The sequence below is a fragment of the Mycobacterium syngnathidarum genome (assembly GCF_001942625.1).
GTDB lineage: Bacteria > Actinomycetota > Actinomycetes > Mycobacteriales > Mycobacteriaceae > Mycobacterium > Mycobacterium syngnathidarum.
The window spans coordinates 1-106,407 of record NZ_MLCL01000002.1; the positions used below are offsets into that span (position 1 = coordinate 1).

Consider the following 106,407-nt stretch of genomic DNA (forward strand, 5'->3'; position numbering starts at 1 on the left):
AAGCATTAGCGTGGACCATGAGGACCTCTCGGTAATCGGATGTGCGTGTTTGGTAACCACACCGATACCGGAGGTCCTCACCTACTTCCGCTCACCACGCCGTTCACAACCTGTCTGGGAGTTACACTTAGGTCGCTTTGGGTGTCATTCTGGTTATGTGATTGAAAACACCATTCGATAGGCATTGATCGATCGCGCGACCGGCCACAATTTTCGGTATTCGACAGCATGAATATTGCGCTACCCGAATATGTTTCGAGATCTGGCGTCGCCGGCCGCGTCGGTGACGGTTTGAACGAATCAACCGATGCAACAATTCGTAGACGTGAATAATTGTCTGTTTCGACTTGTTCTGCCCGCTCGAAGCTGGGCGCTGGTTGGCTCGAACGTGCCGCCCTTCGAAGTGTGGTGGGCCTCGATTTGCCCTATACGTCGCTCGCCTCGATCCAGGCCGAGGGTGACCGCGTAGTCTTCGTCGGCGCTTCCGCCACCGCCGAACCGGCTGTGGTGTCGATCCACGTGGACGCCACGGGTGCGGTCGCGGAAACCGAGATCCTGCGTCCACCAAGTGATCTCGGGCTCGACAAGGGATGGTTCTCCGCGCCTGAAGCGATCACGTTCCCGTCCAGCGGCGGACGCACTGCCCACGCGCTCTACTGTCCGCCCACCAACCCGGATGTGTCTGATCGGACCGGCGAGTTGCCACCGCTGCTCGTGCTGATTCACGGCGGCCCCACGAGTTCGGCCCGGCCCATGCTGCAACTCTGCGGCCAAGTTGCCTAGTCTGAGGCGCTGGCGTGCTGGCTGGGCTTCCTCGTCGAATTCGTCTCCCTGGACGTCGCTTTCGGCCTCGTCCTCGTTGTGTTCCTCGCGGTCATCCAGCGGATCCGCTCGCTCGTCGTGGTTGTTGCCGTCACTGTCGTTCTTTGATTCAAGTTGCACGTCAACTCGGCCGCCGCCCCCATCTGTGGCCGTCGCCACATTTTGAGCGAACGCGCAAGACGGCGTTGACATCGCTTTGGCGCCACCCTACCTTGATGCGATAACGAAAACCATTTTCAATAAATATGCAGACTCAAGCCACTCGAGGGGGTTGCGATGGCGATTGCCGCCACGAATACTCGGCCGCAATTGAAAGATGGTGAGCACCAACCCGGCTGGTTCGTCAGTCGCCGGGTCGACATCTACTTCGTCTTCGGTCTGGGCGCCCTGCTGTCGGCGATCCTGTTCGCAGCCGAAAGCCACAAGGGAGTGTTTCTGGTTGGAGCAGTCGCCTTTTCGCTGCTTTCTGACCTGCCGCACGTGCTGACCACGACCGTGCGGGTATGGCTCGATCCGCGGGAGCGGTCGCGGTACCGGTTGCACTACATGCTCAGCTTTGCCGTCGTCGCCACCATCGTCGGGGTGCTCTGGTTCGGTGGCGCTCTGGTGCCACTGCTGGCGATCTGGGCGTACTGGCAGGTCTTCCACGTGCTCAAACAGCACTTCGGCATCATGAACATCTACGCCGCGAAGAACGGTTACAAGGGCCCGCGAAACCGACTCAAGTACGCGCTCTACGCCGCCTGCCTGGCCCCGGTGCTCTACCGGGCCAGTCATGGGCTGCACTTCTCGGAGTACGAGGTGTTCGGCCACCGGCTGCCGTTCTCGAACCTGAGTGTGCCGGTTCCGCCGATTCCCGGCGTGCTCATCGTGATCGCGTACGCGGTCGCCGCCGTGCTCCTGGCCCTGGCGGTCGCCGAACAGGTCAAGCTGCGCCGCGACGGGCAGACCACGCTGCCTGCCATGGCGGTGGCCACCTTCATCATCGCGACGCTGTCCTACAACCTGTCCTACCTGCTGGTGTCGGACCTGTTCGCGCTCATCCTGATCGCCACCACCACGCACAGCCTGCAGTACCACCTGATCAACTGGACCCGGAACAACACCCGGTTCGCGGCGTCGGAGGACCCCAGCGAGAAGAAGCTGCTGCTGGCCCGGCTCTCGACGCGCAAGGCGCTTCCGTTCTACGTGGCAGGTCTGGCCCTGCTGGGCATCCTCGCCGGGCAGTTGGACACCGTCATCTTCGCCGTGCCGCTGATGTTCGTGCTGCATCACTTCTACATGGACGGCGCGCTCTGGAAGAGCAAGGGCAACCCGGAACTCGCATATGACCTGGGAATCGTTCGTGCCAAGTGACTTGAAAACCTCGCTGGACGTCCGTGAGGTCACCTCACCCGCGGAGGCCAGACGGTTCGTGGACCTTCCGTGGCACCTCTACCGAGGTGACGCCCGGTGGCGTCCGACGCTGCGCCGGGCCATGCGGCACAAGATGGATGCCAGGAAGAACCCGCTGCACCGCGAGGTCACAGTCGCCAACTTCGTTGCCTACCAGGGAGAAAAACCAGTCGGGCGGGTATCGGCGAGCGTCGACTCCGAGTACGTCAAGCGGTACGGCGACTGCGCGTTCTTCGGGCATTTCGAGAGTGTCGCTGACGAGGCCGTAGCCGACGCACTGCTGGAAACCGCGGAGAACTGGGCACGCCGCCGCGGTATGGACAAGATGATCGGGCCCTACAGCTATTCGACTCGCGAGGAGGTAGGGCTGCTCGCCGAGGGTTACGACACCCCGCCAACCCTCATGCAGCCCTACAACCCGCCGCATTACCTGCAACTCGTCGAGTCTGCCGGCTACCGAAAGAAATTCGACAGCGCCTCCTACCGCTGGACCACGGGCTCCGGCAGCGCCGTCCAACGCCGGCTGGTCCGGCGGGCCGACGCGGTGATGGACGCGCAGGGCGCGACCGTGCGGTCCGTTCGGATGAAGGACTTCGACAACGAGCTGGAGACTCTCCGGGTCCTCTACAACGACTCCTTCGCCCGCCATCCCGAGAACGTCCCGCTGAGCAGGGCAGTGTTCGCCGGCATGGCCGCCGAGATGCGGCCGTTGATCGACCCCCGCCTCGTCCGGATCGTCGAGTCCGCCGGGACACCGGTCGGGTTCTTGTTGATGCTGCCCGACGTGAACGAGATCGCCGCACAATCCGGGCGCCTCACTCCGTCGATGGTAGCGCGCATCGTAGCCAAGCGTCGGGGACGCATCCGTGGCGTCGACACCGCGGTCGTCGTCCTCATCGGTGCCGTCGAAACCCAGTTCGGGGCGGGTATCGGCCGGATCCTGGCCGGCGAGATCGTCCGGGCCAGCACCGGAAGCGGTTATTCGGCGGTGGCGACCACCTGGGTGCACGAAGACAACGTGTGGTCGAATTCCCTGGCCGCGCAGATGAAGACCGAGCCGGACAAACGGCACCGCGTCTACCAGAAGGCACTGTGATGGCCGGCCGAATCCTGGTCACAGGGGGCGCCGGGTACCTGGGTGGTGCGCTGGTCGCCGAGCTGGTCGGCAACGGCGAGGCGGTCACCGTCATGACCGGGCCCGACGACCCTGCGGCCCAACCGGGGGGTTTGGGCCGTGACGTCGAAGTGGTCCGCGCCGATGTCACCGACGCGGCCAGTGTCGACGCGGCCATGCGTGGCATTTCGCACGTGTATCACCTCGCCGGCATCGCCTCACCGAATTCCCGTCTGGCCCACTCCATCTGGAATGTCAACGTCCTGGGCACCTACCACGTGGCGCAGAGTGCGCTGCGCCATGGAGTCCAGCGCGTCGTACATGTGTCGTCGACGGCCGCCATCGGCTATCCGCCTGACGACGTGGTGGCCGACGAGCAGTTCGATGTCCGGAACTCCGTGCTCGACAACGTCTATGCCGCGACCAAACGCACCGGCGAGCGGGTCATGCTCGATTTCGGCCAAGATGGGCTCGACGTCGTGGTGGTCAATCCCGCAGCGGTTTTCGCGCCGGCTTCCGGCCCGACACGATCCTGGCAGGGCCTGTTGGTGGCCGCGCGACGCGGGCTGCTGCGGGCGGTACCCCCCGGTGGGACTGCGGTCTGCTCGGCCCGCGACTTCGTCATCGGAGCTACCGCGGCCATGGTCAAGGGCGGCTCCGGTGAGCGCTACATCCTGTCCAGTGCCAACCTGAGCTACCGCCGGATCGCGGAGCTGCTCGTCGAGGCCGTTGGGCGGAAACATCGCGTTCGTACCCTGCCCATGGGTTTGTTCCGGGCCGCCGGAGCCGGGAATCGGGTCGTGCGCGACCTGACCGCCACTGCGCGTCACGACGATGCGCTGGTGCCCGAGAACGTCGAGTTGATGGCCCGCCACGTGTATTACACCTCCGGCAAGGCCGAGCGAGAGCTCGGCATTCCGCGGGTGTCCGCGTCTGAATTGATCACGGAGTTCACCCGATGACCAGTGATGTCCGTCAGACACCCGTCGGGACGGGTTCCAGGGACGTGCTCGGTATCTCGATGGCCGAGGCTCGATCTCTGGTCGCCGATCTGACCGCACGCCGGCAGTGGATCTACTGGGTTGACCTCACCGTATGCGTGGCGATCGGCTATACCGCGTTCTTCCTGTGTCCCGTTGACCGTCTGGCCTCGCCGACGGCCATCGGCTGCATGGTGCTCGCCGCGTTGGCGTTCTACCGCGCAGTGCTCTTCGTCCACGAAATCGTCCATGCGCCCGAGGAATTGCGGTGGTTCTCGGTGGCATGGCATGTGGTGTGCGGAATTCCGTTGCTGGTCCCGCAATTCACCTACGAGTTCCACCAGGACCATCACGGGTCCCGGACCTACGGCACTGCCGAGGACGGTGAGTACGTCCCCTACGCGGTCGAGCCTCGCTGGCGGGTGATCGCGCTGCCGTTCACCGCGCTGCTGGGTCCGCTGGTCTTCGTGCTGCGGTTTCTGGTGTTGGCTCCGTTGAGCTGGTTGGTCCCGGGTATCCGGTCCTATGTGCTGACCCGGGCCTCGGCGCTGATGATCGACGCGGACTTCGTCCGCAAGCTGCCCGCGGGCCGGACGCCGCGGTCCTGGCTGGTGCAGGAGGTCGCCTGCTTCGCCTACCTCGCGGTGATGCTGGCACTGGCCGTGGGCGGAGCGTATTCGCCCAAGCGTCTCCTCGAGGCCTACCTGATCGTCGCGGCGGTGCTGTTCGTCAACTGGGTCCGGGTGCTGGCTGCGCATCGCTACGAGAGCCGCAACGAGCGGATGACGTTCCCAGAACAGATTCTCGATTCCATCGACCACCCGTCGATGCCGATCGTCGGAGAGCTGTGGGCGCCGCTCGGGCTGCGGTTTCATGCAGTGCACCACTTGTTCCCCAAACTGCCCTACCACCAGCTCGGAAAGGCCCGCCGCCGCCTGGCCGGGGCGATCCCGAGCGACGGCGGCTTCTGGCAGACCGAGGATCGGTCACTCACGACGTCGCTGAGAAGGCTTCTGGCGCACCCACGTACGGACAGTTCACGGTCGGCCGGGGGGGTGCTGTGATGCGGGATTCGGCTGCAGCAACCTACTCGCGACGGTTGCCGATCCGGCCCGTCGAGGCGGCCGGATCCCGGCTGCGTGACGCCGGCGGTCGCTGGTACGTCGACTGCCTGGCCGCGGCCGGTGCGATGTCCCTGGGATGGAATCATCCGGCGGTCAGGGAGGCCGTGGCCAAGACCCTCGAATCGGGCGAACCGTGGCAGTCACTCGACTTCCACACCCCGACCCGCGAGCGATTCGTCGAGGATCTGCTGTCCATCCTGCCGCCGGGGCTGGCGCGTGAGGGACGGGTGCACCTGTGCTCACCGAGCGGGGCGGGCGCGATCGAGGCCGCCCTGATGCTCGCCGAGATCTCCACCGGCGGACGCGAACACATCGCTGTGCAAGGCGGCTTCCACGGGTGTACCCGGGCGGCGCGGGCGGCCAGCTCGGGCGGGGGGCTGCGCCGCCAGCCTGTGGTGCTGGCTCCGCGGGCCACGTTCGTGCCGTATCCCCAGGACTACCGGTGCCCGTTCGGGGTCGGCGGGGACGGTGGAATCGACCTGGCGGTGGCGGCCGTCGAGAACCTGACTCGACCCCACTCTGGTGTCACCGCGCCGGCCTCTGTGCTCGCGGAGTTCGTGCTGGGCGAGGGCGGAGTGATCCCGGCCCCGTACCGGTGGGGTAAGGCATTGCGGGACATGGCGAGCGGACTGGATGTTCCGCTGATCGCCGACGAGGTGCAGGCGGGGATGTTCCGGACCGGGCCGGCCTGGGCTTTTCAGCGGTGCGACATCGAACCGGACATGATGGTGATCTCGAAAGGCCTCGGTTCCGGCCTGCCCATCGCGGTGCTGGTGATCCGGGAGCGCCATGACGTGTGGGAGCCCGGGGCCTTCACCGGTACGTTCCGCGGGAACGCGATGGCGTTCGCCGCGGCCAGCGCGGTGATCCGCTTCGCTGTCGAGACCGGCCTGTCCGAGCGCGTACAGGCGATGGGTGCTGACTTCCTCGAAGGATTGAAATCGGTTGCGGCGCAATCCGAGATCGTGGGCGACGTCCGGGGTGCGGGGCTGATGCTGGCAGCCGAGATCGTCGAGCCGACGCTTCCGCGGCGACACGGTGCCGCGGCACCGGACGCGGAACTGGCGCGACAGATACAACTGGCCTGCCTTGAGCACGGTTTGATCGTCGAAACCGGGGGACAGTACGGAAATGTGGTGCGCTTCCTGCCGCCGCTGACCATCGACGAAGCCGATATGTCGGCCGCGCTGACCGCGTTCGACTCCGCGGTGCGCCACGTCCAGCGGCAACGGCCTGCCGGCAGCATCCTGATGGGGGCCCAGTGACCACCGATTCGAGCCCGTTCGCGGGCGACTTTCTCACCCCCGCCGGACTGAGCGGCTATCGCGAAGCACTGACCTTGGCAGCCATCTGGACCGGGACCGAGCTGCGGGACCCGGCGCGGCCGGGACTGGTGGCCGGTTACGCCGAGATAGGCAGGTCCGTCGACGAATTCAGTCTCGACAGCCCGGCGGGAATCGGGCTGCCACGTGCGCTGGGCGAGGCGGCCGGCTTGCTCTCCGGGCGGTCTGCCGTGGTCACCCATCCCGGCTATCTGGCGCATCTGCACTGCCCGCCGACACTGTCGTCGCTGGCGGCCGAGGTCCTGGTCAGCGCCTTCAACCAGTCGCTGGATTCGTTCGATCAGGCGCCCGCGGCCACGGCTGTCGAACAGAAGGTCATCGCTGACCTGTGCGTCACGCTCGGTTACGACGACGGCGCCGACGGAACGTTCACCAGCGGGGGGACCCAGTCCAACCTGCAGGCACTGCTGATGGCCCGAGACCTGTTCGCCCGCGATCGATTCGGATCCGATGTGTCCGGGGGACTACCCGTCGAGGCGGGTTCCTGGCGGGTGTTGTGCACTCGTCAGACGCACTTCTCGGTGCGGCAGGCGCTGCGAATCCTCGGACTGTCGGGTGCAGCGGTCGAGGTACCGACCGACGCCGACGGCCGCATGCGAGTCGACGGTCTCGTCGGCTGCATCGATCGGGCCGCAGCGGACGGCACGCCGATCATCGCGCTGGTACTCACCGCAGGTACAACGGACTTCGGCGCGATCGACCCGTTGCCAGAGGCGATCACCGTTGCGCGCGAGCACGGGATCTGGACCCATGTCGACGCCTGCGCGGGCGGTTGCCTGGCGTTCAGCGACACCCACCGGCACCTGCTTCGTGGAATCGAGATGGCCGACTCCGTGGCAGTCGACTTTCACAAGCTGCTGTTCCAGGCCATCAGCTGCAGCGCGCTGCTGGTGCGTCGCAGCGAATCGTTCGACATCCTGGCCGACCACGCCGATTACCTGAATCCGCTGCAGGATTCGGCCGAGGACGTGGTCAATCTGGTCGGGAAATCCCTTCAGACGACGCGCCGGTTCGATGCGCTGAAGGTGTTCGTGACCCTGCGGGCCCTCGGCCGGCAGCGGATCGGCGAGATGATCGACGCCACGTGTGCGGCCGCAGCCGCGGCCGCCGGCGCGGTCGGGGGACAGCCAGGGCTGACCCTGGTGGCTCCGGTCGCGACGAACACCGTCGTGGTCCGCTGGCAGCATCCCGACCTGACCGAGGCCGAATGCGACGACGTGAACCAGGAAATCCGGATCGCCCTCGCCGATTCGGGGCGTGCCGTGATCGGCCGCTCCACCGCGGCCGGCACCCAGGCGCTCAAGCTGACTTTCGTCAACCCCCTCGTCGGTCGTGAGGCGGCCGCAGAGGTGATCGCTGCCATTGCCACCGAGGGCAACCGGATCTTGCAGTCCCGCAGAAGGGAATTCACGAACGCATGAGTACGAGTCTGCTTCGCGTCGACCGGGTACGTCCGGGTGACGAGAGATTCAACTGGGCGAAGGGCGTGGAATACCGCATCTTCGGGCTGGAGAACGACTACGCGAGCGAGTCGGACATCGCGGCCGGCGAGATGGTGCACTACCGGCCGTGGGAGCGGTCTTCGGAGATCTTCGTGGGTTTCAGCGAGGACTCCGGGGATGAACCGGTCGCAGTGCTGCGAGGTCTGCGGGTGGACGCCGAACTGGGCTTGGACAGTTTCAGCACGCTGCGTGACGGTCGCAACATTCTGTACCCGCAGTGGAATTCGTTCTTCGAAGACATCGCGCCTGAGCGCATCGCCGAGCTGGCCACCCAGGGAGTACTCAAGAAACACCGGAGGGTCGGCATGATCGAGCAGATCTGGCAGGCCTTCTTCGGCGATCTGGCCGCCGACGGTGTCGACTACGTCACCGTCGCGCTCGTGGTGCCGCTGTTCGAGTGGTACAGCCAGCTGCTGCCGACACGTATCCACCAGATCGGCGAGATCATGCCCGACTACATCGGAGCCGACAGCGTGCCGGCCGTCGTCGACATCAGTGGGTCCTTCGTCGCGGATGCCGCCAGAGACCTTTCCCCGTCAAGCAATTAGAGGAACCGACATGCGATCAATTCACACGCAAGAACACGTCTTCCGCAAGGTCAGCGAGATCGACTGCCCCGTGGATCAGGTGTGGGAGCGCGTCACCACCCAGGAAGGCATCAACGACGAGATGGGCCCCTATCTCAAGATGACGATGCCGCGTCAGTTCCGGGGGCGCTCGATCGCCGACGTCACGCCGGGCACTCGCATCGGCAAGAGCTTTCTGCTGCTGTTCGGCATCCTGCCGTTCGGGTTCGACGACATCACGATCGCCAGGATCGATCCCGGCCGGATGTTCCGTGAAGAGTCGATCATGACCGGCATGCGCATCTGGGTGCATCACCGCACCCTGGAACCCTTGGGGGACAAGACGATCGTCACCGACGAGATCACGCTGGCGCCGCAGGCGCCGATGGGTCTGATCCCGGGCTGGGGCAAGGTGATGAGCCGGGTGCTGTCTGCATTCTTCAGCCATCGGCACCGCAGGCTGAACCGGACCCTCGCCGGGGCGGGCGCAGCACGGTGAACGGATTCGTGACGGCTGCCGGTGCGTGTGTGCTCGGGTCCGCTCTGCTGGCCGGCTGCGCTTCGGTGAACGAAGAGGCCGGAAGGCCGGTGGGACACGCCTACGCGTTGCTGAAGTATCCCGATGCCGCGGCCGAACCAGCCGCCGAACCACGCGCCGATTCGCCCTACGGGACCTATCCACTGGAGATTTCGGGTTCGGTGACCTATCTCGACGAGACCACCTCGCTGCCCACCTCAGGGGTGCTGACCACCGGTCCCGGGCCGCGCCGCGGCGAGTTGCAGGTCGAGCAGTACTACTCCGGTGATCGGTTCCCGTACGAGACCGGCATGGTGTCCACCGGCCCCAGCGACTCCGCGGCCGGCACCCTGGACGCCATCACGATCGTCAATCCGCTCGATTCCCGTGTCTCACTGCAGTGCGCGGTGAACGGCGGAATCGACCTGGGCGGCACCGGTGAGCCGCGTGAGCTGACCGGTTCGTGCGGTGGCGGCGCCTCGGTGAGCGGCACTGTGCGCTCGGAGGGAACCCGGAAAGCCACCTGGCGCGGCAAACCCGTCGAACTGGTCCGGACCGTGGTCGATCTCGACGTGACGGGGGTGAGCACCGGAACCATCCACCAGGTCAACGAGACGCCCAAGGGCGGGAGCTTCCCGCTCTACACCGCTCTCGACGTGGATCTCACCGCACAGGGGATCCACCTGACCGAACAGCTGGAACGCCACGTCCTCCCCAGAGTCGGAGATTGAACGACCCATGCCTGAAGCCAAACAAGACAATTCGTCACCGGCATTGCTCGCTGACGACGTCACCAAGTCGTATCCGGGTGCGGAGACCAGTGCGGTCGACGGCCTCAGTCTGACGGTGCCCCGCGGGGTGGTCTACTGCCTGCTCGGCCGAAACGGGGCGGGCAAGACCACCACCATCCGCATGGCCACGACACTGCTCGCACCGACGAGTGGGCGGCTCGAGGTGCTGGGCCTCCCGGTGGCCGAAACCGATGCGCTCCGGCCGCTGATCGGCGTGGCGCTGCAGGAGGTGGCGCTCGACCTCTGGATGTCGCCGGTCGAACAGATCCGGATGAGCCTGGCGATGGCCGGTTGGCCGAAAGACCAACGGCGTCAACGGGAGGACGAACTGGTCGAGCAATTCGGCCTCGGCAAGTACCTCAACCGCAAGGTGGGTGCGTTGTCGGGTGGTATGCGACGCCGGGTCGACGTGGCGCTGGCGGTGGCACACGACCCGAAGATGCTCTTCCTCGACGAGCCGTCCAGCGGCCTCGACATCGAAGGCAAGCAAGAGGTCTGGAACGCCATCCGGTCCCTGCGTTCTCAGGGCCGCACGGTGGTCTTGACCACCCACGACATGGACGAGGCGGTCTCACTGGCCGACGAAGTCGGAATCATCAAGGACGGCACATTGGTCGCATCCGGATCGACCCAGGAATTCACCAGAAGCCACGGATTCGTCGCGGCGATCTCGTCGGACGTGGCGATACCCGACGACTCGGTGCAGGCATTGGTCACCGCCGGCTATGCAGTCGAGCGCACCACCGACACCGCGCTGACGACCACACTCGACTCGGCGTCGGCCTCGGCGCTCGGCAAGCTCAGCGCCGAACTGGAACGAATCGGACTGGACCAGGCCGACATCGAAGTGCGGTCGACCTCGCTGCGCGACGCGTTTTTGGAGGCCACCCGATGAACTCTGTGTCGAACACCCTGCGGCTGTTCCGTCGCTATGTCGTGGTGGGTCTGCGCCAGCCGGTCTTCGGATTCATCTTCCCGATCGTGTTTCCCGTTGTCCTGGTGATCTTCGTGCGCTCGATGTTCCAGCGGGTCGCCGATCTTCCCGGATTCCCGCTGTCGTCGTATACCGCCTACATCGCACCCGGCCTGATCATGCTGATCCCGATGCTCGGGGCGGGGTACGGAGCGGGCACGCTGATCGACGAGATCCGGTCCGGTTTCACCGATCGACTCCGTCTCTACGGTGTGTCGACCGGTCAGATCATGGCGGCCAAGTTCGGTTTCGAGATGTTCCGGATCCTGCCGGCGGCGGTCATCGTGATCACCCTGCTGGCCTTCCTCGATGCTCCACTGCGGGCCGGGATCCTCACCGGCGCAATGCTGGTCGTACTGATGTTCCTGTGGTCGGCGGCTTACAGCTCGTTGTTCTATCTGGTGGCGCTGCGCACACTCAACCCGCAGGCCCCGGTGGCGATGCTGCCGCTGGCGCTGCCGGTGCTGTTCATCAGCCAGGCCCTCATGCCGTCGGTGTTCCTGTCGGACTGGCTGCGGTTCAGCATCAACCTCAACCCGTTCTCCCATATCGTGGCGGCCGCGTCGACCATCATGTACGGCGAGTTCGACGTCCGCCTCGTCATCACGGGATGCCTTGTCGCCGTGGGCATGTTCGCCCTCCTCCAAATACCCATTCACATGGTGATTCGCCGCAAGATCGGAAAGTAAGGTAGCCAGGCCGTGTCAGAAGTACGCGAATTCCTCATCGAGTTCATCACCGACGAACTCGAATTGCCCGCCGAAGACGTCAACGATTTCTCGGAGCTGGTCGGGGATCTGGGCTTCGACTCGTTGTCGTTCGCCCTCGGGGTGTCGGAGATCAAGAACCGATTCGGTGTGGTCCTCAACAAGGACGACGTGTTCGAGTGCAAGACCGTCGGTGCCCTGGTCGAACTCGTGGAGAACCGCAGGCTGGCGGGCTCCGGTGCGATGAGCGCGGTGGGCAACCCGCCGGGACAGCCGTGAACCGCGTCCTGTCCAGACTGCACGCCGGGACGCAGATCACCTCGCGGGGCCTCAGCACGGCACCGGTCGACACCGACGGTCGGTCGCTGCTCGACCAGCTGACGACGGCCACCTGGGCACAGGTGCACCAGGCCGGCCGCGACATCGCCGGAGGACTGCAGCGCGCCGGGGTGCTCCCCGGGGACTCGGTGGCCGTACTTGCCGGTGCGCCAGGCGAAATCGCCCCGCTGGTGCAGGGCATCTGGATGGCCGGTGCGGCCGTGACCATGCTGCACCATCCGACCCACCGCACCGACATCGCGGAGTGGGCCGCCGAGCTGGTCCCGACACTGTCGGCGATCGGCGCCTCCACCGTGGTGGTCGGCAACCCGTTCCTGTCGGCCGTCGAGGCATTGGCCGGCGCCGGGGTACATGCCGTGCTGCTGGCCGCTCTGCTCGACGGGCCACCGGGACAGATCGTGGAGTCGGATGAGGACGCGATCGCCTTCCAGCAATTGACCTCAGGCTCGACCGGCCGGCCCAAGGCCGTCGCCATCAGCTACCGCAACATCGAGGCCAACCTGGTCGCGATGGCCGCCGCCTCGGCGGCCGACGCCGAAACCGATGTGGTGGTGAGCTGGCTGCCGCTCTTTCACGACATGGGCATGATGGGCTACCTGATCACGCCGATGTGCCTGGGCATCGCGACCGTGAAGGTCACCCCGGTCGACTTCCTCGCCGATCCGCTGCTGTGGGCCGAGCTGATCACCAGGTATCGCGGAACCATGACCGCGGCACCGAATTTCGCCTACTCGGTCTTGGCCCGCCGGCTCCGCAAAGCTGCCGACGGCGCTTACGATCTGTCGACGCTGCGGTTTGCACTCAGTGGCGCCGAGGCGATCGACGTCGCGACGCTGGACCGGTTGACCACCGAGGGGGCCCGCTTCGGCCTGCGTAAACATGCCATCGTTCCGGCCTACGGGATGGCCGAGGCGACGCTGGGAGTGTCGTTCGTCCGCCCCGGCGACGGATACCGGGTGTGCGCACCGCATCCTGATCTGGTCGCCGGACAAGGCGATGCGGCGCAACGGGTGGCGCTCGGGCCGCCGCTGCCGGGTTGCGAGATCCGGGTGGTGGCCGAAGACGGCTCAGTCGTGGAGCCGCCCGGCATCGGGGAATTGGAGATCCGTGGCGACAACGTGACCCGCGGATACCGCACCGCCGACGGCATCGAGACCGTCACCGACTCCGACGGATGGTTTCGCACCGGCGACATCGGTTACCTGACCGACGACGGCCAACCGGTCATCTGTGGCCGCAAGAAGGACGTCTTGATCATCTCGGGCCGCAACGTCCATCCTGAGGACATCGAACGAAGCGTGTCCGGGGTGGCCGGCGTACGCTCCGGAGGTGTTGCCGCAGTGCGGCTTTCCACCGCGGCCGCTGGCGAGGGGTTCTCGATGGTGGCCGAGTCGGCGCTGCATTCCGACAGCGCCGAGACCGCGCGGATCCGTGCCGAGATAGCCGATCGCGTCTATCGGCAGCTCGGGATCAGTCCACGGGCGGTTCACGTGGTCCCGGCCGGCTGGCTTCCCAAGACCTCGTCGGGCAAGTTGCGCCGGCTGGAGACGACGGCGCGGCTGGGCCGGTTGGGACGTTCCGGGGAGCGTGAACTCGTCAGATGACAGTGCGGGGCACCAGTTCCCGTGTTGTCCAAGTAGGTGCGGGATACCTGCGGCGTCATCCGGTGGCGGCCTTGGCCACCGTTGGCGAGCAGGTGGTACTCGGGTTGACGACGATCCGTTTCTGCGTCACCGACCTGATGACCGGGCGATTTCAATTGGCCGAGTTCGTTCGGCAGGCCGCGTTCATGGCCGGTGCGGCCGTGATGCCGACGGTCTTGGTGGCGTTGCCGATCGGGGTCACCCTGTCGATCCAATTCGCGCTGCTGGCCGGGCAGGTCGGGGCGACCTCACTGGCCGGTGCCGCCAGCGGCCTGGCGGTGGTGCGGCAGGCGGCCTCGCTGGTCGCGGCGCTGTTGCTGGCCGCGGCGGTCGGCGCGGCGATGACCTCGGACCTGGGCTGCCGGACCATGCGTGAGGAGACGGCAGCGATGGAGGTGATGGGCGTCTCGGTGGTCCGGCGATTGGTCGTACCCCGGTTCGCGGCCGCGATCGTCATCGGTATCGCCCTGACCGGGGTGGTGTGCTTCGTCGGCTTCCTGTCCAGCTATCTGTTCAACGTCTATGTACAGGGCGGTGCGCCAGGCAGTTTCATCGCCACCTTCGCGTCGTTCGCCACCACCGGGGACATGCTGCTGGCGCTGTTCAAGTCGGCGGTCTACGGCGCGATCGTCGCGGTGGTGTCCTGCCAGAAAGGCCTCGCTGCCACCCAGGGTCCGGCCGGCGTGGCCAACGCCGTCAACGCGGCCGTCGTGGAATCGGTTCTGGTCTTGATGACGGTCAATGTCGCCGTGAGCCAGCTCTACACCATGCTCTTCCCTCGGACGGGGTTGTGAGATGACCCAGGAGATCACTCAGCCCGTGATGACGCGGCCGGTGGCACGCTTCGGTCATTTCGTCGCTTTCTCGTCACACGCCCTCACCGGCGCACCGCTGGCCCTTCGCCGGTACCGGCGTGAGTTCCTTCGGCTGGTCTCCGACATCACCTGGGGTAACGGGTCGATCGTGGTGGGCGGCGGGACCGCCGGAGTGATCCTGGTTCTCGGCATCACCACCGGTGCCCTGATCGCCGTCGAGGGTTACGACTTCCTGAACCTGCTCGGGCTCGGCCCGGCAACCGGGATCATCTCCTCGCTGGTCACCACCCGCGAGCTGGCCCCGATCATGGCGGCCCTGGCTTTCGCCGTCCAGGCCGGCTGCCGGTTCACCACCCAGATCGGCTCGATGCGGATCTCCGAGGAGATCGACGCCATGAACTCGCTTGCCATCAGGCCGATCCCGTACCTCATCACGACCCGGCTGTTGGCCTCGGTCGTCGCGATCATCCCGCTGTACGCCGCGTGCCTCGGCATCTGCTACCTGTCGTGCCAGATCATGGTGGGGTTGATCAGCGGCGGATCGCTCGGGCCGTACCTGCATTACTTCACCTTGCTGATCAGTGGCACCGACATCCTGTATTCGACGGTGAAGGCGGTCGTGTTCGTCTGGATCGCGGCGACAGTGCAGTGCTACTACGGTTTCTGCGCCGGCGGCGGCCCCGAGGGCGTCGGTATCGCCGCAGGACATGCGATGCGGGCGAGCATCACCGCGGTGATCATCGTCAACATGCTGCTGACCATGGCCCTGTGGAGCGTGAATTCCGGTGCAAGGCTGGGTGGTTGACCATGCCGGACATGGTTGATCTGGACGGAAACCATCTCACCGGAAGGCAGCTGCTCCGGCGTGGTGCGGCCACGCTGGTGGTGGTCGGAGTAGTGGTCTCGGCGTTGCTGGTCAAGTCGACCGGGCTGTTCGACCGCAGCCTGCATGTGGTGGCCGAATTGCGCAACATCGGTGACGGCCTGCCTACCCGGTCGGATGTGAAATTCCGCGGCGTCCTTGTCGGCGCCGTGGAAAGTGTCGTGCCCGGCACCGGGGAAGCGCCCAACCGTGTGCACATCCGATTGAATTCCGCTTATGCACAAGGCATCCCGTCTGGCGTCACCGCCCGTGTGGTGCCCAGTAATGCCTTCGCGGTGTCGTCGTTGCAGTTGGTTCAGACCGCGGCCGACTCGTCGGGCCCGATCCGCGACGGCCAGCGGATCGCCGAGGACACGGCGCTGCCGACGGTGTTGTTCCAGACCACCATCTCCAAACTGCGCGACGTCCTGGCCGCGGCCGGCCGCGGACGTGACGACCACACCATCGGCCTGCTGGCCGCGGTGGCAGCAGCCACCAACAACCGCCGCGGGCAACTGCTGACCTCGGCCGCCGAACTCAACCGGCTCATCGACGAGTTGAATGCCGTCGTCGCCACAGATGAAGGGCCGTCGACGGTTTCGGCGTTGTCCGCAGCTGCGCGCGGGCTGTCGCAGACGGCTCCGGAACTGGTCGATGCTTTGCATGAAGCGGTCGGCCCGATGCGCACCCTCGTCGAGCAGCGACGCAGCCTCGAGGATTTTCTGGCGGCGTCCGCGCATACCACCGGCACCAGCATGGAGGCCTTGCACAATCAGACCGACCGGCTGGTCCACATCACCACGGACCTGACCCCGGTGCTCGGGGTACTGGCACAGAACGCCCAGCACTTCGCGCCGATCAGCCAGCGGATGACCCGGTTCTCCGACACGTTCTTCGCCCAGGTCTGGGATTCCGAACTGGATACCCCACGAGGCCGGGTGAACTTGTCGTTCACGCCGTCCTACACCTACACCCGTGCCGATTGCCCGCGCTACGGCGCGCTGGCCGGACCGAGCTGCGTTACCGCACCCGAGGTCCCTGTCCGGTCTGAGCTCCCGGAAGTCCTGCTGCCGCAGAACTACCAGCCGCCACCGGATCTGGCGCCACCGCCGGGGACGGTCATCGGGGAGAACGGCAACCTGATCGCGGCCGGGCCGCCGCTGGTATCCCCGCAGGTGCCGCCGACCGATCCGTATCCGCCGCTCCCGCCCGGCGTCACCCCGTCGCCGCCGGTCCCCGGCAGTGCGGCACCCGCCTCGTTCGGCGGCAACGTCGGCCCGGTGGGCAGCGGTCTCGAGCGCGACCGGTTGGGCGAGATCACCGGACAACCCGCGACGGTGGCCACGCAACTGATCCTCGGTCCGGTGGCGCGCGGGATGGTCGTCACGCAAACCGCTTCGGCCACAGGTCAAAACACGCCGTAGGAGAATTCGATGTTCAGTTTTTCCCCGAGGGCCGACTCGATACGGCGCCGTGGCCCGCTGCTGGGCCTGTGCCTGTTCCTGGTGGTGGCCACCGTGCTGACGTGGATGGTCTACGTCACGTTGCGACGCGACGTCGGCGGCCCCGCCACGTCGTACTCCGCGGTGTTCACCGACGTCTTCGGGCTGCGCGAGGGTGACGACGTCCGGGTGGCCGGTGTGCGTGTCGGGCGGGTGCAGACGATCGAGCTGCAGGGAACCCTGGCGAAGGTGTCGTTCCTCGTGCAGGACGGCCACCGGCTCACCACCGGCACCGTGGCGGCCGTCGACTATCAGAACATCGTCGGACAGCGGTATCTTGCGCTGGACCGGGGGCGAGCCGAAGCGGCCACGGTGTTGCCGGCCGGATCGGTGATCGGGATCGATCGGACCGAGCCGTCCTTCGACATCGGCACCCTGCTCAATGGCTATGAGCCCCTGTTCGCCGTCCTGGATCCCGACCAGGTGAACAACCTCACCAACGCCGTCGTCGGATCGTTGCAGGGCGATACTGCCGCGATCACCCAGCTCGTCGATCAGACGTCAGTGCTCACCGAGACTTTCGTCGGCCAGGACCGCGCGCTGGACCGCGTCATCGCGGGGATGGACGGTGTGGTCGGCAATCTGGCCGGACAGAACGACCATTTCGAGCGCACGATCACCGCAGCGCGAAAGGCCGTGACGGCCTTCGACAATCGTCGCGACAGCCTGGTGTCATCGCTGGGGACGATGACGGCGGTGGCCGGCAACCTGTCGCGGATCGGGCGTGACGTGCAACCGACCGTCCGCGACATGCTCAACCGGCAGCCCGGCTACACCCGGCACATGCTCGACATCGAACCGCAGATCGCTTACACGGGCCTGAACACGCCGCTGCTGTTGAAGGGGTTGTCCCGGGTCTTCGGGGAAGGGGCCTACATGAACGCCTATGCCTGTGACGTCAACGTGTACGGGTTCTTTCCAGGGCTCAACGACGTAGTGCCCATCATCGTCGATGCCGCGACGCCGGGCGGAACCGCCAAACACACCCCCAAGTGCCGGAACATGGCCAATGGCTGACCGGGTCGCCAGGAAAGCCTGGCTCGGACTGCTGGCCGTCGCCACCGTCGGAACCCTGATCGCGGCAATGCTGCTGGTCAAAGAGGCCGGCATCGGATACCAGCGTTACACGGCGAAATTCCTTCAGGCGGCGGCCTTGCGTGCCGACGACATCGTGGCGGTGGCGGGTATCCCGGTGGGAACGGTGACCGCCGTACGCCTGGCCGGCGATCACGTGGAGGCCGAGATCCGTGTCCGCGACGACATACCCGTGGGCCGCGACACCCGCGCCGCGATAAAGGTGACGACATTGTTCGGTTCCCGCTATCTCGACTTGCGCCCGGCTGGGGACAGCTCTCCCGAGAAGCACACGATCGACCTGGCGCACACCGAGGTGCCCTACGATCTGCAAGCCGCCCTTGCCGATTCGACCAGAACCTTTGAGCAGGTGGACGCCGACCGGATCGCGGAGTCCCTCGATGTGCTGAGCCGGCAGATGGACGGGTTGCCCGCAGTGGTGCCCCAGGCGATGGACAATGTGCGGGCCCTGTCATCGGTGATCGCGCAGCGACGGGATCAACTGGGCAGTCTTCTGGCGAACACCGAACACGTCACCAGCATGCTGCGGCGCCAGCAGTCCGAGATCGGCAACTTCATTCGCCAGGGGCAGGAACTGGTGGGTGAGTTCGTGGCGCGCTCAGCGGCCTTCCATGCGTTGATGCAGTCCCTTCGGTCGGTCGTCGACTCGCTGCGCACCATCGCGGTGCACGACCGGACCGCGGTCGACGACGTGCTGTCGACGATGCAACAGCTGAGCGAGAAGTTCGCCGAACAAGATGCGCTCTTCCGAAATCTGCTGCAGATCGCGCCCGTTCCGATCCGCCAGATCGCGAACGCCACCGGATTCGGCAACGCGATCGAGACCAATGCCCCCGCAGGCGCTCTGATCGATTCCTGGATGTGCGCCATCAGTGGCCGGGCCGAACAGTTCGGCATGATCCCGTATCTCAAGGACTGCAAGTGATGAATGGACACCGGCGCCTGGTGGTCGCCGCCGTGCTGATCACCGTGCTGGCGATCGTCGGCGCTGTGGGGTGGAAGCTGCTGGCCCACCGTGACCGCAGCATCACCGTGACCGCGCAGTTCGACAGCGCGGCGGGGCTGTATGTCGGCAATGTGGTAGCAGTGCTGGGGATTCCGGTTGGGCAGGTCACGCGGGTGACGGCGAGGGGAAGCTACGCCGAGGTGGACTTCACCGTCGACGAGGGTGTCGCGATACCTGCTGACGTGGAGGCCGTTACCTTGTCGACGTCGATCCTCACCGACCGCCAGATCGAGCTGTCGCCGCCGTACCGCGGGGGCCCGACGCTGCGCAACGGCGACATCATCGGCCTGCATCGCACCAAGACGCCGGTCGAGTTCGACCGCGTGCTCGGCATGCTCGACAAGCTGTCCACGTCATTGCGGGGGAATGGCATGGGAGGAGGGCCCGTTGCGGACCTGCAGAATGCCGGCGACGGTGTGATCGCCGGACAAGGGGAGCAGATCAAGGGTGCCCTCGACGAACTGTCGCGAGCCCTGCGGCTGAGCTCCGACGGTGGGGCCCGCACCCGCCAACAGGTGACCACCATCATCACCAACCTCGATTCTCTGCTGGACGCCGCGGCGGGAAACGACGCGAAGCTACGCGAATTCGGCTCCGTGGTACGGCAGCTCAGCGACGTCCTGGCCGCCGAGGATTTCGGGTCGGGGACCACCGGTAGACAACTCAACGAGGTCGTCGAACAGACCGGACAGATCCTCTCGGCCAACCGTGAGGTGATCAAGCAGGGAATCGCCAATGGCGACACCAGCGTCCAAACGCTTCACGACCGGCAACGGGAGCTCGCGGAGTTCTTCGATGTGCTTCCGCTGATGGCCGACAACCTCTACAACTCGATCGATCAACGAAACGGAGCGATCCGCGCACATTTCCTGGCCGACCGGATGGTGTTCGACGGCCAGATGGCCAAGGAGGTCTGCAACATGATGGGGCTGCGCCAGCTCGGATGCAGCACCGGGACACTGCAGGATTACGGACCCGACTTCGGCTTGACCAACATGCTGGAGGGGCTCGCGGCGATGGGGCAGAAATGATTTCGGTACAACGGCTTCGGATACGGACGCTGGCAGCCCTGGCCGCGGGCCTGCTGACCGCAGGCTGCGCCACGAACGGGCTGGCCGACCTGCCGCTACCCGCACCGGGGCTCGGGTCGGGCGGCTACCGGCTGACTGTGGTGTTCGCCAACGCGCTCAACCTGCCCGAGCACGCCAAGGTCAAGCTCGCAGGCGCCGACATCGGTCAGGTCGAGGACATGGTGGCGCGCGATTTCACCGCGGTGACCACGCTGCGGATCAACGACGACGTCCAACTCCCGGCGGGCAGTACAGCCGAACTCCGTTCGGCCACACCGTTGGGCGACGTCTTCGTCTCGATCAGTCCGCCGCGACCTCCGCAGCCGGGGGCCCGCCCGCTCTCCGACGGCGACACGATCGACCTGGACTCCACAACCGCGGCCGCCACGGTCGAGTCGGTGTTGAGTTCAGCGGCCGTCTTGGTCAACGGTGGCGCCGTGCACAACCTGACCAACATCGTCAACGGAATGGGCAAGGCCGCCGGGCCCGACGGCCGGGCCTTCGGTGATCTGGTGGCCAAGTCGAACCAATTGCTCGGCACGGTGAATGCTCGTTCGGCACAGCTCGATTCCGCGATGTCCGAGACGACGCGGCTGGCTGAGCTGCTCGACGCCAAGAATCAGGAGGTCGGCGAGATCCTGCGGGCCGCCGCACCGGCGACCGAGACGCTGGCCGACAACACCGGCCGGATGACCGACTTGGCCCTCACCCTCGGCGACATCTCGCAGAACTTGGCCAAGTTCCCGTCCATCGCCGGGACGGACACCAGCGGTCGCAGCGTGATCGCCGACGCGGACGCCATCGCACGAGCATTCAACGACGTCGTGGTGGACCCGCAGACCAGCTTGGCCTCGCTGAACCGGCTGTACGCCCCGTTCGTCAAGATGACCGCGGGCACGTCGATGGCGGGAGCGGCCGGGATCGACCGGCTGGTCCTCGGATCCATTCCCGACGCCGGGTTCGGCGGGGATCCCGGCCTCCACGGCCCCAAACGGGCCGATTGGCACCAGCTCGTCGGATCGCTCAAATTCGTGCTCTGGCGGTTACAGGAGCGGGTGGTCGGTCGGGGGCCTCAGCCGTGAGCGGTGATCGCCGCAGCGCCTGGACCGCGCTGGTGGCCTTGGCGCTCACTCTGGTCGTTTCGGTCTACTACCTGATGACCGGCGTGTTGCAGGTGCGCCCGCTGGCCGCGACATACCGTGTCACGGTGCAGCTTTCGGAGTCGGGAGGGCTGCTGCCCAATCAGGATGTGACCATGCGCGGGGTTCGCGTGGGCAAGGTCGAAAGGCTCGCGTTCACCCCGGGTGGTGTCGAGGCGGTCCTGCGGGTATCCGAGGATGCGCGGATCCCGGCCGCCAGCTCGGTGCGGGTCTCGGCGCTCTCGGCGGCCGGCGAACAGTACGTCGACTTCGCCGCCACCTCCGAGGATGGCCCGTATCTCTCGGATGGCGCCGTGATCACCCGTGACCGGACCGCCGTGCCGGTGTCGATGGCCGAGCTGTTGGCCAACGCGGACGGGGTACTGGCGCAGGTGGATCCACAGAAGCTGGAGCGGATGAAGGCCGAGCTGAGCCTGAGCAGTGCCGGCCCGGAGAAACTCGCGGCGATCGTCGACGGCGGGACATTTCTGTTGTCGACTCTGGATTCCGTGCTGCCCGAAACGGTGGGCGTGATCCGCAGCAGCCGGGTCGTGCTGTCGTCGGCGGTGGATGTCAACAACGGAATCGGTGCCACGGCAACCAATCTGCGCCACACGATGGCCGGAGTGGCCGGCATGCAGGACGGCTACCGCAGGCTGCTCGGCCAGTCCCCGGCGGCCCTGGGCGCCATCGACAACGTGTTCACCGACAATTCGGACACCATGGTTCAACTGCTGGGAAATCTGGCCACGGTGGCGCGGCTGTCCTATGTACGGGTGCCTGCCCTGGATGCACTGTTCCCCGACTACCGCGGTTCGGCGCTGGAGGCCTTCATCAGCACGATGCACGAGCATGGACTGTGGGTGACCGCCGACATCTATCCGAGGTATGCCTGTGACTACGGCACACCTCGGCGGCCTCCTTCGGCGGCGGACTATCCGGAGCCGAATTTGTATACCTACTGCCACGATGACGATCCGAGCCTGCTGGTTCGCGGTGCCCGCAACGCTCCGCGACCTGCCGGCGATGACACCGCCGGCCCGCCGCCGGGGGCGGACCTGGCCACGACGGCCGATCCGACGCCGCCGGGCCGCTACACGATCCCGACGCCTTACGGCGGGCCCACGCTGCCGATCGAGCCGCCCCGTTGATCGTCGCGGCGGGCCGGCTTGTTCGGTGACGGTGTGGGCCACCACTCGGCGACGACGACGATCAACCGCAGCAGTCGGACGAACCAGGTCATCGCGGCGACTTTCAGCCGATCGCGGATACGGGAGAACCGAGTCATATGGAAATGGTAATCATTACCAATAAAGCCCAGGTGGCCTGGTCAGCTGAACGGTGACAGCTCGGTACCCCCGGCCCTCAGGCGGTCACGTACCGCCGCTGCGATCTGCACCGCGCCCGGTGAATCGCCGTGTACGCAAATCGATTCCACGACGATGGGCACGGTGGTGCCGTCGACGGCAATGACCCGGCCCGTCGTCACCATCGTGGCCACCCGTTCGGCGATGGCCACGGGGTCGTGCAGCACTGCGCCCGGTTCGCGACGTGACACCAGCGTTCCGTCGGCCTGGTAGGCGCGGTCGGCGAAGGCCTCGGCCACGGTGCGGAGTCCGAGTTGCCGGGCCTGTTCGAAGAACACCGAACCGGACAACCCCAGCACCGGAAGGCCGGCGTCGACGGCGCGCACCGCCGCGGCCACCGCCTCTGCCTGTTCGCGGTGACGGACAATCGTGTTGTACAGCGCGCCATGGGGTTTCACGTATGTCACGGCGGTGCCCGCGGCCTGGGCAATACCCTGCAGCGCGCCGATCTGATAGATCACGTCTGCGGTCAGATCCTCGGGCGTGACGTCGATGAAGCGTCGTCCGAATCCGGCCAGGTCCCGGTAGCTGACCTGGGCGCCGACGCGCACGCCCCGCGCCGCGGCCTCCCGGCAGGTCTGCAGCAGCAGCGCCGGATCGCCCGCATGGAACCCGCAGGCCACGTTGGCGCTGGTGACCAGGCCCAGCATGGCCTCGTCGTCGCCGAGCTTCCAGGCGCCGAAGCCCTCACCGAGATCGGCGTTGAGGTCGACGGATGCAGCCACCTCACCAGCCTAAGGGGCCGCCGCGGCCGGCCAACCGTTCTCGGACACGAATTCGGGCAGGGGGCGGCCGACTGTCCAGTGCTCGATCTCCAGCACTGGCCGGTCCGGAAACTCGGGCACCGGTCCCAGGCACAGGATCGCCACCGGCTCGGCATCGGCGGGCATGCCCATGAGTTGTGCCAGCGGCAGTGGCTCGAAGATCGACACCCACCCCATGCCGAGGCCCTCGGCCCGGGCGGCCAGCCACATGTTCTGGATCGCGCAGGACACCGAGGCCAGGTCCATCTGCGGTAGCGTGCGACGGCCGAAGACATGCCGGTCGCGGTTCTCGCCGAGGGCGACGACGAACAGCTCGGCGCAGTCGAGAATGCCCTCCACCTTGAGCGCCAGGAATTCCTCCCCGCGGGACCCCAGCGCGTCTGCGGTGTGGATGCGCTCCTCGTCGACCAGCGCGTGGATCTTGCCGCGCAGCGCCTCATCGGTGATCCGGATGAATCGCCACGGCTGCATCAGTCCGACGCTCGGCGCCGCGTGGGCGGCTTGCAGCAGCCGGCCGAGGACCTCGGGGGCGACGGTGCTGCCGGGGACGAACCGGCGCATGTCGCGGCGTTCGGCGATGGCGCGGTACACGGCGCGTCGCTCGTCGGGGCTGAAGGCGTGCTCGGACACAGCGTCGAGCTTAGGCGGGGTGCTCGGCCGTGCGGAGCGCCAGTTGGGGTGTTCGTGCTCGCGGGTGGCCAGCTATGACACACGTTTGACCAAATTGCGTGTCATAAGTGGCCTTTCGGCCTGACGCACTCCGGTCAATGCGCGTGGGTGACGTTCCAGGCCGGTAGCGGGTCCGGGTAGCCGGTCCAGGCCTGCTTGCCCTCGGCCAGTTCGGCGTCGGTCAGCAGGGCCCCGTCGAGTAGCCGGTGGACCTTGTCGCGGTCGAGCTTTATCCCGATGAACACGATCTCCTGACCCGGCGCGATCTCGGTGCCCGACCAGTACTGCGCCGGCTCGATCACCAGGTTCGGGCCGGCCTGTGACCATATGGCGGCGATCGTCGGGCGGCTGGCGATCCAGCAGAATCCCTTGCTGCGCAACACCCTTGTCACCTGACCGAGCGCTTCGCCGAGGCGCTGCGGGTGAAACGGCCGGTCGGAGCGGAAGGTCATCGAGCTGATGCCGTACTCCTCGGTCTCGGGTGTGTGTCCGTCGGCGATCTCCTCGTCCCAGCCCGGGGTCTGGGCGGCGGCCTCCGGATCGAACAGCCCGGTGCCCAGTACCTCGCCGATATCGACGACGCCGTGGTCGGTCCGGATCAGCTTGGCGGTCGGATTCAGCCTGCGCAGCAGCGTTTCGACGGTGTCGAGGGTCGCCGGGCTCACCAGGTCGGTCTTGTTGAGCAGGATGACGTCGGCGAACTCCACCTGGTCGGTGAGCAGGTCGGCGATGCTGCGGGCATCGCCGTCGCCGGCGGCCAGATCCCGGTCGGCCAGGCCGTCACCGCGGACGACCTCGGTCAAGAACGTGGACGCGTCGACGACCGTCACCAGGGTGTCCAGTTTCGCGAGCCGGCCGAGCTGGAACCCGTCCTCGAACTCCCACTCGAACGTCGCGGCGACCGGCATGGGCTCGGAGATCCCGGTCGACTCGATGACCAGGTTGTCGAACCGGTTCTGCCGGGCCAGTGCGCCGACGGCCTCCACCAGGTCCTCGCGCAGCGTGCAGCAGATGCAGCCGTTGGTCAGCTCGACGAGTTTCTCCTCGGTGCGGTCGAGGTGCCCCTGCCCGGCGATGAGCGCCGCGTCGATGTTGACCTCACTCATGTCGTTGACGATCACGGCGACGCGTCTGCCCTCCCGGTTCGCCAGGATGTGGTTCAAGAGCGTGGTCTTGCCTGCGCCGAGGAAGCCGGACAGGACGGTGACGGGTAGCAGGTCGGACATCGCACTCCTTAATGAAAACGATTTTCAATAAATCATCATCCGGGCGTGCGTCTCCTAATGCAAACGGTTATCGTTATCGCCGTGCTCTCGCCTCTGAACCTCCGCGCCGTGGCCACCGCGTTGATGCTGGCCACACCACTCGCCGTCATTTCCTGCGGCTCCGAACAGACCCGGCAGTCCGACTCCCCAGGCAACTGCGTGACCACACCGGTCAACGTCGTCGTCAGCGTCGACCAGTGGGGTGACATCGCGTCCGCACTGGGCGGCGACTGCGCGAAGGTGACCACCGTGCTGGCCGGCTCCTCGGTCGACCCGCATGACTTCGAACCATCGCCCGCGGACGCGGCCAAGTTCCAGGGCGCGCAGTTGGTGGTCATGAACGGCGGGCACTACGACGAATGGGCGGCCAAGTTGGCCCAGAGCACGGCGCCCAACGCCGTCGTCGTCTCCGCCACCGGGACCGGGACCGGCGATGACAACCATGACCATGGCAATGGGGAAGGCGGCGCACATGCTGACGAGCAATCGGCCAACCCGCACGCCTGGTACGACCCGGCCGCGGTGACCGGCGTCGCCGACACGATCACCGAGGAGCTGAGCCAGCTGGCACCCGACGCGCGCGACTACTTTGCGCAGCGCCGCGCCGAGTTCACCACCTCGATGCAGCCTTACCAGCAGCTGATCACCGACATCAAGACCAAGGCCGCCGGTAAGCGCTACGCCGCCACCGAGACGGTGTTCGACAACATGGCAACGGCGCTCGGACTGGTCAACCAGACGCCTCCGGGCTATCAGGCGGCCACGTCCAACGAGTCCGACCCGTCACCGGCCGACCTGGATGCATTCCTGCGCCTACTCGCCGATCACGGGGTCGATGTGCTGATCTACAACACCCAGACCGAGGGCTCGCTGCCCAAACAGATCCGGTCCGCAGCCGAGAGTGCCGGAATTCCGGTTGTCGATGTCACCGAAACGGTGGCGCCGGGAGCGGATTCGTTCGAGGCTTGGCAGGTGAATCAACTGACCGCGCTTGCCAAAGCGCTCGGAATTCAGACCTAGTGTCCAGCGAGACCACACCTTCACCGGCCCTCGTCTTCGACGACGTCAGTGCCGTACGCGGGGGCCGGTTGATCTGGTCGGAGGGCACCTTCGAGATCCCGGCCGGCGGCATCGTCGCGCTGATCGGCTCCAACGGATCGGGCAAGTCCACGATGCTGCAGGTGATCTTGGGCCTACTGCCCGCAGCCTCGGGTTCGGTGCGGGTGCTCGGCGGTGCACCGGGTGAGCACAACGACCTGATCGGTTACGTCCCGCAGGATTATGCCGACGGCGCGGGCGAGGCCATCCGGGCCCGCGGCGCGGTGACCCTGGGCCTCACCGGGCGGCGCTGGGGCTTCTCCCGGACCTTGGCTGCCGAGAAGGCCCGGGTCGACGAGGCCTTGGCGTGGGTCGAGGCCACCGGCTTCGCCACCATGCGACTGTCGGAACTGTCCGGCGGTCAGCGGCAGCGCATCGCGTTGGCCAATGCCCTTGTCGGACATCCGAAGATGCTCATCCTCGACGAACCCCTGGCCGCGCTCGATTTGCGCAACCAGCACGAGATCGTGCAGTTGCTGGCCCGGCTCAACGCCGACCTCGGCGTCACCATTCTCGTTGTCGCCCATGACCTCAACCCGCTGCTGAGCGTGCTCGACAGTGCCATCTATCTGCTCGACGGCCACGCCCACCACGCGGCCATCGACGAGGTGGTGGACGATGACCTGCTGACCCACCTCTACGGGACCAAGGTGCAGGTGGCCCACACCCCGCTGGGGCAGATGTACATGAGGAGCGGGTGATGTCGGCGAGCCTGATTGCTGCAACGTTCACCCAGGGGAATCTGGCACTGGGCTACCAGTACAACTGGTGGCAGATCCTGACCTCGGCCTTCATGCGCAACGCGTTGATCGGCGGCACGTTGGTGGCGTTGGCTGCCGGGCTGATCGGCTACTTCGTCATCGTGCGTAACACCGCATTCGCCGCCCACGCACTGGCCCACATCGGCCTGCCCGGCGCCACCGGAGCGGCGCTGCTGGGGCTTCCGGTCGGGTTTGGCCTGTTGGCGTTCTGCGTCGGCGGGGCCCTGGTGATCGGGGCGCTGGGCAGTCGCGCGCATGATCGCGAGGTGGCCACCGGCACGGTGCTGGCCCTGGCCACCGGCTTCGGGTTGTTCTTCAACTCGTTGGCCACCAAGAATTCGTCCACCCTGACCAACGTGTTGTTCGGCAATCTGCTGGCCATCACGCATCAGCAGTTGCTGACCTTCACCGCGCTGCTGCTCCTGTTGGCCGCCACGGTCGTATTCGTTTTCCGCCCACTGCTGTTCGCATCGGTCAACGCGCAGGTGGCCGAGGCCAAAGGGGTGCCGGTACGGGCATTGTCGGTGCTGTTCATGGTCCTGCTGGGGGTGGCGGTGACGATGGCGGTGCTGGCCGTGGGCACGTTGCTGTTGTTCGCGCTCGTCGTCACCCCGGCCGCGACGGCGATCATGGTGACCGCGCGACCGGTTCTGGCGATGATGATCTCGACCGGGATCAGCGTCGTGTCGGTGTGGGCGGGTTTGGCGGTGTCGGCGATCTTCAACATGCCGCCGAGCTTCGTGATCGTGACGATTGCGTGCGGGATCTGGCTGGCGGTGTGGACGGTTGACCGGGTGAGGAATTCGACGATCCACTAGCCTCAGACAGCATGCCAAGGAGTCCGCACCCGCCGCGGCGGGCCACCCTGGCGTCGTTGGCAGCCGAGCTGAAGGTGTCGCGGACCACGATCTCCAACGCGTACAACCGTCCGGACCAGTTGTCCGCCGAGCTCCGCGACAGAATCTTCGATGCGGCCAAGCGGCTGGGCTATGCCGGGCCCGATCCGGTGGCACGCTCGTTGCGCACCCGCAAGGCCGGTGCCGTCGGGTTGATCATCACCGAGCCGCTCAACTACTCGTTCAGTGACCCGGCCGCACTGGATTTCGTTGCCGGGCTTGCCGAATCCTGCGAGGCGGTGGGGCAGGGGTTGCTGCTGGTGGCCATCGGACCCAACCGCAGTTTCGAGGACGGCGCCGCGGCGGTGCTCGCGGCCGGCGTCGACGGATTCGTGGTGTATTCGGCCTCCGACGACGATCCGTATCTGCCGGTGGTGCGCCAGCGCCAATTGCCGGTTGTGGTGGTGGATCAGCCCAAAGACGTGCCCGGGGTGTCGCGGGTCGGCATCGACGATCGCGGTGGGATGCGGCGGCTGGCCGAGCACGTGATGGAGCTGGGGCACCGCGACATCGGACTGCTGACCATGCGGCTGGGCCGCGACCGGCCCCACGAAAGCACGAAACCCGCACTGGCCGATCCGGATCGGGTGTTGTCTCCGCATTTCCACGTGCAGCGCGAACGCATTCACGGTGTGTACGACGCGATGACGGCCGCCGGCCTGGCGCCGGGCACCCTCACCGTGGTGGAGAGCTACGACCATCTGCCGACCTCCGGGGGGTTGGCCGCCGAGGTGGCATTGGATGCCAATCCCCGCATCACCGCACTGATGTGCACCGCCGACGTACTGGCCTTGTCCGCCATGGACTATCTGCGTTCGCGGGGCATCTACGTGCCGGGTGAGATGACGGTGACCGGGTTCGACGGGGTGCCGGAGGCATTGCGCCGCGGCCTGTCCACGGTGGTGCAGCCCAGTGTGGCCAAAGGGCGGCGGGCCGGGGAGTTGCTGCACAATCCACCGCGCGATGGGCTGCCGGTGATCGACGTGCTTCCCACCGAGGTGGTGCGCGGCCGGACGTCGGGCCCGCCGGCCTAGTTCGCCGCGCGCGCGGCCAGCAGGAACTTCAGCGCGGCCACGACATCGTCGGGCTCGTGGACGCGGTAACCGGCCAGTGTGTCTCCCGGCCCCACCTTGACGCCGACGTCGCCGTCACGCAGCCGGCGGAACGCCTTCTCGTCGGTGACGTCGTCGCCGAAGTAGACCACCGCCGACGCCTGCTGCTCGTCACGCAAGATGTCGATCGCCTCGCCCTTGTCGGTGGTGATCACCGCGAACTCGAGCACGGCCTTGCCCTTGGTCAGCTGCGCATCCCAGTTTTGTGCGGCCTCGAGTGCCTGCGCGCTCGCGGCTTCGGCATCGGCGGGTTCGGCATTGCGGACGTGCAAAGCCACGCTCGCCGGTTTGAGCTCGACGGCCACCCCCGGCCGGGTGGCGGCGATCGAGGTGAGCTCGGCGGCGATCCGAGCCAGCAGGTCGCGGTCGATGGGATGGGAGAACCCGGAGTCGAATTCGGCGCCGTGGCTGCCGACCATGTGCACGGCTGCGGGCATCCCGGACAGTTCCCGCAGTACCTCCAGCGCACGGCCGGAGATCAGGGCGGTCCAGGTGTGCGGACACTGCGCCAGTGCCACAAGGGCTTCGGCGCCGTCGCGCAGTGGGCGCGCGTCGGCAGGATTGTTGACGATCGGGGCCAGGGTGCCGTCGAAATCGGAGGTGATGAGCAGCCGGTCGGCGCGGGCCGCGGCCGTCAGCGCTTCGGTCAGTTCGGCGGGAAGGCTCACCCGCTAGATCTTAGGTTTGTCCTCTGCGCCGATCAGCAGCCGCACGGCCAGGTCCAGTCGCTTGCTGACGTCGGTGGCCGAGGCCCGGCGGGTCAGCCAGGCCAGCAGGTTGGACAGCCACACATCCGAGATGACCCGGGCGATGTGGTACTGGTCCTCGGTCGGCTCGCCGTCACTCATGGCCCGGGCGAACATCGAGTCCATCAACTTGCCGACGTGGTCGACCTCACCGGCGGCGGAGGCGTCGGCGAAGACGAACGCCCGTGTCATGGCCTCGGTGAGCAGCGGGTTGCGCTGCATGGCCCGGTTCAGCTTGCCGACCATGAAGCTCAGCCGCTGATACGGGGTGCCGCCGGAGAGGGCTGCCCGGTCGGTCTTGGCGTCGATGCGTTCGAATTCCCGTCCGAGGGCCGAGACCAGGAGATGGACTTTGGAGGGGAAGTAGCGGTAGAGCGTGCCGACGGCGACGTCGGCACGCTCGGCCACGGCACGCATCTGGACGGCCTCGTAGCCGCCCTTGGAGGCGATGGCCAGGGTGGCGTCGAGGATGCGCTTGCGACGCTCCCGCTGTGCTTCTGATCCCAGTTCGGATTCGGCGAGGACAGCCACGTTCAGAACCTCACGCGGTCGGGTGTCCGACCCGGACGATTCGCTGCCTGCCTGCTGTGGTGCGCTGGACATGCGGTGTGTGGCCCCCTCTCGGCGCGTACCTGGTCAAAAACGATACGCACGGCAATCTCCTTCTACGCACCTCCGCGCCGGTAAACACACGGACGTGTCCTGCTGTGATGCGGGTCGACTTGACGGTCGAACACTGTCACCATTAGAACACGTTCTAGTGGGAAGCACGGACTTCTCGCGTTAGGGGCTAGGAGGTCCACCATGTCCGGCGCGTCTGCGACCATCACCGACGAGCAGTTTGCCGCCCGTGACCTGGTTAGGAGCTGGGCCGGTGCGACCGACACCGCCGCGGCCGTCCGATCCGCTGAACACGATGCCGATGCCTGGCGCGGGCCGTTTCAGGGTCTCGCCGAACTAGGGATCTTCAGCGTTGCGGTCCCCGAGGAACAGGGTGGGGCCGGCGGCACGGTCGAGGATCTGTGCGCGATGGTCGACGAGGCCGCCGCCGCGCTGGCGCCCGGTCCGGTGGCCACGACGGCGCTGGCCACCCTGATCGTCAGCGACGAAGCCGTGCTCGAGGCCCTGGTCTCGGGTGAGCGGACGGCCGGAGCGGCCCTGAGCGCAGACCTGACGTTCGAAACCGGCAAGGTGTCCGGTACCGCTGACTACGTCCTGGGCGCCGACGCCGCCGGGGTGTTGCTGCTGCCCGCCGGGGACCAGGTGGTGCTGGTCGACGGGAACGCCGCGGGTGTGAGCATCGAACTGCTGACCGCCACCGACTTCTCGCTGCCGCTGGCCCGCGTCGTGTTCGATTCCGCGCCCGCTCAGGTGCTGGACGTCTCACGGCAGCGGTTCTCCGACATCACCGCCGCCGTCCTGGCGGCCGAGGCTGCCGGGCTGGCGCGCTGGACCCTGCAGACCGCCACCGAGTACGCCAAGGTGCGCGAGCAGTTCGGTAAACCGATCGGCAGCTTCCAGGCCGTCAAGCACATGTGTGCCGAGATGCTGCTGCGCTCTGAGCAGGTCTCGGTGTCGGCCGCCGACGCGGCGCGTGCGGTGTCGGAGTCCGACGATTCCCAGTTGTCGATCGCTGCCGCGGTCGCGGCCGCCGCGGGCGTGGATGCGGCCGAGGCCAACGCCAAAGACTGCATCCAGGTGCTGGGCGGCATCGGCATCACCTGGGAGCACGAGGCACATCTGTATCTGCGTCGCGCATACGGGATTTCGCACGCGCTCGGTGGCCGGCGTCGCTGGATCCGCCGCGTGTCTGCTCTGACCCAGCAGGGTGTGCGGCGTGAGCTGCGGATCGATCTGGAGTCGGTGGCCGACCTGCGTCCGGAGATCGGCGCCGCGGTCGCCGAGGTGGCCGCGCAGCCGGTGGAAAAGCGGCAGGTGGCCCTGGCGGAGTCGGGGCTGCTGGCCCCGCACTGGCCACGCCCCTACGGCCGCAACGCCTCTCCGGCCGAACAGCTGCTGATCGATCAGGAGCTCGCCGCCGCCGAGGTGGAGCGTCCGGATCTGGTGATCGGCTGGTGGGCGGTGCCGACGATCCTGGAGCACGGCAGCCCGGAGCAGATCGACCAGTTCGTGCCGGCCACCCTGCGCGGTGACCTGGCTTGGTGCCAGTTGTTCTCCGAGCCGGGCGCCGGATCGGACTTGGCCGCGCTGCGCATGAAAGCTGTTCGCGCAGAAGGTCCCAACGGTGAGCCGGGCTGGAAGCTGACCGGCCAGAAGGTGTGGACCTCGGCGGCGCAGAAGGCGCACTGGGGTGTGTGCCTGGCCCGCACGGACGCAGAGGCCCCAAAACATAAAGGCATCACCTACTTCCTGATCGACATGAAGACGCCGGGCATCGTGATCCGTCCGCTGCGCGAGATCACCGGTGACGAGCTGTTCAACGAGGTGTTCTTCGACGACGTGTTCGTGTCCGACGAGATGGTGGTGGGCACCGTCAACGACGGCTGGCGGCTGGCCCGCACCACCCTGGCCAACGAGCGGGTGGCGATGGCCGGCGGTACCGCGCTGGGCAATCCGATGGAGGAACTGCTGCGCACCCTCGGTGCCCAGCCGGATGTGGACCCGGCCGATCTGGACCGGCTGGGCGGGTTGATCCTGACCGCGCAGGTGGGTTCGCTGCTGGATCAGCGGATCGCCCAGCTGGCGGTCAGTGGTCAGGACACCGGCGCGCAGGCCAGTGCCCGCAAGCTGATCGGGGTTCGCTACCGCCAGGCGCTGGCCGAGTTCCGGCTGGAACTGTCCGACGGCGGGGGTGCGGTGCGCAACCAGGAGGTGCACGACTTCCTCAACACCCGCTGCCTGACGATCGCCGGGGGAACCGAGCAGATCCTGCTGACCGTCGCCGGTGAGCGCTTGCTCGGTCTGCCGCGCTAGGCGCACTTTCTCCCCGCTCGCGGGGTCAGTGACCCCGCAGGTAGCCCGCCAGCATCGTGACGATGCCGTCCTCGAGTTGTTCGGCATCGGCGGGCTTCTCGCACGCCAACAGCCGGTGGGTCAGCGATTCGACGGTCGCGACCACCATGCGGGCCGCGAATGCTGTGTCGGCCACAGTCACGTCGGAATGACTGTCCAGCAAGGCTTTTGCCGCACCGACGGCACCTTCTTCGGCCCGGTGTAGCCGATCCAGCAAGACCGGTGACCGCGGAGCCTCTTCGAACAGCACGCGGTGCAGACGGGTGTCGTCGCGGTGGTTGTCGATCGCCGTCCGGACGAACAGCCGCAGCAGCTCCTCCAGTGATTCGGGCAGACCGGCCGCGGTGCGGTCGCGCAGCAGCGCCGCCCCGGCGTCGACGTGGGCATCGGTCAGCGCCGACAGGATCGAGTCCTTGTTCGGGAAGTACTGATACAGCGAGCCGATCGACAGATCCGCGGCTTCGGCAATGCGGTTGGTGGTGCCCGCGGCATAGCCGTACTCGGCGAAAACGCGAGCGGCCGCTTCGAGGATGGCCTGCCGGGTTTCCACAGCGCGCTGCTGTCTGGGCTGTTTACGGGCCCGGAACCGGTCTGTCGGCGTCATCGCCACCTCCGCACGAAAAGCGAGTAGTCAGCCGGTGCGCAGCTCTCGAAAATTGGTGACATGCAGCGCATACACGTTGAAACGATTCTGCCCGCCGACACCGGACGAGTGTGGCAGGCCATGCAGCAGGTCCCGACGTTTCTCTACGTCTGCCGGGGCCTGTTCGGGGTGCCGGCCCTGGCCGGGCGCACCGAACCGTTCGGGGCCGGGGACAGCGGAACGGGTTGGCTGATGGCCTTTCACGTCATCCCGGCCTACCGGCACACCATCGAGGTCCTCGAGGTCGACGACACCACCCGCACCATCCGCACTCACGAGTACGGCGGGGTGCTGCGGTCCTGGGACCACACGTTGCACGTCGAACCGGTCACCGATCGGTCGTGCCGCTACAGCGACACCGTCGAGATCGACGCAGGCCGGCTCACCCCAGCGGTGGCAGCGCTTGCCCGCGGCATCTACGCCTACCGGCACCGCCGGTGGCGCAAGCTCGTGGACAAGCACATGTCAGAAGCGCGTCGTGGTGCAGGCCGTGGGCGTGGTCAGGTTGACCCCCCCGAACACCACCTGGATGACTGAGCAGATGATGAAGTCGTCCTTGGTGTTCGGCTGACCGGTCCGCCACTCGGTCGGGGTTGACACGCCCTCGATGCGGAAGCGTTCGATCGGCCCGCCACCGAAGTACGTCGCCGAGATCTCCACTTTGTTGACCGAGCGGTACAGCTTCGACAGCACGTTGTCGTGGTTGGATCCCTTGATTTCTCGCGGCATGCCGGCCGGGGCGCTGTAGGAGGCCTCCTGCCAGGTGTCCTTGTTCGAGCTGCGCAGGGTGATGGTCTGACGTGCCCACGCGTCACCAGGGAATCCGATGGGGCCGCTCGGCGTGAGCAGGTTGGCTTGCGTGTTGAACGTGCACTGCGTGCCTGCGCAGTCCGCGCTGACGTGCATCTCGATGTCGCCCTGTGGGCTGGGGATCGAGGTGACCGACGAGTTTGCGGCCGCGGAGGCCGACGCGGGAAACGCCAGCGCTGCCGCGGTCAGCACTGCTGCCGCGCTCGCTGCGGAGAGCCTGTTGATCGTCATCGTCAAGAAAGGTATCCGCTCGTTACTCGTCGTAGGTGACTTCGACAGAATCTGACACCGGTGTGGCCTGGCATCCCAGGATCAGGCCCTCGTCGAGGTCGGAGGGTTCCAGCACGTCGTTGATCTTCATCTCGACGTCGCCGGACTTCTTGAGCACCGCGCACGCACCGCAGTGGCCTTCTCGGCAGGAGAACGGCGCATCCAGGCCCTTGTCCAGCAGGACGTCGAGCAGTGTGGCCGAACGCGGCCAGCGGACCTCGTGAGTGGTGCCGTCAAGGGTGACCACCGCGGTGGCCGGCCCCTGATCGCTGTCATCTTCCTCGATGACCACCGCGGCGAACGGGTCGGAGTCCAGCGACTTGAACACCTCGATGTGGATGCGCTCGTCGGCGGCGCCGGCCTGCTGCAGTGCCTGCTCGGCTGCCGCCATGAACGGCCCGGGTCCGCAGATGAACGCCTCGCGCGAGGCGTAGGGCGCGACGACGCCGGCCAGCGCCGCGGGGCTCGGCAACCCCTGCACGGTCTCCAGCCAGTGCACGACGGTGAACCGGTCGGGGTATTTGGCGGCCAGCTCGCGCAGGGTGGCGCCGAAGATGACCGAGTTCTCGTCGCGGTTGGCGTAGACGAGGACGACGTTGCCGCTGCCCTGAGCGAGGGCGGACTTGCAGATCGCCATCATCGGCGTGATGCCGCTGCCCGCGGCCAGAAGCAGGAAGTCGGTGTCGAGATCCTTTGGCACGAAATTGCCCGACGGGGCCAGCACGTGCATCTTCATCCCGGCGTGGGCGTTGTCGCACAACCAGTTTGACGCGTAGCCGTCGGCGGTTCGCTTGACCGTGACGGTCAGCCGATCGTCGGTCACCGGGGAACTGGACAGCGAGTAGCAGCGGGCCACCGAGCCGGTTCGCTCGCTGGGTACCCGCAGGGTCAGGAACTGGCCCGGGGAGTAGCGGAGTCTCTCGGAAGGGATGACCGGATCTCCTGGCCCATCAGGCACACAGAACACCAGGGACCGCGCGTCGGCCGTCTCCTCGATGACCGCGCTCACCTGCAGTTCGAGCACATGGCTGCCCAGTGGCTCATCAGTCACGGCTGGACCCTTTCTTCACTCATAACTAGAACATGTTACAAAAACGTACTTGCCCTGGTCCAGCCCACCATTACAAGGCGCTACTCGACACAAATCGTAACGTGTTCTAATCTCTGTCTAGGCGGTCAGCTCGCGCTCATCGCAGTCCGAATCTTGGGAGGCATTTCCGTGACATCCATTGAACAGCGTGACGTGCAGGCGGTTCTGGCCGGCATCGATGAACTGCTGCCGACGCTGCGTGAGCGCGCTCAGGAGACCGAGGATCTGCGCAAGTTGCCCGACGCGAACGTGAAGGCGCTGGAGGACGTCGGTTTCTTCAAGCTGCTGCAGCCCGAGCAGTGGGGTGGCCTGCAGTGCGACCCGACGGTCTTCTACGAGGCCGTCCGGCGACTGGCCAGCGCCTGCGGTTCCACCGGATGGGTGGCCGGCATCATCGGCGTGCACAACTGGCACCTCGCGCTGTTCGATCAGCAGGCTCAGCAGGACGTCTGGGGTGAGGACACCTCGGTTCGGATCTCCTCCTCCTACGCCCCGATGGGTGCAGGCACCGTGACCGAGGCCGGCGACGGCTACATCGTCAACGGCGCCTGGAACTGGTCGTCGGGTTGCGATCACGCCACCTGGGCCTTCCTCGGTGGCCCGGTCATCAAGGACGGCCGCCCTGTCGACTTCGGCAGCTTCCTGATCCCGCGGACGGACTACCAGATCGACGACGTCTGGAATGTGGTCGGCCTGCGCGGCACCGGCAGCAACACGGTCGTGGTCAAGGACGTGTTCGTGCCCAAGCACCGCTTCCTGTCCTACAAGGCGATGAACGACGGCACCGCCGGCGGGTATGAGACCAACACCGCTCCGGTGTACAAGATGCCTTGGGGCACAATTCATCCCACTACCATCTCGGCCCCGATCGTGGGCATGGCCTACGGTGCCTACGACGCCCACGTCGAGCACCAGGGCAAGCGGGTACGCGCGGCGTTCGCCGGCGAGAAGGCCAAGGACGATCCGTTCGCCAAGATCCGCATCGCCGAGGCGGCCAGCGACATCGACGCCGCCTGGCGCCAGCTGTCGGGCAACGTCGCCGACGAGTACGCACTGCTGGTGGCCGGCGAGGAGATCCCGTTCGAGCTGCGGGCCCGCGCCCGTCGCGATCAGGTCCGTGCCACCGGCCGCGCCATCGCCTCGATCGACCGGCTCTTCGAGGCATCGGGTGCCACCGCGCTGTCCAATGACGCTCCGGTGCAACGGTTCTGGCGTGACGCGCACGCCGGCCGGGTGCACGCCGCAAACGATCCCGAGCGCGCCTACCTGATCTTCGGCAACAACGAGTTCGGCCTGCCTCCGGCCGACACGATGGTCTGATACATGACTGCCACTCAGGAGATCACGTTCGAATCCACCTCCCGGTACGCCCAGGTCAGAGATGACATGCGGCTGCACTACCACGAGGCGGGCGATCCCAACGCGCAGACCATCGTGCTGTTGCACGGCGGCGGGCCCGGTGCGTCCAGCTGGTCGAACTTCGGCCGCAACATCGCGGTGCTGGCCGAGCACTACCACGTGCTGGCGGTCGACCAGCCCGGCTACGGGTTCTCCGACAAGCACACCGAGCACGAGCAGTACAACCGCTACAGCGCCAAGGCGCTGCTCGGACTGTTCGATCACCTCGGTCTGCAGGGCCGGATCCCGCTGCTGGGCAACTCGCTCGGTGGCGGCACCGCGGTGCGCTTCGCGCTGGACTACCCGGACCGGGCGGGCAAGCTGGTGCTGATGGGCCCCGGTGGCCTCAGCGTCAACCTGTTCGCGCCCGACCCGACCGAGGGCGTCAAGGCGCTGGCCAAGTTCAACGTCGAGCCGACGCGCGAGAACCTCGAAGCCTTCATCCGGATCATGGTGTTCGACCAGAAGCTGGTCACCCCGGAGCTGGTCGACGAGCGGTTCGCGATTGCCAGCACGCCGGAGTCGCTGGCCGCCACCCGGGCGATGGGCAAGTCGTTCGCCGGTGCGGACTTCGAACTCGGCATGATGTGGCGCGAGGTCTACAAACTGCGCCAGCCGGTGCTGCTGATCTGGGGCCGCGAGGACCGGGTCAATCCGCTCGACGGCGCGCTGGTCGCGGTGAAGCAGATTCCGCGGGTGCAGCTGCACGTCTTCGGGCAATGTGGACACTGGGCTCAGGTCGAGAAGTTCGACGAGTTCAACAAGCTCACCATCGATTTCCTTGGGAGTTAGCAGATGAGCATCAAGGCACTCGGCTATATGCGCATCGAGGCCACCGATGTGGCGGCCTGGCGCGAGTTCGGGCTGAAGGTTCTGGGCATGGTCGAGGGGGACGGTGCCATCCCCGGCGCGCTCTACCTGAGGATGGACGACTTCGCGGCCCGCCTGGTGATCGTGCCCGGCGAACAGGACCGGTTGCTGATCTCCGGCTGGGAGGTTGCCGACGCTGCCGCCCTGCAGAACCTGCGGGAGACCTTGTCCAAGGCGGGTGTCGATTTCGTCGAAGGCACCCGCGACGAGATCCGCGAGCGCCGGGTCGAGGGCCTGATCCGCTTCTCCGATCCGTCCGGCAACGTGCTCGAGGCGTTCTACGGTGCGCAGTACCTGGGCCGCAGGTTCGTCAGCCCGTATGGCCACAAGTTCGTCACCGCCGAGCAGGGTCTGGGGCATGTGGTGCTGACCTGTGACGACGACGCCGCAGCTCAGGCGTTCTACCAGGACGTGCTCGGCTTCCGGCTGCGCGACTCGATGAGCCTGCCCCCGCAGCTCGCGGGCCGCCCGGCCGACGGCGATCCGGTCTGGCTGCGCTTCTACGGCTGCAATCCGCGGCACCACGCGCTGGCCTTCATGCCGATGCCCAACCCGACGGGCATCGTGCACCTGATGGTCGAGGTGGAGAACTCCGACGACGTCGGCCTGTGCCTGGACCGCGCCGACCGCCGGAAGGTCAAGATGTCGGCCACGCTCGGCCGGCACATCAACGACAAGATGCTGTCGTTCTACATGAAGACCCCCGGTGGGTTCGACATGGAATTCGGTTGTGAAGGATTGGAAGTCGAGGACGAGAGCTGGATCGCCCGCGAGAGCGTGGGCATCAGCCTCTGGGGCCACGACTTCTCCGTCGGATTCAAGTAACGCAGGCGTTCAGATGACACAGGCTCAGCCGATTGACCCGCGTACGTTCCGAAATGTGCTCGGCCAGTTCTGTACTGGCGTCACGGTCATCACGACACTGCACGACGACGTGCCGATCGGCTTTGCCTGTCAGTCGTTTGCCGCGCTCTCGCTCGACCCGCCGCTGGTGTTGTTCTGCCCCACCAAGCAGTCACGGGCGTGGCAGGCCATCGAGGCCAGCGGGAAGTTCTGTGTGAACATGCTGCACGAGAAGCAGCAGCATGTGTCCGCGCAGTTCGGCTCCAAGGCGCCGGACAAATTCGCCGGAATCGATTGGAGCCCTTCAGAACTCGGTTCTCCGGTCCTCGACGGCAGCCTCGCTCACATCGATTGCAATGTGCACTCGGTGCACGACGGCGGCGACCACTTCGTGGTGTTCGGTTCGGTGCATTCGCTGTCGGAGGTGCCCAAACGCAAGCCCCGGCCGCTGCTGTTCTACCGCGGCGAGTACACCGGTATCGAGCCGGACAAGAACACCCCGGCGCAGTGGCGCGACGACCTGGACGCGTTCCTCACAGCAACGACGTCCGACACCTGGCTCTGACCTTTCACAGCTGACGCGAAATGGGCCCCCTCCTCACGGAGGGGGCCCAGTTCGTGCGCTCAGCACATATTTACCTAGACGAAAGTCAGGTTAGGCATACCTATTGATATTTAGGGAAAGCTAAGCTAATTTTTGGTCGTTCCTCAGTCAACTATCAGTTTCAGGAGATTTCGTGCCCCAACCTGCTCTTGCCTCCTCCGGTGCCGCTCCGGCGGCCAGTCGGAGGGACAAGTTCCTTCTCGCCGGCGTCGCCATGATGAGCGCCAGCGCCATCGCGGTGACCCCGGTCGCTCAGAACAACACGGTCATCCAGCAGGCAAAGTCACTTGCCTACGACCTGACCGCGACGATGGACGCGACCGCGTCTCCGGTCGATGTCTACGGGTCGTTGTTCGAAGCAACGTTCGACAACCTCCAGTCTCTGGGCGGAGCCGTTGCCGCCAACCCAGCACCGTTGCTGAGCCAGGTGATGGAGAACCAGCTGGGCTACGCCGAGAAGTTCGGTGCGGCGTTCGAGGCCATCCCCACCTCCCTGCAGAACTGGTACGACGGTCGCAACGGCAAGATCAAGTTGGATGCGGCGCAGGCCGCGCTCCAGAACGGCGACGTGGCCGGCGCGTACGAGTTGTTCAACGCCTCAATGCTGTACGCGTTCCAGGGCGCCTTTGGTCCGTTGATCGCTCCTGGGTTCATCCTCTCGGGCATCCCGCGCAACGGGACCGAGTACATGGTCGGGATCCCAGAGCAGATCGCCCAGAACTTCACGAACCTGGTCGCCGCGACCTTTACCTCCAGCGTCGTCGTGAGTGCTCTCTTCCAGGGTGGCTTCGCGATGGTCAGTGGCCCGGCATTCGAGCTTGCACGCGTTGCCGAGGCGATCAGCACCAGCGTGTCCACCGGAGATATGGAGGGTGCCTTCAACGCCGTGGTGAACACGCCGGGCATCCTCGTCAATGCGGCGCTCAACGGATTCGACTATGCCGACCCCGATGAGTCGGGCGCCGGTGGCTACACGGAATGGCCGGCGCTGCTCACCTGGGCCGAGCCCGGCGAGCAGGGCGGCTCGCGGGTCGTCGCTGGTCTGCTGCAGAACCTGCTGGTCAACATCCCCAAGAGCCTCGCCGATGCCATCGACAACACCCCGGAGGTCGCCGCTCCGTCGGCGGTGCCGACGAGCGTCTCTGCCCAGCTGGTTTCCGCGGTTACTCCCAAGGCCGCCTCGACCGAATCGGCCGTCGAGTCGGTCAAGGAAGCGGCACCGGCCGTCGAGGCGCCGAAGGCTGAGACACCTGCCGTCGAGTCGCCGAAGGTCGAAACCCCGGCTGCTGAAACCCCGGCCGTCGAGACTCCGAAGGTCGAAACCCCGGCGGTCGAGGCTGTGAAGGTTGAGACGCCGGTTGCCGATGCTGTTCCGGCCGCAACGGAGGAGGCTGCCGCCGATTCCGCCACCGCACCGACGGCCCCCAAGTCGGTTGCTGCCGAGACCAAGGGCAAGACGAAGGTCGCCGACCGGATCAAGGCCAAGATCAGCGAGGCCAAGCAGGCCAAGGAGGCCAAGGCCAAGCAGGCCAAGGAGGCCAAGGAATCCAAGGCGGCCACGGCAAAGGCCAAGCCGGCCAAGACCAAGGCCGGCGGAGCCGACAAGTCGAAGGGTTCCAGTGACTCCAAGAAGAGCTCGGGCTCTGACTCGTAACAACTAGCGCGGTATGTAGCTGGGCCCCATCCGTCTGGGTGGGGCCCAGTTTCGTATGTTCAGCCCTGCTGTCGGCGGCCCTCGATGCTGACCAACTGATCAAAAAAGTCATTGACAACTGACCTTTGAAATGTGACGGTTTGATCGACCGATCAATATTAATCGAGAGGGTGGCTATGGTAGGCAGAGTTGAGGGCAAGGTTGCTCTCGTCACCGGGGCGGCACGCGGGCAGGGGCGCAGCCATGCGCTGCGATTGGCTCAAGAAGGTGCCGACATCATCGCCGTCGACGTCTGCGGCCCGATCACCGACACCAGTGCGATCCCGGCGTCGACCCCGGACGATCTGGCCGAGACGGCGGACCTGGTCAAAGGGCTGGATCGCCGGATCGTTACGGCCGAGCTGGACGTGCGTGACTTCGCCGCGCTCAAGGAGGCCGTCGACAGCGGTGTCGAGCAGCTCGGACGGCTCGACATCGTGGTGGCCAATGCCGGCATCGGCAACGGCGGCGACGTCCTGCACGAGACCAAGGAGTCCGACTGGGACGACATGATCGGCGTCAACCTTTCCGGGGTCTGGAAGACCGTGAAAGCCGCGGTCCCCCATATTCTTTCCGGCGGCCGGGGTGGCTCGATCGTCTTGACCAGCTCGGTCGGTGGCCTGAAGGCCTACCCGCATACCGGCCACTACATCGCGGCCAAGCACGGTGTGATCGGCCTGATGCGCAGTTTCGCGGTGGAGTTGGGGCAGCACTCGATCCGGGTGAACTCGGTGTGCCCGACGAACGTCAACACCCCGATGTTCATGAACGAGGGCACGATGAAGTTGTTCCGTCCGGATCTGGAGAACCCGGGTCCCGACGACATGGCGGTGGTCGCCCAGCTCATGCACGTGCTTCCGGTCGGCTGGGTCGAGCCCGTCGACATCAGCAATGCGGTGCTGTTCCTGGCCTCCGACGAGGCCCGCTACATCACCGGGCTGCCGGTCACGGTCGATGCGGGCAGCATGCTCAAGTAGCGGTCGCCTCGCTGCCGAAGCGGCGCAGGAACCGTTCGACGAAGGCGCGGAATTCGGCGTGGCCGTCGGTCACGCCGACCGCCTCTTCGTTGCACAGGCTGCGGGCGGACTGGGTCAGCAGCATCGACATCACCACGGGCGGGAACTCCTCCATGTCCACACCGTGGGCGCGCAGCACTCCGGCCATGGCGGTCGCCTCGATGTCGCGGACCCGTTCGGAGTAGGCCTTGAGTTCCACGCCGATCGCCTTGCGGTGATTGGCCAGCGCCATGAACTCGGTGTTGAGGCCGGTCACCCGCGAATCGGAGTTGATCAGCCAGAGGGCCCGCAGCGGATCCTCGCTGGTGATGGCCTCGCGCAGCCGGGCCAGGGCGGCGTCGCCGCCACTGCGCAGTACCGCGATGTAGAGGTCGTCGAGGGTGTCGAAGTAGTAGTAGACCAGCGCCGAGCGCACACCGGCGACGGCAGCGATGCGGCGGGTGGTGGCCGCAGCGTAGCCCTCGTCGCGGATGACCTGGGCGGTCGCCTCGATCAGACGCTTGCGGGTGCCCGCGTCCTTTTCCTTCGCCGCACGTGCCGCCGCCATCAGTGCAGCTCCCCAAAGTCATTGCCCGGCAACATGTATTTCGCACCAGCCGGGAACCTTGACCGACGAATGCCGGGGGTGGTAAGCATGAGCCATCCTAACGGTTTGATCGACTGATCAAATTTGGAACTGAGGAAACAGATGCCCGAAGACATCAGCGCGGCCCGGGTCCAGGTGGACGCCGGCCTGTGCGAAGGCCATGCACTGTGCATCCAACTTGCCCCTGAGGTATTCGACCTGTCCGACGACGAGGTGGCCGGCGCTGCCCCGGTGGACGGGCAGTGGGATCAAGGTACCTGGGACAACGTCAAATCCGCCGTCGACGCCTGTCCGCGCCAGGCGATCAGCCTGCTCAACACCAGCACGAAAGGCCAGTGAGCCATGACCGATCTCGCCTCAGTCGACTACTTCGCCGACCCGGCTGTTGCCCAAGATCCTTACGAGTACTACGAATACCTGCGCAGCAATGGGCCGGTGTTCGCTGAACCGCACCACGGCGTGGTGGCGGTGACGGGCTACCAGGAGGTCATGGCGGCCTTCAAAGACCATGGCTCGTTCTCGGCCGTCAACGCGATCGGCGGGCTGTTCCCACCGCTGCCCTTCGAGCCCGAGGGCGACGACATCACGGAGCAGATCGAGGCTCACCGCCACTTGTTCCCCATCCACGAGCACATGGTGGTGATGGACCCACCGCAACATGAGCGGGCCCGCTCATTGCTGAGCAAGCTGCTCACGCCGCGGCGGCTCAAGGAGAACGAGGACTACATGTGGCAGCTGGTCGATCGCCAGCTCGATCGATTCATCGACAACGGAAAGTGCGAGTTCCTCTCCGAGTACGCCAAGCCGTTTGCCACCTCGGCGATCATCGACCTGCTGGGTGTTCCGCAGGAGGACCGCCCGGAATTCCTTGCCGCACTGGGTGCCGAGCGGCCGGACGGCAACCGCGTCGGTGCACTCGACGGCGAGCCGGTAGGACTGGACCCCCTGCAGTACCTGGACGACAAGTTCGCCGGCTACCTCGCCGAACGCCGGCGCGAGCCCCGCGGGGACGTGCTCTCCGGTATGGCCACCGCCACCTATCCCGACGGCTCGACCCCTGAGCTGTTGGAGGTGGTCAAGCCGGCGACATTCCTGTTTGCTGCCGGCCAGGAGACTGTTACCAAGCTGCTCACCGCCGCGGTGCAGGTGTTGGGCGACCACCCCGAGTATCAGCAGAAATCGCGCGAAAACCCAGACGGTATACCGACTTTCATCGAGGAAGCACTGCGGATGCATTCTCCGACGAAGGTCGACTTCCGGCTGGTCCGCAAGACCACCACCCTCGGTGGCGTGCGTCTGAAAGCCGGGACCATCGTCATGCTCTGCCTGGGTGCGGCCAACCGTGACCCACGCAAATTCGACGATCCGCACGAGTTCCGTCCGGATCGCAAGAACGTCCGCGAACACATCGCGTTCGGCCGCGGCATCCACACCTGCGCGGGGGCCCCGCTGGCCCGCGTAGAAGGGCAGATCACCGTCCGCCGGCTGCTGGACCGCATGCGGGACATCGGAATCGATGAATCCGCACACGGTCCGGCTGGGCGGCGCAACTACACCTATGAGCCGACGTTCCTGCTCCGGGGGCTGACCGAACTGAACATCACCTTCACCCCGGCCGGATAACACTCGGCCGAACAATAGCTCCTATGTCAAGCCGCCACAATCAGTGGCGGCTTGACATAGGAGCTATTGCTCGCGGCAGGAAAATCAGCGCACTGCGATCCGGATGTTCTTCACCTGCTGGAACTCGTTGAGGCCCTCGATGCCGCCGGTGCGCCCCGCGCCGCTCTGTTTGTAACCGCCGTACGGACCTTGCGGTGAGATGTCGCTGAACTGGTTGATCCACACGGATCCGGATTCGAGTCGCCGGGCCACCCGATGAGCGCGGTTGAGGTCCGTCGTCTGGACGAACGCGTTCAATCCGAAGGGGGTGTCGTTGGCGATCCGCACGGCCTCGTCCTCGTCACGGAATCTCATCACCGAGACCACCGGCCCGAAGGTTTCCAGCTGCGCGAGTTCCGAGGCGTTGTCCACACCGCCGAACACGGTGGGCTCGATGTAGTAGCCCTCGGCGAGCTGCCCGCCGATCCGCCTGCCGCCCAACAACAATTCACCTGCACCGCCGGAAACGGCAGTGTCGACCGCGGTCAGGATCCGGTCGGCCGCGGCCTGGCTGATCACCGGCCCGAACGTGGTCGCCGGATCCATCGGGTCGCCGATGCGTGCCGTGCCGACCACGTCGAGGAACTTCTGAACGAATTCGTCGTACACCGCGTCGTGGACCAGTAGCCGGCTCGCGCAAGCGCAGCTCTGCCCGGATTGCATGAGCGGGCCCTGATGCGCCGACAGGGACGCGGCCAGGTCAAGGTCGGCGTCGGCGAAGATGAGGTTGGCCGATTTGCCACCCAACTCGGTGACCACCGGCGTGAGATTCGTTGCGGCGGCCTGCAATACCTTGCGTGCGGTGGCGCCGCCGCCGGTGAAGGCGATCTTGCCGATCCCGGGATGACGCACCAACGCATCGCCGCCCTTGGCGTCGGCGGGGACGACGGTGACCAGCCCCTCGGGTAGTCCGGCCTCGAGGCACAGCTCGCCGAAGCGCAGCGCCGCGAACGGCGCGAGCTCGGAGGGCTTGAGGACGACGGCGTTGCCGGCGGCCAGTGCCGGTGCGACGCATGATCCCGTAACCACGAGGGCGCCGTTCCACGGAGTGATGACGCCGACGACGCCGTACGGCTCACGCTCGACGAGGTTGATGTCAAAGGATCCGTTGACCGGAGTGGTCACCCCGTGTGGCTTGTCGGCATAGCCCGCGAAATGCCGGAGGAACCGTTCAAGAAGCATTGCGGTGCCCGCGAAAGAGATCGGCACCGCGTAATCGTCCACGTTCAGCTTTGCGAGCTCTCCGAGGTGCTCGTGCACCACGTCGGCCAGGCCGATCAGCAGGTCCCGGCGCCGGTCGACTGTCAGTGAGACCCATTCACGCTGCGCCTTCGCGGCCGTTTGGACTGCTTCGTCGATCTCGGTCGGACCGGCCAGCGTCACGGTCCCGTTCGGCCGGCCGGTGGCCGGATAGATGTGCTCGACCTTCATGCCTCGGCTTTCCACTCGTCAAGCACTCGCTGCTTCTGCTCGCCGATCACCTGGTTGAGGTTCGCGGCCTTGGGCCATCCGTAGTAGGCCGCGAAATGAAGTGCCAGCTCGTCCATTTCCTCGAATGAGACGTCGCGGCTCTTGAGTGCGGCATAGACGTGGCTGAGGATCGGCAGCGGCGCGTCCTGGAACGCCACGCAGGCCACCGTCACCAGGCGACGCTCCTTCATGCCGAGTCCGGGCCGCAGCCACATCTCCCCGAACACGAAATTGAGGATGCCGGCCCCGGAGTACGGATTGTCGCGGGTCGGGGCGAACGGTATGCAGTTGATGTCCCGGAAGGACTGCTCGCCGCAGACCAGCCGTTCCTCGGGATCGCTGGGCGTGGGCATCGGCAGCAGTGGTTCCGGTGGGGGTGGTGTCAATCCCCGTTCGCGGTGAATGCGGTCCCACTGCTCGTCGACCACGATGTTGAACCGCGAGGCCTTGGGCCAGCCGGCGTACACCGCGAAATGCAGGACAGTTTCCCGCATTTCGACGATGGATACGTCGCCGCTGTTCAGCGCGGCATAGACGTGATCGCGCAAGGGCCCTTCGGCGTCGGCCGCCGCGACGCACGGCAGCGTGACGAATCGTCGATCCCGGCGGCTCAACGCGGTGCGCGGCCACACTTCGGCGAACACGAAGTCGATGAGATTGGTGGTTGCCGGGGAATCATCCGGAGGTGCCTCGAATGTCATCACCTCGGCGAACTCGCGTCTGCCTCGCTCGGTCCGGGTATCGGAGGCTGTCATCGGACCGTCGCCCCCGCGTCGATCTTGAATTCCAGCCCGGTGACGTGCCGGGCCTCGTCGGAGATAAGGAACAGCACCGCGTTGCTGATGTCCCGCGCGTCGGTCATCTGGATCGGCAGTGCGTTCTGGAAAATCGGCCCCAGGTCTTGACGAGACTCGTGGATCAAGGTGTGCAACGTGTCGGGCCGGAGCCCCGTGGCGACACCGGTGGGGTGCACCGTGTTGACCCGAACATTCACCGCGGCAAGCTCATTGGCCAGGGCACGGCTGAGGCCCACCACACCGTGTTTGGATGCCGTGTACGGCGTGTGCAGAGGTGAGCCCTTGATCCCCGCCACCGAACTGACGTTGATCAGGCTGCCGCCGCGTCCCACCAGGTGGGGCAGCGCGGCCGCGCAGGTGTTCCAGGTGCCGATCAGGTTGACATCGACGACGGTGCGCCATTGCTCCGCGGTGGTGGTATCCCAGGTGCCCGCGGTCAGCACTCCGGCGTTGGCGATCGAAGCCTCCAGGCCGCCGAGCTTTGCCACGCCCTCGGCCACCGCGGAGCTCAGTGCCGCACCGTCGCGCACGTCGACCACGTATGTCAGTGCCTTCCGGCCGAGTTCCCGCACCTGGCGGGCAGTTTCGTCCAGATCCTCGCGGGTGGCCAGCGGGTATTCCACCTCTGGCAGCGACTCGCAGATGTCGACGAGGATGACGTCGGCGCCTTCCTCGGCCAGGCGTACGGCGTGGCTTCGACCCATTCCGCGTGCTGCGCCGGTGATCAGCACGCGCTTGCCGGTGACGCGTCCCATCAGAGTTTGTTCGTGAAGCCGGCGTCGACGGGGAGGGTGACCCCGGTGACGTACTTGGCGGCATCGGAGACCAGATAGCTGATGGCCGCGGTGATGTCCTGCGGTTCCAGCAGCGACACCGGCATCGGGTTCTGCAGATGTGGACCACCGTCGGGGTAGTTCTCCAGGAATGCCGTCATCGCCGGGTTGACCGCCATCATGGTGTTGACCGCGGTGGGGTGCACCGTGGTGACCCGGATGCTGTGTGGGGCAAGGGCATTGGCCAGCGTACGCATGAGCCCGACGATGCCGTGTTTGGACGCCGCGTAACCAAGGCCGCCGCCCTGCAGTCCACCGAACCCGCGTAGCCCGGCGGTGGAGGAGGTGAAGACGATCGACCCGCCGCGGCCGCCTTCGATCAGGTGGGGGATCGCGGCCTTGGCGGTATGGAAGGAGCCGACGAGGTTGACGTCGAGCACGTCGGTCCACATCTCGAGGTCTTCTTCGATGGTCAGCTCGCGGAAGGCCATCGTGGCGATGCCCGCGTTGGCGAGCACGATGTCGAGCCGCCTGAACCGTTCGACGCCCGCGTCGAGTGCGGCTTTCAGTTCGTGGAAGTCTCGGACATCGGCGACCGCGGCCACCATCTTGCCGCCCGCCGCCTCGACGAGGGCGACCGTCTCGTCGAGTTCCTCGCGGCTGGCCATCGGGTAGCCGTTCGATGGGATGTCGGCGCAGATGTCCACGCCGATGATGTCCGCGCCGTCACCTGCCAGTGCCACCGCGTGACTTCGTCCCTGGCCTCGGGCTACCCCGGTGATGAAGGCGACTTTTCCGTCCAGATTTCCCATTGATCCTCACTTCGCCGAATGGCTGTAACCGTGTTACAGCGGTACGGTAACGTGGTTACTCTCCGGCGGCAAGGGTGTTCTCAACAGTGGCAGAAGAGCGTGATCGGATCCTCGACATCGTCGTCGAGCTCCTCGAAACCGAGGGCTACGAGGCGGTGCAGTTGCGTGAGGTGGCGCGTCGGGCCCAGACCTCACTGGCCACCATTTACAAGCGGTATTCCACGCGCGATGCATTGATCCTGGCTGCGCTCGACACCTGGATGACCGAGAACCGGTACTCCGGAGTGGCGGGCCAGACGCGCGAGCCGGGGGAGACGCTGTACGAGGCGCTGATGCGACTGTTCCGCACCATCTTCGAACCGTGGGAGAAGCACCCCGACATGCTCAGGGCCTACTCACGGGCCAGGGCGGCGCCCGGTGGTGACCGCCTGGAGCGGCGTGGTCTCGACGCGGTGGTTCCCGCCGGCCTGTCCATCCTGGCCGGGATCGACGAGGAGTTTGTGCACGATCTCGACAACATCTTGATGAGCCTGGTTTTCGGTTTGGTCGGCCGGTTCACCGCGGGCGAGATCGCCATCACCGAGATCCTGCCCAGCCTCGACCGCACCATCTACTGGCTCAGCGCGGGGTACGAGGCGCGTCGTTAGCCAAGGTGAGCGTCGATGAACTCGACGATGTCCGCGGCCACCTCGCGGTGCACCGACTCGTTGAGGATGTCGTGACGCCCACCCGGAAACTCCTTGAACTGCAACGGTTCTATCTGTTCGGCGTAGGCCTTCACGGCACCGGCCGGGGCGATCACGTCGGCCGCGCCGTGCAGGGCCAAGGTGGGCGTCGTGAGCTTGGGAAGCTCGGCACCGAATCGATCCCAGGCCCGGTCCAGCTCACGGGTGAGCGCGGTCCCGTCGGCGTCGACGAAGGCCAACGGGTCGTTCTCCAGGGCGTCGAGGTAGAACGGGTCGGAAGACAGCCAGTTCGGGTCCAGCTCCAATTCGGTGTTCCTGTCGAGCATTTCGGGGATCGGGACCAGCGGGGCGCCCGAGATGATGCCGGCCCGGTACCGGTCGGGTTCGTGAAGTAGCCGGAACAGGGTGACAACCGAACCGAATGAATGTCCCTGTGCAACCAGCGGAATACCTGGGGTTTCGTGCTCGGCTAGGCCGGTCAGGGATTCGGCCAGTGATGAGCTGTCTTCGATACTGCCGAAGTCGCCCCGGGTGCCCGGGGTCAGGCCGTGGCCGAACTGATCGACCGCCCACAGGTCGATCCCCGCGGCGTTGAGGGCGAAGCCGTAGCGGTGGTAGACGCCGGTGTGCTCACCGAACCCATGCAGGAAGATGACGGCGGCGCGGGGCTGGGGTGCGGCCCAGTGCCGGTAGTAGGCCCGCCCGCGGTCGTGGTCGTTGAATGGCATGCCTGCCAGTCAACGTCAGTCGAATGGTGGTCGCCAGCGCAATCCGGGAAATCGCGCGAATGCTCGATCGGTGGTGATCCAGGTCGCGCTGTTTTCGATGGCAAGCGCGGCGTGGTACGCATCAGGCACGGCGTTGGCTTTTGCTCCGGTGTCGGTGCACAGCGAGTCGAAGATGGCCCAGTGGCGGGGCCCGGGACGAATGGGCACTGCCGCCGGTGCCGATCGGATCGCCCGGCACGCGTCGAGCGCCTGGGAGGTCGAACTGGGCTCCCGGAAGACCCGGTGGTTGGTCAACAGTCGGATCACGCCGGACAGCACCAGGTCGCTGAGGCCGACGGGCTCGTCCGCGTTGAGCGCGCCCGAAAACCATGCGGCGTACTTTTCATGGTCGACGCTGTCCTGGCGAATGGCGTAGATCAGAACGTTGACGTCAGGGAGAAGCATTGTCGCCCAACAGTTCGGCGAGTGCTTCCTTGTCGTCGAGGTCGACGCCCGGGCGCAGGCCGCCGCTTCCGTGTGTCGGCAATCGGAACTCGGGTGCTGCGGTCTCGCCGGCGACGCGACTCAACATCTCGCGCAGTGCATCCTCGACCACAGAGCCGAGGGAACGCGACGTGCGGGCCGCCACAACCTTGGCCTCGGCCAGCAGAGCGTCGTCGATGTTGACAGTGGTGCGCACCATTGCATCATAGCATCAGGCATATGCATCATGATGCGTCCGTGCCCAACAGCACGTCCTGCTGGTCGGCCATCCTGTCGTGGATCGCTTCGACCACCGCGGCCACCACCGGGCGCCGTAGCGTCTCGGCCCGCGCCACCAGCCAGTAGCTCAGTTGAACGGTCAGTTCTGCGGGCAGTACCCGGACCAGGTCCTCATGCCGGTCGGCCATGAAGCAGGGCAACAGGCCCAGTCCGGCCGCGGCGCGGGTGGCCTCGACATGGACGAAGACGTTGGTGGAGGTCACTGATTCGCGCATGGCCGGCGCGAAACTGGTCGCCATGTCGAGGTCGTCCACCTGCAGCATCGAGTCGATGAAGTAGACCAGCGGAAAGCGCGCCAGATCCCCGATGTCGGACGGGGTGCCGTGCTCGGCGAGGTAGTCGCGGGCGCCGTAGAGGCCGAGGCAATAGTCACCGAGGCGGATGGCCTCGGCTCGCCTCACCTGGGGCGTGCCTACGACGATCTCGAGGTCCAGGCTCGAACGCTGTTGGGACGCGCGCCGGGTGGCGGTGACGATCTCGACCGCCAGTCGTGGGTGACGACGCTGTACGTGGGCCGCTGCGGGTGCGGCGATGTAGGCACTGAAGCCGTCCGTCGCGGAGACCCGCACCACGCCTTCGAGTTGCCGGGTGCCGGTGCTGCCGAGGGTCGACACCGCGGACTCGACGGCTTCGGCAGCTGCCAGTGCTTCGCGGCCGAGCTCGGTCAGTTCCCATCCCCCGCCGGCCCGGGTCAGTACCCGGCCGCCGAGGGCCTGCTCCAGTGCGGCGATGCGCCGCGAGATCGTGGTGTGGTTGATGCCGAGTTCGTCGGCCGCGGCGGTGTAGCGGCCGGAACGGCCGACGGCCAGGAGAACGAGGAGATCGTCCGCGCTGGGACGCCCGGGCGTTTGCGCACCGTCCATTTGTGCATTTTTGCAGACTGCCGGTGCGGTTTTACCCATTGCGGACGGTTGGGCGTGCATGAATACTCACGAATGCTGTCAGGGGCGTCACAGTGCCCTTGAAGGATGGTCCAAGTCATAAGGAGCCGGATGAACGCGCCCAACACGACCGGTCTGCGCCGCGTCGTCGCCGCCTCGATGGCAGGCACGGTGGTCGAGTGGTACGAGTTCTTCCTCTACGGAACCGCCGCCACGCTGGTCTTCAACAAGTTGTTCTTCCCGCAGGGCGGCAACGATCTGGACGCCATCATGGCCGCCTTCGGCACGTACGCCATCGGCTTCCTGGCCCGCCCGCTCGGCGGCATCGTGTTCGGTCACTACGGCGACAAGTTCGGCCGCAAGAAGTTGCTGCAGTTCAGCCTGATCCTCGTCGGCCTGGCCACGTTCTTGATGGGCTGCCTGCCGACCTACGGTCAGATCGGCTACCTGGCTCCCATGCTGCTGGTGTTCCTGCGATTCCTGCAGGGCTTCGCCGTCGGCGGCGAGTGGGGTGGCGCGGTGCTGTTGGTGGCCGAGCACAGCCCGAACCACTCGCGTGGCTTCTGGGCCAGCTGGCCACAGGCCGGCGTTCCGGTGGGCAACATGCTGGCCACTGTGGTGCTGCTGCTGCTCAACGGGCTGCTCACCGCTGACGCGTTCCTGTCCTGGGGTTGGCGCGTGGCGTTCTGGCTGTCGGCGGTGGTGGTGTTGATCGGCTACTACATCCGCACCAAGGTCACCGACGCGCCGATTTTCGTTGCGGCCCAACAGGAGGCCGAACAGATCAAAGCCAGCTCGTTCAGCGCGATCGAGGTGCTCAAGCGTTACCCGCGCGGGGTGTTCACCGCGATGGGTCTGCGGTTCGGCGAGAACATCATGTATTACCTGGTGGTCACGTTCTCGATCACCTATCTCAAGGAGCACGTGCACTCCGACACCAGCGACATCCTCTGGTGGCTGCTCATCGCGCACACGGTGCACCTGGTGGCCATCCCGACGGTCGGGGCGCTGTCGGACCGGTACGGCCGTCGCCCGGTGTACTTCGTGGGTGCCGTCGGCGCGGCCTGCTGGGGCTTCTTCGCCTACCCGATGATGGACAGTGGCCAGTACCTTCCGGTGATCGCGGCCATCACGCTGGGGCTGGTGATCCATGCCCTGATGTACGCGCCGCAGCCCGCACTGATGTCCGAGATGTTCCCGACCCGGATGCGCTATTCCGGTGTCTCCCTTGGCTATCAGGTCACCTCGATAGCCGCTGGATCACTGGCCCCGATCATCGCAGTGTGGTTGTTGAAGACCTACTCCTCCTCGGTGCCGATCGCGTTGTATCTGGCGGCAGCCGCGTTGGTGACGTTGATCGCGTTGGCGTTCACCCGCGAGACCAAGGGCGCGGACCTGGCCGAGATCGATGCCGCCGACCTGCAACGAGCCGCGGTATGAGTGATCTGGCCGGCCGCACCGCGCTGGTCACCGGGGCGGCGAGCGGGATCGGAGCGGCGTGCGCCCGCGAACTCGCGTCCCGCGGGGCCGTGGTCACGGTGGCCGACATCGATGGAGCCGGGGCCGAAGCCGTCGCCAGAGATATCGGCGGAAAGCCTTGGGCGGTCGACCTTCTCGATGTGTCGGCGCTGGAGACGCTGACGTTGGACTGCGACATCCTGGTCAACAACGCCGGGGTGCAGAGCATCCACCCGATTCAGGAGTTCCCGCCCGAGCGGTTCCGAATGCTGCTGGCGTTGATGGTCGAGGTGCCGTTTCTGTTGATCCGCGCCGCACTGCCGCACATGTACGCCCAGGGGTTCGGTCGCGTCGTCAACATCTCGTCGGTGCACGGCCTGCGCGCCTCGGAGTTCAAGTCTGGCTACGTCACCGCCAAGCATGCGCTGGAGGGTCTGTCGAAGGTGACCGCGCTGGAGGGCGGGGCCCACGGGGTGACCAGCAACTGCGTCAACCCGGGCTATGTACGGACGCCACTGGTCACCAAGCAGATCGCCGACCAGGCCCGTATCCACGGCATTCCCGAGCAGGACGTACTGACTGAGGTGCTGCTGAAGGAGAGCGCGGTCAAGCAACTGGTGGAACCGGAAGAGGTCGGCGCGTTGGTAGGTTGGCTGGCGTCGCCGGGCGCCCGGATGGTGACCGGGGCGTCGTACACGATGGATGGTGGGTGGAGCGCACGATGACGACAACTGCTCAGTGGGAGCCGACGCCGGAAGGCATCGAGGCCGCCCGGGTTACCGACTTCGCCCGGTTCGTCGAGTCGGGCCTCGGGGTCAGCGCTGCCGACTATCGGAGCTTGTGGCAGTGGTCGGTCGATGATCCGGCGGCGTTCTGGGGCGCAGTCTGGGATTACTTCGACCTGGGTGAGCGGCCGGAGCAGGTGCTCGTCGGCGATGAGATGCCGGGTGTGCAGTGGTTTCCCGGTGCCCGGCTGAACTACGTCGACCAGGTGGCCCGTCAGGCCAGGACCGATCGTCCGGCGATCCTCAACGTGGCCGAAGGCGGCGCGATCACCGAGCTGTCCTGGGCTGAATTGCTGCGCCGTACCGGTGCTTTCGCGCACACATTGCGGTCACTCGGGGTGCAGCCGGGCGATCGGGTCGTCGGCTACCTGCCCAACATCGCCGAGGCCATCATCGCGTTTCTGGCCACCGCGAGCCTCGGTGCGATCTGGAGTGCCTGCGGGCAGGACTACACCGCCAAGGCGGCCCTGGACCGGCTCGGCCAGTTGGAGCCCACCGTGTTGGTGACTGCCGACGGATACCACTTCGGCGGCAAGGCCCACGACAAGAGCGCCGACATCGCCGCGGTGCGCGACGGCCTGCCCACGCTGAAGGCCTCGGTGCTGGTGTCGCGTTTGGGGGGCGCCCGGGAGGACTGGCTGGACTGGGAGTCCGCGACGGCCGGCAGGGCCGAATTGACCACCACACTGGTCGATTTCGCCCACCCACTGTGGGTGCTGTACTCGTCGGGAACCACCGGCCTGCCCAAAGGGATCATGCACGGCCACGGCGGGGTGCTGCTCGAACACCTCAAGGCAGTGTCGCTGCAGTCGGACATCGGTCCCGACGACACGTTCTTCTGGTACACCAGCCCCAGCTGGATGATGTGGAACTTCCAGGTGGCCGGCCTGCTGGTCGGGGCTACCATCGTCTGTTACGAGGGCAGCCCCACCTATCCGACGGCCGATGCCCTGTGGCACATCGCGGCGACCGTCCATGCGACCGTGCTGGGTACCAGCCCGGGCTATGTGCTGGCCTGCGCCAAGGCCGGTGCCGTGCCCCGTGAAGAACACGACCTGTCCGCACTGAAAACCGTTGGTATCACCGGTTCTTCGCTGCCGCCGTCATCGGCGCTGTGGTTGCGCGACAACGTCGGCGAACGGGTGCAGGTGTCGTCACTCAGTGGTGGCACCGATGTGGTGTCGGCGTTCATCGGCGGTGCGCCGACCGTGCCGGTGTGGCCGGGCGAGCTGTCCACCCGTTATCTCGGGGCGGCGGTCGACGCCTGGGATGAAAGCGGCAAGCCGGTGCGCGGCGAGGTCGGCGAGCTGGTGATCACCAAGCCGTTGCCCTCGATGCCCATCGCGTTTTGGAACGACGCTGACGGATCCCGGTACCGGGCGGCCTACTTCGAGATGTTTCCGGGAGTCTGGCGGCACGGTGACTGGATCACCATCACCGACCACGACAGCATCGTCGTGCACGGCCGGTCGGACTCCACACTGAACCGCAACGGAATACGCATGGGCAGTGCCGACATCTACCAGTCGGTGGAGCGATTGCCCGAGGTCGCCGAGGCGCTGGTGATCGGGGCCGAACAGCCCGACGGCGGATACTGGATGCCGTTGTTCGTGGTGCCGGCCGAGGGCGTTGAACTCACGGACTCGGTGCGGGACAAGATCATTCAGACCATCCGCACCGAAGTGTCGCCGCGGCACGTGCCCGACGACATTCTTGTCGCGCCGGGCATACCCCACACCCGCACGGGCAAGAAGCTCGAAGTCCCGATCAAGAAGCTGTTCCAGGGGGCTGACGCGGCCAAAGTGGTCGAGCGCAGCGCCGTAGACAACCCGGATCTGCTGGACTGGTACGCCTCGCAGCGGCCAAGCCGCTGACTCTGCGCTCAGGGCGTAAAAGGGCGACGAGTGCGCAACACCCAGGCTGCAGAGTCGATCTACTGCAACCAGGAACCGATGCGGCGCAACGCCTCTTCGATGTCAGTGGTCGGCCCGGCGAACGACAGCCGCACATAGGAGTTTCCGCGCACGGTGTCGAAGTCGATGCCGGGTGCGATGGCCACACCGGTTTCGGCCAACAGCTTCGAGCACCAGGCCAATGAGTCATCCGTGTACTGGCTGACATCGGCGTACACGTAGAAAGCGCCGTCGGTCGGAGCCAGCCGGTCGATGCCGATGCCGCGCAGCCCGTCGAGCAGCAGCGTGCGGTTGTCGGCGTAATGCGACAGCAGTCCGTCGGCCTCGGCAAGGGATTCCGGGGTGAACGCGGCCACCGCGGCGTGCTGGGCCAACGCGGGCGGGCAGATGGTGAAGTTTCCGGTGAGCCGGTCCACCGCGCGCTGCAACCCGGTGGGCACCAGCAGCCAGCCCAGCCGCCATCCGGTCATCGCGAAATACTTCGAGAAGCTGTTGACCACCACGGCATTCCGCGAGGTCTCCCAGGCGCAGCTGGTTTCGGGGGCGCCGGGGTAGACCAGGCCGTGGTAGACCTCGTCGTTGATCAGCCGCACGCCCGCGGTGTCGCACCAGCGCGCGATCGCGGCCAGCTCGGCGGGCGGGATGACGGTGCCGGTCGGGTTGGCCGGGCTGGCGACGATCACGCCGGCCACCGGGGGATCCAGCGCGTCGAGCATGGCGACAGTCGGCTGGAACCGGGTCTCGGGGCCGCAGGGGATCTCGACCACCTCACAGCCCAGCGCGCTGAGGATGTTGCGGTAGCAGGGATAACCCGGGCTGGCGATCGCCACCCGGTCGCCGACGTCGAAACAGGCCAGGAAGGTCAGCAGGAATCCACCCGAGGATCCGGTGGTGAGCACCACCTCGTCGACACCGACCTCCACGCCATACTTCCGGTACGACGCGGCGATCTCGGCGCGCAGCTCAGGGAGGCCGAGCGCAACGGTGTAGCCGAGCGAGCCCTGATTCAGCGCGGCGACGGCGGCCTCCCGCACCGCCGTGGGTGCCCCGGCACTGGGCTGCCCGGCCGAGAGGTTGACCAGGTCGCCATGCGTGCGCTGGCGTTCGGCCGCGGCCAGCCACACGTCCATGACGTGAAACGGCGGAATTCCCGCTCGCAGTGCGACGTCCATCAAAGCCACGTTAGAACACCACGGCGGCGAGCCGCCTAGAAGACCTGAGCTTCGAGCCGGCGAAGATGCTCGCGCGGCGGACCGAGCAGCTGGGCACTGCCGTGGGCACGCTTGAAGTACAGCTGGATGTCGCTCTCCCAGGTGATCGCGATACCGCCGTGCAGCTGGATGGCTTCGGCGGTTACCGCGGACAGCGCCTCGCTGGCGAAGTAGCGGGCCAGCGAGGCCGACGTGGGAGACGGGTCGGTGATGGCGTCATTGACCACGGCACGGGCGGCAGACACCTTGACGTACAGGTCGGCCATCCGGTGCTTGAGCGCCTGGAAGCTGCCGATCGCGCGGCCGAACTGCACCCGGTCCTTGGTGTAGGCGACGGTGAGGTCGAGGCAGCGCGACGCGGCGCCGATCTGCTCGGCGGCCATCAGCAGGGCCGCAGTGTCGGCCAGGCCGGGGTCGGCGCCCAGGACGGTCGTGTCGCCCGGGATCAGCGCGGACAGCCGGCGGGTGAGGTCCATGGTCGATTTGGGCGTGGCGGTGAACGTGGTCCACCGGGCCAGGTTCTTGCCGTCGGTGCCGATGACGACATCGGCTACATCACCGTTGATGACGTAGTCGGCGTCAAAAGCGACCGTGCCGATGGCTGTGCCCTCGGCGAGCCCTTCGAGCGGCTCGTGGTCGCCCACGGCCAGCAGGGCGAGTTCGGCCAGGGTGGTGCCCAGCAGGGGAGTGGGTACCAGGGCCTTGCCAAGCTCTTCGAGAACCACTGCGGCATCGGCGAGTTCGCCTCCGGCCCCGCCGAGTTCCTCCGGGACCACCAGGGCGGCGGCGCCGACCTGCTCGCACAGCAGGCCCCACAGCTTCTCGTCGTAGCCGCGCTCGGATTCCATCGCGGCGCGGACCGCCTCGGGGGAGGCATGCTTGTCCACGAGCGCGGCGACGGTTTCGCGCAACAGTTGCCGTTCTTCACTCACGACAGGGCCTCCAGCAGTCGACGACGGTGTGCGTTGGGGTCGCCCCAGGCACTGCGCAACGCCTGCACGCGCAGCAGCGACAGGGACAAGTCGTGTTCCTGGGTGAACCCGATGGCGCCGTGGGTCTGCAGCGCCGAGCGGGCGGCCAGCAGCGCGGCATCGGCGGCGGCCACCTTGGCGGCGCTGACGTCGCGGGCGGTATCGGGCGAACCCTCGCCCAGTGACAGCGCCGCGCCGTACACCAGCGGGCGGGCCAACTCGACGGCGATGTGCACATCGGCGAGCTTGTGCTTGATGGCCTGGTACGAGCCGATGATCCGGCCGAACTGGGTGCGCTGCTTGGCGTATTCGACGGACTGGTCCAGCATGGCCTGGCCGGCGCCGACCAGTTGGGCGGCAGTGGCCAGGACACCGAACTCGTAGGCGCGTGCGGTATCGGCGGCCTGCGTGTCGCCGGATGCGGTGATGTCGAACAGCTTTCGGGCCGGGTCGACGGAATCGTGGGCGGCACCCGCGGTGGCATCGCCGACCTGGCCGTCGGCGGCCAGCAGCGTCAGTCCGGCGAAGTCGGCGTTGACGGCCCGTGGTGCCTGGGGCGGCATGGCGACGGTGGCGATCAGTTCACCGGAGGCCAGCGCTCCCGAACGCTCGTCGTTCGAAAGCAGAATCGGGGCAACGGCGATGGATTCGGTGACCGGGCCGGGCACCGCCCAGTAACCCAGCCGCTCCAGTGCGACCACCAGGTCGACCGGGCTGGCGTCGATGCCGTCGTACTTCTCCGGCACCAGCAGCGCCGTGACGCCGAGGTCGGTCAGCTGTGCCCACACCTTGCGGCCCGGCCCGGTGTCGCCCTCGCCCCAGGCTCGCACCGCAGCCGGGACATCGGCGGCGCTCAGTGCCGCGTCGATGCTGGCCGCGAAGTCCCGTTGCTGTTCGTCGATCTCGAAATTCACTTTGGCTTCCCTCCAGATTCGCGCGGTAGGCCAAGCAGTCTTTCCGCAATGATGTTGCGTTGGATCTCGTTGGTGCCGGCGTAGATCGGGCCGCCGAGCGCGAACAGCAGGCCTTCGGTCCAGTGATCGACCAGTTCGGCGTCGGGACCCTGCATGTCCAGTGCAGTTTGGTGCAAGGCGACGTCCAGGTCGGACCAGAACACCTTGGTCACCGAGGACTCCGCGCCCAGCTCGCCACCGTTGGCGAGCCGGGTGACGGTGCCGAAGGTGTGCAGCCGGTAGGCCTGGGCCTTGATCCAGGTGTCGGCGACTCGATCGGTGAAGACCGGATCCGGGTTGGACTTCCACTGTGCGACAAGCCGTTCCGCAGGTGCCAGGAACCGGGCCGGGCTGCGCAGCGACATGCCGCGTTCGTTGCTCGACGTGCTCATCGCCGCGCGCCAGCCTTCGTGCACAGCGCCGATCACGTCGTTGTCCGGCACGAACACGTCGTCGAGGAAGATCTCGCCGAAGCCGGTGTCCCCGCCGAGCTGGGCGATCGGGCGCACGGTGATGCCGGGAGCCTTGAGGTCGAACATGAAGTAGGTCAGACCCTTGTGGCGCTGCGCCTCCGGGTCGGAACGGAACAAGCCGAAGCCCCGCTCACCGAACGGTGCACGGGAGCTCCAGATCTTCTGCCCGTTGAGCTTCCAGCCGCCGTCGACTTTGGTGGCCGTCGAGCGCAGCGAGGCCAGGTCGCTCCCCGACTCGGGCTCGGACCAGGCTTGTGCCCAGATCTCCTCGCCGCTGGCCATTTTCGGCAGTACCCGCTGCAGTTGTTCTTCGGTGCCGTGCGCGAACAGTGTCGGCGCCAGCATCGCGGTGCCGTTGGCGCTGGCCCGCCCGGGTGCGCCGGCGTGGAAGTACTCCTCCTCGAACACCACCCACTGCAGCAGCGTGGCGTCGCGGCCGCCATACTCTTTGGGCCAGGCGATCACCGACAGGCCGGCGTCGAAAAGCACCTTGTCCCAGCGACGGTGCTGCTCGAAGCCCTCCAGGGTGTCGTACGACTTGGTCGGGAAGTGTTCCCGGTTGGCCGCCAGGAAGTCGCGGACCTCGGCCCGAAAGGCCTCGGTCTCGTCGTCGAATGTCAGGTCCATTGCACCCCTTCTCGGGTCCCTCTGCTGCGCAGCACCGGTTTGATCACCTTGCCGCCCGGGTTTCGCGGCAGCACATCCAGAAACTCAACTGATCGCGGCACCTTGAAGTTCGCCAGATGCTCGCGGGTGTGGGCTATTACGTCGGCCTCGTCGAGCGTCACGCCGGGCTTGAGCACCACATAGGCCTTGCCGACCTCGCCGAGCCGCTCGTCGGGAACGCCGATCACCGCGGATTCGACCACCCCGTCCAACCGGGCCAGCACCTGTTCGATCTCGGCCGGGTACACGTTGAACCCGCCGCAGATGAACATGTCCTTGAGACGGTCGGTGATGGTCAGGTTGCCCCGCGCGTCGAGCGTCCCGATGTCGCCGGTGTGCAGCCAGCCGCCGGCGTCGATGGCCTCCGCGGTGGCCTCGGGATCGTCGAGGTAGCCGAGCATGACGTTGGGCCCACGTAGCAGAACTTCGCCCGAATCATCCAGGCGCAGTTCGAAATCGGCGATCGGACGGCCGCACGTCGTGGCTACGGTCACCGCGTCGTCGTCGGCACTGCACATGGTGCCGAAGCCGGCGGCCTCCGTCAGGCCGTAGGCGGTCAGCACGATGTCGATGTCGAGCTCGGATTGCATCCGCTCGATCAGGACCACCGGGACGACGGCGGCACCGGTCACCGAGAAGCGCAGTGAAGACAGGTCGTAGTCGGCGCGCCCGGGATGATCCACGAGGGTCTGGAAGATGGTCGGCGGCCCGGGGAGCACGGTGATGCGCTGTTCGGCAATGGTTTTCAGCACCTGCTCGGGTTTGAACGTGAGCACCGGGTACAGCGTGGCGCCAGTCTGCAGGCAGGCCAGGATGCCGGCCTTGTAGCCGAAGTTGTGGAAGAACGGGTTGATGCACAGGTAGCGGTCGGCGCTCGTGACCTGGCCGCACTGGGCCCAGGCCGCCGATCCGTCGAGGGACTGGCGGTGCGCGCACCGCACGCCCTTGCTGCGTCCGGTGGTGCCGGAGGTGAAGAGGATGTCGGAGACGTCGTCGGGCTGTACCGCCGCGGCGCGCGCGTCGACAGCCTCCAGGTCGGTCCCCCGGGCGACGAACTCGTCCCACGTTCCATCGTCATTTTCGATGGGCACCCGCACGATGTCGCGCAGGGCGGGCAGTGCGTCGCGGTCCAGTTCGGCCGCGCGATCCGAGCCCAGGAACTCGCCCGCGGCGATCAGCAGCGGGGCCTCGGTGCGGGCCAGGATGTCGGTGGCCTCGCTGGCCGTGTAGCGGGTGTTCAGCGGCACCATCTCGGCACCGGCGTAGTGGGTGGCCAGGCAGGCCACCACCCAGTGCCAGGTGTTCGGCGACCAGATCGCCACCCGGTCGCCGGGTTGGACGCCGAGAGCGATCATCGCCGCCGCGGCTTGGCGTACGTGCGCGCGCAGCTCCGAATAGGTCAGCCTCTGGACTCCGGCTGAATTGCCGGCTTCGCCGGCGGTCACCAGGGCCTCATGGTCGGAATACTCCACGGCAACCCGGTCCAGCACCGCTGGCACGGTGCGGCGATCGCTCGTCATCGATGCTCCCTTAACAAAGCAAGTGCTTGGTAGGTTAGCCTACAGGGGTGATAGAGGTCCAGGAGTTCCGGGCCGAGGTCCGGCAGTGGCTCGCAGACAATCTCGTTGGCGAATTCGCAGCGCTCAAGGGCCTGGGTGGACCGGGGCGTGAACACGAAGCCTTCGAAGAGCGACGGGCGTGGAATCAGCATCTGGCCGCGGCGGGACTCACCTGCCTCGGCTGGCCGGTGGAACACGGCGGCCGCGGGCTGTCGGTCGCGCATCGCGTCGCCTTCTATGAGGAGTACGCCCGCGCGAACGCGCCCGACAAGGTCAACCACCTGGGCGAGGAGCTACTCGGGCCGACGCTCATCGAGTACGGCACCCCCGAACAGCAGCAGCGGTTCCTGCCCAAGATCCTCGACGTCACCGAGCTGTGGAGCCAGGGCTACTCCGAGCCCAATGCCGGCAGCGACCTGGCCAATGTGGCGACGACGGCCGAGCTGGTCGGCGACGAATGGGTCATTAATGGGCAGAAGGTCTGGACGTCGCTGGCCCACTGGGCGCAGTGGTGCTTCGTGGTGGCCCGCACCGAGAAAGGCTCCAAGCGGCACGCCGGGCTGTCCTATCTCCTGGTGCCGCTGGATCAGCCGGGCGTCGAGGTTCGCCCGATCATCCAGCTGACCGGGGACTCCGAGTTCAACGAGGTGTTCTTCGACGATGCCCGTACCGAGGCGTCGCTGGTGGTCGGCCAGCCCGGCGACGGCTGGCGCGTGGCGATGGGCACGCTGACCTTCGAGCGCGGGGTGTCCACGCTGGGTCAGCAGATCCGCTACGCCCGTGAGCACTCCAACCTGGTCGAGCTGGCCAAGCGCACCGGCGCGGCCGACGATCCGCTGATCCGCCAAAAGCTGACCGAGTCCTGGACCGGCCTGCAGGCCATGCGCTCCTACGCCCTGGCCACCATGGACGTGGAACAACCCGGCCAGGACAACGTATCGAAGCTGTTGTGGGCCAACTGGCACCGCGAGCTCGGCGAAATCGCCATGGACGTGCAGGGCACAGCCGGGCTGACGCTGGAAGACGGCGAGTTCGACGAGTGGCAGCGCCTGTACCTGTTCTCGCGTTCGGACACCATCTACGGCGGGTCCAACGAAATTCAGCGCAACATCATCGCCGAGCGGGTGCTCGGTCTACCCCGAGAGGCAAAGGGCTGATGGATCTTTCAGTTGCTCCGAACGAGGTTGAGGGACACGGCCTGCTGAAGGGCAAGGTAGTCCTGGTGACCGCCGCCGCCGGAACCGGCATCGGCTCGTCCACCGCACGCCGCGCCCTGCTCGAGGGTGCCGACGTCGTGGTGTCCGACTACCACGAGCGGCGCCTGAACGAGACCCGCGACCAGCTGGCCGAGCTCGGCCTGGGCCGGGTCGAGGCCGTGGTCTGCGACGTCACCTCCACTGAGGCGGTCGACGCGCTCATCGCCCGGTCGGTCGAGAAGATGGGCCGCCTGGACGTTCTGGTGAACAACGCCGGCCTGGGTGGCGAGACGCCGCTGGTCGACATGACCGACGACGAATGGGACCGCGTCCTCAACGTCACGCTGAACTCGGTCATGCGGGCCACCCGCGCCGCCCTGCGGTACTTCCGCGACGTCGAGCACGGCGGGGTGATCGTGAACAACGCCAGTGTTCTCGGCTGGCGCGCGCAGCACTCGCAGTCGCACTACGCCGCCGCCAAGGCCGGTGTGATGGCGCTGACCCGGTGCAGCGCAATCGAAGCCGTCGAGTTCGGGGTGCGAATCAACGCTGTGTCGCCGAGCATCGCGCGGCACAAGTTCCTGGAGCGCTCGGCCGATGCTGCGCTGCTGGACCGGCTGTCCTCGGATGAGGCGTTCGGCCGCGCGGCCGAGCCGTGGGAGATCGCCACCACGATCGCCTACCTGGCCAGCGACTACTCGAGCTACCTGACCGGCGAGGTCATCTCGGTTTCGAGTCAGCGGGCCTGAGGCCACACGAGTCACAGTTTCGGGTGGCATGTCTGACATGCCCGCCTGTTAGCGACAATCGAGCGACAATCGCCTCACTGGCAACACCTGCGCCGCCCGACGCATTGTCGCTGGTCACTTTCAGCTGTCCAGTACCGTGGGTCACATCAGCCTCAGTGGTTCAGTGCCCACTTACCAGCGACTCTGTCGCGCGTAGGTGGGCAGCCTGAAATCTGTTGCACACGCGACTGATTGGGCCTGAGTGACGCATGTATCGATCGTGCCTGCGACGGAAGTTGTCGATGCGACCTATGTGGCGACTGTCGCTGAGTTGTCGCTCGTAGGCGGGCACTTCGGCACCCGGCCGCGAAGCCGGTGCCATTGAGGCGGGTGTGACTCTTGTGCTCGAGCCCAAGTTGCGTGCAAGCGAAGCCGGGCTCCCTCTGATGGCGGCCGGGGCGGCAACCGTCGTTCTCATCGCGGCCGCATCGAGCCCGAACGTGACCTAGCAAGCGCTTGGTTGCTATGCTGTGTCGATGGAGCCGGAGACCGCCGCCCAGCCGGCAAGCAGACGCGACGAGCTTCTCGATCTTGCCGCGAGGATGTTTGCCGAACGCGGCCTGAAGGCGACGACGGTCCGCGACATCGCCGACTCTGCTGGAATCCTCTCGGGCAGCCTGTACCACCACTTCAAGTCCAAAGAGCAGATGGTCGAGGAAGTGCTCAAGGACTTCCTGGACTGGCTGTTCGCGCGCTACCAGGAGATCCTCGACCGCGAGACCACGCCGTTGGGCCGGTTGACCGGACTGTTCATGACGTCGTTCGAGGCGATCGAGCACCGGCATGCGCAGGTCGTCATCTACCAGGACGAGGCCAAGCGGCTCTCGTCGATCCCTCAGTTCGGCTTCGTCGACGAGCGCAACCGCGAACAGCGCAAGATGTGGGTGGACATCCTGCAGCAGGGGATCTCCGACGGCTCGTTCCGGCAGGACATCGACGTCGACCTGGTGTACCGGTTCATTCGCGACACCACCTGGGTTTCGGTCCGCTGGTATCAACCGGGCGGACCGCTTTCGGCCGAAGAGGTCGGCCGGCAATACCTCGCCATCGTCCTCGGCGGAATCACCGCCGGGAACGCCACTGTCAAAGGAGACCAGTAATGCCTGAGGCATACATCGTCGACGCGGTGCGCACGCCGGTCGGAAAGAAGAACGGCTCGCTGGCCGAGGTGCATCCGATCGATCTCGGGGTGCACGCGTTCCGCGCCATCTTCGACCGCAACGATGTCGACCCGGGTGCGGTTGACGACGTGATCGTCGGTTGCGTCGACGCGATCGGTGGCCAGGCCGGAAACATCGGTCGGCTGACCTGGCTGGCCGCCGGCTATCCCGAAGCCGTCCCCGGGGTCACCGTCGACCGGCAGTGCGGCTCCAGCCAGCAGGCCATCTCCTTCGGCGCCCAGGCCATCATGTCCGGCACCGCCGACCTGATCCTCGCCGGCGGTATGCAGAACATGAGCTGGATCCCGATCTCCTCGGCCATGGTGGTCGGCAAGGAGTTCGGATTCACCTCGCCCACAAACGAATCCAAGAACTGGCTGCACCGCTACGGCGATCAGGAGATCTCTCAGTTCCGTGGCTCGGAGCTGATCGCCGAGAAGTGGGACATCTCCCGTGCGGAGATGGAGGAGTTCGCCTACAACAGCCACCAGCGGGCGTTCGCGGCGATCCGCAACGGGCACTTCGACAACGAGATCGTTCCGGTGGGTGACTTCGGTGTCGACGAGGGACCACGTGAGTCGACGCTGGAGAAGCTGGCCTCGCTCAAGCCCTTGGTCGAGGGTGGTCGCCTGACTGCCGCGCTGGCCAGCCAGATCTCTGACGGCGCGGCGGCGGTGCTGCTGGCTTCGGAGGAAGCGGTCAACAAGTACAACCTGAAGCCCCGCGCCCGCATCCACCACATCAGCGCCCGCGGCGACGACCCGGTGATGATGCTGACCGGCCCGATCCCGGCCACCCAGTACGCGCTGGAGAAGACCGGCCTGACGATCGACGACATCGACACCGTCGAGATCAACGAAGCCTTCGCACCGGTGGTGCTGGCCTGGCTCAAGGAGACCAAGGCCGATCCGGCCAAGGTCAACCCGAGCGGCGGCGCCATCGCACTGGGTCACCCGCTGGGTGCCACCGGAGCCAAGCTCTTCACGACCATGCTCAACACCCTCGAGCGCACCGGCGGCCGCTACGGCCTGCAGACCATGTGTGAGGGCGGCGGCACCGCCAACGTCACGATCATCGAGCGCCTCTAGATTTCCCGCGAGACTTCCTCCCTCGAGCAGACACAGAACTGCCCCTTTTCACGCGAAAATCGGCAGTTCTGTGTCTGCTTACCGGGTTACGTCACACCCAACGGCTGCGTGGAGGCGGCGCTTGCGGTGTCACCCACGCCTTCGCGTAGCGGTTTTTCCCGGTCTTCTGCGGGTCGCGGCTGCGGTAGATCACAAACGGGCGTACCAGATAGCCGATCGGTGCGCTGAACATGTGCACCAGCCGGGTGTAGGGCCACACCCCGAGCAGGGCGAGCACGATCAGTACATGCGCCTGAAAAGTCCACGGCGATTCGGCCATCAGCTGTGGCGCCGGATGCAGGGTGAACAAGCTGCGGAACCACGGCGACACCGTCTCGCGGTAGTTGTACGTGGAGAACACGTTGGTGAGGGTGTTCAGCATCCCGGTCGCCAGCGCCCCGACCAGAAGCAGGTACATCACCTTGTCGTTGAGTGTGGTCGCTGTTCGCACCTCGGGTACGGTGACCCGGCGGTAGAGCAGGATGGCTATCCCGGCGATGACGGCGATGCCGGCCAGTGACCCCATGCTCACCGACATCAGGTGGTAGACGTGTTCGGAGACGCCCACGGCCGAGGTCCACGACTGCGGAATCAGCAGGCCCACGACGTGTCCGGCCAGCACACCCAGGATGCCGAAATGGAACAGCGGGCTGCCCAATCGCAGCAGCCGGCTTTCGTAGATCTGGGAAGACCTTGTGGTCCAACCGAACTGATCCGCCCGGTAGCGCCAGATGTGCCCAAGGACGAACGACGTGAAGGCGATGTAGGGCAGGGTCATCCACAGCACGTTGCTCATTGGCATTCTCTCTTCGCGCAAGCGCTCATCGGCGAGTTCCTCCCGAAGCCATCGGATCCAACGCGAACGGATCGAGACCGACATCCTCATCGGGCGGCCCCTCGGCGGCGAGCTGCGCGATGCGGCGGCGGTCAGCACTGTTGACCGGGGGCAACGTGACCAGGATCGCGGCCAACAGGCCGGTGTAGTAGGAACCGTTGTCCTCCAGGGACAGCCGAAGTAGTTCGAGCACCGGGACATGTTCGGCCAGCAAGCGTTCGCCTTGGGCATGATCGACGGTCGCCGCGAACTCGAGCACCATGGGCAGGTAGTCCGGCAGTTCCGAATTGCCCAGGTCCCCGTCGGCGATCCCGGCCTGACGGTAGGCGTGCTTGAACCGCAGCAGTGCCATTCCGCGTTTGCGAGTGTCGCCGTATGCGTAGTAGGTGAGGTGCAGGCTGCTGCGCCGTTGCATGTCGAACGTCTCGACGTAGTTCGACGCACGCCGCATCGGGTCCGTCTCGCCGAACCGGTTCAGGAACTCCGCCAGCGGCGCACGTGCCGCGTCCGGCAGTTCCGCGGTGGCAGCGCCAAGTTGGTCTACGAGGCCGGCCGTCTCGGCTGTCGGATAGTCGAGCAGCAGCGCGGTCATACGCCACACCAGTCGCTGCTGGCGTTCGGACAGGGCAGATCCCGTTCCGGTTCTGCGGCCGCGGGTGAGTAACTTCATGTGGTCGGCAACAACCCGTCTGTGCTCCGGCCGTCCCAGTTGAGCAGGTTGACCCGGGACGGATCGCCCTGCGGGACAGCATCGTTGGTGTGGGTCAGATGGAACTTGTCCACCATGGTGTCGAACGCGGTCATCCCCGGCCCGCCGTCACCATCCAGGCTGCAACCGGTGGCCAGTGCGTCGAGGCGGTGGGCGTCGGACCCGGCCCCGGTGGGGATGACGTAGCGATCCTGGTATTTGGCGATCGCCAGCAGCCGGTACATCGACTCGATCTCGCTGCCGCTCAAGCGCACTGATTCCGGGATGGTCTCGTCGAACTCCTCACCGAGGTTCGCCGCCCGCATGTAGGCGCGCATGGCCGCCAGTCGTTGCAGCGCCGCCCGGACCGGGCCGACCTCACCGGCGGTGAACAATTCGGCGAGGTACTCGACCGGGATGCGCAGCGTGTCGATCGCGCCGAACAGGTTGTTCTTGTTCTCGCCGTCGTGACCGGTCTCCTTGAGGATGTCCACCACCGGAGACAGGGGTGGCACGTACCAGACCATCGGCATGGTCCGGTATTCCGGATGCAGCGGCAGCGCCACCTGGTAGTCGACGATCAGCCGGTACACCGGCGAATTCTGTGCCGCCTCAATCCATTCCGGGGAGATACCGGCCCGTTCGGCTTCGGCGACGACGCGCGGATCGTGGGGGTTGAGGAACACCCCGAGCTGTGACGGGTAGAGGTCCTTGTCGTCTTTGACCGAGGCCGCCTCCAGCACCGCATCGGCGTCGTAGAGCATCACACCGATGTAGCGGAGCCGCCCGACGCAGGTCTCCGAACACACCGTGGGGATGCCGACCTCGACGCGCGGGTAACAGAACGTGCATTTCTCGGCCTTGCCGGTCTTGTGGTTGAAGTAGATCTTCTTGTAGGGGCATCCGGTGACGCACTGCCGCCACCCTCTGCACTTGTCCTGGTCGACCAGCACGATGCCGTCTTCGGAGCGCTTGTAGATCGCGCCCGACGGGCACGCGGCGGCGCAGGCCGGGTTGAGACAGTGCTCGCAGATGCGCGGCAGGTAGAACATGAATGTCTGCTCGAACTCGAGCTTGACCTTGTCCGAGATTTCAGCCACTTTGGCCAGCACCGGATCCCGGCCGACCTGCTCCGGACCGCCACCCAGGTCGTCGTCCCAGTTGGCGCCCCAGGTCACCTTGGTGTCCCGCCCGGTGATCAAGGACTTGGGCCGCGCCACCGGAGTGGTGTCCATGGCCGGCGCCGACAGCAGGTTCTCGTAGTCGTAGGTCCACGGGTCGTAGTAGTCCGACACCGTGGGCAGGTCCGGGTTGGCGAAGATGTTGAGCAACCGCTTGAAGCGAGAGCCGGACTTGAGGGTGAGCTTGCCGCGCTTGTTCAGCGTCCAGCCGCCCTTCCACTTCTCCTGATCCTGGTACTGCCGTGGGTACCCTTGTCCGGGACGGGTTTCCACGTTGTTGAACCACACGTATTCCACACCGCTGCGGTTGGTCCAGGCCTGCTTGCAGGTGACGCTGCAGGTGTGGCAGCCGATGCACTTGTCGAGGTTCATCACCATCGCGAGCTGCGCCATTATCCTCATTGGTCCACTCCGCAAGCTTCTTGTCCGGTCATCGTCTAGTACTCCACTTCCTGCGAGCGTCGACGAATCGTGGTGACTTCATCGCGTTGGTTTCCGGTGGGCCCGTGGTAGTTCAGGGCGAAGGACTGCTGCGCGTACCCACCGATCAGATGGGTGGGCTTGATCATGATCCGGGTCAGCGCGTTGTGGATGCCGCCGCGTTTGCCGTTCTTTTCGGTGCGCGGCACGTCGACCGCCTTGTCCTGGGCGTGGTACATGAACACCAGGCCTTCGGGCATGCGGTGGCTGACGATGGCGCGGGCATTCACCACGCCGTTGCGGTTGGTGCACTCGATCCAGTCGTTGTCCTTGACCCCGATCTTGGCGGCGTCCACGTCCGACATCCAGATGCACTGACCACCGCGGGACAGGGTGAGCATGTACAGGTTGTCCTGGTAGGCAGAGTGAATCGACCACTTCGAGTGCGGTGTCAGGTACCGCACGGTGATCCCGCCGCTCGTGTCTCCGACGGCCGGTTCGTTGAACAGTGCGGTCATGTCCAGCGGTGGCCGGAACGTGGGCAGCTGCTCGCCGAGCTCACTCATCCAGTCGTGGTCGAGATAGAAGTGCTGACGCCCGGTCAGCGTGTGCCACGGCTTGAGCCGCTCGGTGTTGATCGTGAAGGGGGAGTAACGCCGGCCGCCGGTCTCCGAACCGGACCATTCCGGTGAGGTGTTGACCGGGACCGGCCGGGCCTGCGTGTCGGCGAACGTGATCCGCTTTCCCTCGCTCTCCTTGGCCAGATCGACCAGCTCGGTTCCGGTGCGACGTTCCAGCGCTTCGAAGCCTTCGACGGCCAGCCGACCGTTCGTGGTGCCGGACAACGCGAGGATGGCCTCGGCGGCGTGGGTGTCCTTGGCCAATGACGGGCGCCCGACCGCGACGCCGCTGACCACTGCGCCATTGACGCCGCGCAGATATTCGACCTCGGCCTCGGGGTGGGTGGTCACGCCCTTGGTGGTGAGGCCGACGGTTTCGACCATTGGTCCCAGCGCGGCCATCTTCTCGGCGATCGCCGGGTAGTCGCGGTCCACAATGACCAGCCGCGGCATGGTCTTGCCCGGAATCGGCTCGCATTCACCGGCTTTCCAGTCCAGCACGTGACCGCCGGGCTGCGCGGTGGCATCGGCGCTGTCGTGCTGCAGCGGCATCGCCACAATGTCCTTGCGCTTGCCCAGGTGTTTTTCGGCCAGCCACGAGAAGCCGCGGGCGATGCGGTGGAACGCCTCGAAATCGGTCTTGGTCTCCCACGGCGGTGAGATGGCCGGCGAGAACGCGTGCACGAACGGGTGCATATCGGTGCTGGACAAGTCGTGCTTCTCGTACCATGTGGCCGCGGGCAGCACGATGTCGGAGAACAGGGTCGTGCTGGTGTTGCGGAAATCCAGGGACAGAAGGAGATCCAGCTTGCCGACGGGCGCCTCGTCGCGCCAGCGAACCTCTTGGGGCCGAATGCCGTCCTCGTCGCGGGCGGCGACTGCGGAGTCGGTGCCGAGCAGGTGTTTGAGGAAGTATTCGTTGCCCTTGGCCGAGGAGCCCAGCAGATTCGACCGCCATACCGTCAGACAGCGGGGAAAGTTCTCCGGGGCGTCAGGGTCTTCACAGGCGAACTGCAAATGGCCCGACTTCAGCCCGTCCACCACGTATTCCGCGGCGTCCTTGCCCATCCGGGCGGCTTCGTCGGCCAGATCCAGCGGATTGCGATTGAACGTGGGGTAACTCGGCATCCAGCCGAGCCGGCTGGCCAGGGCGATGTTGTCGGCGGCGGTGCGTCCCGAGAACTTGCCCTCGGCCAAGGGGGAGGCCATCACCTCCGAGGTAAACGGGTCATAGCGCCATTGATCGGTCGCCAGGTACCAGAACACCGTGCCCTGCATCTGCCGTGGGGGCCGCTGCCAGTCCAGGCCGAACGCCAGTGTGGACCAACCGGTCACCGGCCGGCACTTCTCCTGGCCGACGTAGTGCGCCCAGCCGCCGCCGTTCACGCCCTGGCAGCCGGTGAGCATGACCAGCGTGAGAAACGACCGGTAGATCTGGTCGGAATGGAACCAGTGGTTGGTGCCCGCGCCCATGAGGATCATCGAGCGGCCCTTGGAACGCTCGGCGTTGTCGGCGAATTCGCGGGCGATGCGCTCGGCGGCCTGGGCGGGAACGCCGGTGATCTCTTCCTGCCACGCGGGGGTGTAGGGCTCGGACGCGTCGTCGTAGCCTGACGGCCACTGCCCGGGCAGCCCGTCGCGACCCACCCCATATTGCGCCATCATCAGGTCGAACACCGTTGTCACGCGGTGTCCGGCAATGGTTTTGGTGGGCACGCCGCGTTCCAGGACGCCGGGCTTGTCGCTGTCGAACCGGGGCAGCGCCACGGCAGCGGTGTCGTCATGGTTGCCGAGCAGGGTCAGCATGGGGTGGACACCGTGAAGGTCCAGGTTCCAGTGGCCTTCGCCGGAAGCGGTGAACCGGTGGCCGAGTGAGCCGTTCGGCACCACGGGTCGCCCGGCCTGGTCCAGCAGGACTGTTTTCGATTCGGCGGCTTCGGTGTCGGCATACTCACCGCCCAGATCGGCTGCGGTGAGGAACTTTCCGGGGAGCATCCGCCCATCGCGTTCGGTGAGGGTGACCAGGAACGGCAGATCGGTGTACTTCTTGACGTATTCGGTGAAGTACGGCGTCTGCTTCTCGACGAAGAACTCCTTGAGGATGACGTGGCCCATCGCCATGGCGAGCGCGGCATCGGTACCGGGGCGGGCTGGCAGCCATTCGTCGGCGAACTTGGTGTTGTCGGCGTAATCCGGTGACACCACGACCACCTTCTGGCCGCGGTACCGGGCCTCGGTCATGTAGTGCGCGTCCGGGGTTCGGGTGACCGGGACGTTGGAGCCCCACATGATCAGGTAGCCCGCATCGAACCAGTCGGCCGACTCGGGTACGTCGGTCTGATCCCCGAACACCTGCGGCGACGCCACCGGCAGGTCGGCATACCAGTCATAGAACGACAGCATCGACCCACCGAGCAGCGAGATGAACCGGGCTCCCACGGCGTGGCTGACCATCGACATCGCCGGGATCGGTGAGAAGCCGGCCACCCGGTCCGGCCCGTACTTCTTGACGGTGTGGACATGGGCGGCGGCCGCGATCTCGGCGGCCTCCCACCATTCGGCGCGGACGAATCCGCCCTTGCCTCGGGCCGATTTGTACCGCTTCGATTTCTCCGGATCCTCGACGATGTCGGCCCAGGCCAGTACGGGGTCCTTCAAGCGTTCCTTGGCCTCGCGGTAATACTCGAGCAGCACGCCGCGTACGTACGGGTAACGAACGCGCGCAGGCGAATACGTGTACCACGAGAACGAGGCACCGCGCGGGCATCCGCGTGGCTCGTATTCGGGCTTGTCGGCACCGACCGACGGGTAGTCGGTCTGCTGTGATTCCCACGTGATCACGCCGTCCTTGACGTAGATCTTCCAAGAGCACGATCCGGTGCAGTTGACGCCGTGCGTCGATCGCACGACCTTGTCGTGCGCCCAGCGGTCCCGATAGAACTCGTCAGCCGAGCGGCCGCCGATCTTGTGCAGAGTGCGCTGATCGTCGGAGATCTCACCGCGGTGGAAGTACCTACCCAGCCGCAGCAAAGCATCGGCAGGTGGTGTACCGCCTGCATGTGAATCGACCACGATCCGTCCCTCCCAGCTGTTGAATACTGAGCGTAAGGGCGTCGCGGAGGGCGTCAAAAGAACGCACCAGGAGGTGCGCACCGGTGTGAAATTGCGTTAACGCACAAGTTATTTCGCGGGAACGCGGTAGTCATACAGCGATTGGCGAGGGCCACCGCAATTGCGGGTGTCACCTGCGATTACGGCAGGAATTTCGGCCGGTTCCGAGTTTGGGGGAGCATCGGGATCGCACCGGGCGTGCCCGGGCAGGGCGCGATGATTTTTCACCCCGGTAACAATGCATCCGTCGGACGCTCCGGCCGTGACACGTCGATGGTTCACCGACTTCCCGGCGGCCTTCCTGGCCGGGAAGCAACGGGACGAACCCGATCGCCGTTGGACCGTGGTGACCTAGGCGGCAAACATATCGACGGTCAGGGACGGGCGGGATTCGTCCAGCTGATGGTGTGCCGGAACGCCAGGCGACGGCGCATCTGGGCGCCCGGCATAACGCCTTGGACGAGCGCATGCAGCTGATCGAAGCTGAGCTGCGGATCGCGAACCGGAAACGGCGGTGCCACCGCACCGCCGGACACCGGGCGTGGATGCTTGATCAAGCCGATGAGCGGGTTGGTCGCCGCCGAGGCGAAATCCCATGCGGTATCCCGGATCGACGCCGGGGCCGCCAGCCCGACAACCAGGAACCGCCCGCCGGGGGCCAGGAGTCTCTTGACGTCCAGCAGCGCCTGTTCGGCGTCGAGGTGGTGCAGCACCGCCACCATCGTGATCAGGTCGACGGTTCCGTCGACGAGCTGGCCCAGTTGGCTGTCGTCGATGGTGACGTTGGCCAGGCCGGCGCATCGTCGGCTCGCAGCGGCACGCATGGCCGCGTCGGCGTCTGTGCCGATGACGTGGGTGAACTGAGCAGCCAGTCGTGCCACCAAACCGCCCTGCCCGCACCCGACGTCGATCGCCGTCCGGCGCTGTGCGGGCAGGTTGGCCAGGATCCAACCGTGGAAATGATCGTTGTGACTCCACGGGTGCCTGCTGTTGAAGGCGTGCAGGCCGTCGGCGACCCGCCTGACCACCGGATGCTCGACGAGGCGGATGTCCATGCACCCACTGTGCCGGGCCGCGCGTGCCGGCAGCTACTGAGCAGCGGCCGGACGGCGACGGCGCCAGCCCGAGATCGCCCGCGCGGTGGAGGTGGCGGCCGGGATCAGTACCGGGAACAGGCCGATGAAGAACAGGGAGAAGAAGCCGAGGACAGACATGCAGGACTCACTTTCGTAGGCGGCTTTGGTTCGCAACTGCTCAAAGGGGTCGGCGTTGCGTTCGTGACCGAGATTACGAAGTGGGTCCGGCTGTGGCGATGGTCTCAACGGACGAAAAATCGGCCGCCGTATGTGCCGAGAAGACAAAAAGGCCGGTTGCTGCGGTGCCGCCGGCTGGGCACTGCGCTGCTCCGGTGAGCAGCTACTGCACCAGGTCGGCGGCGGCTTTGAGGTGCGTGACGGCCTCGTCGACGATCGTTTCGACCAGTTCAGCGCAGGACGGCAGATCGCTGATGATCCCGGCCACCTGACCGGAGGCCAGCACACCGGCGTCGGTGTTGCCCTCGACCAGACCGGCCTTGAGCAGCATCGGGGTGTTGGCCGCCATCACCACCTGCGACCAGGTGAGCTCTTTGCCGTGCCGCATGGCCAGACCGTCTTTGACCATCGACAGCCACGTCATACCCGAGAGCTTCTTGAACTTCTGGGCATTGCCGACCGCCGCGGCGAAGCCACGTGCCCGCGAACCGCTCTCCAGCTTCTCCACCAGACCGGTGCGCAGCACCCGGTGCGGCATGCCGTCCACCCGGGTGGACACCACAGTGCCGTCCAGCGCGGCCTGCAGATAACGCTGCTTGACCGCATCGGGCACGGTGGAATCCGAGGTCAACAGGAACCGGGTTCCCATCGCCACGCCCGCCGCACCGTAGGACAGCGCGGCGGCCAGGCCGCGGCCGTCGAAGAAACCGCCCGCGGCGATCACCGGCATGCCGGTGTCCTTGACGGCGTCGAGCACCGAGGGCAGCAACAGCGTGGTGGCGACCGGGCCGGTATGCCCGCCGCCCTCCCCGCCCTGCACGATCACCGCGTCGGCGCCCCATCCGGCCACCTTCTTGGCGTGCTTGGCCGCACCGACCGACGGGATCACCACGACCCCGGCGTCTTTCAGCTTGGCGATCAGCTCAGGCTTGGGAGCTAGAGCGAAGGAGGCGACTTTGACTCCTTCGCGGATCAGGAGGTCGACGCGCGCACCGGCATCTCCCGCGTCGGCACGCATGTTGATGCCGAAGGGTTTGTCGGTCGCGGCCTTGACCTTGGTGACGGCGGTCTGCAGTTCCTCGAGCGTCATCGTCGCCGATGCGAGGATGCCAAGCCCGCCGGCGTTGGAGGTTGCGGCGACCAGACGTGCACCGGCCACCCAGCCCATTCCGGTCTGCACGACGGGATGCTCGATACCGACCAGCTCGGTCAGCGGAGTTTTGAGCTTGCCCATTGCCTAGACCTTGACCTCTTTGTCGCGCAACGACTTCGGATCGATGACCTCACGCAGCAGCTTGAGCTCCTCGTCGGTGGCCAGCCGGGTGGTCTCGGCCTCCTGCAGGCCGTGCACCTCGAACGAGGTGTTGTCGGCCACCTGCTGAGCCTCGACGCCGGGGTGCAGCGACACCGCGCGCATCTGGTGGTCGGGGCCGTTGAAGTCGAATACACCCAGGTTGGACACCACGCGGTAGATGTTGGCGAACCGGTAGGCCGGGTTCTCTGGATCCACCTTGTCCCAACCGATTCCGGAGACGATGTCCACCGACTCACAGAACACCCGCTTGGAGTGGTTGCCCACGAAGTAGCTGGTGGTGTGGTTGATGCTGTTGCCGGGTGCACCGCGGACGCCGAACATCTGGCGGGTCGGGTGCTGGATCGGGCCGAACGCCGAAAGGTTCTGGTTGCCGTAGCGGTCGATCTGGTTGGCGCCCATCACCACATGGCGCTTGCCCCAGGCCAGGGTCTCGAAGACCCGGTTGAACGGCATCCAGCCCTCGATGGTGAACGGGGCACCGATCGCCGGGGTGTCGGCCAGGATCCGGGCCTCACCGTCGGTCAGCACGATGTCGGGGGAGAAGGTCAGCCGGGCCAGCCGGGCACCGATCTGGACGACGGTGGTCATGGGGCTGGCCATGATCTCGCCGGCGTCGCGGAACAGTTCGGCGCAGGCGACGGCGCACACCTCAGCGCGGGTCACGGCAATCACTTGGCGGCCTCCTTGTTTTCGGTGCTCCTCGCGTCCGCAGCGGCTTCCTTGAACTTCCGCACGGCCGCCTGGTAATCGGCCTCGCTACCCGACAGATACGTCTTGACGAACTCGGCCCAGGTCTCGTCGGAACCTGCAGCCTCTGCATAGTGGCGCTGGAACTTCTCGTCGCGCCGGTAATCGGGCTCGTTGGTGGTGAAGTGGGCGCCGTTCGGGGCCTCGACCACCGAGTCGACCATCATCCGGTTGATCAGCAGGGCCTGCGTCGGGACAGCCTTCACCAGTTCCTCGGTGGACACCACGCGCTCCACGGAAAGGATGCGCCGCGTAGCTGCCATTAGGAACAAGTCGTCGAAGTACGGGTCGATACCGGTGTAGGCCGCATTGCCCTGGGCATCACCGAGATTCATGTGCACGAAGGCCGCGTCGAGGTTCAGCGCGGGCATCGCGATGAGCTCCTCGTAGGCGCCGTCGGTCGGGTACGGCGACTTCACCGTCTTGAGCTCGTCGCCCCAGAACGTGCGGACGTCGCTGCCGAGGCCGGCGCGGATCGGCAGGAACGGCAGCCGCTGGGCGGCAGCCTGCAGGCCGCAGCGCAGCATGCCCTCGTCCATCTCGCGGGCCTCGATCGCACCGGTGGTGCGGGCGTTGGCGAACCACGGGTCGTAGAACGGCGGTGAGTCCAGCGACACGAAGCCGTAGTAGACGCGCTTGACCTTGCCGGCCGAGCACAACAGACCGAGGTCCGGGCCACCGTAGGTCACCACGGTCAGGTCTTTGACGTCGGTGCGCAGCAGGGCGCGGACGAAGGCCATCGGCTTGCGCCGTGAACCCCAGCCGCCGATGCCGATCGTCATGCCGCTCTCGATCGAGGCGACCGCCTCGTCGAGAGTTGTTCGCTTGTCTGTCATTTTGACCCCTTGTCAGTTCCGGCGAAGGCGTCGCGGTGCTCGTCGGACACACCGGACAGGTTGAGCTCGAAGGTGAAGCCCTGCTCCATGCGGTATCGCGCGTTGACCGGCTGGACGTCGATGAAGTTCAGCGCTTCCTTGGCCGCCCGGATCACCCGGGTGTCCTTGCTGGCGATGTCGCGGGCGACGCGCAGCGCGGCCTCGTCGAGTTCCTCCCGCGGGACCACCTCGTGCACCGAACCGAAGTGGTGCAGGGTCTCGGCGGGAATGGTTGCGGCGGTGAAGAACAGCCGGCGCATCAGGTGCTGGGGGACCAGGCGGGACAGGTGGGTGGCGGCACCGAGCGCGCCGCGCTCCACCTCGGGCAGGCCGAACTTGGCGTCGTCGGAGGCCACGATCACGTCGGCGTTGCCGACGAGGCCGATGCCGCCTCCGACGCAGAAGCCGTTGACGGCGGCGACGACGGGGACCTCGCACTCGTAGACGGACTTGAACGCGTGGTAGCAGCCACGGTTGGCGTCGATGAGCGCGGTGAAGCCCTCGGTCTTCTGCATTTCCTTGATGTCCACACCGGCGTTGAAGCCACGGCCTTCGGCCCGCAGGATCACCACGTGGGTGCTGCGATCGCGGCCGGCCGCGGTGATGGCATCGCCGAGCTCGAACCAGCCGGCTGACGGGATGGCGTTGACGGGCGGGTAGTTGACGGTGACCGAGACGATGCCCGGTTCGACTGTCTTGGTGGTGATCGTCATCAATCCACTTCCTGAAGGGGTCGCTACCTAAGCAAGCACTTGCTTGGTACGCTAGCACAGTGACAGTTACGCCAGAAGCCGGCACCATCGATTTGGGTTTGACCGGCAAGGTGGTCCTGGTGACCGGTGGAGTGCGCGGAGTTGGCGCTGGAATCAGCGGGGTTTTTGCCGGTCAGGGCGCCACCGTGGTGACCTGCGCGCGCCGTCCGGTCGAGGGGCTGCCCTACGAATTCCACAGCTGCGACATCAGGGATGACGACTCGGTGAAGTCGCTCATCGAAAGCATCGTCGAGAAGCACGGGCGCCTGGATGTGGTCGTCAACAACGCCGGTGGCTCACCGTACGTGCTCGCCGCCGATGCGTCGGCGAAGTTCAGCACCAAGATCATCGAACTCAACCTGATCGGTGCGCTGTCGGTGGCCACGCATGCCAATGCGGTGATGCAGAAGCAGGACTCTGGCGGTTCGATCGTCAACATCTCGAGCGTCAGCGGGCACCGGCCCACCCCGGGGACGGCTGCGTACGGAGCAGCGAAGGCCGGCATCGACAACCTCACCTCGACGCTGGCCGTCGAGTGGGCGCCGAAGGTGCGGGTGAACTCGGTGGTGGTCGGAATGGTTGAGACCGAGCAGTCCGAACTGTTCTACGGTGACGCCGACTCCATCGCCGCGATCTCCCGCAATGTTCCGCTCGGACGGTTGGCCGAGCCCGCCGATATCGGCTGGGCCACAGCATTTTTGTCGTCTGCGGCCGCGTCCTATATCAGCGGTGCGTCGTTGGAAGTGCACGGTGGCGGGGAGCCGCCGCATTACCTGTCCACCACGACTGCCGACATCAAGTAACTCGAAAAAGGAGACATCACAATGGGATTGCTCGACGGCCGCGTGGTCATCGTGACGGGTGCCGGTGGCGGTATCGGGCGTGAGCACGCGCTCGCGTTCGCTGCCGAAGGAGCCCGCGTCGTGGTCAACGACATCGGGGTCGGCCTGGACGGTTCGCCGGCCGGCGGTGGCAGTGCCGCGCAGAATGTGGTCGACGAGATCGTCGCCGCCGGTGGTGAGGCAGTCGCCAACGGCTCCAACGTCGCTGACTGGGCGCAGGCGGAGGCGTTGATCCAGAATGCCGTCGACGCGTTCGGCACCCTCGACGTGCTGGTCAACAACGCCGGCATCGTGCGTGACCGGATGTTCGCCAACGCCACCGAAGAAGAATTCGACGCCGTCACCGCCGTGCACCTCAAGGGCCATTTCGCCACGATGAAGCACGCCGCCGCGTACTGGCGGGCCAAGTCCAAGGCCGGTGAGACGGTTGATGCCCGCATCATCAACACCAGCTCCGGCGCCGGTCTGCAGGGCAGTGTCGGACAGGCCACGTACAGCGCTTCCAAGGCCGGCATTGCCGCGCTGACCCTGGTGGCCGCCGCCGAGATGGGTCGCTACGGAGTCACCGTCAACGGCATCGCCCCCTCGGCGCGCACGCGGATGACCGAGACCGTCTTCGCCGACATGATGGCCACTCAGGACCAGGCCTTTGACGCCATGGCGGCCGAGAACATCTCTCCGCTGGTGGTGTGGCTGGGCAGTGTCGAGTCAAAAGACGTGACCGGCAAGATGTTCGAGATCGAGGGCGGCAAGATCCGTATCGCCGAAGGCTGGGCTCACGGTCCCCAGATCGACAAGGGTGCCAAGTGGGATCCCGCCGAGCTCGGCCCGGTCGTCAAGGACCTCCTGGCCCAGGCCCGCCCCGCGGTTCCGGTCTACGGCGCCTAGGTTTCTCCCGCGAGGTTTCTCCCGCGAGCAGACACCAAACTGGCCCCTTTTCACGCGAAAAGGGGCCAGTTTTGTGTCTGCTCGGGTTAGGCGGCGTCCTTCTCGCTCGGCTTGGTTGTGGCCTTCTTGACCGCATCCTTGATGTTGCGCACCGAGGACGAGATCTGATCGCGGGTGTCCTCGACCGCTGCCCGCACGCGCTCGCGGGAATCGGTCACGGACTTCTTGAGGCCGGGGACCGCCTTGTTTCCGTCGCTGAGATCCGTTGCACCAGAGCGGGTATTGAGCTTGGGCTGCAATTTGGTCACCGTCGGCTTGGCGTCAGATTCTGCCCGGGTGTCGGTTGCCGTGCCCTGCGCAACCTTTACAGGCTTTGCATCCTCGGCGGGCTCGGTCACGCCGGCGGTGTTGTCCAGGGCCGCCTTCACGCTCTCGACATTCCCGACACGTTGCACGCTCTCGATGCCCGATGTCACCGCGTCGCGGGACTCGTTCTCGTTCTTCGGGATTGCCTTGCTCACCCGGTCGATGATCTCGGCGCCGATCGCCCGGTTGAATTTGGTCACCGAGAAGCTCGCGTCGGCGATGCTCCGATTGATCGCCGTGGCGATGGTGCCCGGATCCCGTGTGGCGAAGGCATCTGCCACCTGCGAAGCCGCGGCATTGAGCTGCCTGGACAGCGTCCGCACCTGGCGCAGGGCCTCGACCCGGAACGGTGTCTCGGGCCCCACCTCGGTGCCGTTCCAGTTCACGACGCGCCAGCCGTCCTCGGGGTTGCCTTCGACCACCACGTAGCCGGTATTTCGCAGCGGGTTGGTCATCAGCCACATCGGGTCTGCATTTTCTGCATTCAGGAAAACCCAGAACATGATCGCGCCGCCGTGCGAGAATGCCGCGACATTCCGGTCCCCGTTGTCGTACATCGTCTGGATTGCGCCATCCATGCGGGCGTCGAATTCTCGGCCGTTGATGGAGCCGGGAATCCGGGCGTCCAGGTCGCCCTGCAGCCATTTCAGCGGCGCCTGCAGATATCCGTTGATGGCGTCCGATTCCGGGGTGCCTTCGTAAATTCCCGCCTCGATTTCCTGAAGGCCGGGAATGACCTGGATCGGCAGTCCTAGATACTCGGCCATCGGCGCGGCAGTGAGTTGGGTCCGGACCATCGTCGAGGCGTAGATCGCGTCGTAATTGTTGTCGCCCAGCACTTTGACGATGTCACGGGCCTGTTTCCGGCCGTTCTCGGTGAGGACGGGTCCTGGAACCGACGTGTCGGCCACATCGGCCGCGTTCGCGGTGGACTCGCCGTGGCGAATGAACGTGATGCGCATGACTTCCGCGGCGTGGGCGGCCGGAATGGCGAGGAGAAATGCCAGGAAAAGCATTCCTATGCCAGTAATGGTCGCTCGGATGCCCGAGCGTCTGAAAACACTCATTTTGCTGCGTTTCTCCAATCGTTGTGTACAGGTGGAGCGAAAGGAGCGTATGGCCCAAACGCAATGTATTGGGCAGATGTCTCGATGTTTGAGACGTATTATTGATGCGGGTAAAAAGGTGCCCCAGACCGACTGGTCTGGGGCACCTTCCGGGATAATTCCGACCGGTCAGGCAGCGTCCTTGTTTTTGGCGGTGTCGTTGTCGGCACCGTCGCTGTTGGCGGCGGCCTTCTTGGCCGGTCCGGTCGCCTTCTTGACGGTGTCGCCGAACTTCTTCAGCGACGACGACACCTGATCGGCGGCGTCCTTGACGGCGGTCTGAACCTTCTCGCCGCTACGGCTGAGCGACTTCGTCACGCCCGGCAGCGCCTTGTTGCCGTCGGACAGGTCGGTCGCACCGCGGGGCTTGACGATGCTGTCGACGGCGGTCTTGAGCTTCGACTTCGCGCCGCTGTCGGCGACCGTCTTGTCAGCCAGTTTGGTTGTGACCGAGGACGACTCCGGGGTGGAGACGGCCTTGCGCTCGATGCTCTCCTTGCTCACCTCCACCGCGGCCTTGATGTCCTCCACTTCGGTGGAGACCTTCTCCTGCAGATTCTCGGTGCTGGTCGGGACCGCCTTGGTGGTCCGCTTGATGATCTCGGCATTGACCGCCCGGCTGAACTTGGTGATGGAGAAAGACGCGTCTGCCACGCTGCGGTTGACCGCCGTCGCAATGGTCACGAAGTCGCCGGTCTCGAAGGCCAGCTTGACCTGATCGGCGGCGGCGGCCAGCTGACGGGACAACGTCCGGAACTGGAGTTTCACCTCGTGCTCGAAGGTCGGTTCAGGGCTGAACTGCTTGCCGTTCCAGTTCACCAGGGTCCAACCGTCCTCGTTGTTGCCCTCGATGACGACGTAATCGGTGTTGTGCAGCTGTGCTGTCTGCAGTAGTTGGAGCTTTTCCATCACGGTGAGGTTGTTGACGTTCATCAACGTCCAGAACATGATGGTCCCGCCGTGCGAGAACACCACGGCGTTGCGGTCGCCGTTGTCGTACATGGTCTGCAGCGCGCCCCTGACCCGTTCGTCGAAGACGTAGCCGTTGAGGTTGGTGCCTGGCATGTACGTGCTCTTGTCGAACGGGATCTGCGGGATGGCGCCCGGCAGTGCCCACGCGATCGGATACAGCCCGTACCCGCTGGCAGCATTCGCCTCCGGCGTGCCCTCGAAGACACCGGCCTCGATCTCCTGGAGGCCGGGCAGCACCTGAATCGGGAGGCCCAGGCGCTGCGACATCGGTGCGGCGGTCAACTGAGTGCGCACCATCGTCGAGGCATAGATTGCGTCATAGTTGTTGTCACCGAGTTTGTCGGCGACGGCCTGGGCCTGCTGTTGGCCCAGGGGCGTGAGCACCGGCCCCGGGGTCGTGGTGTCGATCAGCCCCGAGGCGTTGCCCTCCGACTGTGCGTGACGCACAAACGTCACCCGCATGACCTCGGCGGCATGGGCGACGGGCATCGCCAGGAAGAATGCGAGGAAGGCCAGGGCGACACCCCCTAGGAGACTTCGATAGCGTGACGCCGGCGCGTCACCTCTGCGGCGGTTCATGTGCTTCCTCCATTGCGGCTGTACAGATTTCACGTGACCTGCCGGTGACAGTTCGCTGGCCGGCCAGATGAATTGTCTGACCACTCGCTGTGGGATTGAGCAGTTATCCCGTTGTGCGGGAAGAAAGTTGACAGAAACCGTGATTCTGCTACCGGCCTGTTGAGGGACGGCAGGTACGGCTCAATCCCCCTCCTCGCACGAGGAGGGGGACCGACCCGGTTGGTATTACCGTGTCCTGCTGCTTATTTCACGCGGCGTCTTTGGCCTTTGACTTGCCCGCCTTGTTGTCCGACTTGGCGGCCTTGCTGTCCTTATCTGCACCGGTGAGTTTCTTGACGGTCTCGCGAGCCTGCTTGGCCGAGGATTCGATCCCACTGCGCACATCGTCGGCGGCACGGTTGACCCGTTCGCGAACCGCGGAGGCAGCCTTACCCGGCTCCGCCTTGTTGCCGTCGGTCAGCTTGGTGGCACCGTTGACGGTGCGAGCGTTGGCGATCTTGGCCTGTACCGGCTCGCTCACCTTCTCGACTGTCGACGCGGCATCCTCGGTGACCTTTTCAACGGAGGTCTTGGCATCTTCGGTTGCGGTCTTGGCGTTTTCGGCGAGATCGCCCGTTGCCGGGGTAGCGCTGTCGGCGGCGGCGTTGAGGGTGCTGACCTTGGACACCTGCGATGACCGCTGGTCCAGTGAACCCGGGATGCCGGTGATGGCGTTGACGGTGTCGGTCACCGAGTCCGTCACGAACTTGACCCCGGCCTGTGCCACGTTCTGGAGGCCCTGCGCCCCGGTGGTGACGATGGCCTCCGGATCCATGGAGAGGACCGGCAGGCGCATGTCGTAGACCGCCTTCTGTGGCGCCACGATGAGATCACGGACGTTGACGAACATCTGGGTGGGGTAGTCGGCGGGACCGACTTCTTGGCCGGCCCATTCCTTGAGGGTCCAGCTACCGTCGTCATTCTTCTCTACGACGACCGTGTCGGTGTTGTCCAACGGATGCTGCACGATCAACAACAGGTTCGGGTTGTCGACGTTCATCATCGTCCACATCATGATCGTGGCGCCGTGCGAGAACACCGCGGCGTCGACATCGCCGTCGCCGTTGGTGTCTCCGGTGTCCGACTCGACCTGGGCCAGCGCGTTGGTTACGCGTTCGTTGAACTCCAGGCCGTTCTCGCCGCCGGGGATCGGGACGAACTGCAGGCCCATGGTCCAGGCCAGCGGGGCGAGGATGTAGCCGATGCGGCCGATGCCTTCGCCTTCGGGCAGGCCTTCGAAGATGCCGGCACTGATTTCCTGCACGCCGGAGTTCTGTTGCGGATTGTCCGGGTCGTACGCGCCCAGAACGGTGACGTCCAACCCGCTCTTGTCGGAGAACGGCTTCGCGGTCTCCTGGGTGCGGATCATGGTCGAGGCGTAGAGCGCGTCGAACGCGTCGGCGGACTGCGTATCGGCCCAGGCCTGCGCCTGCTCTTCGCCGGTCGCGCCACCGTTCTGGTTCACCTCGTCGTTGGTCAGGTGCGGCCCGGGAGTGCTGGTGTCGATGTACCCCGAGGCGTTGCCCTGCGACTCGGCGTGCCGGATGAACGTCACGGTCAGCGCGGAGGCGGGCAGGGTCGCGGCCGCGAACAGTGAGCACGCAGTCAACGTGGTCGCGGCGGCACCGGCAGCCCGGCGGCGGTTGGGTCGTTGCATAGGGTCTCCATCGGTTCACGAAAATGTGGGCTGCCGCTCACCTGTCGTTCACTGTGTGCGGGCTCACAGAACATAATCAAAGAATTGTTCACCCGTCAATTCAGCTACCGAGAGTTGCGTAATTGGCCAGCTCCCGGTCACCCGGCAACGCAAGGCGCCCCCGACCGCACGGTCGGGGGCGCCTTGGGTGAACGTCAGGTCAGGCGGGGTCGCAGATCACGATCGGGATCTTGCGATCGGTGTAGGAACGGTAGTTCGCGAAGTCGGCATACATGGCGTCCAGCTTGGGCCAGTACGCATCGCGCTCGGCGTCGGTGGCGTCACGCGCGATGAGGTCCAGGGTCTCGCGTTTGGTCTGGAACTTCACCCGGGGATTGGCCGCCAGATTCAGGTACCACATCGGGTTGGTGGCCCGGCCGCCCTGCGAAGCGACCAGCACGATCCGCTTGCCTTCCTGCAGAAAGAGCAACGGACTGTCCCGTTCCTCGCCCGACTTACGGCCGATCGTGGTCAAGATGCCCACTTCGGCGCCACGCAGGAACTTGTCGCCGAACCGCCCGCCGGTCTTCTTGAAGATCCAGGTCTGAGCGCGCGACATCCACTTGATGGCGGTACCGGTCGATTTCGCGTTGAGGCGTTCGACCTGTTTGGGGCTGAGCGGGCGAGGGGTGTTGGCCATGCGGGGACCTTAGCGGCTGATGAATGGGGTGAGGGAGGCGCGGATGTGGTGGATCTTTCCGTCGGACGCGGGGATCAGGAACGTCTCGTCGACGTGTGAGCACACCCGCCGGCCGAACAGGCGCGGCTTCGTGAGCACGTCGAAACGAGCGCGAATCTGGTCTCCGTCGACGCTGAACTCCGGCGTCGTCGTCTTCTCGATCAACTTGAACTGCGGGCCGTTGTTGAGGCTGCGGCGCAGATGATCTCCGGAACGGCCGGTCTTCAACCCCATCTCGATGCGGATGCAGTCCGGTGTGAACGGCACCGCATCCGCCTGATGGCTCACCAATGCATCGATGTAGGCCTGGGCCGCTGCGATGCGCTCGGCGTCACTGAACGTCATCAGATCCGCTCGATGATGGTGCCGGTGGACAGCGCGCCACCGGCGCACATGGTGATCAGCGCGGTGCTCTTGTCGGAGCGCTCCAACTCGTGCAGCGCCGTGGTGATGAGGCGGGCGCCGGTCGATCCGACCGGGTGACCGAGGGCGATGGCGCCACCGTTGACGTTGACCTTGTCCATATCGGCACCGTGCACCTGGGCCCACGACAATACGACCGAGGCGAATGCCTCGTTGATCTCGACGAGGTCGATGTCGCCCAGCTTCATGCCGGCCTTCTCGAGGACCTTCGCCGTGGACTGCACCGGTCCGTCGAGGTGGTAGTAGGTCTCGGCGCCGACGTTGGCCTGGGCGATGATCCGCGCACGCGGCTTGAGGCCGAGAGCTTTTGCCTTGTCCTCGTCCATCCACAGCACCGCGGCGGCGCCGTCGGAGATCTGCGACGACGTGCCTGCGGTGTGGATACCGCCATCCATCACCGGCTTGAGTGAGGCCAGACCCTCGGCGGTGGTGTCACGCAGACCCTGGTCGCGGCTGACCGTGTTGAGTTCGGCCGTCGGCTGCTTGTTCTCGTCGATGACCGGCGCCTCGATCGGGGAGATCTCCCGGTCGAAACGCCCCTCGGCCCAGGCCTGCTTGGCGCGGTTCTGCGATGCCAGTCCCAGGGCGTCCACGTCGGCGCGGGTGATTCCGCGGCGCTTGGCGATCCGCTCGGCGGCCTCGAACTGGTTGGGCAGGTCGATGTCCCACGACGCGGCACGGGCACCGCCGCCGTTGGCGCCAAGACCGACCCGGCTCATCGCCTCGATGCCGCAGGCGATACCGATGTCGATGGCGCCGGTGGCGATCAGGCCCGCGATCAGGTGATTGGCCTGCTGCGCGCTGCCACACTGGCAGTCGACGGTGGTGGCACCGACGTGCTCGGGCAGCCCGGCGACCAGCCAGGACTGTCGGGTGACGTTGTTGCCCTGCTCGCCGTACTGCGTGACGCAGCCGCCGATGAGCTGCTCGACGCTGCCGGCATCAATGCCGGCCTTCTCGATGAGGGCCTTCTGGACGGCTCCCAGGAGCTCGGTGGCGTGCAGGCCGGACAACCAGCCGTTGCGCTTGCCGATGGGGCTGCGGGTGGCTTCGACGATGACAGGGTTACCCATGGAGCCAGGCTAGAACACGTTTCATTACTCTGACAAGCGCGGATGCATCACTACCTTTGATCTGCGGTCAAGGCGTGTTTCAATGGTCTCAATTGGTACTAGACCACGTTGTTTCAAGCATTGCCGGCCACGCGCACGGCTTGCTACAGACACTAGGAGTTAGACACATGGGCTGCCCCAACATCCCCAAGGATTTCGACTTCCTCGATTCCGAGCGCAACCTCCAGGGCCTGCCGATCAAGGAGCTCGCCGAGCTCCGCAAGGCCGAACCGGTTCGCTGGGTCGACGTACCCGGCGGCACCGGAGGTTTCGGCGACAAGGGGTACTGGTTGGTCACCCGCCATGAGGACGTCAAGGACGTGTCGCTGCGCAGCGACGTGTTCTCCAGCGCGATGAACGGCGCGATCCCGGTTTGGCCGCAAGAGATGACCCGTGAGGCCGTCGACCTGCAGCGCGCCGTGCTGCTGAACATGGACGCCCCGCACCACACCCGGCTGCGCAAGATCATCTCCCGCGGATTCACCCCCCGCGCGCTCTCGCGCCTCGAGGAGGAGCTCAACAACCGCGCGCAGGCCATCGCCAAGAACGCCGCGGCATCGAACACCGGTGACTTCGTCGAGCAGGTCTCCTGCGAACTCCCGCTGCAGGCCATCGCCGAGCTGCTCGGTGTGCCCCAGGACGACCGCGACAAGCTGTTCCGCTGGTCCAACGAGATGACCGCAGGCGACGACCCCGAGTACGCCGACGTCGATCCGGCCATGTCCTCGTTCGAGGTCATCACCTACGCCATGAAGATGGCCGAAGAGCGCGGCAAGAACCCGACCGACGACATCGTCACCAAGCTGATCCAGGCCGACATCGACGGCGAGAAGCTGTCCGACGACGAGTTCGGCTTCTTCGTGATCATGCTGGCGGTGGCGGGCAACGAGACCAGCCGCAACTCGATCACGCACGGCATGATCGCCTTCTCGCAGAACCCCGACCAGTGGGAGCTGTTCAAGAAGGAACGTCCCAAGACCGCCGTCGACGAGATCATCCGGTGGGCCACCCCGGTGTCGGCCTTCCAGCGCACCGCCAGCGAGGACACCGAGATCTCGGGCGTCAAGATCAAGTCCGGCGAGCGTGTGGTGATGTCCTACCGTTCGGCCAACTTCGACGAGACGGTGTTCGAAGACCCATTCACGTTCAACATCCTGCGCGACCCGAACCCGCACGTCGGCTTCGGCGGCACCGGGGCGCACTACTGCATCGGCGCCAACCTGGCCCGCCTGACGATCAACCTGATCTTCAACGCCGTCGCCGATCACATGCCCGACCTCAAGCCGATCGGGGACCCCGAGCGGCTGAAGTCCGGATGGCTCAATGGTATTAAGCATTGGCCGGTGGATTACACGGGCGCCTGCCCCGTCGCCGGCGAGCCGGCAAAGCAGGCCTGAGCTCACTGACCTACCCACGGATCAAGGAGGATTCGGGTGGATTTCACACCGAACCCAGAACAGCAGGCCGTCGCCGATGTGGTGACCTCTGTTCTGGAACGCGACAACACCTGGGATGCACTGGTTTCCGGTGGGGTTGCGGCGCTGGGAGTGCCGGAACGACTCGGCGGTGACGGCCTCGGTCTGCCCGAGCTGTCGACGGCGCTGACCGAGATCGCCCGCCACGGCACCACCGGTCCGGCGCTGGCCACCGTGGGTCTGGGTCTGGTGTCGCTGCTCGACCTGGCTTCCGACGCCCAGCAGGACCGGTACCTCGCGGGTGTCGCGACGGGCGCGGTGCTCTCGGCGGCGCTCAACGAGCCCGGGCAGTCACTGCCGGAGCGGCCCGCCGTGAACTTCGCCGACGGCAAGGTCAACGGCACCAAGATCGGTGTGCCGTACGCGGAGACGGCCAAGTGGCTGGTCGTCACCACCGACAACGCGGTGGTGGTGGTCTCCCCGGCGGCTGACGGTGTCACGGTCACCAAGACCCCGACCTCCAACGGTTCCGACGAGTACGTGGTCACGTTCGCCGATGTCGCAGTCGACGCCGCGGACGTGCTCGACGGCGCGAGCGCGCACCGCGTCAACCAGCTGGCACTGGCTGTCACCGGGGCGTTCGCCGCCGGCTTGGTGGCCGGCGCACTGCGGCTGACCGCCGACTACGTCGCCACCCGTGAGCAGTTCGGCCGGCCGCTGTCGACGTTCCAGACCGTCGCGGCACAGCTGTCCGAGGTCTACATCGCCTCGCGGACAATCGATCTGCTGTCCACCTCGGCGCTGTGGCGGCTGTCCGAGGGCCTTGACGCCGACGAGGATCTGAACATCCTGGGCTATTGGCTCACCTCGCAGGCCGCGCCGGCCATGCGGCTCTGCCATCACCTGCACGGCGGTATGGGTATGGACATCACCTACCCCATGGACCGCTACTACTCCTCGATCAAGGATCTGACCCGGCTGTTGGGCGGTCCGTCGCATCGCCTCGATTTGGTGGGAGCGTAATGTTCATCGACCTGACGCCCGAGCAGCGCGCGCTGCAAGCCGAACTGCGGGAATACTTCTCGACTCTCATCACGCCCGAAGAGGCTGCGGCGATGGAGTCCGACCGGCACAACGAGGCCTACCGTGCGGTGATCAAGCGCATGGGCAGCGACGGCAAGCTCGGTGTCGGCTGGCCCAAGGAGTACGGCGGCCTGGGCTTCGGCCCCGTCGAGCAGCAGATCTTCATCAACGAGGCCAACCGCGCCGACATCCCGCTGCCGATGGTCACGCTGCAGACCGTGGGCCCGACCCTGCAGGCGCTGGGCACCGAGGCGCAGAAGAAGAAGTTCCTGCCCGGAATCCTCTCCGGTGACGTGCATTTCGCCATCGGCTACTCCGAGCCTGATGCCGGCACCGACCTGGCGTCGCTGCGCACCACTGCTGTCCGGCACGGTGACGAGTACATCGTGAACGGCCAGAAGATGTGGACCACCGGCGCCCACGACGCCGACTACATCTGGCTGGCCTGCCGCACCGATCCGACCGCGGCCAAGCACAAGGGCATCTCGATCCTGATCGTCGACACCAAGGATCCCGGCTACTCGTGGACGCCGATCATCCTGTCCGACGGGGCCCACCACACCAACGCGTCGTACTACAACGACGTGCACGTGCCTGCCGACATGCTCGTCGGCGAGGAGAATGGCGGCTGGAAGCTCATCACCACCCAGCTCAACCATGAGCGGGTCGGCCTGGGCCCGGCTGGTCGCGTCGCGGGTATCTATGACCAGGTGCATGCCTGGGCATCCAAGCCGGGCTCCGACGGCGTCACGCCGATCGAGCAGGACGACGTGAAACGCCTTCTGGGGCAGATCAAGTCGATCTGGCGGATCAACGAGTTGCTCAACTGGCAGGTCGCGGCGTCCGGTGAGACCATCGCCGTGGCCGACGCGGCTGCCACCAAGGTGTTCTCCACCGAGCGCATCCAGGAAGTCAGCCGGTTGGCCGAGGAGATCGTCGGCAAGTACGGCAACCCCGCCGACCCCGAGACCGCCGAGCTGCTGGTCTGGCTGGACAAGATGGCCAAGCGCAACCTGGTCATCACCTTCGGTGGCGGTGTCAACGAGGTCATGCGCGAGATGATCGCGGCGTCGGGCCTGCGGGTGCCGAGGGTTCCGCGGTAACAGCGAGGGATTGAGGTGAGCGTGAATCTGCAGGCCGGTATCGACCAGATCATCGCGTCCGGGACGAGCAAACCGACGGTGGCTCGGGATCCGGTGAATCAGCCCATGATTCACCACTGGGTCGACGCGATCGGAGACACCAACCCGATCTACGTCGACGCGGAAGCCGCCAAGGCCGCCGGTCATCCCGGCATCGTGGCACCCCCGGCGATGATTCAGGTCTGGACCATGATGGGCCTGGGGCGCACCCGGTCTGACGATGATCCGCTGGGCAGGGCGATGAAGATGTTCGACGATGCCGGGTATGTCGGTGTCGTCGCGACCAACTGCGACCAGACCTATCACCGCTACCTGGAACCCGGCGAGCAGGTGGTGATGAGCGCCGAGATCGTCGGCATCGTCGGCCCCAAGCAGACCGCACTGGGTGAGGGCTACTTCATCAATCAGAAGATCCGCTGGCATGTCGGTGACGAGGAAGTTGCCGACATGGACTGGCGGATCATGAAGTTCCTGCCTGCTGGTAAGCAGGAGGTCTCGGATGCCGCCGAAACCTATGAGATCCCAGAGGATCTCGACCCGGACCAGCTGATGCGGCCATCCTCGTCGCGGGATACCAAATTTTTCTGGGACGGCGTCAACGCACACGAACTACGTATCCAGAAGCGGCCCGACGGCTCGCTGCAGCACCCGCCGGTGCCCGCGGTGTGGCAGGACAGAGAGGCCCCCGTCGACTATGTGGTGGCCTCGGGCAAGGGCACGGTATTCAGCTACGTGGTGCATCACGCCCCCAAGGTGCCGGGCCGCAGCCTGCCGTTCGTGATCGCTCTCGTCGAACTCGAGGAGGGCGTCCGGATGCTGGGCGAGCTGCGCGGGATCGCCGCCGATCAGGTGAAGATCGGAATGCCGGTCACCGCAACCTATATCGATTTCCCGGACAGTGAGATCAGCCCGGCCTGGACGTTGTACGCATGGGAGCCACAAGCATGAGCCTGACTGTCTCCGACGTTCGAGTCGGTACCACACTCCCCGAACTCAAGATCTACGGCGACCCGACGTTCATCGTGTCCACCGCCATCGCGACGCGGGACTATCAGGATGTGCACCACGACCGGGACAAGGCGCAGGCCAAAGGTTCCAAGGACATCTTCGTCAACATCCTCACCGACACCGGGTTGGTCGGTCGGTACGTGACGGACTGGGCAGGTCCGAACGCGGTCGTCAAGTCGATCAAGCTGCGCCTGGGCGTGCCCTGGTACGCCTACGACACCATCACCTTCACCGGCGAGGTCACCGCGATCGAGGGCGACCTGGTGACGCTGAAAGTGGTGGGCAGCAACAGCCTTGGCAACCACGTCATCGCCACGTCCACACTCACTTTGGGGGACAACTGATGCTCTCCGGCAAGGCAGCCATCGCCGGTATCGGCGCCACCGACTTCTCCAAGAACTCCGGCCGCAGTGAGTTGCGCCTGGCCGCCGAGGCCGTGCTCGACGCACTCGACGACGCCGGGCTGAAGCCGTCCGACATCGACGGCTTGGTGACGTTCACGATGGACTCCAACCTGGAGACCGCCGTGGCCCGCTCCACCGGCATCGGAGACCTGAAGTTCTTCAGCCAGATCGGCTACGGCGGCGGCGCCGCGGCCGCAACCGTTCAGCAGGCCGCCCTCGCCGTCGCCACCGGTGTCGCGGAAGTCGTTGTGGCGTACCGGGCATTCAATGAGCGCTCGGAGTTCCGGTTCGGCCAGGTGATGACCGGGCTGACCGTCAACGCCGACTCGCGCGGCGTGGAGTACAGCTGGTCCTACCCACACGGCCTGAGCACCCCGGCCGCTTCGGTGGCCATGATCGCCCAGCGCTACATGCACGAATATGGCGCCACCAGTGCGGATTTCGGTGCCGTGTCGGTGGCCGACCGCAAGCACGCCGCGAACAACCCGAAGGCGTTCTTCTACGGCAAGCCGATCACGATCGAGGATCATCAGAACTCCCGGTGGATCGCCGAACCGCTGCGACTGCTGGATTGCTGCCAGGAGAGCGACGGCGGCGTGGCCATCGTCGTCACCACGCCGGAACGGGCCAAGGATCTCAAGCACCGGCCGGCGACCATCGAGGCTGCCGCCCAAGGCGCAGGCACCGACCAGTTCACCATGTACTCGTACTACCGCGACGAGCTCGGGCTGCCCGAGATGGGCCTGGTCGGACGTCAGCTCTGGGAGCAGAGCGGCCTGTCACCCGACGACATCCAGACCGCGATTCTCTACGACCACTTCACGCCGTACACGCTGCTCCAGCTCGAAGAGCTCGGGTTCTGCGGCAAGGGCGAAGCCAAGGACTTCATCGCCGGCGGCGCCATCGAGCTCGGCGGCCGGCTGCCGATCAACACCCACGGCGGTCAACTGGGTGAGGCCTACATCCACGGCATGAACGGCATCGCCGAGGGGGTGCGCCAGTTGCGGGGGACCTCGGTCAACCAGGTCGAGGGCGTCGAGCATGTGCTGGTCACCGCGGGAACCGGCGTTCCGACCTCCGGATTGATCCTCGGATAAAGGTGCATCGGCACCCCCTATTGGCACGGTAATGTTTGCTCCGGATGTGCATCACGCGTAGAAGGGGGCCGTGGCATGGGAGTGCCGCGCGACAGCAGCCCGTACGGGTCGCAGACGTTGCAAGGACCGGCTTGGCCGAACATCGACGAGGACCAGCTGACCGCGGCTGCCGCGTCCTATACGAAGACCGGGACGAAGATCAGCGGCTCCGTCGTTCCTGAACAGACAAGCCAACTCTCCAAGTTGGGGGAGGGCTGGACGGGCACCGGCTCGGTGGCGGCATCGGGTGAGGCGACCACAATGATCGCCGGCCACGAGGCCAACGGCTTGCAGGCGACGGCCATCGGCACCGCCCTGATGAAAATGGCGGCGTCGGTGGCGCAGACCAAGACCGCACTGAACGTGGCCGCGCAGGAAGTGCAAGCCGAGGTCGAAGCGCTGCAGAAGATGCCGTTCGGCAATATGCAGGCACTCATCGAGAGCCGGATCAAGGCGGGTTTGGCGCAGAACACCGCGACGGTGTCGGCCGCCTCCGTCGAAATGGCGGACAGTCTCAGCACGGTGGCCAACCTCCCTCAGGTCGGCACCCCGCCGACGGCGCAGGCGCAGCAGGCGGCCCAAAAGGGCGCCGACTCGATGATGCAGCTGATCAGTCAGCTGCCCCAGATGCTGGGCCAGATTCCGCAGATGGCCAGCCAGATTCCCCAGCAGCTCTCCCAACCCCTGCAGCAGTTGACCCAACCCCTGCAGCAGCTGACCCAGATGCTGGGCTCGGGCGGCAAGGGCACCGGCGGCGGGCCCAGTCCGTTCTCGGCATTCTCGAACCACCCACTGGCCGGCGGATCCGGGCCGAGCAGCGGTGCAGGCATGGTCAAGGCGGCGGGTTTGCCCGGTGGTTCGGGTGGCGGTAGCCCCCAGACCCCGCTGTTGTCGAAGCTTGTCGGCGGTGGCGGGACCGCACCGGTCTCCGTCGACCCAGGCGCCAGTGCCGCTGTGGTCGGCGGCGTCGCTCCGGTGGCTGCCGCCAACGCGGCGGGCGGCGGCATGGGTGGCGGTATGGGCATGATGGGCGGCGGCCAGCGTGCCGGAGGCGGCGGCGGGACTACCACCGGGCTGGCCGTCCCGGCCCCGCTGGACCACGACACGGGCGACGGTGATGATGACTATGACGATTGGTGATCCATCTCGACGAGCAGGAGGTAACAACGGTGTCTGAACTCGGGATGAAGGTTCCACTCACCTGGAACGCCGCGGCGCCGGAACTGCCGGAGATGCCGTCGATCCAGGCCGGTGAGGACGCCATGAGCATGACCATCGCCGGCATCGTGCCGGCCCTGGCGGCATCATTGACCACGAACGTGACGGCCTTGTCGGCCAAGGAAAACATGTTCAACGCCAAGCTTTCTGACGCTCAGGGCGCCTACGAGAAGGCCGACGAATCCGGTGGGCAGGGCGTTGGCCAGATGGGCCAGATGATGGGCCAGCTGGGGCAGATGGGCCAGATGGCCAGTGCGCCTGCACAGATGGCGGGCCAGATGGGCGGTCAGTTCGGCTCGCTCATGGAGCCGTTGATGAAGGCGATGGAGGGCGCCAAGGGCGGTGGCGAGAACGGCGGCGCGCCTGGTGCCGGCCAGCCCGGCGGTCCGGGCGGTCCCGGCGGGCCGAACCCGCAACAGCAGCAGGAAGAGCGCGAGGCCAAGCTCGACGAGCGGGACAAGCAGCAGGACGATCGGGAGACAGCACAAAACGATCGCGATGCCGCACAGGATCGGCGCGAAGCAGGCCTGGACGCCCGCGAGAGTCAGATGAGCGACCGCTCCGGTGGGGCGGCGTCGTCGGCTCCGCATTCGGCGCCCCCGGCCACACATTCGGCCCCGCCTGCCGCGTCGGCGCCACCGGCTGCCGCCGGGCCGAGTCCGAGCCAGCCGGCCCCCGGTCCCATTCCGGTAGCTCCCGAGACCCCGCGTCATTCCGGCGGGGACGATCTCTGGAAGCGGATGTAGTAGCTCTGCGTTCGCGTCGCGCCTCATTTGTCACGCTGGAGTGGCTCTCGAGCCCGACAGCCACTCCAGCGTGACAATGGAGGAGTTCGGCTCTCCCGAGACACCCGCTGAGTCACACCAGAGTGGCAGTCGAGTTCGACAGTCGCGCTAGCGTGACAGTCGTTGTGCCCGTGCCGCGACGACGCGACGTAGAACGTTGTCCGCACGTTCGCCCGCCGAGACTCGGACGTTGATCCAGCCTTGCCGCTGTATTCGCTCAGCCCTCCTGAGGTCCCAGCCATATCGCCAGCTGCTGGCCCGGTGTTCCTCGCCGTCGTACTCGGCCGCGACTTTGATGTCCTCCCAACCCATGTCGAGATAGGCAAATGGGTCGCCCGGGCCGTCGAATACCGGTATTTGCGTTTGTGGTCGTGGCAAGCCCCCGTCGATGAGGATCAGCCGTAGCCAGGTTTCCTTGGGGGACTGGGCGCCACCATCCATCAAATCCAAAGCGGTGCGGGCCTGTTTGACGCCGCGCCGCCGCGCGTATCGCTGGAGCAACAAGTCGACATCGGCGGATTTGAGGTCGGTCGCGTGGGCAAGTGCATCAAGCGCGGCCACCGCGTCGTCTCGCGGATACCAGCAGCCGATGTCGAGTGCGGTGCGCGCCAGTGAGGTGATCGGCACATCCTCGAATCGAACTATCTCGTCCTCTTCGAGGGCGTCTGTTCTAATCCGAAGTCCTACAAGGGGATTGCGGTTGGAGTGGATCATTTCCAGTGGCAAGGCGGGGGAGACCCACTTTGCGCCATGAACCGCGGCCGCCGAGTTGCCGGCGACGATACCGCGTCGACGTGACCACAGCCACCCGGCGCGGGCACGGATGAGCGGGGTGAGTTCGGTTCCGGGAGTGACGTATACATCTCGGAACACCCGGGTGTAGTGCGTGCGCAAGGCACTCTTGCGTAGCTGGCCGTTGGCGACGGCCTCACTGCCGACGAATGGTTCCCCCATGGTGAGAAAGTGTGCAGCGCAAAGGCGTATCCGTCACATCGGTTATCCACAGGTGCTGGAGTGACACTCGTTGTCCACAGCCGCGCTGCTGTGACAGGTGACGGCGTGGCGGATCTGTGCTATCGCACTTGCGCTACGTCGGGCAATCGCTTTGTCACACCAGAGTGGCGGCCGGGGCCCACCGCCACTCCAGCGTGACAAAAGGCCCGGCCGCCAACGGCGTAAGCCCCCCAATGCAACGCTGGAGTGGCCGTCGGGTTCGACAGCCACTCCAGCGTGACAAAGCGGAAAAGGGCCGGGTGTAGACCGGCGAAACGTGCCGACAGTTAGGCCGGCACGAGCTCCACACCGGACAGCACCACGGCGTTGTCCCGCGACGGTGCGGTCAGCACGCCGATGAACTTGCCGTCTTCCTTCCAGATGTTGGCCTGCAGGGTCTCGCCGGGGATCACGACGCCGGCGAACCGGGCACCGTAGGACGCCACCTGGGAGACGTCGCCGTCGAGGAGGTTGTCGACGATGGCCTTGCAGCCGATGCCGTACGTGCACAGCCCGTGCAGGATCGGCCGCTCGAAGCCCGCCGCCGCGGCGAAGGCCGGGTCGGAGTGCAGGGGGTTGCGGTCACCGCACAGGCGGTACAGCAACGCCTGCTGCGGCAGCGTCGGCAACGAGATCTCGACATCCGGTGCGCGGTCGGGCAATTCGGCCGAGGTCGCCGGCCCGCGCTCGCCGCCGAAGCCACCCTCACCGCGGGCGAAGATCGACCGCTTGGTGGTCCACAGCACCTTGCCGGACTCGTCGGTCACTGTGGATTCGCTGACGATGACGGCGGCCTTGCCCTTGTCCCAGATCTCGGTGAAGCGCTGCACCGACTTGGCGGTGCCGCTGGTCGGGATCGGGCCGGGCACGCTGACGGCCTCGCTGGCGTGCAGCACCTTGGACAGCTCGATGTCGATTCCGGGGAACTGCACCTTGGGTGCCTCGGTCATGTGGAAGCTGGCCGCGACATTGCCGAACGTCGGCAGCACCTGCGGGGTGTCGTCGACCAGGTAGCGCAGCTCACGCTGATCCATCGGATCGGAGCCCGCGCCGAGGCCCAGGTGGTACAGCTGGATGTCGCTGCTGGTCCAGGAGAACTCGATGGGTTCCAGCTCGGCGCCCAGCGCCTTGTCGAGATCGATTGGCATCTACTTCTTCCCTGCAATGTCGAGTGCTGCGAGGTAACCCCAGGTCATGGCGGGACCAATGGTGCCGCCCGGGCCGGGATAGGTGTGACCCATCACCGGTGAGCTGACGTTACCTGCGGCGTACAGACCTTCGATCACGGAGTTGTCGTCGCGCAGGGCCCGGCCCTTCACGTCGGTACGGATGCCGCCCTTGGTGCCCAGGTCACCCGGCACCATCTTGGCCGCATAGAACGGGCCGTGCTTGATCTCGCCGAGGTTGGGGTTGGGCTTGTTGGTGGGATCGCCGTAGTAGCGGTCGTAGGCGCTCTCGCCGCGGTGGAAGTCCTCGTCCACCCCGGAGCGGGCGAAGCCGTTGAACCGGTCGATGGTCGCGGCGAAGGCGTCGGCGGGCAGACCGGTCTTGGTGGCCAGCTCCTCGAGGGTGTCGGCCTTGACGATGACGCCCGATTCCAGCCACTTCTTCGGAATGCGCTGGCCCGGCTGCAGACCCGCGAAGATGAAGCGGTCGCGGTACTGCTGGTCGAAGATCAGCCAGGCCGGGATGTTCTCGCCGGGACCGGCGCCCTGGCCGTACTCGCCGCCGTACATGTGGTGGCACGCCTCGACATAGGGCATCGACTCGTTCATGAACCGCTTGCCTGCCATGTTGACGATGATCGAGCCGGGGGAGTTGCGCTCGGACAGGGCGAACCACGGCGAGTCGACCAGCGGGACCGTCGGGCCCCACCAGGAGTCCTCCATGAATTCGAGTGCGGCGCCCTGCTTTTCGGCGGCGAGAATGCCGTCGCCGGTGTTGGCCACCGCGCCCACGGTCCATTCGGTGGTGATGGGTGCGCGCTGGTACTTCACCCGCATCTGCTCGTTGTGTTCGAAGCCGCCCGAGCCGAGGATCACGCCCCGGCGGGCCCGGATCAGTTGTGGCTCGGCGTTTTCGGAGTCGCGGGCATCAACCACGTAGATGCCGCGGACGACGCCGTCCTCGACGTAGAGATCGGTGAGCGCGGTGTTCAGCAGGACCGGAACGCCGGCTTTTTGCAGGCCGATGCGCAGCGGGGCGATGAGTGCGCGGCCCATGCCGACCAGGTTCTTGCCGGTGGCGTTGGCCCAGACGGAGCGGACGCCGACCTTGATGCTGCGCAGCACTCCGCGGGGGTGACGCTTGAGCTGGTTGAGCCGGACGTAGTCCTGCTGCATCACCACCATGTTCATCGGCACCTTGCCGTACGGCGGTTCCAGGCCCTTCTCGTCAACCCCGAGTTTCTTGGCGTTGAACGGCTTGGGTTCCACCGAGCGGCCGGTGGGCTTGCCGCCGGGCGTCTCGGGGTAGTAGTCGGAGTACCCGGGCACCCAGCACAGCTTCAGCGGGGAGTTCTTCAGGACGAACGACAACATCTCGGGCGAGCGGTCGAGGTAGGTGTCGATCTTCTCCGCGGGCACCACGTCACCGATGATCTTGTGCAGGTAGGTGCGGGCGGCCTCGGGGGTGTCTTTCACCCCGTCACGCTTGAGAATCTCGTTGTTCGGGATCCACACCCCACCACCTGACCGCGCAGTGGAACCTCCATAGTGCGGCGCCTTCTCTACGACTACTGTCGAGAGGCCCTGGTGGGCTGCGGTGAGGGCGGCGACCATGCCGGCAGCGCCGCTGCCGACCACGACAACGTCGTACTCCTGTCCAGTCATGTAGAACACGTTATAGAATTGCCGGGCCTGTGGACAACTGCGCCGGTCAAAGAAGCGAGGGGAATTCACCAAAATGCTTAGTGTCGAGGTTCGCGACGAGCTCGCGGCCGATCTCGCTCAGGCCGAGCGGAGCCGGGTTCCGATGACCCCGCTGACGGATCGGTACAGCGATATCGACGTGGTGGATGCCTACGAGATCCAGCTGATCAACATCCGGCAGCGGGTCGCCGAGGGCGCCCGCGTCATCGGCCACAAGGTCGGGCTGTCCAGCAAGGCCATGCAGGACATGATGGGTGTCGACGAGCCGGACTACGGTCATCTCCTCGACGAGATGGAGGTGTTCGAGAACGTCCCGGTGCCCTCGTCGAAGTTCCTGTACCCGCGCGTCGAGGTCGAGGTCGGGTTCATCCTGGCCGACGATCTGCCCGGGGCCGGGTGCACCGAGGAGGACGTGCTCGCCGCGACGGCTGCGTTCGCCCCGGCGATCGAGTTGATCGACACTCGCATCACCAACTGGCAGATCAAGTTGTGCGACACCATCGCGGACAACGCCAGCAGCGCCGGCTGGGTGCTCGGGGAAGCGCGGGTATCGCCCAAGGACATCGATATCTGCAACATCGATGCAGTCCTGACCAATCACGGCGAGGTCGTGGCCGAGGGACGCAGCGATGCGGTGCTGGGAAATCCGGTCACCGCGGTGGCCTGGTTGGCCCGCAAGGTGGAGAGCTTCGGGGTGCGTTTGAAGGCCGGCGACATCGTGTTGCCGGGCTCGTGCACACGTGCGATAGATGCACCTCCGGGCAGCGATTTCGTCGCTGACTTCGCCGGGTTAGGTTCAGTAAGACTGAGTTTCGAATAAGGGAGCCGATATGGCTGAGAAGGCGTCTGTCGCCATCGTCGGGTCGGGCAACATCAGCACCGACCTGCTGTACAAGTTGTTGCGGTCGGAGTGGCTCGAACCGCGTTGGATGATCGGCATCGATCCGGAATCCGAAGGCCTGGCACGGGCTCGCAAACTGGGCCTGGAAACCTCCCACGAGGGCGTGGACTGGCTGCTGGCCCAGGACGAGAAGCCCGATCTGGTGTTCGAGGCCACCAGCGCCTATGTGCACCGCGACGCTGCCCCGCGCTATGCCGAGGCGGGCATCCGCGCGATCGATCTGACCCCGGCCGCGGTCGGCCCCGGCGTCATCCCGCCGGCCAACCTGCGCGCGCACCTCGATGCGCCGAACGTCAACATGGTCACCTGCGGTGGCCAGGCCACCATCCCGATGGTGTACGCCGTGAGCCGTGTGGTGGACGTGCCCTACGCCGAGATCGTGGCGTCGGTGTCGTCGGCCTCGGCCGGCCCGGGTACCCGCGCCAACATCGACGAGTTCACCAAGACCACCAGCGCCGGTGTGCAGAACATCGGTGGGGCCCGCAACGGTAAGGCGATCATCATCCTCAACCCGGCCGAGCCGCCGATGATCATGCGCGACACCATCTTCTGCGCGATCCCCGAGGACGCCGACCACGCCGCGATCACGCAGTCGATCAAGGACGTGGTGGCCGAGGTGCAGACCTATGTGCCCGGCTACCGGCTGCTCAACGAGCCGCAGTTCGACGAGCCGTCGGTGGTCAACGGTGGTCAGCACCTGGTCACCGTGTTCGTGGAAGTGGAGGGTGCGGGTGACTACCTGCCGCCCTACGCTGGAAACCTGGACATCATGACCGCCGCGGCGACCAAGGTCGGCGAAGAAATTGCCAAGGATCGCGTCGTCACGGTCTCGGGAGGTGCGCAAGCATGAGTGACATTTTCTTCAACCCGGTGTGGGACGTCCGGATGACCGACACCTCGCTGCGCGACGGGTCCCATCACAAGCGCCACCAGTTCACCAAGGATGAGGTCGGCGCGATCGTGGCGGCGCTGGACACCGCCGGTGTCCCGGTCATCGAGGTGACCCACGGTGACGGTCTGGGCGGGTCGAGCTTCAACTACGGGTTCTCCAAGACCCCGGAGCAGGAGCTGATCAAGCTGGCCGCCGAGACGGCCAAGGAAGCCAAGATCGCCTTCCTCATGCTGCCCGGCGTGGGCACCAAGGAAGACATCAAGGAAGCCCAGAACAACGGCGGCTCCATCTGCCGCATCGCCACGCACTGCACCGAGGCCGACGTCTCGATCCAGCACTTCGGGCTCGCCCGCGAGTTGGGCCTGGAGACCGTCGGGTTCCTGATGATGAGCCACACCATCAGCCCGGAGAAGTTGGCCAAGCAGGCCCGCATCATGGCCGACGCCGGTTGCCAGTGTGTGTACGTGGTGGATTCCGCGGGTGCCTTGGTGCTCGACGGCGTCGCCGACCGGGTTTCGGCGCTGGTCGCCGAGCTGGGTGACGACGCGCAGGTTGGCTTCCACGGGCACGAGAACCTCGGCCTGGGCGTGGCCAACAGCATCGAGGCCGTGCGCGCCGGTGCCAAGCAGATCGACGGGTCCTGCCGCCGGTTCGGGGCGGGTGCCGGCAACGCTCCCGTCGAGGCGCTGATCGGGGTGTTCGACAAGATTGGTGTCAAGACCGGTATCGACTTCTTCGACATCGCCGATGCCGCTGAAGAGGTGGTTGCGCCGGCCATGCCGGCCGAGTGCCTGCTCGACCGCAACGCGCTGATCATGGGCTACTCGGGCGTGTACTCCAGCTTCCTCAAGCACGCCATCCGTCAGTCTGAGCGGTATGGGGTGCCCGCACACCAGCTGCTGCACCGCGCCGGGCAGCGCAAGCTGATCGGTGGTCAGGAAGACCAGCTGATCGATATCGCGCTGGAGATCAAGCGCGAGCAGGAAGCCGAGAAGGCCAAGGCCTAAACGCTGACTGCCGCGCCGTCGTCCTCAGCGACGATGCCGAGTTGTCGATAGACGTCGTCGCGGTAGTTTTGGCTGCGGCGGACGGTCTTCGTGGTTTCGACGCGTTCGGCGTTTTCGGTTTCGTCCGCTCCTTCTTGACGGACGCTCCAGATGACGTCGACGAGGGCGTGGGGTCGGCCGTGGCCACCCCGCATCCCGCCCCCATCGCCATCGCAGATCCGATCCCTAGGGCCACCGCCAACGCACCGACGTGCCCCACGTACTCCCCCGCATGCACGTGTCCACGTGTACCGGATCGGTGCCGACCCTCGATGAGGTTTGAGAAAAACTTGACAGGTGCTCATGTTTAAGCGAAACGCTTAGTGATCCAGGGGCTTTGGTCGTGGGCCTGTTGGCGTGGTGAGTGGTGTCAGCCCTGCCCGGCATGATTGGGGCCATGGCAACCCGCGAGCAGGCCCAGTCGATCCTCGAACAACTCGCCGGCCCCGCCGCCGTACTGCGCGATGACCAGTGGGCTGCCATTGAGGCCCTCGTGGTCCAGCGTCGCCGGGCGCTGGTGGTGCAACGCACCGGCTGGGGCAAGTCCGCGGTGTACTTCATCGCGGCCAAGCTGTTGCGTGCGTCCGGTCGCGGACCGACGGTCATCGTCTCGCCGCTGCTGGCGCTGATGCGCAACCAGGTGGCAGCGGCCGAGCGGGCCGGCGTGCGGGCCGCCACGATCAACTCCGGCAACGTCACCGAATGGGATGCCATTCACCAGCAGGTGACCGGCGGGGAGCTCGACGTGTTGCTCGTCAGTCCCGAGCGGCTCAACAACCCCGACTTCCGTGACAATGTGTTGCCTGCCCTGGCTGCCGATGCCGGTCTGGTGGTGGTGGACGAGGCGCACTGTGTCTCGGACTGGGGACACGATTTCCGGCCGGACTACCGCCGGATCCGCACTCTGATCGCCGAATTGGGTTCGCAGATACCGGTTCTCGCCACCACCGCGACCGCCAACGACCGAGTGGTCGGTGACGTCGCGGCTCAACTGGGCGTCGGCGGATCGGACACCCTGGTACTGCGCGGTGGGCTGGACCGCGAGTCGCTACGGCTGTCGGTGGTGCAGGTGGGCACCCCCGCGCAACGCGCTGCCTGGATTGCCGCGCACCTCGACTCTCTGCCCGGCTCGGGGATCATCTACACCCTGACGGTGGCCCAAGCGCATGACGTGGCGGCGCTGCTGGCCGAGCGGGGCCACAAGGTGGCGGCATACACCGGGTCCACCGACCCAGGCGAACGTGAACAACTGGAAGCCGATCTGCTCGAGAACCGGGTCAAGGCCCTGGTGGCGACCTCCGCGCTGGGGATGGGCTTCGACAAACCCGACCTCGGCTTCGTCGTGCACCTTGGGGCGCCGTCGTCCCCGATCGCCTATTACCAGCAGGTCGGGCGCGCCGGCCGCGCGACAGACAGCGCCGAGGTGATCCTGCTGCCCGGCACCGAGGACCAGGACGTCTGGCGGTACTTCGCGTCGGTGGCGTTCCCGTCGGAATCCATGGTCCGCAACGTCATCGGGGCACTGGAGGCTGACCGAGCGCAGTCCACACAGGCGCTGGAGCCGCTGGTGGATCTCAACCGGTCACGTCTGGAGATGGTGCTCAAGGTGCTCGATGTGGACGGTGCGGTCCGCCGGGTAAAAGGCGGCTGGATCGGCACCGGTGTGCCCTGGAGCTACGACGAGGCCCGTTACCGGGCATTGGACGAGGCCCGGCGCCGGGAGCAGCAGGCAATGCTGGACTACCAGGCCACCGAGGGCTGCCGCATGGTGTTCCTGCGGGGGCAACTCGATGACCCGGACCTGCTACCGGGGGCCCAGTGCGGGCGGTGCGACAACTGCGCCGGTCGGCGTTACGAGGGCGCGGTGGCGCAGGAGATCGTGACCGACACGGCGCAGCGCTTGTCCAGGCCCGGCATCCTTGTCGCCCCGCGCAAGCAGTGGCCGTCCGGGCTCGCTGCACTGGGCGTGCCGCTGTCCGGTCGGATCACCGAAGGTGCGGCGCCGGGCCGGGCGATCGGCAGGCTGACCGACCTCGGCTGGGGAGCGCGGCTACGGCGTGTGCTGGCCGAGCCCGACGGCGAGGTGCCCGACGACGTCATCGGCGCGGCCATCGAGGTGCTCAAGGCCTGGGATTGGGACCGGCGACCGGTCGCAGTGATGGGGCTGGACTCCCTGGCGCACCCGGTGTTGATCTCTTCGACGGTGCAACGGCTGGCGGAGATCGGGCGACTGACGAACCTGGGCACCCTGCAATATGCCGCGACGCACCGGCCTGTCACCGCAGCGAATTCTGCGTATCGGGTGGCGGCCCTGGATGGTGCCTGGGAGCCGCCGCAATGGGGTGTTGCCGACGGGGAAAGAGGCGGAGACTGGGATGGTCCGGTGCTTCTGATCGACGATATGACCGACACCGGCTGGACGCTGACCATGGCCGCACGACTCTTACGCGACGCCGGAGCGCCCGGGGTCTTGCCGTTCGTTTTGGCAACTGTCAGCTGAGGTGTTTCCGGCGTTCGTCGGAGAGTTCATAGGAACGTCTGATCAATTGCCAACATATATTCGCCGTCCGTTGTTTGCCAAACTCGCCAACAATGGGCGTATTAAGAGCTTCACCACACCCGCGCCAAGCGGTCGATTGTTTGCGATCGCAAATTTAATACAAACGATCTTGATTTTGCGAATTCAAGATCATTTGAGGTCGCCCTGGCTAACTCAATCTGTTTCGCCGCCGATTGCTATTAGTCGGCGACGAATGGCCCTTACGCCACCGACAGAATTTGCTGTCTGGCGGGGGTGCCGCGGTGGCGGCGCCCTCTACCGTGCTGCGACGCGTCTGCGGGGTCGCGCGCCCTGATCGTTCGCTTCGCTGAATTGAACTACAGGGGTGTCGTAGCCGTATTGACAGGGGAGAACTCCGGGCGAGTCTGCGCCGCCGGGCGTGTCGTGGTGCCCGCCCGATGACGCGCGAGAGTTAGCCGTGCAAGCCTCGCCTGCCCGCTTGTCAAGCGCCGTGGGAAGAGTGCGTCGTGCCTGTATGGAAGCTGTGTGGCCGGCCTCGAACCCGGCTGTGGTCGGGCACCGTTTGAAGCTGTGTAATCGCTGGGCACTCAACCGCAGCGGTGACCGCGAGAGCATCCAGGGCCGGCATGTTCACGCCCGCGTGCAGGTGTCGCGTCACCTGCACGCCCGGCCTTCGCCCGGGCGGCCGGCGGGAGGGTGGAGTTTCCGATCGGCGTTTGCGCGCTCCGGTAAGCGCGGCGGAACGGCCGTCGCACGGAGTTGGTGGACCGTTGGGCGTCGATTTTTCGCCGTAATCCCGGTTCCTGGGTAGCTGAATGCGGCGGCTTCTGGGGCGGGGGCGCTCAAACCGCAGGCCACCGCGCATCGGGCCGACTGGCGGCGAGTCTGGGCAGGGCCTGGGAATTATTTGCCGAATCTTGGAACCTGTAACAGGTTTGTAGTTGAATTCAAGAGGCACAGCAACGGGAAATTCTTTGATTCCTAATTTCTGCACCCTCGTCAAGATAAGTGGATATGCTGGCGCCCTGCAACGAGAACGTCATAGCTGGAGTGGGCCACAGGAAACAGGCATCGTGAAACAACCGGCGGGGGCTAGGCGCCTGCGCCGGGTTGTCGATCGATTTTCACTGGTCTGCTCGACGATGGGGAGGACCAAGTGAGCATCAATCCGTTCGATGACGACAATGGCAGCTTTCGCGTCTTGGTCAACGACGAGGAGCAACACAGTCTATGGCCAACATTCGCTGACGTCCCTGCCGGCTGGAAGGTCGTTTACGGCGAGGCGGATCGAGCTTCTTGTTTGGACTACATCGAACAGCACTGGCCCGACATACGCCCCAAGAGTCTGCGCGACAGGTTGGCCGGACTCTGACAGATCGCAGGCGGCGCGGGGGCCCCGAAAACTTGCAGTGGGAGAGTCCGATGCAGCTTGATGAACAGTCGCTGCCGGTAACACGTGCACAGCTCGATATTTGGCTTGCGCACGACGTGGCGGAATCCGGCACGGAATGGTTACTCGGTCTATTCGTAAAAATCGCGGGCCCGCTCGATCGCGATGCTCTTGAGTGGGCGATCCGCCGGGTAGTGCGAGAGGCCGAGCCGCTCAGGGCCACATTCTTCGAGGTAGACGGGCAGGTCTACCAAAAGGCGGTCGACTACCCAGATGTGGAGCTGGCGTTCCACGACCTGCGTGGTGCGTGTGACCCGGTGGCCGAAGCTCGTGACAAGGCAGCCGCGATCCAGCGCACGCCAATGTCTTTCACTGAGCCACTGTTCAGATTTGCGCTGTTCCAGACACGGGACGATGAGCACTTCCTGATCGCGTGCTGTCACCACATCGTGCTCGACGGGACCGGGATTGCGCTCGTCGGATCTCGGCTTGCATCGGTGTACTCGGCAGTTTTCTCCGGCGCTCCCATACCTCCGCCGATCTTCGGATCGCTCGCGGATCTGATCGAGAACGAATCGAAGTACGAAGCCTCCGGCGACTATCTCGAAGACCAGGCTTTTTGGACGAGGCACCTGCCGCCGGAAGCCGGGCCGAGCTCCTGGCACGCCGACGAACTCAATAGCGGCGAGGCCCATCGGCATTCTGCCCCAGTGCAATTCGACTCGACGCTGCTGCATCAAGTCGACATGCTGGCCCGGTCAAAGGATGTCGCTCGGTCCTCGGTCATCACCGCGGCATGCGCGTTGCTCGTGCACGGGTGGAGTGCCGAGGGCTCTGATGTGGTGCTCGACTTTCCGGTCAGCCGACGTGTGACCCCAGAGTCGCGAACGGTGCCCGGAATGGTGGCCGGCGTCGTCCCGCTCGTAGTCAAGGCTTTACCTTCAACTTCGATCTCCCAATTCATCGACGATGTCGAGGGTCACATACAGGAAGCCCTGCAACATCAGCGTTTTCCGGTGCACGCCCTCGAGCGCAAGGTCAACCCGCGTGCTGCGGGCCAGATGGCGAATCGGGTGAGTGTCAACTTTCTTCCTTCTACGTTCACGTTGGACTTCGGCGGTGCCGAGGCGTCGGCGTCGTTGACCAATGCCGGCGTTGTGGGTGGCTTCGGTCTCGTCTTCTCCAGCGCCGGAGACGAATTGGTCTTGAGCACGATGGGCGCCGGCCAACCGTTCTCCAGTTTCGACGTCACGGATCTGGCAGACCGTTTGCAGCGGATTCTGGCGGTGTTTGTCTCGGATCCGGCTCAGCGGTTGTCGGCGGTAGATGTGTTGGATGCGGCTGATTGTGCTCGGTTGGATGAGGTTGGTCATCGGGCGGTGTTGATGCGGCCGGTGGTGGAGTCTTCGGTTCCGGTGTTGTTCGGGGCTCAGGTGCAGCGTGCTGCGGATGCGGTGGCGGTGTGTTTCGAGGGTGTCTCGTTGTCGTATCGGG

The 106,407-nt window shown here is 66.0% G+C and carries 103 protein-coding genes; 60 read left to right on the forward strand and 43 right to left on the reverse strand.

Annotated elements, in window-relative coordinates:
- The first annotated feature begins 405 nt into the window (after nucleotides 1-405).
- The 22 genes from BKG60_RS01170 (at nucleotide 406) to BKG60_RS01275 (ending at nucleotide 22,456) form a co-directional block, all read left to right on the forward strand.
- On the forward strand, nucleotides 406-783 hold the full coding sequence (locus BKG60_RS01170) for an alpha/beta hydrolase (protein WP_070943906.1): 378 nt from the start codon (nucleotides 406-408) through the stop codon (nucleotides 781-783).
- 315 nt (nucleotides 784-1,098) lie between these two features.
- Complete coding sequence (locus tag BKG60_RS01175; protein WP_070943907.1) at nucleotides 1,099-2,178, forward strand: hypothetical protein; 1,080 nt, start codon at nucleotides 1,099-1,101, stop codon at nucleotides 2,176-2,178.
- Between the two features lie 121 nt (nucleotides 2,179-2,299).
- Nucleotides 2,300-3,313: an N-acetyltransferase gene (locus BKG60_RS01180; RefSeq protein WP_423213079.1), complete on the forward strand. Its 1,014-nt coding sequence runs from the start codon at nucleotides 2,300-2,302 to the stop codon at nucleotides 3,311-3,313.
- Nucleotides 3,313-4,293 (forward strand): SDR family NAD(P)-dependent oxidoreductase, encoded by a 981-nt coding sequence (locus tag BKG60_RS01185; protein WP_075909025.1) that lies wholly within the window; start codon nucleotides 3,313-3,315, stop codon nucleotides 4,291-4,293. The genes BKG60_RS01180 and BKG60_RS01185 overlap by 1 nt, the downstream gene beginning before the upstream one ends.
- Nucleotides 4,290-5,375 carry a fatty acid desaturase family protein gene (locus BKG60_RS01190; RefSeq protein ID WP_075909026.1) on the forward strand — a complete coding sequence of 362 codons (1,086 nt, stop codon included), beginning with the start codon at nucleotides 4,290-4,292 and terminating at the stop codon, nucleotides 5,373-5,375. Before BKG60_RS01185 ends, BKG60_RS01190 begins: the two co-directional genes overlap by 4 nt.
- A complete protein-coding gene (locus tag BKG60_RS01195) occupies nucleotides 5,375-6,700 on the forward strand; it encodes an aminotransferase class III-fold pyridoxal phosphate-dependent enzyme (RefSeq protein ID WP_075909027.1) in 1,326 nt (441 codons plus the stop codon). The genes BKG60_RS01190 and BKG60_RS01195 overlap by 1 nt, the downstream gene beginning before the upstream one ends.
- The gene (locus BKG60_RS01200; RefSeq protein WP_070943911.1) at nucleotides 6,697-8,199 is read left to right on the forward strand and encodes a pyridoxal phosphate-dependent decarboxylase family protein; all 1,503 of its coding nucleotides are present in this window, start codon (nucleotides 6,697-6,699) and stop codon (nucleotides 8,197-8,199) included. The genes BKG60_RS01195 and BKG60_RS01200 overlap by 4 nt, the downstream gene beginning before the upstream one ends.
- The gene (locus BKG60_RS01205) at nucleotides 8,196-8,828 is read left to right on the forward strand and encodes a hypothetical protein (RefSeq protein ID WP_070943912.1); all 633 of its coding nucleotides are present in this window, start codon (nucleotides 8,196-8,198) and stop codon (nucleotides 8,826-8,828) included. The genes BKG60_RS01200 and BKG60_RS01205 overlap by 4 nt, the downstream gene beginning before the upstream one ends.
- A gap of 10 nt (nucleotides 8,829-8,838) precedes the next feature.
- Nucleotides 8,839-9,345, forward strand: a complete 507-nt coding sequence (locus tag BKG60_RS01210; protein WP_070187771.1) for a hypothetical protein — start codon at nucleotides 8,839-8,841, stop codon at nucleotides 9,343-9,345.
- An 8-nt stretch (nucleotides 9,346-9,353) separates the two neighbouring features.
- A complete protein-coding gene (locus BKG60_RS01215) occupies nucleotides 9,354-10,094 on the forward strand; it encodes a hypothetical protein (RefSeq protein WP_070943958.1) in 741 nt (246 codons plus the stop codon).
- Between the two features lie 7 nt (nucleotides 10,095-10,101).
- Nucleotides 10,102-11,049, forward strand: a complete 948-nt coding sequence (locus tag BKG60_RS01220) for an ABC transporter ATP-binding protein (RefSeq protein ID WP_070187772.1) — start codon at nucleotides 10,102-10,104, stop codon at nucleotides 11,047-11,049.
- Nucleotides 11,046-11,816: an ABC transporter permease gene (locus tag BKG60_RS01225; RefSeq protein WP_070187773.1), complete on the forward strand. Its 771-nt coding sequence runs from the start codon at nucleotides 11,046-11,048 to the stop codon at nucleotides 11,814-11,816. The genes BKG60_RS01220 and BKG60_RS01225 overlap by 4 nt, the downstream gene beginning before the upstream one ends.
- Nucleotides 11,817-11,828: 12 nt before the next feature.
- Nucleotides 11,829-12,113, forward strand: coding sequence for an acyl carrier protein (locus BKG60_RS01230; protein ID WP_070187774.1), 285 nt, complete (start codon nucleotides 11,829-11,831; stop codon nucleotides 12,111-12,113).
- On the forward strand, nucleotides 12,110-13,777 hold the full coding sequence (locus BKG60_RS01235) for a fatty acyl-AMP ligase (RefSeq protein ID WP_070943913.1): 1,668 nt from the start codon (nucleotides 12,110-12,112) through the stop codon (nucleotides 13,775-13,777). Before BKG60_RS01230 ends, BKG60_RS01235 begins: the two co-directional genes overlap by 4 nt.
- Entirely contained in the window at nucleotides 13,774-14,610 is an 837-nt protein-coding gene (locus BKG60_RS01240; RefSeq protein WP_070943914.1) for an MlaE family ABC transporter permease, read from the forward strand. The genes BKG60_RS01235 and BKG60_RS01240 overlap by 4 nt, the downstream gene beginning before the upstream one ends.
- Before the next feature lies 1 nt (nucleotide 14,611).
- A complete protein-coding gene (locus BKG60_RS01245; protein ID WP_070943915.1) occupies nucleotides 14,612-15,436 on the forward strand; it encodes an MlaE family ABC transporter permease in 825 nt (274 codons plus the stop codon).
- Nucleotides 15,437-15,438: 2 nt separating this feature from the next.
- Complete coding sequence (locus BKG60_RS01250; protein ID WP_070943916.1) at nucleotides 15,439-16,917, forward strand: MlaD family protein; 1,479 nt, start codon at nucleotides 15,439-15,441, stop codon at nucleotides 16,915-16,917.
- Nucleotides 16,918-16,926: 9 nt separating this feature from the next.
- Nucleotides 16,927-18,012: an MlaD family protein gene (locus BKG60_RS01255; RefSeq protein WP_120764787.1), complete on the forward strand. Its 1,086-nt coding sequence runs from the start codon at nucleotides 16,927-16,929 to the stop codon at nucleotides 18,010-18,012.
- The gene (locus tag BKG60_RS01260; protein WP_075909028.1) at nucleotides 18,005-19,015 is read left to right on the forward strand and encodes an MlaD family protein; all 1,011 of its coding nucleotides are present in this window, start codon (nucleotides 18,005-18,007) and stop codon (nucleotides 19,013-19,015) included. Before BKG60_RS01255 ends, BKG60_RS01260 begins: the two co-directional genes overlap by 8 nt.
- Nucleotides 19,015-20,127: an MCE family protein gene (locus BKG60_RS01265; RefSeq protein ID WP_070943918.1), complete on the forward strand. Its 1,113-nt coding sequence runs from the start codon at nucleotides 19,015-19,017 to the stop codon at nucleotides 20,125-20,127. The genes BKG60_RS01260 and BKG60_RS01265 overlap by 1 nt, the downstream gene beginning before the upstream one ends.
- Nucleotides 20,124-21,248, forward strand: coding sequence for an MlaD family protein (locus BKG60_RS01270; protein ID WP_070943919.1), 1,125 nt, complete (start codon nucleotides 20,124-20,126; stop codon nucleotides 21,246-21,248). Before BKG60_RS01265 ends, BKG60_RS01270 begins: the two co-directional genes overlap by 4 nt.
- On the forward strand, nucleotides 21,245-22,456 hold the full coding sequence (locus BKG60_RS01275) for an MlaD family protein (protein ID WP_070943920.1): 1,212 nt from the start codon (nucleotides 21,245-21,247) through the stop codon (nucleotides 22,454-22,456). The genes BKG60_RS01270 and BKG60_RS01275 overlap by 4 nt, the downstream gene beginning before the upstream one ends.
- Here the strand turns inward: BKG60_RS01275 and BKG60_RS31815 are convergent.
- From BKG60_RS31815 to BKG60_RS01290, 4 genes are all read right to left on the reverse strand, one after another.
- The gene (locus BKG60_RS31815) at nucleotides 22,417-22,593 is read right to left on the reverse strand and encodes a hypothetical protein (protein ID WP_159437546.1); all 177 of its coding nucleotides are present in this window, start codon (nucleotides 22,591-22,593) and stop codon (nucleotides 22,417-22,419) included. The two genes, BKG60_RS01275 and BKG60_RS31815, sit on opposite strands and share 40 nt — an antisense overlap.
- A 42-nt stretch (nucleotides 22,594-22,635) precedes the next feature.
- Nucleotides 22,636-23,397: a LamB/YcsF family protein gene (locus BKG60_RS01280; RefSeq protein WP_070943921.1), complete on the reverse strand. Its 762-nt coding sequence runs from the start codon at nucleotides 23,395-23,397 to the stop codon at nucleotides 22,636-22,638.
- 9 nt (nucleotides 23,398-23,406) lie between these two features.
- Nucleotides 23,407-24,066, reverse strand: coding sequence for a 5,6-dimethylbenzimidazole synthase (bluB, locus tag BKG60_RS01285; RefSeq protein ID WP_070943922.1), 660 nt, complete (start codon nucleotides 24,064-24,066; stop codon nucleotides 23,407-23,409).
- A gap of 134 nt (nucleotides 24,067-24,200) precedes the next feature.
- A complete protein-coding gene (locus BKG60_RS01290; RefSeq protein ID WP_070943923.1) occupies nucleotides 24,201-25,331 on the reverse strand; it encodes a GTP-binding protein in 1,131 nt (376 codons plus the stop codon).
- A 57-nt stretch (nucleotides 25,332-25,388) separates the two neighbouring features.
- Here BKG60_RS01290 and BKG60_RS01295 point away from each other — a divergent pair, with 57 nt between their 5' ends.
- Genes BKG60_RS01295 through BKG60_RS01310 form a run of 4 tightly spaced genes read left to right on the forward strand, consistent with a single transcriptional unit; the run spans nucleotide 25,389 to nucleotide 29,159 of the window.
- Nucleotides 25,389-26,390 (forward strand): metal ABC transporter solute-binding protein, Zn/Mn family, encoded by a 1,002-nt coding sequence (locus BKG60_RS01295; RefSeq protein ID WP_070943924.1) that lies wholly within the window; start codon nucleotides 25,389-25,391, stop codon nucleotides 26,388-26,390.
- A complete protein-coding gene (locus BKG60_RS01300) occupies nucleotides 26,390-27,169 on the forward strand; it encodes a metal ABC transporter ATP-binding protein (protein WP_070943925.1) in 780 nt (259 codons plus the stop codon). The genes BKG60_RS01295 and BKG60_RS01300 overlap by 1 nt, the downstream gene beginning before the upstream one ends.
- A complete protein-coding gene (locus BKG60_RS01305; protein WP_070943926.1) occupies nucleotides 27,169-28,047 on the forward strand; it encodes a metal ABC transporter permease in 879 nt (292 codons plus the stop codon). Before BKG60_RS01300 ends, BKG60_RS01305 begins: the two co-directional genes overlap by 1 nt.
- A gap of 11 nt (nucleotides 28,048-28,058) precedes the next feature.
- Nucleotides 28,059-29,159: an Rv3575c family transcriptional regulator gene (locus BKG60_RS01310; protein ID WP_070943927.1), complete on the forward strand. Its 1,101-nt coding sequence runs from the start codon at nucleotides 28,059-28,061 to the stop codon at nucleotides 29,157-29,159.
- On the opposite strand, the gene otsB is transcribed toward BKG60_RS01310, so the two are convergent.
- On the reverse strand, nucleotides 29,156-29,905 hold the full coding sequence (gene otsB, locus BKG60_RS01315) for a trehalose-phosphatase (protein WP_070943928.1): 750 nt from the start codon (nucleotides 29,903-29,905) through the stop codon (nucleotides 29,156-29,158). The two genes, BKG60_RS01310 and otsB, sit on opposite strands and share 4 nt — an antisense overlap.
- Nucleotides 29,906-29,908: 3 nt before the next feature.
- Nucleotides 29,909-30,514 (reverse strand): cholesterol catabolism transcriptional regulator KstR, encoded by a 606-nt coding sequence (gene kstR, locus BKG60_RS01320; protein WP_165610749.1) that lies wholly within the window; start codon nucleotides 30,512-30,514, stop codon nucleotides 29,909-29,911.
- A gap of 273 nt (nucleotides 30,515-30,787) precedes the next feature.
- On the opposite strand from kstR, the gene BKG60_RS01325 reads away from it, so the two are divergent.
- The gene (locus BKG60_RS01325; RefSeq protein ID WP_070943929.1) at nucleotides 30,788-32,917 is read left to right on the forward strand and encodes an acyl-CoA dehydrogenase family protein; all 2,130 of its coding nucleotides are present in this window, start codon (nucleotides 30,788-30,790) and stop codon (nucleotides 32,915-32,917) included.
- 25 nt (nucleotides 32,918-32,942) lie between these two features.
- On the opposite strand, the gene BKG60_RS01330 is transcribed toward BKG60_RS01325, so the two are convergent.
- Entirely contained in the window at nucleotides 32,943-33,560 is a 618-nt protein-coding gene (locus BKG60_RS01330) for a TetR/AcrR family transcriptional regulator (protein WP_070943930.1), read from the reverse strand.
- Nucleotides 33,561-33,620: 60 nt separating this feature from the next.
- Here BKG60_RS01330 and BKG60_RS01335 point away from each other — a divergent pair, with 60 nt between their 5' ends.
- Entirely contained in the window at nucleotides 33,621-34,136 is a 516-nt protein-coding gene (locus BKG60_RS01335; protein ID WP_075909029.1) for a hypothetical protein, read from the forward strand.
- On the opposite strand, the gene BKG60_RS01340 is transcribed toward BKG60_RS01335, so the two are convergent.
- Both BKG60_RS01340 and BKG60_RS01345 read right to left on the reverse strand, forming a co-directional pair.
- Nucleotides 34,065-34,634, reverse strand: a complete 570-nt coding sequence (locus BKG60_RS01340; RefSeq protein ID WP_075909053.1) for a hypothetical protein — start codon at nucleotides 34,632-34,634, stop codon at nucleotides 34,065-34,067. The two genes, BKG60_RS01335 and BKG60_RS01340, sit on opposite strands and share 72 nt — an antisense overlap.
- 28 nt (nucleotides 34,635-34,662) lie before the next feature.
- The gene (locus BKG60_RS01345) at nucleotides 34,663-35,730 is read right to left on the reverse strand and encodes a ferredoxin--NADP reductase (RefSeq protein ID WP_075909030.1); all 1,068 of its coding nucleotides are present in this window, start codon (nucleotides 35,728-35,730) and stop codon (nucleotides 34,663-34,665) included.
- Between the two features lie 168 nt (nucleotides 35,731-35,898).
- Here BKG60_RS01345 and hsaA point away from each other — a divergent pair, with 168 nt between their 5' ends.
- The 6 genes from hsaA to BKG60_RS01375 all read left to right on the forward strand — a co-directional run bounded on the left by hsaA (nucleotide 35,899) and on the right by BKG60_RS01375 (nucleotide 42,154).
- On the forward strand, nucleotides 35,899-37,089 hold the full coding sequence (gene hsaA / locus BKG60_RS01350) for a 3-hydroxy-9,10-secoandrosta-1,3,5(10)-triene-9,17-dione monooxygenase oxygenase subunit (RefSeq protein WP_070943933.1): 1,191 nt from the start codon (nucleotides 35,899-35,901) through the stop codon (nucleotides 37,087-37,089).
- A gap of 3 nt (nucleotides 37,090-37,092) precedes the next feature.
- Nucleotides 37,093-37,959 carry a 4,5:9,10-diseco-3-hydroxy-5,9,17-trioxoandrosta-1(10),2-diene-4-oate hydrolase gene (gene hsaD / locus BKG60_RS01355; protein WP_075909031.1) on the forward strand — a complete coding sequence of 289 codons (867 nt, stop codon included), beginning with the start codon at nucleotides 37,093-37,095 and terminating at the stop codon, nucleotides 37,957-37,959.
- Between the two features lie 3 nt (nucleotides 37,960-37,962).
- Nucleotides 37,963-38,862, forward strand: a complete 900-nt coding sequence (gene hsaC, locus BKG60_RS01360; RefSeq protein WP_070187796.1) for an iron-dependent extradiol dioxygenase HsaC — start codon at nucleotides 37,963-37,965, stop codon at nucleotides 38,860-38,862.
- A gap of 13 nt (nucleotides 38,863-38,875) precedes the next feature.
- A complete protein-coding gene (gene hsaB / locus BKG60_RS01365) occupies nucleotides 38,876-39,445 on the forward strand; it encodes a 3-hydroxy-9,10-secoandrosta-1,3,5(10)-triene-9,17-dione monooxygenase reductase subunit (protein WP_075909032.1) in 570 nt (189 codons plus the stop codon).
- A 172-nt stretch (nucleotides 39,446-39,617) separates the two neighbouring features.
- Entirely contained in the window at nucleotides 39,618-41,138 is a 1,521-nt protein-coding gene (locus BKG60_RS01370; protein ID WP_242671532.1) for a hypothetical protein, read from the forward strand.
- Nucleotides 41,139-41,314: 176 nt separating this feature from the next.
- The gene (locus BKG60_RS01375; RefSeq protein WP_075909033.1) at nucleotides 41,315-42,154 is read left to right on the forward strand and encodes a mycofactocin-coupled SDR family oxidoreductase; all 840 of its coding nucleotides are present in this window, start codon (nucleotides 41,315-41,317) and stop codon (nucleotides 42,152-42,154) included.
- Here the strand turns inward: BKG60_RS01375 and BKG60_RS01380 are convergent.
- Nucleotides 42,147-42,740, reverse strand: a complete 594-nt coding sequence (locus BKG60_RS01380) for a TetR/AcrR family transcriptional regulator (RefSeq protein WP_075909034.1) — start codon at nucleotides 42,738-42,740, stop codon at nucleotides 42,147-42,149. The genes BKG60_RS01375 and BKG60_RS01380 overlap by 8 nt on opposite strands.
- Nucleotides 42,741-42,881: 141 nt before the next feature.
- Here BKG60_RS01380 and BKG60_RS01385 point away from each other — a divergent pair, with 141 nt between their 5' ends.
- Nucleotides 42,882-43,118 (forward strand): ferredoxin, encoded by a 237-nt coding sequence (locus BKG60_RS01385; RefSeq protein WP_070943937.1) that lies wholly within the window; start codon nucleotides 42,882-42,884, stop codon nucleotides 43,116-43,118.
- Nucleotides 43,119-43,121: 3 nt separating this feature from the next.
- Nucleotides 43,122-44,402, forward strand: a complete 1,281-nt coding sequence (locus BKG60_RS01390; RefSeq protein WP_075909035.1) for a cytochrome P450 — start codon at nucleotides 43,122-43,124, stop codon at nucleotides 44,400-44,402.
- Between the two features lie 84 nt (nucleotides 44,403-44,486).
- Here BKG60_RS01390 and BKG60_RS01395 read toward each other — a convergent pair whose 3' ends face one another.
- The 4 genes from BKG60_RS01395 to BKG60_RS01410 are packed head-to-tail and all read right to left on the reverse strand — an operon-like array spanning nucleotide 44,487 to nucleotide 48,293.
- A complete protein-coding gene (locus tag BKG60_RS01395) occupies nucleotides 44,487-45,872 on the reverse strand; it encodes an aldehyde dehydrogenase family protein (protein WP_083284358.1) in 1,386 nt (461 codons plus the stop codon).
- Nucleotides 45,869-46,666, reverse strand: a complete 798-nt coding sequence (locus tag BKG60_RS01400) for a carboxymuconolactone decarboxylase family protein (RefSeq protein WP_075909036.1) — start codon at nucleotides 46,664-46,666, stop codon at nucleotides 45,869-45,871. The genes BKG60_RS01395 and BKG60_RS01400 overlap by 4 nt, the downstream gene beginning before the upstream one ends.
- Nucleotides 46,663-47,463 (reverse strand): mycofactocin-coupled SDR family oxidoreductase, encoded by an 801-nt coding sequence (locus BKG60_RS01405; RefSeq protein WP_207553855.1) that lies wholly within the window; start codon nucleotides 47,461-47,463, stop codon nucleotides 46,663-46,665. The genes BKG60_RS01400 and BKG60_RS01405 overlap by 4 nt, the downstream gene beginning before the upstream one ends.
- Complete coding sequence (locus BKG60_RS01410) at nucleotides 47,463-48,293, reverse strand: mycofactocin-coupled SDR family oxidoreductase (RefSeq protein WP_075909037.1); 831 nt, start codon at nucleotides 48,291-48,293, stop codon at nucleotides 47,463-47,465. The genes BKG60_RS01405 and BKG60_RS01410 overlap by 1 nt, the downstream gene beginning before the upstream one ends.
- An 86-nt stretch (nucleotides 48,294-48,379) precedes the next feature.
- On the opposite strand from BKG60_RS01410, the gene BKG60_RS01415 reads away from it, so the two are divergent.
- Nucleotides 48,380-48,940: a TetR/AcrR family transcriptional regulator gene (locus BKG60_RS01415; RefSeq protein WP_070946705.1), complete on the forward strand. Its 561-nt coding sequence runs from the start codon at nucleotides 48,380-48,382 to the stop codon at nucleotides 48,938-48,940.
- Here the strand turns inward: BKG60_RS01415 and BKG60_RS01420 are convergent.
- From BKG60_RS01420 to BKG60_RS01435, 4 genes are read right to left on the reverse strand one after another with little or no spacing between them, the layout of a single operon-like run.
- Entirely contained in the window at nucleotides 48,937-49,707 is a 771-nt protein-coding gene (locus tag BKG60_RS01420) for an alpha/beta fold hydrolase (RefSeq protein WP_075909038.1), read from the reverse strand. The genes BKG60_RS01415 and BKG60_RS01420 overlap by 4 nt on opposite strands.
- A gap of 15 nt (nucleotides 49,708-49,722) precedes the next feature.
- Nucleotides 49,723-50,151, reverse strand: coding sequence for a type II toxin-antitoxin system VapC family toxin (locus tag BKG60_RS01425; protein WP_075909039.1), 429 nt, complete (start codon nucleotides 50,149-50,151; stop codon nucleotides 49,723-49,725).
- Nucleotides 50,138-50,386, reverse strand: coding sequence for a type II toxin-antitoxin system VapB family antitoxin (locus BKG60_RS01430; RefSeq protein ID WP_070187808.1), 249 nt, complete (start codon nucleotides 50,384-50,386; stop codon nucleotides 50,138-50,140). Before BKG60_RS01430 ends, BKG60_RS01425 begins: the two co-directional genes overlap by 14 nt.
- A gap of 28 nt (nucleotides 50,387-50,414) precedes the next feature.
- Nucleotides 50,415-51,332 carry a LysR family transcriptional regulator gene (locus tag BKG60_RS01435; protein WP_120764789.1) on the reverse strand — a complete coding sequence of 306 codons (918 nt, stop codon included), beginning with the start codon at nucleotides 51,330-51,332 and terminating at the stop codon, nucleotides 50,415-50,417.
- 129 nt (nucleotides 51,333-51,461) lie between these two features.
- On the opposite strand from BKG60_RS01435, the gene BKG60_RS01440 reads away from it, so the two are divergent.
- The 3 genes from BKG60_RS01440 to BKG60_RS01450 are packed head-to-tail and all read left to right on the forward strand — an operon-like array spanning nucleotide 51,462 to nucleotide 55,467.
- Nucleotides 51,462-52,790, forward strand: coding sequence for an MFS transporter (locus BKG60_RS01440; protein ID WP_075909041.1), 1,329 nt, complete (start codon nucleotides 51,462-51,464; stop codon nucleotides 52,788-52,790).
- On the forward strand, nucleotides 52,787-53,533 hold the full coding sequence (locus BKG60_RS01445; protein ID WP_075909042.1) for a 3-hydroxybutyrate dehydrogenase: 747 nt from the start codon (nucleotides 52,787-52,789) through the stop codon (nucleotides 53,531-53,533). The genes BKG60_RS01440 and BKG60_RS01445 overlap by 4 nt, the downstream gene beginning before the upstream one ends.
- Nucleotides 53,530-55,467: an acetoacetate--CoA ligase gene (locus tag BKG60_RS01450; protein WP_075909056.1), complete on the forward strand. Its 1,938-nt coding sequence runs from the start codon at nucleotides 53,530-53,532 to the stop codon at nucleotides 55,465-55,467. Before BKG60_RS01445 ends, BKG60_RS01450 begins: the two co-directional genes overlap by 4 nt.
- Before the next feature lie 59 nt (nucleotides 55,468-55,526).
- Here BKG60_RS01450 and BKG60_RS01455 read toward each other — a convergent pair whose 3' ends face one another.
- From BKG60_RS01455 to fadD3, 5 genes are read right to left on the reverse strand one after another with little or no spacing between them, the layout of a single operon-like run.
- Nucleotides 55,527-56,678, reverse strand: a complete 1,152-nt coding sequence (locus BKG60_RS01455) for a pyridoxal phosphate-dependent aminotransferase (RefSeq protein WP_075909043.1) — start codon at nucleotides 56,676-56,678, stop codon at nucleotides 55,527-55,529.
- Between the two features lie 35 nt (nucleotides 56,679-56,713).
- Complete coding sequence (ipdE2, locus tag BKG60_RS01460; protein ID WP_075909044.1) at nucleotides 56,714-57,649, reverse strand: acyl-CoA dehydrogenase IpdE2; 936 nt, start codon at nucleotides 57,647-57,649, stop codon at nucleotides 56,714-56,716.
- Nucleotides 57,646-58,602 carry an acyl-CoA dehydrogenase family protein gene (locus tag BKG60_RS01465; RefSeq protein ID WP_075909045.1) on the reverse strand — a complete coding sequence of 319 codons (957 nt, stop codon included), beginning with the start codon at nucleotides 58,600-58,602 and terminating at the stop codon, nucleotides 57,646-57,648. Before BKG60_RS01465 ends, ipdE2 begins: the two co-directional genes overlap by 4 nt.
- Nucleotides 58,599-59,741, reverse strand: a complete 1,143-nt coding sequence (locus tag BKG60_RS01470; RefSeq protein ID WP_075909046.1) for an acyl-CoA dehydrogenase family protein — start codon at nucleotides 59,739-59,741, stop codon at nucleotides 58,599-58,601. The genes BKG60_RS01465 and BKG60_RS01470 overlap by 4 nt, the downstream gene beginning before the upstream one ends.
- Nucleotides 59,732-61,300, reverse strand: coding sequence for a 3-((3aS,4S,7aS)-7a-methyl-1,5-dioxo-octahydro-1H-inden-4-yl)propanoate--CoA ligase FadD3 (gene fadD3, locus BKG60_RS01475; RefSeq protein ID WP_075909047.1), 1,569 nt, complete (start codon nucleotides 61,298-61,300; stop codon nucleotides 59,732-59,734). The genes BKG60_RS01470 and fadD3 overlap by 10 nt, the downstream gene beginning before the upstream one ends.
- Before the next feature lie 47 nt (nucleotides 61,301-61,347).
- Here fadD3 and ipdE1 point away from each other — a divergent pair, with 47 nt between their 5' ends.
- The 4 genes from ipdE1 to fadA6 all read left to right on the forward strand — a co-directional run bounded on the left by ipdE1 (nucleotide 61,348) and on the right by fadA6 (nucleotide 65,571).
- Nucleotides 61,348-62,496, forward strand: a complete 1,149-nt coding sequence (gene ipdE1 / locus BKG60_RS01480; protein ID WP_070187817.1) for an acyl-CoA dehydrogenase IpdE1 — start codon at nucleotides 61,348-61,350, stop codon at nucleotides 62,494-62,496.
- Nucleotides 62,496-63,284, forward strand: coding sequence for a (5R,7aS)-5-hydroxy-7a-methyl-1-oxo-2,3,5,6,7,7a-hexahydro-1H-indene-carboxyl-CoA reductase (ipdF, locus tag BKG60_RS01485; RefSeq protein WP_120764791.1), 789 nt, complete (start codon nucleotides 62,496-62,498; stop codon nucleotides 63,282-63,284). Before ipdE1 ends, ipdF begins: the two co-directional genes overlap by 1 nt.
- A 515-nt stretch (nucleotides 63,285-63,799) precedes the next feature.
- Nucleotides 63,800-64,423, forward strand: a complete 624-nt coding sequence (kstR2, locus tag BKG60_RS01490) for a TetR family transcriptional regulator KstR2 (protein WP_070946710.1) — start codon at nucleotides 63,800-63,802, stop codon at nucleotides 64,421-64,423.
- Nucleotides 64,423-65,571, forward strand: coding sequence for a steroid 3-ketoacyl-CoA thiolase FadA6 (gene fadA6, locus BKG60_RS01495; protein WP_070946711.1), 1,149 nt, complete (start codon nucleotides 64,423-64,425; stop codon nucleotides 65,569-65,571). The genes kstR2 and fadA6 overlap by 1 nt, the downstream gene beginning before the upstream one ends.
- 91 nt (nucleotides 65,572-65,662) lie before the next feature.
- On the opposite strand, the gene narI is transcribed toward fadA6, so the two are convergent.
- The 10 genes from narI to echA20 all read right to left on the reverse strand — a co-directional run bounded on the left by narI (nucleotide 65,663) and on the right by echA20 (nucleotide 77,368).
- Nucleotides 65,663-66,406 (reverse strand): respiratory nitrate reductase subunit gamma, encoded by a 744-nt coding sequence (gene narI, locus BKG60_RS01500; RefSeq protein WP_075909048.1) that lies wholly within the window; start codon nucleotides 66,404-66,406, stop codon nucleotides 65,663-65,665.
- A 25-nt stretch (nucleotides 66,407-66,431) separates the two neighbouring features.
- Nucleotides 66,432-67,115, reverse strand: coding sequence for a nitrate reductase molybdenum cofactor assembly chaperone (gene narJ, locus BKG60_RS01505; RefSeq protein WP_075909049.1), 684 nt, complete (start codon nucleotides 67,113-67,115; stop codon nucleotides 66,432-66,434).
- Nucleotides 67,112-68,707 carry a nitrate reductase subunit beta gene (gene narH, locus BKG60_RS01510; RefSeq protein WP_083650192.1) on the reverse strand — a complete coding sequence of 532 codons (1,596 nt, stop codon included), beginning with the start codon at nucleotides 68,705-68,707 and terminating at the stop codon, nucleotides 67,112-67,114. Before narH ends, narJ begins: the two co-directional genes overlap by 4 nt.
- Before the next feature lie 44 nt (nucleotides 68,708-68,751).
- On the reverse strand, nucleotides 68,752-72,426 hold the full coding sequence (locus BKG60_RS01515; protein WP_242671533.1) for a nitrate reductase subunit alpha: 3,675 nt from the start codon (nucleotides 72,424-72,426) through the stop codon (nucleotides 68,752-68,754).
- Nucleotides 72,427-72,839: 413 nt separating this feature from the next.
- Entirely contained in the window at nucleotides 72,840-73,520 is a 681-nt protein-coding gene (locus BKG60_RS01520) for a class I SAM-dependent methyltransferase (RefSeq protein WP_070187825.1), read from the reverse strand.
- 33 nt (nucleotides 73,521-73,553) lie between these two features.
- Entirely contained in the window at nucleotides 73,554-73,679 is a 126-nt protein-coding gene (locus BKG60_RS32660) for a hypothetical protein (RefSeq protein ID WP_255742076.1), read from the reverse strand.
- 202 nt (nucleotides 73,680-73,881) lie between these two features.
- The gene (gene ipdC, locus BKG60_RS01525; protein ID WP_070187826.1) at nucleotides 73,882-74,952 is read right to left on the reverse strand and encodes a (3aS,4S,5R,7aS)-5-hydroxy-7a-methyl-1-oxo-octahydro-1H-indene-4-carboxyl-CoA dehydrogenase; all 1,071 of its coding nucleotides are present in this window, start codon (nucleotides 74,950-74,952) and stop codon (nucleotides 73,882-73,884) included.
- A gap of 3 nt (nucleotides 74,953-74,955) precedes the next feature.
- Complete coding sequence (gene ipdB / locus BKG60_RS01530) at nucleotides 74,956-75,705, reverse strand: cholesterol ring-cleaving hydrolase subunit IpdB (protein WP_070187827.1); 750 nt, start codon at nucleotides 75,703-75,705, stop codon at nucleotides 74,956-74,958.
- A complete protein-coding gene (gene ipdA, locus BKG60_RS01535) occupies nucleotides 75,702-76,616 on the reverse strand; it encodes a cholesterol ring-cleaving hydrolase subunit IpdA (RefSeq protein WP_070946714.1) in 915 nt (304 codons plus the stop codon). Before ipdA ends, ipdB begins: the two co-directional genes overlap by 4 nt.
- Nucleotides 76,613-77,368, reverse strand: coding sequence for a (7aS)-7a-methyl-1,5-dioxo-2,3,5,6,7,7a-hexahydro-1H-indene-carboxyl-CoA hydrolase (gene echA20 / locus BKG60_RS01540; protein ID WP_070946715.1), 756 nt, complete (start codon nucleotides 77,366-77,368; stop codon nucleotides 76,613-76,615). The genes ipdA and echA20 overlap by 4 nt, the downstream gene beginning before the upstream one ends.
- 59 nt (nucleotides 77,369-77,427) lie before the next feature.
- Between echA20 and BKG60_RS01545 the strand changes: the two genes are divergently transcribed.
- Together BKG60_RS01545 and BKG60_RS01550 are read left to right on the forward strand one after the other, a co-directional pair.
- Complete coding sequence (locus BKG60_RS01545; protein WP_070946716.1) at nucleotides 77,428-78,210, forward strand: SDR family oxidoreductase; 783 nt, start codon at nucleotides 77,428-77,430, stop codon at nucleotides 78,208-78,210.
- A gap of 21 nt (nucleotides 78,211-78,231) precedes the next feature.
- A complete protein-coding gene (locus BKG60_RS01550) occupies nucleotides 78,232-79,137 on the forward strand; it encodes an SDR family oxidoreductase (RefSeq protein WP_070187830.1) in 906 nt (301 codons plus the stop codon).
- A gap of 86 nt (nucleotides 79,138-79,223) precedes the next feature.
- Here BKG60_RS01550 and BKG60_RS01555 read toward each other — a convergent pair whose 3' ends face one another.
- The 6 genes from BKG60_RS01555 to BKG60_RS01580 form a co-directional block, all read right to left on the reverse strand.
- Nucleotides 79,224-80,519: a histidine phosphatase family protein gene (locus BKG60_RS01555; RefSeq protein ID WP_242671534.1), complete on the reverse strand. Its 1,296-nt coding sequence runs from the start codon at nucleotides 80,517-80,519 to the stop codon at nucleotides 79,224-79,226.
- Nucleotides 80,520-80,738: 219 nt separating this feature from the next.
- Nucleotides 80,739-82,160, reverse strand: coding sequence for a histidine phosphatase family protein (locus BKG60_RS01560; protein ID WP_070946718.1), 1,422 nt, complete (start codon nucleotides 82,158-82,160; stop codon nucleotides 80,739-80,741).
- Nucleotides 82,161-82,407: 247 nt separating this feature from the next.
- A complete protein-coding gene (locus BKG60_RS01565; protein ID WP_070946719.1) occupies nucleotides 82,408-83,856 on the reverse strand; it encodes a histidine phosphatase family protein in 1,449 nt (482 codons plus the stop codon).
- 199 nt (nucleotides 83,857-84,055) lie between these two features.
- On the reverse strand, nucleotides 84,056-84,535 hold the full coding sequence (locus BKG60_RS01570; protein ID WP_070187834.1) for a nitroreductase family deazaflavin-dependent oxidoreductase: 480 nt from the start codon (nucleotides 84,533-84,535) through the stop codon (nucleotides 84,056-84,058).
- A 9-nt stretch (nucleotides 84,536-84,544) separates the two neighbouring features.
- Complete coding sequence (locus tag BKG60_RS01575) at nucleotides 84,545-84,919, reverse strand: DUF8021 domain-containing protein (protein ID WP_070187835.1); 375 nt, start codon at nucleotides 84,917-84,919, stop codon at nucleotides 84,545-84,547.
- Nucleotides 84,919-86,070 carry a steroid 3-ketoacyl-CoA thiolase gene (locus tag BKG60_RS01580; protein ID WP_070946720.1) on the reverse strand — a complete coding sequence of 384 codons (1,152 nt, stop codon included), beginning with the start codon at nucleotides 86,068-86,070 and terminating at the stop codon, nucleotides 84,919-84,921. The genes BKG60_RS01575 and BKG60_RS01580 overlap by 1 nt, the downstream gene beginning before the upstream one ends.
- 167 nt (nucleotides 86,071-86,237) lie before the next feature.
- Between BKG60_RS01580 and BKG60_RS01585 the strand changes: the two genes are divergently transcribed.
- The 8 genes from BKG60_RS01585 (at nucleotide 86,238) to BKG60_RS31820 (ending at nucleotide 94,261) form a co-directional block, all read left to right on the forward strand.
- Nucleotides 86,238-87,506, forward strand: a complete 1,269-nt coding sequence (locus BKG60_RS01585) for a cytochrome P450 (RefSeq protein ID WP_070946721.1) — start codon at nucleotides 86,238-86,240, stop codon at nucleotides 87,504-87,506.
- Nucleotides 87,507-87,542: 36 nt separating this feature from the next.
- Nucleotides 87,543-88,547 (forward strand): acyl-CoA dehydrogenase family protein, encoded by a 1,005-nt coding sequence (locus BKG60_RS01590; protein ID WP_070946722.1) that lies wholly within the window; start codon nucleotides 87,543-87,545, stop codon nucleotides 88,545-88,547.
- Nucleotides 88,547-89,710 carry an acyl-CoA dehydrogenase FadE29 gene (gene fadE29, locus BKG60_RS01595; protein ID WP_070187839.1) on the forward strand — a complete coding sequence of 388 codons (1,164 nt, stop codon included), beginning with the start codon at nucleotides 88,547-88,549 and terminating at the stop codon, nucleotides 89,708-89,710. Before BKG60_RS01590 ends, fadE29 begins: the two co-directional genes overlap by 1 nt.
- Nucleotides 89,711-89,725: 15 nt before the next feature.
- Nucleotides 89,726-90,697 carry a bifunctional MaoC family dehydratase N-terminal/OB-fold nucleic acid binding domain-containing protein gene (locus BKG60_RS01600; protein WP_070946724.1) on the forward strand — a complete coding sequence of 324 codons (972 nt, stop codon included), beginning with the start codon at nucleotides 89,726-89,728 and terminating at the stop codon, nucleotides 90,695-90,697.
- Nucleotides 90,694-91,101, forward strand: coding sequence for a MaoC family dehydratase (locus BKG60_RS01605; protein ID WP_200806155.1), 408 nt, complete (start codon nucleotides 90,694-90,696; stop codon nucleotides 91,099-91,101). Before BKG60_RS01600 ends, BKG60_RS01605 begins: the two co-directional genes overlap by 4 nt.
- Nucleotides 91,101-92,258 (forward strand): lipid-transfer protein, encoded by a 1,158-nt coding sequence (locus tag BKG60_RS01610; RefSeq protein ID WP_070946725.1) that lies wholly within the window; start codon nucleotides 91,101-91,103, stop codon nucleotides 92,256-92,258. Before BKG60_RS01605 ends, BKG60_RS01610 begins: the two co-directional genes overlap by 1 nt.
- 75 nt (nucleotides 92,259-92,333) lie before the next feature.
- Nucleotides 92,334-93,437: a hypothetical protein gene (locus BKG60_RS01615; protein ID WP_070187842.1), complete on the forward strand. Its 1,104-nt coding sequence runs from the start codon at nucleotides 92,334-92,336 to the stop codon at nucleotides 93,435-93,437.
- Nucleotides 93,438-93,466: 29 nt separating this feature from the next.
- Nucleotides 93,467-94,261, forward strand: coding sequence for a hypothetical protein (locus BKG60_RS31820; protein ID WP_159437548.1), 795 nt, complete (start codon nucleotides 93,467-93,469; stop codon nucleotides 94,259-94,261).
- Nucleotides 94,262-94,408: 147 nt separating this feature from the next.
- Here BKG60_RS31820 and BKG60_RS01625 read toward each other — a convergent pair whose 3' ends face one another.
- The 3 genes from BKG60_RS01625 to kstD form a co-directional block, all read right to left on the reverse strand.
- A complete protein-coding gene (locus BKG60_RS01625; protein WP_070946726.1) occupies nucleotides 94,409-95,254 on the reverse strand; it encodes a hypothetical protein in 846 nt (281 codons plus the stop codon).
- Nucleotides 95,255-95,580: 326 nt separating this feature from the next.
- Complete coding sequence (locus BKG60_RS01630) at nucleotides 95,581-96,441, reverse strand: MaoC family dehydratase (RefSeq protein WP_070946727.1); 861 nt, start codon at nucleotides 96,439-96,441, stop codon at nucleotides 95,581-95,583.
- Nucleotides 96,442-98,124, reverse strand: a complete 1,683-nt coding sequence (gene kstD / locus BKG60_RS01635) for a 3-oxosteroid 1-dehydrogenase (protein WP_070946732.1) — start codon at nucleotides 98,122-98,124, stop codon at nucleotides 96,442-96,444.
- Between the two features lie 73 nt (nucleotides 98,125-98,197).
- On the opposite strand from kstD, the gene BKG60_RS01640 reads away from it, so the two are divergent.
- From BKG60_RS01640 to dmpG, 3 genes are read left to right on the forward strand one after another with little or no spacing between them, the layout of a single operon-like run.
- Complete coding sequence (locus BKG60_RS01640) at nucleotides 98,198-98,983, forward strand: 2-keto-4-pentenoate hydratase (RefSeq protein ID WP_070946728.1); 786 nt, start codon at nucleotides 98,198-98,200, stop codon at nucleotides 98,981-98,983.
- Between the two features lie 10 nt (nucleotides 98,984-98,993).
- The gene (locus BKG60_RS01645) at nucleotides 98,994-99,914 is read left to right on the forward strand and encodes an acetaldehyde dehydrogenase (acetylating) (RefSeq protein ID WP_070187846.1); all 921 of its coding nucleotides are present in this window, start codon (nucleotides 98,994-98,996) and stop codon (nucleotides 99,912-99,914) included.
- Nucleotides 99,911-100,963 carry a 4-hydroxy-2-oxovalerate aldolase gene (gene dmpG / locus BKG60_RS01650; protein WP_036442281.1) on the forward strand — a complete coding sequence of 351 codons (1,053 nt, stop codon included), beginning with the start codon at nucleotides 99,911-99,913 and terminating at the stop codon, nucleotides 100,961-100,963. Before BKG60_RS01645 ends, dmpG begins: the two co-directional genes overlap by 4 nt.
- On the opposite strand, the gene BKG60_RS31825 is transcribed toward dmpG, so the two are convergent.
- The gene (locus BKG60_RS31825) at nucleotides 100,960-101,157 is read right to left on the reverse strand and encodes a hypothetical protein (RefSeq protein ID WP_070946730.1); all 198 of its coding nucleotides are present in this window, start codon (nucleotides 101,155-101,157) and stop codon (nucleotides 100,960-100,962) included. The two genes, dmpG and BKG60_RS31825, sit on opposite strands and share 4 nt — an antisense overlap.
- 242 nt (nucleotides 101,158-101,399) lie before the next feature.
- Between BKG60_RS31825 and BKG60_RS01660 the strand changes: the two genes are divergently transcribed.
- The 3 genes from BKG60_RS01660 to BKG60_RS01670 all read left to right on the forward strand — a co-directional run.
- Nucleotides 101,400-103,502, forward strand: a complete 2,103-nt coding sequence (locus tag BKG60_RS01660; RefSeq protein WP_070947249.1) for a RecQ family ATP-dependent DNA helicase — start codon at nucleotides 101,400-101,402, stop codon at nucleotides 103,500-103,502.
- Between the two features lie 1,177 nt (nucleotides 103,503-104,679).
- Nucleotides 104,680-104,895, forward strand: a complete 216-nt coding sequence (locus BKG60_RS01665) for an MbtH family protein (RefSeq protein ID WP_004571464.1) — start codon at nucleotides 104,680-104,682, stop codon at nucleotides 104,893-104,895.
- A 50-nt stretch (nucleotides 104,896-104,945) separates the two neighbouring features.
- Nucleotides 104,946-106,407, forward strand: a 1,462-nt coding sequence (locus tag BKG60_RS01670; protein WP_239253200.1) for a condensation domain-containing protein, incomplete at its 3' end; no start/stop codon positions are given.

Bases quoted from the DNA above. Each gene is read 5' to 3' on its own strand.
- BKG60_RS01175 (WP_070943907.1), top strand. From the start codon at position 1,099: ATGGCGATTGCCGCCACGAATACTCGGCCGCAATTGAAAGATGGTGAG.
- BKG60_RS01180 (WP_423213079.1), top strand. From the start codon at position 2,300: ATGCGGCACAAGATGGATGCCAGGAAGAACCCGCTGCACCGCGAGGTC.
- BKG60_RS01185 (WP_075909025.1), top strand. From the start codon at position 3,313: ATGGCCGGCCGAATCCTGGTCACAGGGGGCGCCGGGTACCTGGGTGGT.
- BKG60_RS01190 (WP_075909026.1), top strand. From the start codon at position 4,290: ATGACCAGTGATGTCCGTCAGACACCCGTCGGGACGGGTTCCAGGGAC.
- BKG60_RS01195 (WP_075909027.1), top strand. From the start codon at position 5,375: ATGCGGGATTCGGCTGCAGCAACCTACTCGCGACGGTTGCCGATCCGG.
- BKG60_RS01205 (WP_070943912.1), top strand. From the start codon at position 8,196: ATGAGTACGAGTCTGCTTCGCGTCGACCGGGTACGTCCGGGTGACGAG.
- BKG60_RS01210 (WP_070187771.1), top strand. From the start codon at position 8,839: ATGCGATCAATTCACACGCAAGAACACGTCTTCCGCAAGGTCAGCGAG.
- BKG60_RS01220 (WP_070187772.1), top strand. From the start codon at position 10,102: ATGCCTGAAGCCAAACAAGACAATTCGTCACCGGCATTGCTCGCTGAC.
- BKG60_RS01225 (WP_070187773.1), top strand. From the start codon at position 11,046: ATGAACTCTGTGTCGAACACCCTGCGGCTGTTCCGTCGCTATGTCGTG.
- BKG60_RS01240 (WP_070943914.1), top strand. From the start codon at position 13,774: ATGACAGTGCGGGGCACCAGTTCCCGTGTTGTCCAAGTAGGTGCGGGA.
- BKG60_RS01245 (WP_070943915.1), top strand. From the start codon at position 14,612: ATGACCCAGGAGATCACTCAGCCCGTGATGACGCGGCCGGTGGCACGC.
- BKG60_RS01250 (WP_070943916.1), top strand. From the start codon at position 15,439: ATGCCGGACATGGTTGATCTGGACGGAAACCATCTCACCGGAAGGCAG.
- BKG60_RS01255 (WP_120764787.1), top strand. From the start codon at position 16,927: ATGTTCAGTTTTTCCCCGAGGGCCGACTCGATACGGCGCCGTGGCCCG.
- BKG60_RS01260 (WP_075909028.1), top strand. From the start codon at position 18,005: ATGGCTGACCGGGTCGCCAGGAAAGCCTGGCTCGGACTGCTGGCCGTC.
- BKG60_RS01265 (WP_070943918.1), top strand. From the start codon at position 19,015: ATGAATGGACACCGGCGCCTGGTGGTCGCCGCCGTGCTGATCACCGTG.
- BKG60_RS01270 (WP_070943919.1), top strand. From the start codon at position 20,124: ATGATTTCGGTACAACGGCTTCGGATACGGACGCTGGCAGCCCTGGCC.
- BKG60_RS31815 (WP_159437546.1), bottom strand. From the start codon at position 22,593: ATGACTCGGTTCTCCCGTATCCGCGATCGGCTGAAAGTCGCCGCGATG.
- BKG60_RS01290 (WP_070943923.1), bottom strand. From the start codon at position 25,331: ATGTCCGACCTGCTACCCGTCACCGTCCTGTCCGGCTTCCTCGGCGCA.
- BKG60_RS01295 (WP_070943924.1), top strand. From the start codon at position 25,389: ATGCAAACGGTTATCGTTATCGCCGTGCTCTCGCCTCTGAACCTCCGC.
- BKG60_RS01305 (WP_070943926.1), top strand. From the start codon at position 27,169: ATGTCGGCGAGCCTGATTGCTGCAACGTTCACCCAGGGGAATCTGGCA.
- BKG60_RS01310 (WP_070943927.1), top strand. From the start codon at position 28,059: ATGCCAAGGAGTCCGCACCCGCCGCGGCGGGCCACCCTGGCGTCGTTG.
- BKG60_RS01325 (WP_070943929.1), top strand. From the start codon at position 30,788: ATGTCCGGCGCGTCTGCGACCATCACCGACGAGCAGTTTGCCGCCCGT.
- BKG60_RS01330 (WP_070943930.1), bottom strand. From the start codon at position 33,560: ATGACGCCGACAGACCGGTTCCGGGCCCGTAAACAGCCCAGACAGCAG.
- BKG60_RS01335 (WP_075909029.1), top strand. From the start codon at position 33,621: ATGCAGCGCATACACGTTGAAACGATTCTGCCCGCCGACACCGGACGA.
- hsaD (WP_075909031.1), top strand. From the start codon at position 37,093: ATGACTGCCACTCAGGAGATCACGTTCGAATCCACCTCCCGGTACGCC.
- hsaC (WP_070187796.1), top strand. From the start codon at position 37,963: ATGAGCATCAAGGCACTCGGCTATATGCGCATCGAGGCCACCGATGTG.
- hsaB (WP_075909032.1), top strand. From the start codon at position 38,876: ATGACACAGGCTCAGCCGATTGACCCGCGTACGTTCCGAAATGTGCTC.
- BKG60_RS01375 (WP_075909033.1), top strand. From the start codon at position 41,315: ATGGTAGGCAGAGTTGAGGGCAAGGTTGCTCTCGTCACCGGGGCGGCA.
- BKG60_RS01380 (WP_075909034.1), bottom strand. From the start codon at position 42,740: ATGGCGGCGGCACGTGCGGCGAAGGAAAAGGACGCGGGCACCCGCAAG.
- BKG60_RS01385 (WP_070943937.1), top strand. From the start codon at position 42,882: ATGCCCGAAGACATCAGCGCGGCCCGGGTCCAGGTGGACGCCGGCCTG.
- BKG60_RS01390 (WP_075909035.1), top strand. From the start codon at position 43,122: ATGACCGATCTCGCCTCAGTCGACTACTTCGCCGACCCGGCTGTTGCC.
- BKG60_RS01395 (WP_083284358.1), bottom strand. From the start codon at position 45,872: ATGAAGGTCGAGCACATCTATCCGGCCACCGGCCGGCCGAACGGGACC.
- BKG60_RS01400 (WP_075909036.1), bottom strand. From the start codon at position 46,666: ATGACAGCCTCCGATACCCGGACCGAGCGAGGCAGACGCGAGTTCGCC.
- BKG60_RS01405 (WP_207553855.1), bottom strand. From the start codon at position 47,463: ATGGGACGCGTCACCGGCAAGCGCGTGCTGATCACCGGCGCAGCACGC.
- BKG60_RS01410 (WP_075909037.1), bottom strand. From the start codon at position 48,293: ATGGGAAATCTGGACGGAAAAGTCGCCTTCATCACCGGGGTAGCCCGA.
- BKG60_RS01420 (WP_075909038.1), bottom strand. From the start codon at position 49,707: ATGCCATTCAACGACCACGACCGCGGGCGGGCCTACTACCGGCACTGG.
- BKG60_RS01425 (WP_075909039.1), bottom strand. From the start codon at position 50,151: ATGCTTCTCCCTGACGTCAACGTTCTGATCTACGCCATTCGCCAGGAC.
- BKG60_RS01435 (WP_120764789.1), bottom strand. From the start codon at position 51,332: ATGGACGGTGCGCAAACGCCCGGGCGTCCCAGCGCGGACGATCTCCTC.
- BKG60_RS01440 (WP_075909041.1), top strand. From the start codon at position 51,462: ATGAACGCGCCCAACACGACCGGTCTGCGCCGCGTCGTCGCCGCCTCG.
- BKG60_RS01445 (WP_075909042.1), top strand. From the start codon at position 52,787: ATGAGTGATCTGGCCGGCCGCACCGCGCTGGTCACCGGGGCGGCGAGC.
- BKG60_RS01450 (WP_075909056.1), top strand. From the start codon at position 53,530: ATGACGACAACTGCTCAGTGGGAGCCGACGCCGGAAGGCATCGAGGCC.
- BKG60_RS01455 (WP_075909043.1), bottom strand. From the start codon at position 56,678: ATGGACGTCGCACTGCGAGCGGGAATTCCGCCGTTTCACGTCATGGAC.
- BKG60_RS01470 (WP_075909046.1), bottom strand. From the start codon at position 59,741: ATGGACCTGACATTCGACGACGAGACCGAGGCCTTTCGGGCCGAGGTC.
- fadD3 (WP_075909047.1), bottom strand. From the start codon at position 61,300: ATGACGAGCGATCGCCGCACCGTGCCAGCGGTGCTGGACCGGGTTGCC.
- ipdF (WP_120764791.1), top strand. From the start codon at position 62,496: ATGGATCTTTCAGTTGCTCCGAACGAGGTTGAGGGACACGGCCTGCTG.
- kstR2 (WP_070946710.1), top strand. From the start codon at position 63,800: ATGGAGCCGGAGACCGCCGCCCAGCCGGCAAGCAGACGCGACGAGCTT.
- fadA6 (WP_070946711.1), top strand. From the start codon at position 64,423: ATGCCTGAGGCATACATCGTCGACGCGGTGCGCACGCCGGTCGGAAAG.
- narI (WP_075909048.1), bottom strand. From the start codon at position 66,406: ATGAGCAACGTGCTGTGGATGACCCTGCCCTACATCGCCTTCACGTCG.
- narJ (WP_075909049.1), bottom strand. From the start codon at position 67,115: ATGAAGTTACTCACCCGCGGCCGCAGAACCGGAACGGGATCTGCCCTG.
- narH (WP_083650192.1), bottom strand. From the start codon at position 68,707: ATGGCGCAGCTCGCGATGGTGATGAACCTCGACAAGTGCATCGGCTGC.
- BKG60_RS01520 (WP_070187825.1), bottom strand. From the start codon at position 73,520: ATGGACATCCGCCTCGTCGAGCATCCGGTGGTCAGGCGGGTCGCCGAC.
- BKG60_RS32660 (WP_255742076.1), bottom strand. From the start codon at position 73,679: ATGTCTGTCCTCGGCTTCTTCTCCCTGTTCTTCATCGGCCTGTTCCCG.
- ipdC (WP_070187826.1), bottom strand. From the start codon at position 74,952: ATGGGCAAGCTCAAAACTCCGCTGACCGAGCTGGTCGGTATCGAGCAT.
- ipdA (WP_070946714.1), bottom strand. From the start codon at position 76,616: ATGACAGACAAGCGAACAACTCTCGACGAGGCGGTCGCCTCGATCGAG.
- echA20 (WP_070946715.1), bottom strand. From the start codon at position 77,368: ATGACGATCACCACCAAGACAGTCGAACCGGGCATCGTCTCGGTCACC.
- BKG60_RS01550 (WP_070187830.1), top strand. From the start codon at position 78,232: ATGGGATTGCTCGACGGCCGCGTGGTCATCGTGACGGGTGCCGGTGGC.
- BKG60_RS01555 (WP_242671534.1), bottom strand. From the start codon at position 80,519: ATGCTTTTCCTGGCATTTCTCCTCGCCATTCCGGCCGCCCACGCCGCG.
- BKG60_RS01560 (WP_070946718.1), bottom strand. From the start codon at position 82,160: ATGAACCGCCGCAGAGGTGACGCGCCGGCGTCACGCTATCGAAGTCTC.
- BKG60_RS01565 (WP_070946719.1), bottom strand. From the start codon at position 83,856: ATGCAACGACCCAACCGCCGCCGGGCTGCCGGTGCCGCCGCGACCACG.
- BKG60_RS01570 (WP_070187834.1), bottom strand. From the start codon at position 84,535: ATGGCCAACACCCCTCGCCCGCTCAGCCCCAAACAGGTCGAACGCCTC.
- BKG60_RS01575 (WP_070187835.1), bottom strand. From the start codon at position 84,919: ATGACGTTCAGTGACGCCGAGCGCATCGCAGCGGCCCAGGCCTACATC.
- BKG60_RS01580 (WP_070946720.1), bottom strand. From the start codon at position 86,070: ATGGGTAACCCTGTCATCGTCGAAGCCACCCGCAGCCCCATCGGCAAG.
- BKG60_RS01585 (WP_070946721.1), top strand. From the start codon at position 86,238: ATGGGCTGCCCCAACATCCCCAAGGATTTCGACTTCCTCGATTCCGAG.
- fadE29 (WP_070187839.1), top strand. From the start codon at position 88,547: ATGTTCATCGACCTGACGCCCGAGCAGCGCGCGCTGCAAGCCGAACTG.
- BKG60_RS01605 (WP_200806155.1), top strand. From the start codon at position 90,694: ATGAGCCTGACTGTCTCCGACGTTCGAGTCGGTACCACACTCCCCGAA.
- BKG60_RS01610 (WP_070946725.1), top strand. From the start codon at position 91,101: ATGCTCTCCGGCAAGGCAGCCATCGCCGGTATCGGCGCCACCGACTTC.
- BKG60_RS01615 (WP_070187842.1), top strand. From the start codon at position 92,334: ATGGGAGTGCCGCGCGACAGCAGCCCGTACGGGTCGCAGACGTTGCAA.
- BKG60_RS01625 (WP_070946726.1), bottom strand. From the start codon at position 95,254: ATGGGGGAACCATTCGTCGGCAGTGAGGCCGTCGCCAACGGCCAGCTA.
- BKG60_RS01630 (WP_070946727.1), bottom strand. From the start codon at position 96,441: ATGCCAATCGATCTCGACAAGGCGCTGGGCGCCGAGCTGGAACCCATC.
- kstD (WP_070946732.1), bottom strand. From the start codon at position 98,124: ATGACTGGACAGGAGTACGACGTTGTCGTGGTCGGCAGCGGCGCTGCC.
- BKG60_RS01640 (WP_070946728.1), top strand. From the start codon at position 98,198: ATGCTTAGTGTCGAGGTTCGCGACGAGCTCGCGGCCGATCTCGCTCAG.
- BKG60_RS01645 (WP_070187846.1), top strand. From the start codon at position 98,994: ATGGCTGAGAAGGCGTCTGTCGCCATCGTCGGGTCGGGCAACATCAGC.
- dmpG (WP_036442281.1), top strand. From the start codon at position 99,911: ATGAGTGACATTTTCTTCAACCCGGTGTGGGACGTCCGGATGACCGAC.
- BKG60_RS31825 (WP_070946730.1), bottom strand. From the start codon at position 101,157: ATGCGGGGTGGCCACGGCCGACCCCACGCCCTCGTCGACGTCATCTGG.
- BKG60_RS01660 (WP_070947249.1), top strand. From the start codon at position 101,400: ATGGCAACCCGCGAGCAGGCCCAGTCGATCCTCGAACAACTCGCCGGC.